At 59.0% G+C, this 115343-nt stretch carries 85 protein-coding genes and 2 pseudogenes (1 of these 87 running past the window's edge); 53 read left to right on the forward strand and 34 right to left on the reverse strand.

The genetic code is table 11. From position 1 onward, the window contains the following. The first annotated feature begins 179 nt into the window (after window positions 1–179). Complete coding sequence (gene murJ, locus ACVWY8_RS07945; RefSeq protein ID WP_457394150.1) at window positions 180–1826, forward strand: murein biosynthesis integral membrane protein MurJ; 1647 nt, start codon at window positions 180–182, stop codon at window positions 1824–1826. On the opposite strand, the gene sigC is transcribed toward murJ, so the two are convergent. Next, window positions 1823–2923, reverse strand: coding sequence for an RNA polymerase sigma factor SigC (gene sigC, locus ACVWY8_RS07950; protein ID WP_414332157.1), 1101 nt, complete (start codon window positions 2921–2923; stop codon window positions 1823–1825). The genes murJ and sigC overlap by 4 nt on opposite strands. Window positions 2924–3537: 614 nt before the next feature. On the opposite strand from sigC, the gene ACVWY8_RS07955 reads away from it, so the two are divergent. Beyond that, a complete protein-coding gene (locus tag ACVWY8_RS07955) occupies window positions 3538–4098 on the forward strand; it encodes a cofactor assembly of complex C subunit B (RefSeq protein ID WP_457394153.1) in 561 nt (186 codons plus the stop codon). 12 nt (window positions 4099–4110) lie between these two features. On the opposite strand, the gene mutS is transcribed toward ACVWY8_RS07955, so the two are convergent. Next, window positions 4111–6810 (reverse strand): DNA mismatch repair protein MutS, encoded by a 2700-nt coding sequence (gene mutS / locus ACVWY8_RS07960; RefSeq protein WP_457394156.1) that lies wholly within the window; start codon window positions 6808–6810, stop codon window positions 4111–4113. A gap of 466 nt (window positions 6811–7276) precedes the next feature. Between mutS and ACVWY8_RS07965 the strand changes: the two genes are divergently transcribed. From ACVWY8_RS07965 to ACVWY8_RS07985, 5 genes are all read left to right on the forward strand, one after another. After that, on the forward strand, window positions 7277–8320 hold the full coding sequence (locus ACVWY8_RS07965; RefSeq protein ID WP_414424714.1) for a FecCD family ABC transporter permease: 1044 nt from the start codon (window positions 7277–7279) through the stop codon (window positions 8318–8320). Continuing rightward, on the forward strand, window positions 8317–9150 hold the full coding sequence (locus ACVWY8_RS07970) for an ABC transporter ATP-binding protein (RefSeq protein ID WP_457393796.1): 834 nt from the start codon (window positions 8317–8319) through the stop codon (window positions 9148–9150). The genes ACVWY8_RS07965 and ACVWY8_RS07970 overlap by 4 nt, the downstream gene beginning before the upstream one ends. A 65-nt stretch (window positions 9151–9215) precedes the next feature. Then, window positions 9216–11645: a TonB-dependent hemoglobin/transferrin/lactoferrin family receptor gene (locus tag ACVWY8_RS07975; protein WP_457394159.1), complete on the forward strand. Its 2430-nt coding sequence runs from the start codon at window positions 9216–9218 to the stop codon at window positions 11643–11645. A 40-nt stretch (window positions 11646–11685) separates the two neighbouring features. Then, window positions 11686–13005, forward strand: a complete 1320-nt coding sequence (locus ACVWY8_RS07980) for an energy transducer TonB (protein WP_457394162.1) — start codon at window positions 11686–11688, stop codon at window positions 13003–13005. 29 nt (window positions 13006–13034) lie between these two features. Further along, window positions 13035–13907, forward strand: coding sequence for an ABC transporter substrate-binding protein (locus ACVWY8_RS07985; RefSeq protein WP_457394165.1), 873 nt, complete (start codon window positions 13035–13037; stop codon window positions 13905–13907). A 54-nt stretch (window positions 13908–13961) separates the two neighbouring features. On the opposite strand, the gene ACVWY8_RS07990 is transcribed toward ACVWY8_RS07985, so the two are convergent. Then, window positions 13962–14345: a hypothetical protein gene (locus tag ACVWY8_RS07990; protein ID WP_099813018.1), complete on the reverse strand. Its 384-nt coding sequence runs from the start codon at window positions 14343–14345 to the stop codon at window positions 13962–13964. 92 nt (window positions 14346–14437) lie between these two features. Here ACVWY8_RS07990 and rppA point away from each other — a divergent pair, with 92 nt between their 5' ends. The 4 genes from rppA (at window position 14438) to recF (ending at window position 18695) form a co-directional block, all read left to right on the forward strand. Continuing rightward, window positions 14438–15127, forward strand: coding sequence for a two-component system response regulator RppA (gene rppA, locus ACVWY8_RS07995; RefSeq protein ID WP_414355523.1), 690 nt, complete (start codon window positions 14438–14440; stop codon window positions 15125–15127). Window positions 15128–15149: 22 nt separating this feature from the next. Further along, window positions 15150–16616 (forward strand): sensor histidine kinase, encoded by a 1467-nt coding sequence (locus ACVWY8_RS08000; protein WP_457396979.1) that lies wholly within the window; start codon window positions 15150–15152, stop codon window positions 16614–16616. A 49-nt stretch (window positions 16617–16665) separates the two neighbouring features. Beyond that, window positions 16666–17358, forward strand: coding sequence for a DNA-binding protein (locus ACVWY8_RS08005; RefSeq protein WP_457394170.1), 693 nt, complete (start codon window positions 16666–16668; stop codon window positions 17356–17358). A gap of 170 nt (window positions 17359–17528) precedes the next feature. Continuing rightward, the gene (gene recF, locus ACVWY8_RS08010) at window positions 17529–18695 is read left to right on the forward strand and encodes a DNA replication/repair protein RecF (protein WP_457394281.1); all 1167 of its coding nucleotides are present in this window, start codon (window positions 17529–17531) and stop codon (window positions 18693–18695) included. 87 nt (window positions 18696–18782) lie between these two features. Here recF and ACVWY8_RS08015 read toward each other — a convergent pair whose 3' ends face one another. Then, window positions 18783–20333 carry a YifB family Mg chelatase-like AAA ATPase gene (locus tag ACVWY8_RS08015; protein WP_011434260.1) on the reverse strand — a complete coding sequence of 517 codons (1551 nt, stop codon included), beginning with the start codon at window positions 20331–20333 and terminating at the stop codon, window positions 18783–18785. A gap of 469 nt (window positions 20334–20802) precedes the next feature. On the opposite strand from ACVWY8_RS08015, the gene ACVWY8_RS08020 reads away from it, so the two are divergent. From ACVWY8_RS08020 to ACVWY8_RS08030, 3 genes are read left to right on the forward strand one after another with little or no spacing between them, the layout of a single operon-like run. Further along, window positions 20803–22776 carry a peptidase M3 gene (locus ACVWY8_RS08020; protein ID WP_414406804.1) on the forward strand — a complete coding sequence of 658 codons (1974 nt, stop codon included), beginning with the start codon at window positions 20803–20805 and terminating at the stop codon, window positions 22774–22776. Between the two features lie 7 nt (window positions 22777–22783). Then, window positions 22784–23764, forward strand: a complete 981-nt coding sequence (locus ACVWY8_RS08025) for a DNA adenine methylase (protein ID WP_457394173.1) — start codon at window positions 22784–22786, stop codon at window positions 23762–23764. 28 nt (window positions 23765–23792) lie between these two features. Beyond that, window positions 23793–24125, forward strand: a complete 333-nt coding sequence (locus tag ACVWY8_RS08030; protein WP_414330062.1) for a BolA family protein — start codon at window positions 23793–23795, stop codon at window positions 24123–24125. Between the two features lie 171 nt (window positions 24126–24296). On the opposite strand, the gene ACVWY8_RS08035 is transcribed toward ACVWY8_RS08030, so the two are convergent. Continuing rightward, window positions 24297–25418: a PP2C family protein-serine/threonine phosphatase gene (locus tag ACVWY8_RS08035; RefSeq protein WP_457394176.1), complete on the reverse strand. Its 1122-nt coding sequence runs from the start codon at window positions 25416–25418 to the stop codon at window positions 24297–24299. A gap of 371 nt (window positions 25419–25789) precedes the next feature. On the opposite strand from ACVWY8_RS08035, the gene ACVWY8_RS08040 reads away from it, so the two are divergent. The 11 genes from ACVWY8_RS08040 (at window position 25790) to rsgA (ending at window position 40198) form a co-directional block, all read left to right on the forward strand. After that, window positions 25790–27601, forward strand: coding sequence for a hypothetical protein (locus tag ACVWY8_RS08040; protein WP_457394179.1), 1812 nt, complete (start codon window positions 25790–25792; stop codon window positions 27599–27601). An 85-nt stretch (window positions 27602–27686) separates the two neighbouring features. Beyond that, window positions 27687–28727 carry an NADP(H)-dependent aldo-keto reductase gene (locus ACVWY8_RS08045; protein WP_414330066.1) on the forward strand — a complete coding sequence of 347 codons (1041 nt, stop codon included), beginning with the start codon at window positions 27687–27689 and terminating at the stop codon, window positions 28725–28727. A 172-nt stretch (window positions 28728–28899) separates the two neighbouring features. After that, window positions 28900–30639, forward strand: coding sequence for an S-layer homology domain-containing protein (locus ACVWY8_RS08050; RefSeq protein WP_457394182.1), 1740 nt, complete (start codon window positions 28900–28902; stop codon window positions 30637–30639). Window positions 30640–30773: 134 nt separating this feature from the next. After that, complete coding sequence (locus ACVWY8_RS08055) at window positions 30774–31700, forward strand: hypothetical protein (RefSeq protein ID WP_457394185.1); 927 nt, start codon at window positions 30774–30776, stop codon at window positions 31698–31700. Between the two features lie 87 nt (window positions 31701–31787). Next, on the forward strand, window positions 31788–33008 hold the full coding sequence (locus tag ACVWY8_RS08060) for a DUF445 domain-containing protein (RefSeq protein WP_011434466.1): 1221 nt from the start codon (window positions 31788–31790) through the stop codon (window positions 33006–33008). 40 nt (window positions 33009–33048) lie between these two features. Beyond that, window positions 33049–34710 (forward strand): bifunctional metallophosphatase/5'-nucleotidase, encoded by a 1662-nt coding sequence (locus ACVWY8_RS08065; RefSeq protein WP_457394187.1) that lies wholly within the window; start codon window positions 33049–33051, stop codon window positions 34708–34710. A 156-nt stretch (window positions 34711–34866) separates the two neighbouring features. After that, complete coding sequence (gene grpE / locus ACVWY8_RS08070; protein ID WP_414407151.1) at window positions 34867–35604, forward strand: nucleotide exchange factor GrpE; 738 nt, start codon at window positions 34867–34869, stop codon at window positions 35602–35604. A gap of 179 nt (window positions 35605–35783) precedes the next feature. Beyond that, the gene (dnaK, locus tag ACVWY8_RS08075) at window positions 35784–37592 is read left to right on the forward strand and encodes a molecular chaperone DnaK (protein WP_414329166.1); all 1809 of its coding nucleotides are present in this window, start codon (window positions 35784–35786) and stop codon (window positions 37590–37592) included. A gap of 130 nt (window positions 37593–37722) precedes the next feature. Then, the gene (gene dnaJ / locus ACVWY8_RS08080; RefSeq protein ID WP_414329167.1) at window positions 37723–38907 is read left to right on the forward strand and encodes a molecular chaperone DnaJ; all 1185 of its coding nucleotides are present in this window, start codon (window positions 37723–37725) and stop codon (window positions 38905–38907) included. After that, on the forward strand, window positions 38904–39173 hold the full coding sequence (locus ACVWY8_RS08085; RefSeq protein ID WP_414329168.1) for a sulfurtransferase TusA family protein: 270 nt from the start codon (window positions 38904–38906) through the stop codon (window positions 39171–39173). Before dnaJ ends, ACVWY8_RS08085 begins: the two co-directional genes overlap by 4 nt. After that, entirely contained in the window at window positions 39170–40198 is a 1029-nt protein-coding gene (gene rsgA, locus ACVWY8_RS08090) for a ribosome small subunit-dependent GTPase A (RefSeq protein WP_457394190.1), read from the forward strand. Before ACVWY8_RS08085 ends, rsgA begins: the two co-directional genes overlap by 4 nt. A gap of 170 nt (window positions 40199–40368) precedes the next feature. Here the strand turns inward: rsgA and ACVWY8_RS08095 are convergent, their stop codons facing one another. The 5 genes from ACVWY8_RS08095 to rpmH form a co-directional block, all read right to left on the reverse strand. Continuing rightward, window positions 40369–40950 (reverse strand): Uma2 family endonuclease, encoded by a 582-nt coding sequence (locus tag ACVWY8_RS08095; RefSeq protein ID WP_457394193.1) that lies wholly within the window; start codon window positions 40948–40950, stop codon window positions 40369–40371. Between the two features lie 185 nt (window positions 40951–41135). Then, on the reverse strand, window positions 41136–41717 hold the full coding sequence (locus ACVWY8_RS08100; protein ID WP_011434474.1) for a Uma2 family endonuclease: 582 nt from the start codon (window positions 41715–41717) through the stop codon (window positions 41136–41138). Between the two features lie 88 nt (window positions 41718–41805). After that, window positions 41806–45366: a chromosome segregation protein SMC gene (smc, locus tag ACVWY8_RS08105; protein WP_457394196.1), complete on the reverse strand. Its 3561-nt coding sequence runs from the start codon at window positions 45364–45366 to the stop codon at window positions 41806–41808. Between the two features lie 83 nt (window positions 45367–45449). After that, window positions 45450–45851, reverse strand: coding sequence for a ribonuclease P protein component (rnpA, locus tag ACVWY8_RS08110; RefSeq protein WP_457394199.1), 402 nt, complete (start codon window positions 45849–45851; stop codon window positions 45450–45452). A 95-nt stretch (window positions 45852–45946) separates the two neighbouring features. Next, window positions 45947–46087 (reverse strand): 50S ribosomal protein L34, encoded by a 141-nt coding sequence (gene rpmH / locus ACVWY8_RS08115; RefSeq protein WP_011434477.1) that lies wholly within the window; start codon window positions 46085–46087, stop codon window positions 45947–45949. Window positions 46088–46312: 225 nt separating this feature from the next. Here rpmH and dnaA point away from each other — a divergent pair, with 225 nt between their 5' ends. Both dnaA and ACVWY8_RS08125 read left to right on the forward strand, forming a co-directional pair. Continuing rightward, window positions 46313–47716, forward strand: coding sequence for a chromosomal replication initiator protein DnaA (dnaA, locus tag ACVWY8_RS08120; protein ID WP_414382552.1), 1404 nt, complete (start codon window positions 46313–46315; stop codon window positions 47714–47716). Window positions 47717–47882: 166 nt separating this feature from the next. Further along, entirely contained in the window at window positions 47883–48566 is a 684-nt protein-coding gene (locus ACVWY8_RS08125) for a hypothetical protein (RefSeq protein WP_457394202.1), read from the forward strand. Between the two features lie 131 nt (window positions 48567–48697). Here ACVWY8_RS08125 and ACVWY8_RS08130 read toward each other — a convergent pair whose 3' ends face one another. The 3 genes from ACVWY8_RS08130 to ACVWY8_RS08140 all read right to left on the reverse strand — a co-directional run bounded on the left by ACVWY8_RS08130 (window position 48698) and on the right by ACVWY8_RS08140 (window position 52576). Then, the gene (locus tag ACVWY8_RS08130; protein WP_457394205.1) at window positions 48698–49519 is read right to left on the reverse strand and encodes a class I SAM-dependent methyltransferase; all 822 of its coding nucleotides are present in this window, start codon (window positions 49517–49519) and stop codon (window positions 48698–48700) included. 107 nt (window positions 49520–49626) lie between these two features. After that, window positions 49627–51549, reverse strand: a complete 1923-nt coding sequence (gene ftsH / locus ACVWY8_RS08135) for an ATP-dependent zinc metalloprotease FtsH (protein ID WP_457394208.1) — start codon at window positions 51547–51549, stop codon at window positions 49627–49629. 151 nt (window positions 51550–51700) lie between these two features. Next, window positions 51701–52576, reverse strand: coding sequence for an SDR family NAD(P)-dependent oxidoreductase (locus ACVWY8_RS08140; RefSeq protein ID WP_457394210.1), 876 nt, complete (start codon window positions 52574–52576; stop codon window positions 51701–51703). Between the two features lie 304 nt (window positions 52577–52880). On the opposite strand from ACVWY8_RS08140, the gene ACVWY8_RS08145 reads away from it, so the two are divergent. Continuing rightward, window positions 52881–53390 carry a hypothetical protein gene (locus ACVWY8_RS08145; RefSeq protein WP_414342192.1) on the forward strand — a complete coding sequence of 170 codons (510 nt, stop codon included), beginning with the start codon at window positions 52881–52883 and terminating at the stop codon, window positions 53388–53390. 22 nt (window positions 53391–53412) lie between these two features. On the opposite strand, the gene ACVWY8_RS08150 is transcribed toward ACVWY8_RS08145, so the two are convergent. Continuing rightward, window positions 53413–55938 (reverse strand): DNA gyrase/topoisomerase IV subunit A, encoded by a 2526-nt coding sequence (locus ACVWY8_RS08150; protein WP_457394213.1) that lies wholly within the window; start codon window positions 55936–55938, stop codon window positions 53413–53415. Window positions 55939–56135: 197 nt separating this feature from the next. Between ACVWY8_RS08150 and ACVWY8_RS08155 the strand changes: the two genes are divergently transcribed. Further along, window positions 56136–57086: an arsenic resistance protein gene (locus ACVWY8_RS08155; RefSeq protein WP_083757623.1), complete on the forward strand. Its 951-nt coding sequence runs from the start codon at window positions 56136–56138 to the stop codon at window positions 57084–57086. Here the strand turns inward: ACVWY8_RS08155 and ACVWY8_RS08160 are convergent. The 3 genes and pseudogenes from ACVWY8_RS08160 to ACVWY8_RS08170 form a co-directional block, all read right to left on the reverse strand. Then, window positions 57083–58988, reverse strand: a pseudogene (locus ACVWY8_RS08160) (ABC-F family ATP-binding cassette domain-containing protein). The gene ACVWY8_RS08155 and the pseudogene ACVWY8_RS08160 overlap by 4 nt on opposite strands. Before the next feature lie 140 nt (window positions 58989–59128). Then, window positions 59129–60133 carry a phosphate/phosphite/phosphonate ABC transporter substrate-binding protein gene (gene phnD, locus ACVWY8_RS08165; RefSeq protein ID WP_011431683.1) on the reverse strand — a complete coding sequence of 335 codons (1005 nt, stop codon included), beginning with the start codon at window positions 60131–60133 and terminating at the stop codon, window positions 59129–59131. A gap of 183 nt (window positions 60134–60316) precedes the next feature. Beyond that, complete coding sequence (locus tag ACVWY8_RS08170; RefSeq protein ID WP_011431684.1) at window positions 60317–61039, reverse strand: hypothetical protein; 723 nt, start codon at window positions 61037–61039, stop codon at window positions 60317–60319. Between the two features lie 270 nt (window positions 61040–61309). Between ACVWY8_RS08170 and ACVWY8_RS08175 the strand changes: the two genes are divergently transcribed. Next, window positions 61310–62704 (forward strand): phosphoglucomutase/phosphomannomutase family protein, encoded by a 1395-nt coding sequence (locus ACVWY8_RS08175; protein ID WP_457394216.1) that lies wholly within the window; start codon window positions 61310–61312, stop codon window positions 62702–62704. A 65-nt stretch (window positions 62705–62769) separates the two neighbouring features. On the opposite strand, the gene ACVWY8_RS08180 is transcribed toward ACVWY8_RS08175, so the two are convergent. Further along, window positions 62770–64014, reverse strand: a complete 1245-nt coding sequence (locus ACVWY8_RS08180) for an RNA-guided endonuclease InsQ/TnpB family protein (protein ID WP_457394219.1) — start codon at window positions 64012–64014, stop codon at window positions 62770–62772. Between the two features lie 57 nt (window positions 64015–64071). Between ACVWY8_RS08180 and tnpA the strand changes: the two genes are divergently transcribed. Further along, the gene (gene tnpA / locus ACVWY8_RS08185; RefSeq protein ID WP_457394222.1) at window positions 64072–64512 is read left to right on the forward strand and encodes an IS200/IS605 family transposase; all 441 of its coding nucleotides are present in this window, start codon (window positions 64072–64074) and stop codon (window positions 64510–64512) included. 312 nt (window positions 64513–64824) lie between these two features. Here tnpA and ACVWY8_RS08190 read toward each other — a convergent pair whose 3' ends face one another. Both ACVWY8_RS08190 and ACVWY8_RS08195 read right to left on the reverse strand, forming a co-directional pair. Beyond that, window positions 64825–66210, reverse strand: coding sequence for a hypothetical protein (locus ACVWY8_RS08190; protein ID WP_457394225.1), 1386 nt, complete (start codon window positions 66208–66210; stop codon window positions 64825–64827). 60 nt (window positions 66211–66270) lie between these two features. After that, window positions 66271–67491: a DUF7933 domain-containing protein gene (locus ACVWY8_RS08195; RefSeq protein ID WP_457394227.1), complete on the reverse strand. Its 1221-nt coding sequence runs from the start codon at window positions 67489–67491 to the stop codon at window positions 66271–66273. Between the two features lie 337 nt (window positions 67492–67828). On the opposite strand from ACVWY8_RS08195, the gene ACVWY8_RS08200 reads away from it, so the two are divergent. Next, on the forward strand, window positions 67829–69319 hold the full coding sequence (locus tag ACVWY8_RS08200) for a hypothetical protein (protein WP_457394229.1): 1491 nt from the start codon (window positions 67829–67831) through the stop codon (window positions 69317–69319). Between the two features lie 59 nt (window positions 69320–69378). Here ACVWY8_RS08200 and ACVWY8_RS08205 read toward each other — a convergent pair whose 3' ends face one another. The 4 genes from ACVWY8_RS08205 to psaA all read right to left on the reverse strand — a co-directional run bounded on the left by ACVWY8_RS08205 (window position 69379) and on the right by psaA (window position 76239). Further along, entirely contained in the window at window positions 69379–70935 is a 1557-nt protein-coding gene (locus ACVWY8_RS08205) for a phytoene desaturase family protein (RefSeq protein ID WP_099812798.1), read from the reverse strand. Window positions 70936–71016: 81 nt separating this feature from the next. Then, complete coding sequence (locus ACVWY8_RS08210) at window positions 71017–71598, reverse strand: Uma2 family endonuclease (protein WP_457394232.1); 582 nt, start codon at window positions 71596–71598, stop codon at window positions 71017–71019. 117 nt (window positions 71599–71715) lie between these two features. Further along, entirely contained in the window at window positions 71716–73950 is a 2235-nt protein-coding gene (gene psaB / locus ACVWY8_RS08215) for a photosystem I core protein PsaB (RefSeq protein WP_414332634.1), read from the reverse strand. A 21-nt stretch (window positions 73951–73971) separates the two neighbouring features. After that, complete coding sequence (gene psaA / locus ACVWY8_RS08220; RefSeq protein WP_414351196.1) at window positions 73972–76239, reverse strand: photosystem I core protein PsaA; 2268 nt, start codon at window positions 76237–76239, stop codon at window positions 73972–73974. Window positions 76240–76566: 327 nt separating this feature from the next. Between psaA and ureC the strand changes: the two genes are divergently transcribed. The 3 genes from ureC to ACVWY8_RS08235 all read left to right on the forward strand — a co-directional run bounded on the left by ureC (window position 76567) and on the right by ACVWY8_RS08235 (window position 80759). Beyond that, a complete protein-coding gene (gene ureC / locus ACVWY8_RS08225) occupies window positions 76567–78285 on the forward strand; it encodes an urease subunit alpha (protein ID WP_414351194.1) in 1719 nt (572 codons plus the stop codon). Window positions 78286–78347: 62 nt separating this feature from the next. Further along, on the forward strand, window positions 78348–79454 hold the full coding sequence (locus tag ACVWY8_RS08230) for an ABC transporter ATP-binding protein (protein WP_457394235.1): 1107 nt from the start codon (window positions 78348–78350) through the stop codon (window positions 79452–79454). A 45-nt stretch (window positions 79455–79499) separates the two neighbouring features. After that, window positions 79500–80759 carry an ABC transporter substrate-binding protein gene (locus ACVWY8_RS08235; protein ID WP_457394238.1) on the forward strand — a complete coding sequence of 420 codons (1260 nt, stop codon included), beginning with the start codon at window positions 79500–79502 and terminating at the stop codon, window positions 80757–80759. Between the two features lie 3 nt (window positions 80760–80762). Here ACVWY8_RS08235 and ACVWY8_RS08240 read toward each other — a convergent pair whose 3' ends face one another. The 3 genes from ACVWY8_RS08240 to ACVWY8_RS08250 all read right to left on the reverse strand — a co-directional run bounded on the left by ACVWY8_RS08240 (window position 80763) and on the right by ACVWY8_RS08250 (window position 85473). Further along, window positions 80763–83795, reverse strand: coding sequence for an ATP-binding protein (locus ACVWY8_RS08240; protein ID WP_457394241.1), 3033 nt, complete (start codon window positions 83793–83795; stop codon window positions 80763–80765). An 18-nt stretch (window positions 83796–83813) separates the two neighbouring features. Then, window positions 83814–84455, reverse strand: coding sequence for an ABC transporter permease (locus ACVWY8_RS08245; RefSeq protein ID WP_457394243.1), 642 nt, complete (start codon window positions 84453–84455; stop codon window positions 83814–83816). Window positions 84456–84681: 226 nt separating this feature from the next. Then, window positions 84682–85473: a hypothetical protein gene (locus ACVWY8_RS08250; protein WP_457394245.1), complete on the reverse strand. Its 792-nt coding sequence runs from the start codon at window positions 85471–85473 to the stop codon at window positions 84682–84684. A 215-nt stretch (window positions 85474–85688) separates the two neighbouring features. On the opposite strand from ACVWY8_RS08250, the gene ACVWY8_RS08255 reads away from it, so the two are divergent. The 12 genes from ACVWY8_RS08255 to ACVWY8_RS08310 all read left to right on the forward strand — a co-directional run bounded on the left by ACVWY8_RS08255 (window position 85689) and on the right by ACVWY8_RS08310 (window position 99704). Next, a complete protein-coding gene (locus ACVWY8_RS08255) occupies window positions 85689–86174 on the forward strand; it encodes an ureidoglycolate lyase (protein WP_011431703.1) in 486 nt (161 codons plus the stop codon). 347 nt (window positions 86175–86521) lie between these two features. Beyond that, window positions 86522–87784: an RNA-guided endonuclease InsQ/TnpB family protein gene (locus tag ACVWY8_RS08260; protein WP_457394247.1), complete on the forward strand. Its 1263-nt coding sequence runs from the start codon at window positions 86522–86524 to the stop codon at window positions 87782–87784. A gap of 119 nt (window positions 87785–87903) precedes the next feature. After that, window positions 87904–88050 (forward strand): hypothetical protein, encoded by a 147-nt coding sequence (locus ACVWY8_RS08265; RefSeq protein WP_187147246.1) that lies wholly within the window; start codon window positions 87904–87906, stop codon window positions 88048–88050. Between the two features lie 16 nt (window positions 88051–88066). Further along, window positions 88067–89206, forward strand: a complete 1140-nt coding sequence (locus ACVWY8_RS08270) for a CAP domain-containing protein (protein WP_457394250.1) — start codon at window positions 88067–88069, stop codon at window positions 89204–89206. Window positions 89207–89398: 192 nt separating this feature from the next. Next, window positions 89399–90946, forward strand: a complete 1548-nt coding sequence (locus ACVWY8_RS08275; RefSeq protein WP_414389720.1) for a ferredoxin--nitrite reductase — start codon at window positions 89399–89401, stop codon at window positions 90944–90946. Between the two features lie 61 nt (window positions 90947–91007). Beyond that, window positions 91008–92330, forward strand: coding sequence for a CmpA/NrtA family ABC transporter substrate-binding protein (locus ACVWY8_RS08280; RefSeq protein WP_457394252.1), 1323 nt, complete (start codon window positions 91008–91010; stop codon window positions 92328–92330). 145 nt (window positions 92331–92475) lie between these two features. Beyond that, on the forward strand, window positions 92476–93435 hold the full coding sequence (gene ntrB, locus ACVWY8_RS08285) for a nitrate ABC transporter permease (RefSeq protein ID WP_011431708.1): 960 nt from the start codon (window positions 92476–92478) through the stop codon (window positions 93433–93435). A gap of 72 nt (window positions 93436–93507) precedes the next feature. Further along, window positions 93508–95499 (forward strand): ABC transporter ATP-binding/substrate-binding protein, encoded by a 1992-nt coding sequence (locus tag ACVWY8_RS08290; protein ID WP_414406876.1) that lies wholly within the window; start codon window positions 93508–93510, stop codon window positions 95497–95499. A gap of 38 nt (window positions 95500–95537) precedes the next feature. Next, window positions 95538–96380 (forward strand): ABC transporter ATP-binding protein, encoded by an 843-nt coding sequence (locus tag ACVWY8_RS08295; RefSeq protein ID WP_457394283.1) that lies wholly within the window; start codon window positions 95538–95540, stop codon window positions 96378–96380. 33 nt (window positions 96381–96413) lie between these two features. Further along, the gene (locus ACVWY8_RS08300; RefSeq protein ID WP_457394254.1) at window positions 96414–96947 is read left to right on the forward strand and encodes a Uma2 family endonuclease; all 534 of its coding nucleotides are present in this window, start codon (window positions 96414–96416) and stop codon (window positions 96945–96947) included. Window positions 96948–97055: 108 nt separating this feature from the next. Further along, on the forward strand, window positions 97056–99191 hold the full coding sequence (locus tag ACVWY8_RS08305) for a molybdopterin oxidoreductase family protein (RefSeq protein WP_457394286.1): 2136 nt from the start codon (window positions 97056–97058) through the stop codon (window positions 99189–99191). A gap of 24 nt (window positions 99192–99215) precedes the next feature. Next, a complete protein-coding gene (locus ACVWY8_RS08310; RefSeq protein ID WP_457394256.1) occupies window positions 99216–99704 on the forward strand; it encodes a nitrate reductase associated protein in 489 nt (162 codons plus the stop codon). 645 nt (window positions 99705–100349) lie between these two features. Here ACVWY8_RS08310 and purD read toward each other — a convergent pair. The 3 genes from purD to ACVWY8_RS08325 all read right to left on the reverse strand — a co-directional run bounded on the left by purD (window position 100350) and on the right by ACVWY8_RS08325 (window position 104296). Then, window positions 100350–101645 carry a phosphoribosylamine--glycine ligase gene (gene purD / locus ACVWY8_RS08315; protein ID WP_414332286.1) on the reverse strand — a complete coding sequence of 432 codons (1296 nt, stop codon included), beginning with the start codon at window positions 101643–101645 and terminating at the stop codon, window positions 100350–100352. A gap of 102 nt (window positions 101646–101747) precedes the next feature. Further along, complete coding sequence (locus tag ACVWY8_RS08320) at window positions 101748–102923, reverse strand: glycosyltransferase (protein ID WP_414383000.1); 1176 nt, start codon at window positions 102921–102923, stop codon at window positions 101748–101750. An 83-nt stretch (window positions 102924–103006) separates the two neighbouring features. Then, window positions 103007–104296, reverse strand: coding sequence for an HD domain-containing protein (locus ACVWY8_RS08325; RefSeq protein ID WP_414342966.1), 1290 nt, complete (start codon window positions 104294–104296; stop codon window positions 103007–103009). A 160-nt stretch (window positions 104297–104456) separates the two neighbouring features. Here ACVWY8_RS08325 and ACVWY8_RS08330 point away from each other — a divergent pair, with 160 nt between their 5' ends. Next, window positions 104457–105416, forward strand: coding sequence for an SGNH/GDSL hydrolase family protein (locus tag ACVWY8_RS08330; RefSeq protein ID WP_457388123.1), 960 nt, complete (start codon window positions 104457–104459; stop codon window positions 105414–105416). Window positions 105417–105487: 71 nt separating this feature from the next. On the opposite strand, the gene ACVWY8_RS08335 is transcribed toward ACVWY8_RS08330, so the two are convergent. After that, window positions 105488–107323: a ribonuclease J gene (locus tag ACVWY8_RS08335; RefSeq protein ID WP_414374032.1), complete on the reverse strand. Its 1836-nt coding sequence runs from the start codon at window positions 107321–107323 to the stop codon at window positions 105488–105490. A gap of 219 nt (window positions 107324–107542) precedes the next feature. Further along, a complete protein-coding gene (gene dapA, locus ACVWY8_RS08340; RefSeq protein ID WP_011431720.1) occupies window positions 107543–108463 on the reverse strand; it encodes a 4-hydroxy-tetrahydrodipicolinate synthase in 921 nt (306 codons plus the stop codon). 275 nt (window positions 108464–108738) lie between these two features. Between dapA and ACVWY8_RS08345 the strand changes: the two genes are divergently transcribed. After that, window positions 108739–109365 (forward strand): nitroreductase family protein, encoded by a 627-nt coding sequence (locus tag ACVWY8_RS08345; protein ID WP_457394262.1) that lies wholly within the window; start codon window positions 108739–108741, stop codon window positions 109363–109365. Between the two features lie 51 nt (window positions 109366–109416). Here ACVWY8_RS08345 and trpD read toward each other — a convergent pair whose 3' ends face one another. Then, window positions 109417–110448, reverse strand: a complete 1032-nt coding sequence (gene trpD / locus ACVWY8_RS08350) for an anthranilate phosphoribosyltransferase (RefSeq protein WP_457394265.1) — start codon at window positions 110446–110448, stop codon at window positions 109417–109419. 469 nt (window positions 110449–110917) lie between these two features. On the opposite strand from trpD, the gene trmFO reads away from it, so the two are divergent. Beyond that, on the forward strand, window positions 110918–112297 hold the full coding sequence (gene trmFO / locus ACVWY8_RS08355; RefSeq protein WP_414342979.1) for an FADH(2)-oxidizing methylenetetrahydrofolate--tRNA-(uracil(54)-C(5))-methyltransferase TrmFO: 1380 nt from the start codon (window positions 110918–110920) through the stop codon (window positions 112295–112297). Between the two features lie 239 nt (window positions 112298–112536). Here the strand turns inward: trmFO and ACVWY8_RS08360 are convergent, their stop codons facing one another. Further along, window positions 112537–113553, reverse strand: a complete 1017-nt coding sequence (locus ACVWY8_RS08360; protein WP_457394268.1) for a phosphotransferase enzyme family protein — start codon at window positions 113551–113553, stop codon at window positions 112537–112539. Between the two features lie 359 nt (window positions 113554–113912). On the opposite strand from ACVWY8_RS08360, the gene remA reads away from it, so the two are divergent. The 3 genes and pseudogenes from remA to ACVWY8_RS08375 form a co-directional block, all read left to right on the forward strand. Continuing rightward, window positions 113913–114182, forward strand: a complete 270-nt coding sequence (gene remA / locus ACVWY8_RS08365; protein ID WP_011431727.1) for an extracellular matrix/biofilm regulator RemA — start codon at window positions 113913–113915, stop codon at window positions 114180–114182. 100 nt (window positions 114183–114282) lie between these two features. Continuing rightward, window positions 114283–114930, forward strand: coding sequence for a guanylate kinase (gmk, locus tag ACVWY8_RS08370; protein WP_369791759.1), 648 nt, complete (start codon window positions 114283–114285; stop codon window positions 114928–114930). Between the two features lie 210 nt (window positions 114931–115140). Next, window positions 115141–115343, forward strand: a pseudogene (locus ACVWY8_RS08375) (RNA-guided endonuclease InsQ/TnpB family protein); it runs 1108 nt beyond the window's last position.

Here is a 115343-nt window from a genome sequence, read left to right on the forward strand (position 1 = left end):
AGGAACGGCAGCTGTTGGCCTGACAAGCTCGCTGCCTGCCCAAGGGATCCAGCTAATGCCCGACAATTGCCCAGAAGGGTTCGATATTCCCGATAATGGGAAGCGGCTCCTGGGATTCAAAGAGGGATCCGGGATCAGTTTGTTGTTGAGGCAGTGGTTGGGGTGCAGGACACAAGGTAATGGAGGAGTCTGCCACTCAGGAAGAGATCCCTGGGGGATCTCCTTCAGCAGGGCCATCCCGTTCGTTGATGTCGGTGGCGGGCTTGGTGGCCGGGGCGACCTTGCTCAGTAAGGGCATAGGCTTTATTCGCCAAGCTTTGATTGCAGCAGTGTATGGCTCGGGGCCGGAGTACAGCGCCTTCGGGGTAGCCTACATCCTGCCCGGTTTTCTGTTGATTCTGCTGGGAGGGATCAACGGCCCTTTTCACAGCGCCATCGTCAGTGTCCTCAAAAAGCAGCGGGATCGGGACAGGGAGGATGCGGCTGCCTGGCTGGAATCCATTTCCACCTTGGTAGGCTGCCTGCTCCTGCTGGTCAGCTTGGGCCTTTGGTGGGGAGCGGACTGGGTGGTGCGCCTGAATGCGCCGGGAGCCAGCCCCGAAGTCCATGCTCTGGCCGCTGCGCAACTGCGGATCATGGCCCCTTTGGCCTTGCTCTCGGGGTGGATTGGCATCGGCTTTGGAGCGCTGAATGCTGCCGAACACTACGCCTTGCCTGCCCTTAGCCCGCTGATCTCCAGCTTGGCGGTGATCGGGATCCTGGTCACGCTGGGATGGACGGGGATCCCAACTTTGCTGGCCTGGGGCGTGCTCATCGGGGCCATTGCCCAATGGTTGGCCCAAGTTCCGCTCCAGATGCGGTTAGGGCTGGGGCGACCGCGCCTGCGCTTTGAGTGGGGATCCCCGCAGGTACGGGCGGTGGGCTTGCTGATGTTGCCGGCGGTGATCTCCTCCGGGATGATTCACATCAATGTTTATGTGGATCTGTTTTTTGCCTCTTTCGTACCTGGGGATCGCACCATCGGCAACTTGGGATATGCCCAGCTTCTGGTACAAACGCCGCTGGGGATCCTCTCCAACATGGTGCTGGTGCCCTTGATGCCTCTCTATGCCCAGTTGGCAGGGGATGGATCCCGTTGGCCGGAGCTGCGCCAGCGTATCCGCCAAGGGCTGATGCTTACGGCAATTGTGACCCTGCCCCTGTCGATGCTGTTGGTGGCTTTGGCCGAGCCCATTGTCCAAGTGGCCTACCAGCGGGGGCGCTTTACGCCGGAGGTGACACAAGAGGTGGCAGCCCTGCTCATGGCCTATGGTCTGGGGATGACCGGTTACCTGCTGCGGGATGTGCTGGTGCGGATCTTCTATGCCCTAGAGGATGGGGCTACGCCTTTGCGCATCAGCAGCATGGCCATTGGCCTGAATGCCCTACTGGACTTTCTATTTTTGCCGGCTTTTGGAGCGCCGGGCATTGCCCTGGCCACCGCCGGCGTCAACCTGATAGCCGTGATCGGACTGGGGATCCGCCTCCACCAGCGCCTGCCGGGGATCCCTTGGCGGGAGATGGGACAAGCCCTACTGCCATTGCTGGGGAGCACCGTCCTGGCCGGGGGACTGAGCCATTGGCTGTGGACCCAACTGCGCTCCTACGAGATTGTGGGGTCTCCCCTGCTCACCGCCATCATTTGGGCCGGGCTGGCCGCGGGTTTAGGTCTAAGCTTGTTCGCCGCCGGAGCCCTCTACCTGCGGATCCCAGAAGTGGAGTGGGTAGCAGCCCGACTGCGGAAACGGGTAGGACGCCGGGGGAGCAAGTTGGCAAGCCGGAACTAGCTGATAGCTTCCAGGTAATCTCGCACGCGGTTGCGCCGCTTCGGCTGACGCAGCTTCTGCAGGGCTTTGGCCTCAATTTGCCGCACCCGCTCTCGCGACAGATCCAAGGCGCGACCGATTTCCGCCAGCGAATAGGTGCGCCCATCCCCCAAGCCGAAACGCATGCGGATCACATCCCGCTCGCGGCTGGTGAGATCCGAGAGCAACTGCTGCAGATCCCGGTGCAGGGCTTCCCGCATCATGGTCTCTTCTGGAGAAATGTCGTCGGTTTCCAGCAGATCCCCCAGTTCGGTGTCCTTGTCTTTGCCCACCTTGGTTTCCAGAGAAACCGAGCGGGGCACGCGTACCAACAGCTCGCGTACTTGAGGCGGCGTCATCTCCAACTCGGAGGCGATGTCTTCGATGGTGGGGGTGCGGCCCTTTTCCTGGGAGAGCTTGCGCTGCGCTTTTTTGATCTTGTTCAGCTTCTCGGTGATGTGGACGGGCAGGCGAATGGTACGGCTTTGGGTGGCAATGGCACGGGTAATGCCCTGCCGGATCCACCAGTAGGCGTAGGTGCTGAAGCGGTAGCCCTTTTTCGGGTCGAACTTTTCCACCGCTCGCTCCAGGCCCAGCGTACCCTCTTGGATCAGATCCAGCAGCTCCAAGCCGCGGTTTTGGTATTTTTTCGCCACCGACACCACCAGGCGCAGGTTGGCCTTGATCATGTGCTCTTTGGCACGCTTGCCAATCCGCTGAATCTGCTGCAGCTTTTCAGGGGTCAGTTGCGCCCACTCGGGGTACTGGTTGGCCTTGGCCACCCATTCCGCAAGAGTGGGATCCCGTCCCAACTCTTTCTGCAAACGCAGACGCAAATCCAAGAGCTTCATGTAGTCTTGGACTTTTTGGGCCAGGGCCACCTCTTCATCGCGCCCCAAAAGAGGAACACGACCGATCTCTTGTAAATAGAGACGCACCAGATCGGTGGAGCGGCGGGTTGGCTCCTCTTCCAGAAACTCGCCATCGGCCAGATCCACCTCTGCTTCTTCGGCAGCATCGAGGAGATCGGCGGGGCCATCCAACAAAATGTCGTTGAGTTCAGGTTCGTAGTTAGACATGTAGGGTGTTGCTGATGTAGCGACAGGGGTAGGCAGTTCAGTGGGCTGAGAGAGGAATGGTCAGTGATGTGGAGCAAGTTAAGCTTAAGTGTTCCCCAACGGTAACTTCGCGCCTGCTCAACGCCTTACAGCAGTCAGAGGAAATCATACATTGACCTCTTCCTCAACCGGACCTCCTGCCCATGCCCCATAGGGAAAGGCTTAAGTAGCAGCGGAGGGGTCACACGGAGAGCGTGAGCCCCTTATCATAACTTAATTATAGTTGCATTTCTCAGCCCAGAGACATGAGAGCCAGCGTAGGATCCCCCCAGTTCAACCGTCACCGCCACTGCGAAAAAGCGTATTGCCCTCAGGGTGAACCCAGCAGCTCGTCCTTGGGGGAAGTAACCCATCCATCCTAGAGGGTCTAAACTTCAAAGGTAGCGTGTAAATTGCTTTGCCTATTCCAATCTATTCGATTCTATTCGATGAACTGTTCCCATTCACCTATCCCACCCAGCTGTGGGGGAGCCAGACTCCCCGAACAGGTCAACCCCCTTCCTCTGGGCGGACTGGGCTCTGCTCAGGCACTTGGGTTGGCCATAGCCCCGCTGACGGGGGAAAAGGTTTCAACCTTGGCGTTGACGACTCTATTGGCCATCGGTCTATTCTTTTTTCTGCGAGCTGCGGGCAAGGATCGCGTGGAGAGTCGCCTCTACTTTAGCAGTCGCAGCCTGGAGGAAATGGGATCCGCTCTACGGGAGCACTTGGAAAGGCGCGGCTATCGTCTCCAGTCCGCCGATGCCGAGGGGATCGCCACCTTTGCAGGGCAAGGTCAGGCTAGCGTGGGGCTGGCCCTTTTTTTGACGGGGCTGGCGGGGACGGGACTGGCCTGTTTGGCCTTGGTGCTGCAGACCCTTGAGCCGGGGTGGGGAGCTTGGCCCTGGATGGTGGTGCTGGCTTCTCCTTGGGCGGGTTGGTACTACCGGCAGCGCAACCAACGCCCGGAACAAATCCGCCTGAAACTGCAGGAAGCCGACGAGGACTCCGTCCCGCTCCCCTTCTGTGGACAGCACGGTTCCCCCACAGCACCAACGCGAACGGCCCCTGGATCCCATCTGTGGGTGGAGGGGCATCGGGATGAGCTGGATGGGCTGGCTGCAGCCCTGGGGTTGCAAGAACGGGATCTGGATTAGGGGTAGGGGAGTCTAAGGCCAATCGGGAGAGAGAGGTGCTGGGATCAAAGACAGTTGATCCCCAACGGCGGAATCGGGGCTGCGATTGGGAGCGGGCTCTTTTTTGCAGTTCTTCTGGGCAGGTTGGCTTTTCCCTTGGTTTCTCAAGCCCAGGCCGATGCGGCTGTGTTTTTCCACCAAGGCCAGCACCTGTTCGGCCCGCTGGATTACCGGCTGGGGCAGGCCAGCCATGCGTCCCACCTCGATGCCATAGGAGCGATCTGCCCCCCCAGGCTGTACCTGGTGCAAGAAGATGATGCGATCTTGCAATTCCTTGACCACCACCTGAAAGTTGGCCACGTTGGGCAGCAAGGTCTCCAGTTGGTTGAGCTCGTGGTAGTGGGTGGCAAAGACCGTACGGGCGCGCACCTGAGTGGCCAGGTATTCCGCCACCGCCCAGGCAATGGAGAGGCCATCGAAGGTAGCGGTGCCTCGGCCAATCTCGTCCAGCAGCACCAAGGAGCGCTCGCCGGCGTGGTTGAGGATGTTGGCGGTCTCGTTCATTTCCACCATGAAGGTGGACTGGCCGGTAGCCAGATCGTCCACAGCGCCAATGCGGGTAAATACGCGGTCGCAGAGGCCCAACTCTGCCCGCCGCGCGGGGACAAAGCTGCCCATCTGGGCCAGGATTTGGATGAGCCCAATTTGCCGCAGGTAAGTGGACTTGCCGGACATGTTGGGCCCGGTGAGGACGATGAGATCCGGGCCGTGGGGGGATCCCAGCTGCACCGAGTTGGGGACAAATAGGCCCTGAGGCAGGGATTTTTCCACCACCGGGTGGCGACCCTCCTCGATCATGAGCCGGCGGTCTGTTGTGAGGAGGGGACGGGTGTATCCCTGCTGCACGGCCACTTCCGCCAGGCCAAACAGAGCATCGACGGCAGCCAGGGTCTGGGCCACTTGGCGGATGGCTTCGGCCCGGGATCCTGCCTCTTGGCGCAACTGCACAAACAGCTCGTATTCCCGCTGGTTGATGTCGGTTTGGGCTGTGAGGATGCGGGCCTCTTTTTCTTTGAGCTCGGGGGTAATGAACCGCTCTTCGTTGGTCAGGGTTTGCTTGCGGATGTACTCTTTGGGGACTTGGTGGGCCTTGGCGCGGCTGATGCTGAGGTAGTAGCCGAAGGCCTTGTTGAAGCCCACCTTGAGAGTGGGGATCCCAGTGCGGTCGCGCTCGCTTTTTTCCAACTGGGCAACCCACTGGCGGTCTTGCTCCACCTGCTGCCGCAGCCTGTCCAGCTCGGGATCCACGCCGGCTCGGATGAGGCCCCCCTCGGTGAGCACAGGGGGAGGGGAGGGCAGGAGGGTGTGCTCGATGCGTTGGCCCAGCTCAACCAGGGCGGGATCCACTTGCTGTAGGCTCTGCAGGAGGGGGGTTTTGGCCTCAGCCACCAGCTCGGCCAACTGGGGCAGTTTGCCCAAGGAGGATCCCAAGGCCACCATCTCGCGCGGGTTGGCGGTGCCCGATCCGACGCGGTTGGCCAGCCGCTCCAGGTCGTACAGAGAGTCCAGAAGGGATCCCAGGCGGGCCCGCAGAGAAGGGTTTTCCAAGAGCTCCTGGATGGTGTCTTGGCGGAGGCGAATTTGCTCCGAATCCCGCAAAGGCTGCATTAGCCAGCGCCGCAAAGTGCGCCCCCCCATCGCTGTGCGGCTGCGATCCAGCACCCAGAGCAGGGATCCCACAAAAGCCCCCTCTCGGATGGTCTGGGTGAGCTCCAAGTTGCGGCGGGTTTGGGGATCCAAGATGAGGTAATCCGTCAACTGGTAGGTGCGAGGGGGAGGCAGGAGTGGGTGGCCTCCCTGGGGAGAAGGCTGCAGCAGGGTCTTTGGTGCTACGCACCGCTGAGGCGAATGGGTTTCTTCTAAGTAGTGCAAAAGCCCTCCCGCTGCTCGCACCGCCAGAGGCAATCCCTCACAGCCCAATCCTTCCAGAGAGCGCAGGCCGTAGGTCTGCATGAGGTTCTCCCGCGCCACCGCCAGTTCAAAAGGTTCGGCTGGGCGCAGGGTATAGGCGTATTGGTTGGGGAGACCCAGGGGCTTCTGGGGATCCCCTGGACGGATGAGGCCTAGTCCCAGCCCCTCCTCGGTGGGCAGCAAAACCTCTGCCGGCTGCAGCCGGGCCAGTTCCTGCTCCAGTTGCTCTTGCCCCTCGCTCTGACACACCCAGAACTCGCCGGTGGAGATATCCGCATAGGCTAGGCCCCAGCGGCAGGGAGCCTGCTTCGATCCTTTGAGCCGCACGACGGCTGCCAGGTAGTTATTCTGCCGCGCCTGCAGCAGCTCCTCTTCGAGGACGGTGCCAGGGGTGATCACCCGCGTCACTTCCCGCCGCACCAAGCCCTTGGCCTGATCTGCCGGCTCCATCTGGTCGCAGACGGCCAGGGCATAGCCTTTGGCCACCAACTGGGCAGCGTAGCGGTCGAAAGCATGGTAAGGGATCCCGCACATGGGTACCCTGCCGATGGCTCCGGCCTCCCGCCCGGTGAGCACCAGCTCCAGCTCCCGCGACACCACTTCCGCGTCCTGGAAAAACATCTCGTAGAAATCCCCTAGGCGGTAGAGCAAGATGGCGTGGGGATACTGCCGCTTCAGCTCTACGTAGTGCTGCATCATGGGGGTGAGCAGGGCAGGATCCACCTCTAAGGCATCCCAAGTAGGCTCGGCGGAAGAACTCATGGCATCAAAACGTGGGCAAGCAATGGGCTGAAGGTTCGGAGTCTAGCCAACTCGGGCCGACCAGCTTGGGCCATTCTAGATCCAGGTCTAGATGAAGTTTGAGACGTTTCCCCAGCCCTTCTCCCCTGATTCCCATTTCGCGGTTGGTTGCCATGACCTCGCTCAGGGTAGTTGGATCCCCCCTGAGGTAAGTCTGAATGGCTGGGCAGAGGCGCTGCCCGGTCTTGTCCAAAAGCCCTGAAGCGCAAGAGGGAGAAATTTAGGCACAAGCTATTGAAACTGACTTGCAACATCCAAGAAGCCTTGCTATTCTAGCGACTACGTTTTGTTGAGTTTGACTTTCAATAAAGCTCGGGAGGGAGGCCTGGCCAACTTGGCTGAGTTTTCCATCCCGCCCTTGCGGGCGGAGGGGGTTTCTTGGCCTCAGAAGGCTCTCTTCCTGGGCAAAGCTCGAGAGGTTTTCCCGGTGCTGGTCGATCGCGAGTGTCCGTATACAGAGGTTGAGGGGGGCAGAGGCTGGGGGCAAAGAAAGCGGCTGCTCTCGCCAATCGGTTTGACCTGTTTGCTATTGAGTTTCATTTTCCTAGTACTTTTGGTCTCGATTGCTTTGGGATCCGTTCCCATGACTTTCCCAGAACTCTGGCAAGCCCTGTGGGGGCAGGGGGATCCCATTCGGCAGACGATTGTTTGGCAGTTGCGGCTGCCGCGGGCGCTCTTGGCCCAGTTGCTGGGGGCGGCTCTGGGGATGGCAGGGGCCCTGTTGCAGGGGATGCTGGGCAATGGGCTGGCGGATCCCTACCTGCTGGGCATTTCGGCGGGGGCGGGCCTGGCGGCGGTGGGGTTGCTCACCTTGGGAGAGTGGACGGCTTGGGTGCCCCTGGCCGCTTGGGTGGGCGGGGTGCTGACTACCGTGTTGGTGTACGGGTTGGCGCGTACTCCCTCGGGACTGGCGGTGGAGCGGCTGATCTTGGCGGGGGTGGCCGTCAGCGCCCTGTTTGGGGCCATTAGCTCCACCTTGTTGTTGATGGCAGATGACCGGGTGCAGGTGGCTCTCACCTGGTTGATCGGCAGCTTGAGCGGGCGGGGCTGGCCAGAGGTGCAGGTGGCCGGGGCGTATATCCTGGTCGGCTTGGGATTGGGATGGGGGCAGGCGCGGGCTTTAAACCTGCTGAGCTTGGGGGAAGAGATGGCGGTGAGCTTGGGGATCCCTCTGGCGCGGACGCGGGTGGTGATTGGTCTGGTGGCGGCTTGGCTGGCGGCAACCGCTGTCAGTGTGGGGGGGGTGATCGGCTTTGTCGGTTTGGTGGTGCCCCACATGGTGCGGCAGGGGGTGGGATCCGATTACCGCTGGCTGTTGCCCCTTTCTGCCTTGGCAGGGGCGACCCTGCTGAGCGGTGCCGACATCCTGAGCCGTTTGGGCCCGATAGAGCTGCCGGTGGGGATTGTCACCGCTGTGATGGGGGCTCCCTTTTTCGGCTGGCTGCTGCGGCAGCAGGGGGCGGGGCGATGAGAGAGCCCATCCTGCAGGTCGAGGACTTGAGCGGGGGCTACGGATCCCGGACGGTGGTGCGACAGGTGAGCTTCAGCGTGCAACAGGGGGAATGGCTAAGCATTGTCGGCCCCAATGGTTCCGGCAAATCGACGGTGCTGCGGCTGTTGAGTCGGGTTCTGATTCCCCAAGCTGGGCGCGTGTACCTGGACGGTCGGGATCTGCACACTCAACTCACTCCCCAGCAGGTGGCCCGGCAGTTGGCTCTTTTGCCCCAGCAGCCGAGGATCCCGGCAGGGCTGACGGTGCGGCAATTGGTGAGTCTGGGGCGTTCTCCCCACCAGCCCTGGTGGGCGTGGCAGTTGACGCCGGCGGATCGGCAGCGGGTGGAGTGGGCTCTAGAGCAGACGGGACTGGGATCCCTGGCGCTGCGGCGGGTGGAAACCCTTTCGGGGGGCGAGCGGCAACGGGCTTTTCTGGCGTTGGCTTTGGTGCAGGAGCCGCAGGTGTTGCTGTTGGATGAGCCCACCACCTTTTTGGATCTGCGCCACCAACTGGAGCTGCTGGAGCTGTTGCAACGGCTGAAGCAGGAGCAGGGCCTGACGGTAGTTACGGTGCTGCACGACCTGAATTTGGCCATTCGCTACAGCGAGCAGATTGCCTTGCTGGGATCCGGCCAGATGCAGGCCCTGGGGTCTCCCTTGGCGGTGTTGACCCCCAGCCGGGTGCGACAGGTGTTTGGCCTGGAGGTGGAGTGGATCTCGACTCCGGTAGGGCCACAGCTTTGCCCCCTGCGCAGCACAGCTCCAGCGGCAGCAAGGCTCCTCTCCCTGCCGGTGTCAGGGTGCTGAGGGAGGGTTTGTCCGGTTTTGCAGTGAATTTTCCCTGTTGTGGATTTCGAGGAGCATGAGAGGTTATGCGCGTGAACGGTCGTTGGTGGCGGGTGGTGAGTTTGGGGTTGAGTTTGGGAGTGGGCTGGGGATCCCTGTCCCAGGCTCAGCCCAATGCCCGGATCCCTGATTCGACAACTCCGCCGCTGTTGGCCCAGGCCACCCCTGCACCGACCACCCTGCCAGAGCAGATTAGGGAGCTGGAGGCGCAAATCGAAGCTGCCCGCCGGCGGGGGGATCAGGCAGAGGTGGAGCGGCTACAGGCCGAACTTCGGGCTCTCCAGCAGGAAGGCACGCCGATCTTTAACCTGCAACAGGTCACCGTAACCGGTACTCGCACCGAGCGCACCTTGGCCGACTCGCCCGCCAGCATTACCGTCATCGACCGGGAGCGGTTGCGGCGGGAGCTGGTTCAAAACATTCAGGATCTGGTGCGCTACGAGCCGGGGGTGAGCGTGCGGCGCAGCGTTCGCTACGGCCTGCAGGACTTCAACATCCGCGGCCTCGACGCCAACCGGGTGTTGATCCAGGTGGATGGGATCCGCCAGCCGGAGCGATTTTCCTTCGGCCCCTTCACCATTGGCCGGGATACCTTTGAGCTGGAGACCCTGAAAACTGTAGAAATTATCCGCGGCCCCGCCTCCACCCTCTACGGCAGCGACGCGCTGGGGGGTGTGGTGACCTATACCACCCTGGATCCAGCCGATCTGCTGGGAGAACGGGACAGCCATGTGGGCCTGTCCAGCCAGTACGACAGCAAAAACCAAGGGTACGTCAACACCCTCAGCTTGGCGGGTCGGCAGGATAACTTAGAGGCCCTGCTCATCTACACTCGCCGCGACGCCAGAGAGCCGGATATCCAGGCGGATCCCAGTTTCAAGGATCGGCAGACGGTGGAGGGAGACAATGTTCTGGCCAAGCTGGTCTATCGCTTCAGTCCCTTTGACAGCCTCACCCTGACGGCGGAATACTTCCACAACCGCACCACCACCACCTTTTCGCCCCGCAACCTGGATCCCGGCATCCGCCTTTTCAGGGAGAGCATTGAGACCGAGCGCAGCCGCCTCAGCTTGGAATATCGCTACGCCAACCCCGATACCCCCGCTTTTGAGCTGGCCACCGTCCAGATCTACTACCAGCCGGCCCGCACCCAGGAGCCCAGCGTGGAAGAACGCACCCTCACGGTACAAGGTCGGCCCGTGCCTGTGCGTCGGGATACCTTCAACGAGCTGGTCAGCAACATTTTAGGAGCCAGCCTGCAGGCCCAAAGCCGCTTCCAAACCGGGGATCTCTCCCACCGCCTGGTGTATGGCATGGAGATTTCCACCACCCGCAACGAACGACCCCGCAACCGTTTTCAGACCAACCTGCAAACCGGAGCGGTAACCCAAAACATTCCCCCAGACACCTTTCCCACCAAAGATTTTCCCGACTCGGACACCGTCCGTTTTGGGCTGTATGTGCAGGATGAGATCGATTTCGGCGGCGGCAACTTGACGTTGATCCCCGGCATCCGCTACGACACCTACAACCTCACCCCCAGTCCCGATGAAGCTTTCCTCAAAAGTGGGTCAGAAGCGGCCAGCCTCTTTGCCGATGCCGTTTCCCCCAAGCTGGGCCTGGTGTGGAGGATAAACCCCAACCTTACCTTTACGGCCCAGTACAACACCGGCTTTCGGGCCCCCCAATACAACGAGATCAACAGCGGCTTCACCAACTTGGTCAGCCCCTTCTTTCGCTATCGCACCCTCTCCAACCCCGACTTGCGCCCGGAAACCAGCCAGGGTTTTGAAGTGGGTTTGCGAGGGATCTACCCGCAGGCCAGCTTCAGTTTGGCCGCCTACTACAACACCTACAACGACTTTATCGAGGCGTTCCGGCGGGTGGGATCTGAGCCCTCGCCCCCCGGCCCCCCCGGCAGCCCGCCGCCCCCGCCGGTCATCCTCTTCCAGAGCCAAAACGTCAGCCGCGCCCGCATCTACGGCGTGGAAGCGACAGGGCAATATTTCTTCAGCCCCGACCTAACCGGCTGGAGCCTAAACGGCAGCTTTGCCTGGGCGGTGGGGGACAATCTTACAGAAAACAAGCCCCTGCTTTCGATTGAGCCGCTGACGGCGGTGCTGGGGCTGCACTACGACGATCCCAGCCAGGTGTGGGGGGCGAGGCTGGTGGCCACGCTGGTGGCGGATCCGCGGGATCCGCAGCGGGAGGTGGTGCAAACCAACCCCAACGCTCCCCCGCAGATTCCCTTTGTGCCCAGCGGCTATACGGTGGTGGATCTGCTGGGCTACTACAACCTGGACGACAACTGGCAGCTCAATTTCGGGGTGTTCAACCTCTTCGACGAGAAGTATTTTCTCTACTCCGAGACCCACACCCTCTTTGTCGGCCCTGAGGTGGAGCGGCGGGCCCAGCCGGGGCGCCATGTGGCCCTCAGCTTCTCCAGCCGCTTCTAGGACTCCCCGCCAGCCGTGCCCATCGAGATAGCCCCGAGCCATGCTCGCCGAACCCCCCACTCACACCAACCGGGGATCCGCTTCTTCGGGGAGGGGATCCCACCCTCGGCTTTTGTGGCGCCTGCAGATGGGGTATTGGCAGCAGGCAGGCATGGCCTACGGGGTGGGTCTGGCCTGGCTGGAGCTGGGGCTGTGGGCAATGGGGCGGCGCCAAAGATCTGGAGGACTGCGTTGGATCGGCTGGGGGGAGAAGCTACTTAGGGAGGCGCTGCTGGCGGGCTATTGCTCCCTTGCCCTCTCAGTTGCCTGCGCCTCGCTGGAGGATCTCCCTGAGTTGCCTGGGCAAAGTCGGGAGCCCCGCCCGATGCGCTGGGAGACTTTGCTCTCGCTGCTTCTGCATCTGCTGGGGCTGCTGGGATGGGTTGGGTGGGGATTTCGACCTCTGCTGGAGCCCGAAGTGCGGATCCCGGTCACGCTGTGGCTGGAGGATCCGCTGCCGCCGCAGCTTGCGGCAGAGGCAGATTCGGCCTTGCCCAAGCCGGCAGGGGAGCCGAGCGACCCGGCCCCGGAATCACCTCCCGCGGATAACCCACCCCCACCGGCTCCTGCGCCTCAGGAGAGAGTAGAGACCACGGCCGTTCCCAAGTCTGAGCTGGCTTTGCAAACGCCGCCCCCCACCCCTACGCCTGTTCCCACAGCAAAGCCGGAGCCGACCCCTCCACCCACGCCGATGGCCGCACCAACCCCTCCTCCGCCCTCCCCAACACCGACGGTCACCCCCTCACCACAGCAGCCCCCTCCAACTCCGGTGGCTACCCCCACGGCTGCACCTGTGGCCGACAGGCCGCCCCCCGTGGCTGCTACGAGCGCTCCCATTCCCCGCTTCACCCCCCTCATCCAAGGGATCCGTTCGGGTGGCGGGGGCACTGCTTCCCCCGGCGGGAGCGAGGGATCTGGATCCAGCGCTCCTGGGACGGGTGGCCTCGGTGGATCCCAAGCGCAGGGTTCTGCGCCGACAGCGGCAGAAGGGGCCGGGGAGGCATCCTCCCCCACCTCCTCGCCCGCAGCAGTGGCTGCCAGGCCGGACATCCTGGCCCGCCCCATCCCGGGGCGCAACCCGCCGCCGCAGTACCCTCCCCAAGCCCGCCGCCTCAACCAGCAGGGGCAAGTGCTGTTGCGGGTCAAGGTGGATGCCCAAGGGCAGGTGCAGCAGGTGGAAATTGTCTCTTCCAGCGGCTTCCCGGCCCTGGACAGGGCCGCACAAGAGGCGGTGCAACGCTGGCAATTTAGCCCCGCCTTGAGGAACAACACCCCGATTGAGTCGTGGGTAACGGTGCCGATTCAGTTCACCCTCAATTGACTGTTTTGGAACTGTTTTGGAGATCGTCCATGCCGTCTTGTCTTTCTCGCCGTCAACTCCTTGTCTTGGGCCTGGCCAGCCTGGGGGTTTGGGGAATGGGTCGCTTGGCCCGCGCCCAAAGCCAGATCCCGCCAGCTCCGGTTCGGCGAGTGGCCAGCCTCACCACCTTGACAGCCGATATTCTCTATCGCCTGGCTCCGGACAAGCTGGTGGGGATCCCGTCCGGGCGCTTGTTGGAGGCGGATCCCCGCTTTCAGGGCATAACTCGGCTGGGGCTGGGCAACCAACCTAACCTGGAGCAAATCGTGGCCCTGCAACCGGACTGGGTGGTGGGGGCCAGTGGCTTTCACACGGCTTTGGGAGAACGATTGCAGGCATTGGGGATCCCCACCTATCTCACGCAGGTGGACAGTTGGGCTGCCCTGGAAGCAACCATCGCCACTCTGGCTGCTGCCTTGGGGGCGGATCCGGATCCCTTGCTGCGGGAGTACGGATCGCTTTTGCCCCAGGAGCTGCCCCCAGTTCGCCCCAAAACCCTGCTTTTGGTGGGCACCCAGCCGATTCTCTCTCCCAACCGGCAAAGCTGGGCCGGGGATCTGCTGGAGCGCTTTGGCGCCGATAACCTGACGGCTGCCCTGCAAAGCCAAGGGCAATTTCGCGGCTATGTCACCCTTGCGGCAGAGCGCATCCTGGAAGCCAACCCCGAGGTTTTGTTGGTGGTCAACCCGGAGGCGGCGGATCCCTTGGCCTTTTTCCGTTCCCGCCCCTTTTGGAATCAACTGCAAGCTGTTCAAACCCAGAGGGTCTATGGATTTGACTACTACGGCTTGGTCAACCCCGGCACCCTGGAGAAGATTAGAGCGGCCTGCGAGCAGTTGGCCCGGATTTTTTCGGAGGGCTGACCCAAGGGAACGCGGGAGATAGCCTTCCTGTTTGAAATATCTTGAAATATCTTTCTAGTCCAAGCTGTAGCGGGTGAGGCGCTGCACCTGGTCGGGGGTGAGGCCCAGCTCTTGGGCAATCTGGGCGGCCACCCGATCCGGATCCAGCTCCGGAAATTCAAATTCCAGCTTGCGCAGGTGGGGATTGGTGGTAGTCACCTCCACCTTGGTGTAGCCACGGGAGCGGCGGATCTCCGCCTGAATGGAAAGAATATCCAGAGCCAAGGTGGCTTGTTGCTGGCTGCGAATCGCCAAAGGTTGCTCTAGCCGGCGAGGACGGCTCAGCGCTTGGCCCGTCACCCACTCTCCCCCCGCCACAAAAAGAAGCCCTGCCAAGGGCAGCACCAGCCAAAAATCAAACCCTAGATCTTGCCACCGATGGATTTTGGGCCACCCCACCGTTGTTCTCTCCCTTGCAGAGGGCTATTTCCGTGATCCATCCTAGCCTGGGCAGTGGGAACTGGCCGTCTTGGTCAACGGCGCACAGGACGATGCGAATTTTGCTGGTGGAGGATGACCCGGAACAGTTGGAGCCTTTACAGGCTGCCCTGTCCAAGTGCGGCCACGTGGTTGACTGTGCCAAGGAAGGGGAGATGGCTGCCTGGCTGATGGAGGAGAAAGCCTATGATCTCCTGATTTTGGATTGGATGCTGCCGGGGCCAAGCGGGATCCAGCTCTGTCGGCAATACCGCCAATCGGGGGGATGTGCGCCGGTGCTGATGTTAACTGCCAAAGACGCAACATCGGATGTGGTGCAGGGGTTGGATGCGGGGGCGGACGACTATTTGGTCAAGCCGGTGGATCTGGTGGAGCTGCTGGCACGGGTGCGGGCTTTGGGACGCCGTTCCCCCCAATGGCAAGGAGACAGCCTCAGCCTGGGATCCCTGCACTTGCACTTGGCCAGCCTGACCCTAGAGCGGCAGGGGAGGCAGGTACAGCTTTCGGGCAAGGAGTTTCAATTGATGGAATACCTGATGCGCCATCCCAACCAGGTGCTCAGTCGGGGCCAGATCGAGCAGGCGGTGTGGGAATGGGGCTGTGAGCCGGAGAGCAATGCCGTGGCTGCGTTGGTGCGGCGGTTGCGGCTACGGTTAAAAGAGGTGGAGGCCCAAGATTGGCTGGAATCGGTGTATGGCCAGGGGTACCGGCTGCGCATAGCCTCTCCAGAAGAGAACCCATGAAAGCAGTTTCTAGGGGGTGGCGATGGAGGTGAAAAGAGCTGAACACAAGCATTCTCTCCCATGGCTGGGCTGGAACTGGGTTTCCCTGGCACACCCCCTTCAGCCGCACCTGGGGCAGAAGGCTGCGACAAGAGGGACGGGATCCCTGGTGTTTCACCACAGCCGCCGTCGCTTGGCCCGCAGCTTTGCCGGGGTCATGGGGGGGATCCTGCTGGTGTTTGCCGCCGTCTTCTACCGCTTGGAAGTGGAGAACCAGTTGCAGGCTTTTGACGAGGAGCTGCAGGTTCAGGCCGGGATCATGGCGGCAGCCATTAAGTACGAGCTGCGCCAGGGGCAGTGGCGGTTGGTGTTGAACGAGGTGCCCTTTTTGGGGGGGAAAACCCAACCCCTCGACCATCACTTGGCCTATGTGCGCTGGTTCGATCCTGCTCCCGGCACCGGAAGGGAAAGCTTGGGATCCCTGCGCCAGTACACGGGATCCCGGCCTCCTCTGGAGCTGTTTGACTTGGATGGCCCGCCTCACCATCTCCAACTGGGTTTCCAAACGGTGGAAGGAGAGAGCGGCTTACTGTTGCGCCAGCTCACGCTGCCGGTGCAGCAGGAGGAAAAGCTACTGGGCTACTTGCAACTGGCGGTGCCCCTGGAACCGCTGAAACTTACCCTGGGTCGCTTGCGCTGGGGGTTGGGGATCGGGATCCCGCTGACGCTGGCGTTGATCGGCGGGGCCGGCTGGATCTTGGGGGGGCTGGCGATGCAGCCGATTCGTCGCTCCTACGAGCAGTTGCAACGCTTCACTGCCGATGCTTCCCACGAGTTGCGCGCCCCCCTGGCCGCCCTGATGAGCAATGCTCAAATGGCTCTGCTGGCCCCGGAACAAGCTCAACCTCGCCTGGAAAAGGTGGTGAGCGGTGCCCGCCGCCTCAGCGTGCTGATCGATACCTTGCTGCAGTTGGCCCGCCAGCAGGGATCCCTGCCCCTGGAGGATCTGCCGCTTCTGAATTTGCGAGCGCTGTTGCAGGAGCTGAGCGAGCAATACCGCCCCCAAGCTGAGGCCCTTGGCCTTCACTGGCAATGCCACCTGCCTGAGACGGATCTTTCTGGGGGTTGGCTTGTGCGGGGGAACGCTGCCCTGCTGCGGCAGGCCATCGAGAACCTACTGCGCAATGCCCTGCAGTACACCCCTGCAGGCGGCACAGTGCAGGTGAGCCTGGAAAGCCAGCGCCAGCGCGCTTACCTCCACGTCAAGGATACAGGCATTGGCATTCCCCCCGAGCATCTGCCCCATCTGTTTGAGCGGTTTTACCGGGTGGATGAAACCCGTGCTCGCCATACGGGTGGGTTCGGTCTGGGCCTGGCCTTGGCCCAGCAGATCGTCACCGCCCATCGGGGATCCCTGCGAGTGGCCAGCCAAGTGGGAGAGGGATCGATATTTACGGTAGAGCTGCCCTTGTCATCTTCACGTCATTTTTCTCCGCCATTCTCAAGATGAGCCGCGATAACCCAAACCGGCTTGTCCTGTCGATTGGAGTCTATGACCAATGACGATTCGTTCCTCTTTTGCTCGCGCTCTGGGTTGTTCTCTGCCGATTTTGGTTCTGCTCACCCCCCTGGTGCTGGGATCCCCGGCGCAAGCCCAGCGGGGCAGACGCTCTGCTCCTGAAGCCACAGCTCCCCTTCAGGTACAGCCAACTTGGCAGCGCCCGCGGGATCTTGAGCGAGCCAGCCGCGATCTGGCTAAGGCGCAGCGACACCTGGCCGAAGCCAGCTTCCTCTCTCAGCGGGGGTCTTCCCCAAAGGCTGCCCGCCTTTTGGAACACGGCCAGGAGAGTTTCACCAACGCCCAAGCCTCACTTGAGGCGGGGAACTTCTTCGCCGCCCGCGAGCAGGCCAAAGCAGCGGAAAACTTAGCCAAAGCAGCCAAAGTTCTCTACGAAGCGGAGCTGGGTTTTATGGGTCGCCCTGGCCGTTCCTTCTTCGAGGCCGCTTTCCGGGCTCAGGAGTACCTCAGTCGGCTACAAGCAGAGATGACCTTCGCCAACGTCAACTCTGGCAGCGTCTCTAGCCTGCAGAATCAAGTGCAGAACCTGTTGGGCAACGTGAGTACGGATCCCGGCAGCTACACCTTCGCCGACTACAGTCGCAGCAAAGCTGCCCGCTACTTTGCCCGCGCAGCCCTCCATCTGTTGGCGGCTGAGCGCCTCGGAGGGGTGGCTGCCCTGAGTAGGCGCTGATCTGGCCTACCCTGAACTGAGGGGATAGAAGGGATCCCTGCTGGCTGAGTCTTCGGGGTTAACCCCTCTACCTTCTCTTGCCCCTGCTGCAGTTGGGTTAAAGTGAAAGCCCCCAGAGCGGGGGCTGTTCTTCTCGAATACTGACTGATCGCGTCTTTACATCTCCCTTGGTGTACCTGCGTTTCCTGCACCTGTGGCACTTTCGCAACTACCGGGAGCAAGGGATCACCTTTGACGCGCCCAAAACCATCCTGGTGGGGGAGAACGCCCAGGGCAAGACCAACCTGCTGGAAGCGGTGGAGCTGTTGGCCACCTTGCGCTCGCGGCGGGCCAGCCGGGATCGGGAGCTGGTATACCAAGAGGAGCGACAAGCCCAGATTGCCGCCACGGTGGAACGGCTGGGGGTGGCCCACGAGCTGGTGATGGAGCTGCGCAGCAGCGGCAGGCGATCCCTGAAGGTGGACGGGCAGGTGCTGCGCCGCCAGGCGGACTTTTTGGGACAGGTGAATGCCGTGGTGTTCTCCAGCCTGGATCTGGAGCTGGTGCGAGGGGGGCCAGAGGCGCGGCGCCATTGGTTGGATGGGGTGTTGCTGCAACTGGAGCCGGTTTATCTCGGCCTGGTGGAGCAATATCGCCAGATCCTCAGGCAGCGCAACGCCCTTTTGAAGCAGGATCCCAAGGACTCTGTCCCGCTAACGCAAGCGGCTGCTGGCGTTCAGTTCTCGCAGATGGCCTTCTGGGATGCCCAACTGGCCACCACCGGTAGCCGAATTATGCGCCGCCGCGCCCGGCTGCTGCAACGGCTGGAGCCTTTGGCTGCTCACTGGCACCGGGTCATTAGCGGTGGACGGGAAACCCTGACCCTTACCTATCGACCCCAAGTGCCCCTGCCGGATCCCCAGGCCAGCCCCGAAGTGATCCAAGCCCAGTTTTTGGCCGAGATCCGCGCCAAAGCCGCCGCCGAACACTCCCTGGGCAGCTCTCTGGTGGGCCCCCATCGGGATGAAGTGGAGCTGTGCATCAACGGAGCCGCCGCCCGCGCCTACGGATCCCAGGGGCAGCAGCGCACCTTGGTCCTGGCCCTAAAGCTGGCCGAGCTGGAGCTGATCGAGCAGGTGGTCAGGGATCCGCCCTTGCTGCTCTTGGACGATGTGCTGGCCGAGCTGGATCTGCAGCGGCAAAACCAGCTCTTGGAAGCCATTCAGGAGCGCGTGCAAACCTTGGTTACCACCACCCATCTGGGATCCTTCGACGCCAGCTGGCTCAAGGCCGCCCAAATCCTTCAGGTGCAAGGGGGGCAGCTTTTTCCCAGCAAAACAGGGGATGGGATCCCGTAGGACAGACCGGAGCTCTGGCAGTGAGGGAAACCCTATCTGGGAGGGGGGCTGGGGGTGGTCGCGTCAGCGGCGCCGAGCGCTTGGGCTTTACAGCCGAGCGCGATCCAGGCTGCGGTATTGAATCGCTTCGGCAATGTGGGTGGGGGCAATGGCCTCCGCGCCCTCGAGATCGGCGATGGTGCGGGCCACCTTGAGGATGCGGTCGCTCCCCCGCGCAGACAGGGCCAACTTTTGGATGGCGCTTTCCAAGAGCTTGCGACAGGGATCCGAAAGGGAGCACCACTGCCGCAGGTGGCGGGATTGCATCTGGGCGTTGCAGTGGATCCCAGGCTCGTTTTGAAAGCGCTGCCGCTGCCGTTGTCGTGCCCGCTCCACCCGCCGCTGCACCGCTTGGGAAGATTCGCCGCCCTGGGCGCGGACAATTTCTTCCGGCTTAAGGCGGTTGACCCGCACCTGCAGGTCGATGCGATCCAGCAGCGGGCCGGAGAGCTTGGACCAGTAGCGCTCCCGCTGTTGCGGCGTACAGGTGCAGGGGTGAACGGGATCCCCGTAGAAGCCGCAGGGACAGGGGTTGGTGGAGGCCACCAGGGTGGTTTGGGCGGGAAACTCTAGGGAAACGCGGGCGCGGGAGATGGTGACTTTGCCATCTTCCAGGGGTTGGCGCAGCACCTCCAGCACCTCCCGCCGGAATTCCGTCAGCTCATCCAGGTACAGGATGCCATGGTGGGCCAGCGAGATTTCCCCGGGCTTGGGGTAGGGGCCGCCACCCACCAGCGCCACTGCCGAAGCCGAATGGTGGGGAGCGCGAAAGGGCCGCTGGGCGATCAGGGGGGTCTGGCGTCCCAGGTGCAGGTTTTGCCGCAACAGGCCGGCTGCCGAGTAGATGCGGGTGATCTCCAACATCTCTTCCCACTGCAGCTGGGGCAGAATGCCGGGCAGTCGCCGCGCCAGCATGGTCTTGCCCGCTCCCGGGCTGCCCACCAGCAACAGGTTGTGCCCGCCGGCTGCCGCGATCTCCAGAGCCCGCCGGGCATGTTCTTGCCCCTTCACATCGGCCAAATCCAGCAGGGGTTCCGTTTCGGTTGGCAACATCTGTTCTGGCTGGATCCGCACCGGCTCAACTCCCTCTGGGTTTTGCAGCCAGCCCACCACCGCCGCCAAGGAGGGCAGCCCATACACTTGGATCCCTTGCACCACCGCTCCTTCCGGCCCATTTTCCTGGGGTACCACCAGGCGGCGGATCCCCATCTCGGCAGCGCTGGCGGCAATAGGCAGAACCCCGGCCACCGGGCGTAGGGTGCCGTCTAGGGCCAATTCCCCCACCATCAGGGTGTTGGCCAGCGCTTCCCCCTCGATCACCCCGGAGGCCGCCAAGATCCCGATGGCAATGGGCAGATCGAAGCTGGGGCCCTCTTTGCGCAGATCGGCAGGGGCCAAGTTGACGATGATCCGCCGCTGGGGTAAAGCAAAGCCGGAGTTCTTGATCGCCGCCCGCACTCGCTCTTTGGCCTCCTGAACGGCAGTATCGGGCAGTCCCACCAAGGTGATCTGGGGCAAGCCACCGCCCACATCCACCTCCACCGTAACCTGCACGGCCCGGAGTCCCAGCAGAGCGGCAGCAGTGACTTGGGCAAACAATGCTGTCACCTCCCTCGGATAGTTCTTTTACCCTTTGCACAAGTGGCCGCAGGCCTATTCTGTCCCAACACGTATCCTGGCCGAAATTGGGATCCCCACGCTGCCGGCTGCATTTGCCCAAGGAGAATGTCACAATCATCTCAGGTTTTTCCTGCCCCCAAGGAGGCACGTCGGTTTTCGCAGTCGCAGTCTTTAATGAATGCGGGATCCCGGATCCGAGCTTGCCGAATGGCTCAGGCTTGGGTTGGCTGTTGCTGCCGCCTTTGCGCAGCACAGCAGCGGTGAGGCTATGTTCTGACCAGGATGGGAACCCCCAGGGGGGGATAGCAGGGATCCGGATCCCTCTGATCGCAGCCTGCACCTCCAACCCAGATTTCCCCAGCCATTTGCCCTTTGGCAGAGGTCAAAAGGCGGGCACACCCCTCTGCCGACAAGCCAACAGAGGGACGACCCCATCTCTAGGAGGCTGATGCCGGTGGTCTTTCCTGCTGCTGAACCCCCTTTCGAGCGTTTCTCTGGCTCTGGGAAAAAGCGCGCCCTAACCTGGAATGAACTGGAGGAGCAGGTGCAGCAGTTTGCCCAGCGCTACCGGGGGCAGGTGGTCCAGCTCAGCCCGCCAGAGCTGGCGGTGGCGCTGCAGGAGTTGTCGGAGCTGACGCAGGCGCTCGCCCTGGCAGCCCATCTTGCCGAGGGTTGCGAGAGCAGCAGCCTTCCAACAGCGATCCCGGCTGAGGCCGAACCAGAGATGGCCTGGACGAAGGCAGACCCCAGCTGGAGGGATCTGGAGCGGGTCATCTCCCTGCAGAGCCAGCTGTTGTTTTTCCCCCTGGAACTGCAATCCCTGACCGCCGTTCCCCTCGGCGAACCCGCAGCTGAGACGCCGCAGGAGCGAGAGGATCGGCCCTCGGATCCCTTGGCCGCTGCTTGTGCCGAGCCGGAGCTGCGCCCCTTTCGCCAGTTTTTGTGTCGCCTCCTGCAGCAGCGGGGTCACCAACAACCGGAGCCTCTGGAGTGCCTGCTCCACCAACAGTACCCAACAGGAAGGTTAGCTTGGCGGCAGTTGTGGCAAGTGACCCTGAACTCGCCTGCTGCGCTCCCAGAGCACACTCTTGTCCAGCTGCAGAGCTTACAAACTCACGCCAGCGCGGAGATCCGCTGGGTGGCCTACCAGCGGCTAGTCCAACACCTAGAAGCCCATGCCGATCTGGGTGGGTTTATCCTCAGCACCCTGATCCGCGACCACCTGTGGGAGGCCCAATGGCGGGGCTATGACTCTGCTGCCGAGCTGTATCTGGCCCGCCAGGGCCTGACTCAGACCTTTTTGGAGAACCTATTGGAAGGGATCCGCGATCGGTTTGACCTGTTCCAGCACTATTACCGCCTCAAAAGCAGAACAATGGGACGTTCCATTCGCATCTGCGATCTGCATGCGCCCTGGGGGGATCCCGTGCCGCCCCTGACCTCTGCTGAGGCCACCTCTCTAATCTGGGCAGCCCTGCAGGACTTCTGCCCCGAGTGTGCGGCCCAGGCCAAACCCTGGCTGCTAGAAGTCGGCTCGGCAATCGAGGCAGACAAGCCCAATCGCGCAGCGGGCGCAGCCTTTCGCCCCGGCGAAACGGAGTTCTCGCCCAGGTCGGGAGAAACGGGATCCGGCGGGAGCGAGCTCCTGTTGAAGGTTCTTGCTATCATCAGCCAGCGGCTCCGGCCTGAGGATCCCCAAGTTTGGCTGGATCTGGAGGAGATGCAGGGGAGTTCCGCACTGCTGCCGCGAGCGTGGGGGGTGCAGGCTCACACCGTCTTTTTGCAGCAAATACTCCTGGATCACCTGGTTGCCTCGGCAGTGGGATCCCCTCGCATGGGCAGGCCTGCTCTTTACGACCCAGAGGGGCAAACTGCTCCGCAGCGCTGGCGGGAACGCTCCGGCAGCCTCCAGTTGGCCCAGGCCCTGTTGATACACCATTTGGAAGCCCAGTTGCAGGCGGTGTTTTACCAGAGCTTGATCAGTCGGCTGGAGCTGATTCTCTATCGGTCGGGGCTCCCCGCATGGGAAAATGTGGCAACCTATCCTCTTTGGGTGAGCGAAGAGTGGTTGAAGCTGTGTCAAGAGCTGTGCGGAGATGCGGTGGAACTGTTGCCGGAACACCAGTTTTACTGGGTGGGGATGCCGGAGCTGTTTCTCCACCCCTTTAGTGCCTATCAGGCTAGCCTTGCCAGCCTGGTGGCCTTGGCCTGTCACCGCCGCTATCACAGTTCTCCGCGCAACTTTCTGCCCCACTACCTCCGTTGGTTGGCCAGCCCGCCCGGATCCCTGACTTTGGAAGAAACCACCCAGCTGCTGCAGGCAGATCTGAGCGACCCAGGGGGAGTGTTGCAGGCGCTGGAGGAGCTGGAGCATTGGATCGAGACGCTAGAAAAGCTGCTGGAAGAGAATCCAGATCACTGAACCAACGATGACCCACCCTTGTTCTCTTGGACATAGGCGTGCTCTGCGGCGGGAAGAACTCTGGAACCCTGTACCCGACTCCTGCGAACCCACCCCAGCGGAGCCAGCCGTTAAAGCGCGTCCCTTCCTAAAATGGGCAGGGGGAAAAGGGCAACTGCTCAGCCAATACGAACCCTTTTTTCCTCGCGCCTGGAACACCTATCACGAGCCCTTTTTGGGGGGTGGAGCGGTCTTTTTTCATCTGGCCCAAGGGATCCCATCGGGTTCTCGACACTTTGTTTTGTCGGATATCAACCCTGAGCTGGTAAACGTGTATTGCTGCGTGCGGGATCAGGTGGAGGAGATCATTGCCCTGCTCAGCCACCACCAAGCCCACCACAGCCGGAACCATTACTACACCATCCGCGCGGCTCGTTTCGAGGATCCGGCGCAACGGGCTGCCCGCCTGCTGTACTTGAACAAAACCTGTTTCAACGGCCTCTACCGGGAGAACTCGCGGGGAGAGTTCAATGTTCCTTTGGGCCGTTACCGCAATCCCCGCATTTGCGACGCGGAGAACCTACGGGCTGTGGCACGGGTTTTACAAGGCGTGGAGATCGCGGTGCAGCCGTTTTGGCAGGTGCTCGAACGAGCCAAACCCGGGGATTTCGTCTATTTGGATCCCCCTTACTATCCCCTTTCTGCCAGCAGCAGCTTCACAGCCTACAGCCGGTTTGCCTTCGGCGAAGCGGAACAGATCCGCCTGCGAGAGGTGTTTGGAACCTTGGCCGACCGAGGCGTGCAGGTGCTGCTCTCCAATTCCGATTGCCCCTTCGTGCGGGAACTGTACCGGGATTACCCCATCCAGACCATCTCCGCCAGCCGTGCCATCAACGCCCAGGGCCACAAACGCGGCCCCATCACCGAGGTCTTGGTGCTGAGCCATCCCAGCCTGGCCTCTGCCCGTAGTGGGCCGGAAGGGATCCCGTTTTGCCCCAGAACCGTCTAAGGTGGACGCGATAGCGGTGCGGAGCACAATGGATGAGCAGGTCGAGATCCGAGGCGGGATCTTGAGCTTGGACACAGTGAGACCACGGGGACAACAGCGCATGGATCCACGAGAAATTGAGGCGTTGGTACGGGCCGCCCTGCCCGGTGCGAGAGTACAGGTGGAAGACACGGTCGGCGATGGCCACCATTTCCAGGCCATTGTGGTGGCGGAACAATTCCAGGGCTTGCCCCTGATCAAACAGCACCGGCTGGTGAATGAGGCCCTGAAAGCCTACCTGCAGGATGGCCGCCTACATGCTTTGGCCCTGCGCACCTTTACCCCCGCTCAGTGGGAGCAACTCCAGGGGCCGGATGGCTGATCGCGACAGCAGGACAGAGTCCCCTTGAGCCAAGAGGGTCATTTCCGGTCGCGCTGGGCATCGCCTCGATTCCCGGCTCCTCTCTTCCTTTGGGAAAGGGGCTGGAGCTGTCGCAAACGGGAATCCTCAAGGGATCGCCTCAAAGCAGCTTGCAATAGCCATAACTCACCTCTAACCAAAGCTGATCCGGAGCAGGGAGAAATCATCCTCAAAGTCCGTCCGCCCCTGAAAGGATTGGGCCTGATGGATCACCTGATCCAAACTATTGCCAGCGCCCTTGCTCAGCAGGGCTATCAAATTGTCCAGCCCCCAGATTTCTCTCTGGGGGTTTATGACTTCGTAAACTCCATCACTGAACAGGTAGAGATGGCTGTTCTCGGGGATCCGCACCTGATCCCTTTGAAAAGTGAGGTCGGGCAAAATGCCAATGGGCAAGTTGGCAGTCTTCAGCAGGAGCGAATCCTGACCCTGGATGAGCAGGGCAGGTGGGTGGCCGGCACTGGCAAAAGAGAGCAAACGGGATCCCGGCTGGTAAACCCCATACCAAAGGGTGAAGTACATCTCATGGTGGGATCCCATTTGAAAAGAGTGGTTGAGGGCGCGCAAGACCGCATCCGGCTGCCGCAGGTCTGTATCGGCCAGGCTCTGGGAACGCAACTGGTTCATCACCGACACCGACAACAACGCGGATCCCACCCCGTGCCCTGACACATCTAGCAGGTAGATGGCCAGGTGATCCTCGTCTAGCCAGTGGTAGTTAAACGAATCCCCCCCCAGCTCCTGGGAGGGCAAAAAGCACCACTCAATCGCTATTTGGTGAGGTGGGAAGTCGGCCGGCTTGGGCAAAAGCGAACGCACATAGCTGGCTGCTTCGGCCAACTCCGCCCGCAGTCGGGCCGTTTGCTGCTGCAGGTCATAGCTGAGCTGGTGCAAGCGCAGCCCAGCCCGCACCCGCGCCCGCAATTCATTGGGATCGATGGGCTTGCTGAGGAACTCATCTGCCCCGGCATCCAGGCCCTGGATGCGGTCTTCGACTTCGGTGCGAGCGGTAAGCAAAATAAAGAAGGTGGTGGAAAACTTGGGATCCGCCTTGATGCGCCGGCAGACCTCCAGCCCATCCATATCCGGCATCATCCAGTCACAGATAATCAGCCCCGGGGTTAGGAGATGAGCTTTCTCCAGCCCTTCCAAGCCACCGCTGGCCATCTCGACGGTGTAGCCCTGCCGCTCCAGGGATCGCTTCAACACCAGCCGAATCGTGGGATCGTCGTCCACAATCAAAATGGCCGTCATGACCACTGCACCTCAATCCCGAATCAACCCGAATTAAAACGCAACTCTAGCCCGTACTGGTAGGCAGACCGTTTATCCTAGCCCAGGAGTTGCGGCAGAAAAACCGGCTTGGAGGGCGGTTAGCGGAAAAGCCTCAGCAACCTCATCCCCCAGAGCTAAAGTTGCGTATCCCTTAGTGGATCCCTAAAACCGTGGTTGCACGCTACCCAAAAGCTGACCGTTTCAAGATACTGGTGGGAATAGATAACAGCGGGGGGGTTTTTGGGCAGATTCTGCTTTAGAGACTTCCATTGGACAAAGAGATACGGATCACATCTTATCCATCCTTTGCCGGTCTAGAGTGAACTTTGAGGTTAAACGGCCTTGGCTGCATGAGCGCGTCTCCTCTACCGTTATCTCCTCCGTCCGTTCGGGATTCGCAGGCGGCTTCAGCCGCGGCACCCCGCCAAGCTCCCAGGGGAGAAATTCGGCTGGAGGACTTGGACGAGAAGCAATTGTTGGCCTCCCTATCGTCGGTGGTGTTAAACCCGGCAGCTTGGAGTTGCTTCAGCGTCAGCGAAACCAGCCGCCTGCTACGCCCCCTGCAAATCTGCCCCGACTTGACAGGAACTCCCGTTCTCTCCCCAGGGGCCACTGCCGAAGTGGTCTATAAGTTCCTGCTGAGCGACGGTCGGATCGGAACCATGAAGGGGCTGATCTCCATCGAAGACTTCCGCAGCGAGCGGCTGCGCTCCGTTTACGATCAGCTTCACATCGAAAAGATTATACCGGTCTTCACCGAGTCGGTTGTGGTGCAAATCATCGACCATTTGAAACCGATTTTTGCCCGTGACTTGGATGAGCTGCTTTGGCAAGAAAGTTTTTACTTTACCCCTCAAGATCTGCGCCAGCAGGAGTTCTTGTTGCGCGGCCTACGGCCCGAGGCGATCCCACGCAGCTTTCGGCCTCACCTGCAAAGGGTCTACACCCAGATTATGAAGGTGTGTCGCAGCTTGCCCAACATCGCCTTCCAACTGTGTCTGCGAGCCTACCTGGAGTACAACGAGGTCAAGAACAGGCATCTGCTGGCGCTTCTGCTCAGCAAGTATTTTTACACGCTCTACCGCATCGGCGGGCTGGACGGTTGGGAAAGTGGGGATCCGGTGGAGCTGGGATCCCTGCGCTCCTCCAATCGGCAGGCTCGACTCCAGGCTCTTGCTCGCCTTCTAACCCTGGACAACGACAGCGACGCTCCCCTGGTGGGCATTGGGGGCAGCGGGCTGGGGGGCAGCTATTTCAGTGGGGAACGGGAGCCTACTGGTGTTGAGATGGTGAGCTCGGAGGAGATTGAAAAGCTGCGGCAAGATGTGGAGGTGGCCCGCGGCCAGATCGCCGAGGCCCAGCAGTTGGTAACTCAATATCAGGAGGAGAAAAAACAGGAACTGCTCAACCGCCTTCAGGATCCGGGAAAGTTTCTTCTCTTCAGCATTCATCAGTTTTTTGACACCCTCTTCGGATCCCTGCCCGGGGAGGTGAAAAGCGAGTACGGGGCAGTTTGGGTGCCGCGCACCTCCTACTTGGATGAGAAGGAGCGAGACAAGCTGACAGAGCATTTGCGCCACATCACCAGCGAAGCTTATTTGGTCAGCGTTCCCTTTGCCGAGGCCACCCTCATCGGCTATTGGCGAGTTTTGGCCGATTCCTTCTACAACCAATGGGTTTTGAATCAGTACAAGCAGTTGCAAAGCTATGGAGTGGATCTGGAGCAACAGGGCATCCAGATTCTGGAACGAGAACGATTCCTGGATGAGGTTCAGTTGCGCTTTGCCGCCCGCCACCGAGAAATCGTCACCCAAAATGTGGAGAAGATCACCCAAATTGTGGTGGATAGCCTGGCCAAACGGGTGGCCCTCAACACCGGCCAGCAAAGTTTTCAGGCTATGCGGGCCAAGTTGACCACTGTTTTGGATATGGACATTTCCCGCAAAGACGTGGGGGAAGTCAAGCGGCTGATCGACTACTTTACGGATGTGTTTTTGGGCAAGCGGGAGGAGCTGCGCTCCCCCTATCCGGTGGGCACGATTTTGCAAGTCAAGGCGGCCATTGAGGCTCGCCCCCCCGATAGCCGCACCCGCATTGGTCTGGAAATTTTGGGTCAGCTCTACCGCGAGTACGTTCCCCTGCTGGGATCCGCACCGAAATAGGAACGGGGGCATAGCGGCGGATCCCGTAGGCCGACAGGTTTTGGGCACAATGGGGACTGGCGCGCTGTCTAGATGGAGATTCCCCATGCGCTACCGCCAGCTTGGCCACAGCCCTTTGCAAGTTTCCGAGATCTGCCTGGGCACCATGACCTTTGGGCAGCAGAATACTTTGTCTGAGGCTTTCGAACAGCTCGACTACGCGGTGGAGCACGGGATCAACTTCATCGATACCGCCGAGATGTACCCGGTGCCAGCGCGGGCGGAAACCCAGGGATCCACCGAGCGCTACATCGGCGAGTGGCTACAACACCAACCGCGGCATCGCCTGATCCTGGCCACCAAGATCACCGGCCCTGGTCGGCCCTGGCATTGGATTCGCGGCGGATCCCTGTCCATTACCCGCGACAACCTCAGGCAGGCGGTGGCCGGCAGCCTCAAACGCCTGAAGACCGACTACATCGACCTCTACCAGATCCACTGGCCGGATCGCTACGTGCCCCTGTTTGGGGGCGTTGCCTACGATCCCAGCCAGGAGCGGCCCACCGTTCCCATTGCCGAGCAGTTGCAGGCTCTGGCGGAATTGGTGCAAGAGGGTCTCATTCGCTACATCGGCCTGAGCAACGAAACCCCTTGGGGGGTGAGCAAGTTCTGCCAGGTGGCCGAGCAACTGGGGTTGCCCAAGGTGGTCTCGATTCAGAATGCCTACAGCCTCATCAACCGCACGTTTGAAATGGGCCTGGCGGAAGTCTGCCGCCACGAGCAGGTGGGCTTGCTGGCCTACAGCCCGCTCGGATTTGGGCTGCTGACGGGCAAATATCTGGGGGGGGTGAAGCCGCCGGGATCCCGTTTGGCCTTGTTTGAAGGCTTTGGCCAGCGGTACCGCAAGCCGAATGTGGAAGAAGCGGTGGCCGCCTATGTGCAAATTGCCCGCCGGCACGGTCTGACACCGGCCCAGTTGGCTTTGGCCTTTGTGCGCAGCCGCTGGTTTGTCACCAGCACCATCATTGGGGCCACCAGCCTGACCCAACTCAAAGAGAACCTCAGTTGCCTGGATGTGGAGCTGTCCCCGCAGATCCTGGCGGAGATCGAAGCGGTTCACCAGCGCTACCCCAATCCTGCCCCTTAAGAGGTTGGCGAAACCGACGGCCAAATAGAACTTTTCGGAAGGTTTCCTCGTCTGGATGTGCGGTTTGGATATCCTCTCCAACTCTTCTGTCCGGCCAGTTTCTATGGCCTCTCCCAGCCAAGAGTGGGGATCCGAGACCTGAATCCTGTACCAAGAACCTGAGGTGTGAACGATGCGTAAGCTTTCCCTTTGGCAGGGTTGGAAGACTGCGGCTTTGGTGATCAGTTGCAGCAGCTTGGCCTGGCTTGGGGATCCCGCTTGGGCCCAACTTTCTGATATCAGCACCTATTGGGGTGCCCAGTACATTGCCGGGTTGAATGAACGGCAGATCATCGGCGGCTTCCCGGATGGCACCTTTCGTCCCAACGAGTCCATCACCCGTGCCCAATTTGCCGTCATTGTCACCAAAGCTTTTGGCCTAGATACCAACGTTCCTGTGCGCTCCTTTGCCGATCCCATTCCCAGTTGGGCGGCTCCCTCCATCGGCGCGGCGGCAGCGGCAGGGTTTGTTTCCGGCTTTCCGGACGGCACCTTTCGCCCCAACGATGTGCTCACCCGTGCGCAGGCCATCACTGTCCTGACCCGTGCCGCCACCAACGGTAGGCTCATCGAGGATCCCGGTCAAATTGACGCGATCCTGGCCGGGTTTGGCGATGCCAATTTGGTTCCCAACTTTGCCCGCGCCCCCATCGCGACAGCAGTTCAGGAAGGGCTGTTAGTGCTCTACCCCAACCCCACCCAATTGAATGCCCAGGCGGTGGCCACGCGGGGGGAAGTGGCTGCTCTTACCTACCAAGCGCTGGCCAAGGTGGGCCGGGTGCCCAATTTGGATCCGCCGGTGGGGGCTGCCATTCCCGGCCCTGGGATCCGTACCGAGCTCCTTGCCCAGGTCACTCCTACGCCCGAACCCCTGGCCACGCCGGACATTCCCATTGAGCCTCTGGTGGAAACGCTGCCCGCCGCTCCAGAGGTGAGAACCTTCTTTGCCCGCGAAGAGCTGGGATCTGTAAACCCAGGAGATACGATTACCGTGTTTTTGCTGGGATCCCCAGGGGCGCAGGGATCGTTTTCCATCCCCGGCATTGCCTACAACCTGCCACTGCAGGAAACCCGCCCAGGGCAATACGAGGGCAGCTACACCTTCCGCAGCCAAGACCGGGCCTCAGAAGCGCCTGTTTTTGCCCGCTTGGAGCGGGATGGACTGGTAACCCTGGTGCAGCTGCCGGATAAGACCATCACCATCGGGCGGGTGACCGACACCACCTTCCCCACCATCAGCGAACTGGCCCCTCCCAACGGATCCCTAACAGACAACCCTCGCCCCTCCATCTCAGCCCGTTTCCAAGATGACCAAGGAATTGACCTGAATAGCTTTACCTTGCTGGTGAACAATGTGGATGTCACCGCCCAAGCCCAGCTCACCCGCACCGGCTTCGCCTACACCCCAGCCGAGCCGCTGCCCACCGATCGACCGACCTTGATCGCCGTCCAAATTGCCGATACCAGCGGCAACACTGCCATCCAGCAGTGGTCTTTCCAGGTGCAGGCCGCCCAGCCCACTGCCACACCAACTCCAACACCCGCACCAACCCCAACCCCAACACCGACAGCAACACCCACTCCCACGCTGACTTCAACACCAACCCCGACACCTACGCCCGCCCCAACACTCACCCCCACGCCACCCACACCGACCCCCACGCCGGAAGCTACACCCACTCCCACTCCACAGCCTGGCGGAGAGCCTTCACCTTCTCCTTCTCCAGAAGGACGGTCTCCTGCAGAACCCAAGCCGGAGTCCAGCCCCGAGGCTCAGGAGAGTGAGGCTACAGAGTCTCCTAAGCCAGAATCCCCAGCCCCCCAGCCAGGGGATCCCGGCGGACCGACTCCTTCTCCTTCCCCCAGCCCCTAGGGAAAACTCGATCCAGACCCCGAACAGGCTCAATAGTGTTTTAAGAGCTTCCGATCCCTTAATACCTACTAAATCTAGTGGGCACAAGCGGGGCAGGATGTTAAGCTACTGCCAGTTGCGACCGGATGGGATCCATGAGCTCAACCTTGCAGCCGTTCCTGCATTTGTTGCAGAGGAGTTCCTTTTGGGGGGTGTTGATAGCCGGTGCCGTTACCCCGGTTGCTGCTCAGCAGTTCGAGTTCACCCCTCAGCCGGTACCCCCCAGGGGGGATCCCGTCCCTACCTTGCCCTTGCTGAGTGCTCCGCCCTCCCCCAGCTCTGCCGCCCCACCGGCCCTACCGCCTGTACCTCAGGTGCCGCAAATGCCGCTGGATCCCACGGCTCCGGTTTTGGATCCGATCCCGGTGGTGCCCGTTCCAGTGGCCCCAGGTGGACACCCCCCCCAAGGCGAAGCCTATTCCTATCAACGTCGGCCCGACCTCAGCCCAGGTGGGGATCTCTCCGGAGCCACGCGGGGCGAGCTGCCTGCCGGCACCCGTATTCTCCTCACGGTCTACCGCCCCATCGCCTTCCAGCCCTACCAGGCCATCAACGGCCACCTGGAAGTCTCCGAGCCGGTGGTGGATCGCTTTGGCCAGGTGGTGATCCCGGCAGGGAGTGTGGTGTGGGGCACTTTTGAGCCGGTTTACCGAGAACAGAAGTTTCCTGGTCGGGAGTCGGAGAGCGCCGATCCCCAAGAGCGGGTCGTCGGCAGCCGCTTTGTGGCCAACCGCCTCACCATCGGCTCTTCCACCTACTTGGTGAGAGGCCAATCTGCGCCGCTACCAGTCGGGTTGGATCGCAACGCCGATGTCGGCACAACTGTAGCCCGCGGGGCAGGCTATGGGGCAGCAGGTGGGTTGGCCTTGGGAATTCTCACAGGGGGATGGGGCTTTTTGCCGATCTTGGCCGGCAGCTTGGCAGGTGCTGCGGCAGGCAGTACCAATATCGACCGGGTGGTGACGCTACAGCCCAATACGCTGGTGGAGCTGGAACTGACCGATAGCCTGATCATCCAATGAACTGGCCAACCCTCTTTTGCCCTATGGCTGGCTGAAGTGACTCGGGGCAGCTCGGTAGAGTAGAAGAGAGCCCCCTCCATTGGTTCCATGGCCTTCTGGATCTACGTTGTGCCCCCGCTGGCCGGGCTGGTGATCGGCTATTTCACCAACGACATTGCCATCAAAATGCTGTTCCGGCCCTACCGCCCCTATCGGGTTTTCGGCTGGCGCATCCCCTTCACCCCCGGTTTGATCCCGCAGAACCAACCCCGTCTGGCCAAGCAGATCGCCAAGACCATCATGGGATCCCTGCTCACGCCGGAGGAACTGCACAATCTGGCCCGTAAGCTGCTGCAAACCGAGCGCATGCAAGCAGGGATCCGCTGGCTGCTGGGGGTAGCCCTGGATCGGCTGCAAAACCCTGAGCAACAGCAGCAAACTGCTCAGGTGTTGGCGCGCATTTTAGCCGACCTGTTTAACGAGTCGTTGCCCCGCCTGGTGAAGGTGCTTGCCCGCCAAGAAACCTTTTTGGAAGGGCCCATTAACCAACTGTTCGACCAAGTGTTGCTGGAGCTGCGCCTCAGCAGCGAGCAGGCTAAGCAGCTCTCGGAGTGGATCCTGAAGCAGGCGCTGCCCCCAAAGGTGTTGCGGCAGAACTTGGTGGACTTTCTCACCGATCGCAACATCGAATCCCTTGACGAGGAGTTTCGTGAACGAGCGACCGGCTCCTACTGGGTGGTGGCCAACTTGTTCGGCCTGAAAAATGCCCTGCTGCGCCTGCGCACCTATTGTCTAGAAGAGCCGGAAGGGGCAGAAGCCATCTTGGAAGATCTGCTCAAAGACATCAACGCCTCCCGCCGCCTGACCGAGATCCTGCAGAACCTCTCGCTGCAAAACCTGCCGGTTTCCGCCGTGCGTCAGTTGCGCCGTGCCCTCCGCGACGGGATCCAAGATTACCTGCGCAGCCAAGGGCCAGAGGTTATCAAAGGGCTGGGGGAGACCATCGATTGGGAAAAAGTGGCCAGCCTGGTGTTGGGACGCCTGCGCAACTCCAAGGCGTTGATCACCTCCATCGATCAGATCAGCGCCGACCTGGCTTTGGTCTTGGAGCGCTACCTAGAACGGGATCTCGAATCCCTGATGATGCAGGTGATCCCGGTGTTGAACCTGGATCAGGTCATTGCCGATAAAGTCAACGCCACCTCCCCTGCCGACCTGGAGCAGGCCATCCAGCAGATTGTGCGCCAAGAACTCCAGGCCATTGTCAACTTAGGCGGCCTCCTCGGCTTTTTGGTGGGCTGTGTGCAGGTGCTGTTCTTGCTGGGCTGACGAGTTTGGGTTGGGCTTTGACTTTGGCTATGATATGAGAATGCGATTAACAATTCTCCACACTTCGGATCTCCATGCCAATCTACATCCCTGGAACTACTTCACCGGGATCCCTGCGGAGCACGGTTTAGCCAAGCTGGCCACCCTCATCAAGCGCGTGCGAGCAGCCAGTGAGGATCCCGTCCTGCTCATCGACAGCGGCGACACCATTCAGGGATCCCCTTTAGGCAGCTACTATGCGCAAGTGGAGCGCGTCTCCCCTCACCCCTTGGCTCATGCTCTCAACGCCTTGGGCTACGACGCCTTTACCCCCGGCAACCACGACTTTAACTTTGGGCTGCAAGTTCTCCAGGATTTTATCGGCGATCTCCGCTGTCCGGTGCTCTGCGCCAACATCCTCCGCCAGAATGGGGATCCCCTCTTCCAGCCCTACCTGATCCGGGAATTGGCCGGGGTTCGCGTTGGCCTGTTGGGGCTGACCACCCCCCGCATCGACACCTGGGAGCGCCCGGACTACATCTTGGGCCTACGCTTTGCCCCCCTGCTGGAGACTGCCCGCCACTACCTGTCGCTGCTGCGACCTCAGGTGGATGTCTTGATCTTGATCCTGCACAGCGGCCCCAACCAATTGCCCCCCCTGCGCACCCCTGAGCATTGGCACAACCCAGATCGCTCCGGCTGGTGCAGCAACAAAAGCCTGGCAGGGGAAAACGAACTGTTGGCCCTGGCCGAACTGGACGGCATTGACGTCATCCTCTCCGGCCATACCCACCAGACCATCGCCGGTCTGGGGGGATCCCCAGCTCTAGTGGTGCAGCCCGGCTATTGGGGCAGCCACCTCTCCCAGGTATCCCTGGAGCTGGAGCGCCAGGGCAGCCGCTGGCAAATCATCAGCAAAAGCGCACAGCTCCTCTCCGCCGAAGGGATCCCTCCCGATCCCGAACTCTTGGCCTTGACAGAGCCCTATCATCAAGCCACCCTGCGCTACATCCGTCAGCCCATTGGCCAAGCCCGTTCTGCCTATAGCGGCGGTCTGGCAGCCCGTCTGGGGGCCAACCCTCTGGCAGAGCTGCTCCATCAGGCCCAATTGCAAGCAGTGCGGGAGGCAGGATTCCCCGCAGAGCTCTCCCTGGTCAACATCTGCAGCAGCGCCGGCCTGTCAGCAGGCCCCATCTCCCTGCAAGATGCCTACAGCCTCACCGTCTACGACAACACCCTCTGCGTTTTGGAGATCACCGGAGATATTCTGCGGCGCGCCCTGGAACAGACTGCCGGCTATTTTCGCCAGTTGGATCCCAATCACCTTCCCGCCGATCCTGCTGCCGTCGTGGCCCCCGAAGCCCGCGGCTACACCTTCGACCTCTACCACGGCATCGACTACTGCTTCGATCTCACCCGCCCCGTAGGAAAGCGCCTGGTGACCTTACAATTCCGCGGACAGCCGGTGGAACCAGCACAGACCTTTCGCCTGGCCATTAACCACTACCGAGCCGGCGGCGGCGGCGGTTACAGCATGTTCCAAGAAGCCCAAACCCTGTGGATCTCAGCCGATAGCATCCGCGACTTTCTGGTCTACTACATTCACACCCACTCCCCCATTCAACCCATCTACAGCCCCAACTGGCGCCTAATCCCCGACTTGGCCAAGATCTACTTCCCCGATTGCCTGGGCCGGCCACGGGAACATCTGCTGGTCGGCTAGGAAAGAAAAGATATTGACTTCAACTGGCTGAAAGAGAACCCGGTAGAATACGATCAACACAGAGCCTGGTTTGGCTGAGTGCAGCGGCGGTTTTGAAACTGCCAAACTGGGGATATCCGAGTCACTGCTCATTGCTAACACTTGCCGACATCGCCCATGACTGCCGAAGAGAAGCAACCGATGGCCCCAGAAGATACCTATCCTGAACTACAGGAAGAAGAGATCGACGTAGAGGCAGAGCTGGAGAAGCTGATTTTGGAAGATAGCGAAGCAGAAGCCGGTACCTCCTCCGGAGAAACCGCAGCTGAGCCTTCTCCAGATCCCGGTGAAGCTCTCAAGCAGCTCCAGCACGAGTTGGAAGTTGTCCGCCAGCAACTCAAAGAGAAAGAAGACGCCTACCTGCGCCTCTACGCCGATTTTGAAAACTACCGGCGGCGTACCCAGCGGGAAAAAGAAGAGTTCAGCCAAAAAGAACGGCAGAAATTTGTGCTGGAGATCTTGCCTGTTGTGGACAGCTTTGAGCGGGCTCAGCAGCAGCTGAAGCTGGAAACCGACCGCGAGCGGGAGTTGCACAACAGCTACCAGAGCGTCTATCGCCTGCTGGTGGAATGCCTGAAGAAGATGGGCGTCTCCCGCATGAAATCGGTGGGCCAGCCCTTCGACCCCAACCTGCACGAAGCCATAGCCCGTCAGCCCAGCCCAGACTATCCCGAGGATGTGGTAGCCATCGAATATCAGCCAGGTTACAAGCTGGGGGACTTGGTGATCCGTCATGCCATGGTGGCCGTCTCGGCGGGCAGCCCCAGCTCTGAACCATCCCCCCCAGCCCAAGCCACCATCGAAGCTGGTCCGGAAAACACGCCCGCCTCTCCCCAAAACCCCCAACCTTCCTAGCCAAACTTGCTCACTTGAACCTTGACAAACAGAACCGGAGCAGTCTCAGAAACGCTACAGTAGAGCTACGGAGACGAAAGCACCGTCTGAAGGTTTCTGCGGGATTCTGGGCAGAATGCTTTTAAGATCCGTGGAATTGCGTTCTTGGGTTGAGACTTGGCGCACGGGAAGAGGGGGCTATGGGTAAAGTCATCGGGATTGACCTGGGAACCACCAACAGTTGCGTGGCGGTTTTGGAAGGTGGTCAGCCCGTTGTGATCACCAACGCCGAGGGAGGGCGCACCACCCCCAGCATTGTCGGCTTCGCCAAGAACAACACCCGCTTGGTGGGCCAACTGGCCAAGCGCCAGGCGGTTACCAATGCCGAAAACACCATCTTCAGCATCAAACGCTTCATTGGCCGCACCTTTGCCGAGACCGAAGATGAGCGGAGGCGGGTTCCCTACAAAGTCATCCCCGGTCGAGACAACATGGTGGAAGTGGCGGTGCAAGATCGCGCCTACACTCCGCAGGAGATCTCCGCCATGATCCTGCAAAAGCTGAAGGCCGATGCGGAGGCCTATCTGGGGGAGCCGGTGACCCAAGCCGTGATCACCGTTCCCGCCTATTTTACCGATGCCCAGCGTCAGGCCACCAAAGATGCGGGCACCATTGCCGGCCTGGAGGTGCTGCGCATCATCAACGAGCCGACAGCAGCCGCCCTGGCCTATGGCCTAGACAAACAAGATCAAGACCTACGCATTCTGGTTTTCGATTTGGGTGGCGGCACCTTCGATGTCTCGGTGCTGCAACTGGGCAGCGGCGTGTTTGAGGTGCAAGCGACTGCCGGCAACAACCACCTGGGGGGGGATGATTTCGACCAAAGAATTGTCGATTGGCTCATCCGTCAGTTTTTGGAGACGGAAGGGATCGACCTCTCGCGGGATCGCATGGCCCTGCAGCGGATGCGGGAGGCTGCTGAGAAGGCCAAAATTGAGCTGTCCAGCACCCAGGTTACACTCATTAACCTGCCTTTTATCACCGCCGACGATTCGGGGCCCAAGCACCTGGAAGTGGAGCTGACCCGCGGCAAGTTTGAGGAGTTGGTGCGGGATCTGGTGGAGGCCACCGTGGAGCCTACAGAGCAGGCGCTGCGGGATGCCGGCCTCTCCCCTGCAGACATCGACCGCGTGCTGCTGGTGGGCGGCTCTACTCGTATTCCCGCTGTCCAGGAGAAAATTCGGCAAATCTTCAAAAAAAACCCAGATCGCTCCGTCAACCCGGACGAGGCGGTGGCCCTTGGCGCTGCCATCCAGGCAGGCGTGGTGGGTGGAGAAGTGAAAGATCTACTGCTGCTGGACGTGATCCCTCTCTCGATTGGGGTGGAAACGCTGGGGGGAGTCTTCACCCGCATCATCGAGCGCAACACCACCATTCCCACCAGTAAAACCCAGATTTTCTCCACTGCCACCGATGGCCAGAGTGTGGTGGAGATTCACGTCCTGCAGGGAGAGCGGGCCATGGCCAAAGACAACAAAACCTTGGGCCGCTTTCAGCTGACCGGGATCCCGCCGGCTCCCCGTGGGGTGCCCCAGATCGAGGTTTCTTTTGACATCGATGCCAACGGGATCTTGAAAGTCTCAGCCCGAGAAAAGGGGACAGGAATCGAGCAGAGCGTCAAGATCACCAACAACGGTGGCTTGAGCAGCAGCGAGATCGAGCGAATGCGTCGGGAAGCGGAGGCCTATGCCGAAGAAGATCAGCGCCGGCGGCAGTTGGTGGAAGCCCGCAACCAGTCGGACAGCCTGCTCTACAACTACGACAAAACCCTGCAGGAGCATGGCAATCGCCTCAGCGAAGCTCGAATCCAGCGGGGGGCTCAAGTGGCGGGCACATTGAGGGCATTGCTGGCAAATGATAACGTAGACTTAGCAACTTTACGGAACGCAATGGAAGAACTGCGGGCTGTCCTGCTGGAGATGGGTAGCGAGATCTATGGAGCTCGCTGAGGATTCTAGGCAACTGCTTGCTCTCCCCCAGCTCCGGTGCCTTGTAGGTCTGCTTCGGTTGTGCTGCCTGACAAGTTGCATCTCAAGTGTGTCTGATGTTTTGATCTTTAACCTCTTCTGAAGCGCTTCTATGGCTCGCGACTACTATGAAATCTTGGGGGTTAGCCGCGATAGCTCCAAAGAGGAGATCAAGCGCGCCTATCGACGGTTGGCTCGTAAGTACCACCCGGATGTCAACAAGGAGCCAGGCGCCGAGGAGCGCTTCAAAGAGATCAACCGTGCCTATGAGGTGCTCTCTGATAATGAGCTAAAAGCTCGCTACGATCGCTTTGGAGAAGCGGGTTTGAGTGGAGCTGCTGCGGCAGCAAGTGGATTCCAGGATTTTGCGGGGATGGGTGGCTTTGCCGACATTTTCGAGAGCTTTTTCACCAACTTTGCAGGGGCAGGAGCCAGCTATGCCCGCAGTCGCCAGGGGCCGGTACGGGGCGATGATCTGCGCTTTGACCTAAAACTGGAGTTTCTGGAAGCCATCTTCGGCGGCGAAAAGCAGATTCGCATCAGCCACTTGGAAGTCTGCAACGTCTGTGGAGGCAGCGGGGCTAAGCCCGGTACGGAGGTGAAAACTTGCCCCACCTGCGGGGGCGGTGGTCAGGTGCGGCGGGCAACCCGCACGCCGTTTGGCAACTTTACCCAGGTCTCGGTTTGTCCCACCTGTGGTGGCAGCGGTCAGGTGTTGGAAGAGCCCTGCTACAACTGCAATGGCGAGGGCTTGGCCCAAACCACGAAGAAACTGCGCATTAACATCCCAGCCGGCGTGGATAGTGGCACCCGTTTGCGGGTTTCCGGGGAAGGCGATGCCGGTCGACGCGGTGGCCCGCCCGGGGATCTCTACGTCTACCTATTTGTGGAACCGGATCCCGACTTCCAGCGAGATGGCCTGACCATTCTCTCGGAGGTGCGGGTGAGCTATTTGCAGGCCATCTTGGGGGCCAAAGTCTCTGTGCCCACCGTGGACTCGAAAGCCGGCCTGGAGGAGGAGGTGGAGCTGACCATCCCAGCCGGATCCCAGCCGGGTACAGTGCTGACCCTGGAGGGCAAGGGGGTACCTCGCATTGGCAACCCGATGTCTCGGGGCGACCACCAAATCACCTTGGTGGTGGAGATCCCCACCCGCATCAGCTCAGAAGAGCGGGAATTGCTCATGCGCCTGGCTGAGCTGCACGGAGAACGCATCAACAAGCGGGATGGTTTCTTGGGCGGGTTGTTGCGGGGGCTGGCCCAGATGCCTGGCAACCGGGAGCGTGAGGAAGAATGACTGCAGAGGCTGTTTCGTCGGAAGAGGTCAAGTTTATCCTTGACCAGCGCGGGATCCCTTGCCCACTTAACTACGTGCGGGCGAAGCTGCGCCTGGAGCGCATGGCTCCTGGAGAACTGCTGGAGCTATGGCTGGATGCGGGAGAACCCCTGGAGCAGGTGCCCAACAGTCTAGCCATGGCCGGGCATCGGATTGAGGGACAGGCAGCTTCCCCCGAAGGCCATTACATTCTCTGGGTGCGTCGCGGCACACCTGCGTCGCCATGAACCCGGTGAAACCGGAAGGAAAAGATTGTACCGGCTGGGTGCGAGCAGCGCAGGCCAACTTTTATCGCGTGCGTATCGATCCGAGTTTGGCTGCCCTCTTTCCCGAGATCCCGGCTCGGTTTCCGGTTGAAAAGCCCACCCCGGCGGAGATTCTCTGTACCTGTCGGGCCAAGCTGAAAAAAACGGGCCAGCAGGTGATGGTGGGGGACTGGGTGGAGGTGCGCTTGCCGCCTGCTGCCGCCGACCTCTGGCCGGAGCGGGGGGTGATCGAGGCGATCCTGCCGCGGCGCACTCAGCTGCCTCGACCCGCTATTGCCAACGCGACCCAAGTTCTGGTGGTGGTGGCCCTGGCCGAGCCCGACCCTGAGCCCAACGCCCTCAGTCGTCTGCTGGTGCAAGCCGAGGCCAGCCAACTGCGGGTTCAGGTGGTGTTGAACAAATGCGACTGCGTGGATCCAGAAGTGGCGACAACTTGGGTGGAGCGTCTGCAGAGGTGGGGATATGAGCCTCTGTTGGTCAGTGCCCACACCCAAGCTGGGATCCCCCAGTTGCAACAGTGCTGTCGAGATCAGATCTCGGTGGTGACAGGCCCTTCCGGGGTGGGCAAATCCAGCTTGCTCAATCGGCTGCTGCCGGACGTTCGGCTGGCCACTCAGGCCGTCTCCAGACGTTTGGGCCATGGTCGGCACACCACCCGCCATGTGGAGCTGTTTCCTTTGCCGGAAGGCGGTTGGATCGCCGATTCGCCGGGATTCAATGCTGGCGAAGGGATCCCGCCGGTTCATCCTCTGCAGTTGATACGGTGCTTCCCCGAAGTAAGGGATCGCTTGGGCGCCTGTCAGTTTCGCGATTGCCTGCACCATCGAGAGCCGGGCTGTGGGCTCCGAGATCTGGATTGGGAACGACGGACTTTTTACTTGCAGCTTTTGCAAGAAGTCCAGCAGGTGCAAAAGGCATCGGTGGGCCTTATCCAGCCTGGCCAAGATCCCAGTCTCGCCAGAATTGCGCGAAAGACCCCAATCTGAGGACTATAGTCATTCCAAACTAGATTGAGACACTCCTCAAGCATTCCGTGCAGCTTCTGCGACCACTCCCAGCCCCTCTTCCTTTGGGAGAGGGGAGTTAGGAACCAATACACAATACAACAGAAATGTTTCATTCCTGTCTAAAATGACTATAAAACGACCGTAGAATGTCAGGTGGACCAGATCTTGCGGATGGGCAAGGTGAAGCCCGGCAGCACGTCCTCTCCCGATAAGGTTTCCGGATCTTCGACCAATTCCGGCGCTTGCCCTTGTCGGTAGATCATCACCCGCTTGGCCTTGGGATCCAGCAGCCACCCCAGCCGGCAGCCGTTATCCATGTATTCTTGCATCTTGGCCTGAGTTTGGATCCAAGAGTCGGTGGGCGAGAGGATCTCCACCACAAAATCGGGGCACAGGGGCAAAAATCCTTGACGGACTGAGGGATCCAAAGCTTCCCACTTTTCAATCGGGATCCAGGCCAAATCAGGGGAGCGGTCGCTGCCTGAAGGCAAGGAAAATCCGGTGGAAGAATCAAAGCTTTTCCCTCGGCCCGATTGCCGATTCCAAACATAAACTTCCCCGGCAATTTCAAAGTTAAGATTGCCCGTTTCCCCACCGGCTGGAGACATGATGACCAATTCTCCTTGGGCAGTACGCTCCAGCTTCAGCTCAGGATTGGCGGCACAAAGCCGGATAAAATCTGCTCGGCTGAGGGTTATCAGGGGAGATAGATTCAGAGTCAGAGCAGCCATGGTAGTGTGACTCCGCCTGTTTTTGGCCTATCGCTCAACATTTTTACTGCAGCTGTTTCCAAGGTTGGGAGAGTTCTGCAATTGCGTGGGATCCCTGTCATGCAAGAGATCCATCAGAGTTGGCTGGGTTAAGGGTGTGGAAAAAAGCTGTATCAGGGATCGTAAATCCGTGAAAGCTACTCATATCAAGCCGACCAGATCTTGCGAATGGGCAAGGTGAAGCCCGGCAGCACGTCCTCTCCCGATAAGGTTTCCGGATCTTCGACCAATTCCGGCGCTTGCCCTTGTCGGTAGATCATCACCCGCTTGGCCTTGGGATCCAGCAGCCACCCCAGCCGGCAGCCGTTGTCCATGTATTCTTGCATCTTGGCCTGAGTTTGGATCCAAGAGTCGGTGGGCGAGAGGATCTCCACCACAAAATCGGGGCACAAGGGCAAAAATCCTTGACGGACTGAGGGATCCAAAGCTTCCCACTTTTCAATCGGGATCCAGGCCAAATCAGGGGAGCGGTCGCTGCCTGAAGGCAAGGAAAATCCGGTGGAAGAATCAAAGCTTTTCCCTCGGCCCGATTGCCGATTCCAAAGGGTTAAGTCTGTGGTGATTTCGGCATTCCAGTGGCCGGTTTCCCCGCCGGTTGGAGACATGATGACCAATTCTCCTTGAGCGGTACGCTCCAGCTTCAGGTCAGGATTGGCGGCACAAAGCCGAATAAAATCTGCTCGGCTCAGGGTTGTCAGGGGGGATAGATTCAGAGTCAGAGCAACCATGGCAGGCGTTTGGACACTCCTAAACCATTCTTAGAATGAGTCTAATGGGACCTCAGGATTTGCCCTCTGCTCTTAACCAAGCCACATCTTAACTGGGGTGAGGGGCGGGTTTGGTCAGGCCGATCACCTGAGTGTATGCACCGCGGGCCTGGGTTACACCAATGGTGTGCTCAGCTTTTTCGATCATGGGGCGGCGTAAACTGACCACCAAAAACTGCGCCTGACGAGATTGCTGCCAGATCATATTGGCCAATTTTTCCACATTGGCCCCGTCCAAAAACATATCTACTTCATCAAAGGCGTAAAAGCTGGAAGGGCGGAATCGCTGCAGAGCAAAAATAAAGCTGAGGGCTGTCAAGGATTTTTCTCCTCCCGACATGGCGCTGAGACGGCGCACCGGCTTACCTTTGGGGTGGGCCACCAAGGTTAGACCGCCTGCGAAGGGATCCTCTGGGTTTTCCAATTCCAAATGACCATCCCCATCGGAAAGTTGGGCAAAGATGGTTTGAAAATGGCCGTTGACGGCATGAAAGGCATCCAAGAAGGCTTGCCGACGCAGGGTGGAAAAGTTCTCGATGCGCAGCAACAACTCGGTGCGCTCTTGGTGCAGGGTTTCCAGTTTGGCGCTGAGATCCCGCAGGCGAGCTTGGGTCTGTTCGTATTCGGCAATGGCCAGCATGTTTACCGGCTCCAGGGATCGCAATTGCTCTTCGATTTTGCGTTTTTGCCGCTGCAGCTCGTCTAAGGTCAGGGTGGCGGGCAAGTCGGGCAGCGGATCCGGCAGCTCTTGGGCCACCGCTTGCAGTTGGGTTTGCAGTTGGGCCAGCAGAGCCTCTTTTTCCTGTTGTTGGGTGAGGGCGTTGTAGCGTTCCCACTCCAGGCGTTGGATCTGCTGTTGTTGAGCCCGCAGTTGAAATTCCTGCCGATCTCGCTCTTGGCGCAGGTGGGAAAGTCGGGCCTCGATCTGGCTTATCTGTTGCCGTTGCTCGGCAAGGTGTTGCTGGATTTGGCCAAGGGTGGCTTGGGCTTGGACGATTTGCTCCTGCAAATAGGCTTGGCGCTGTTCGCTCTCTTGCAGGCGCTCCTGGTGGTGCTGGATTTGGGCCTGTTTCAGGTGTTGTTGGCCGGAGTTCTCCTGCTGTTGCCGCTCCAGTTGGGCCAGTTGCTGCTGCAGCTCTGCCAAGCGACTTTCTTGCTGCTGCACCGCCTGCTGCAGTTGCTGCCAATGCTGGTTCACCGGGGATCCCTCCAGTTGGCTGAGCTTGAGGGTGAGATCGGCCAGGCGCTGTTGCAAGGGATCCCAGCGCAGTTGAATCTGCTGGAGCCGCTGCTGGATCTGGTGGCTTTCGCTTTGCCTTTGCGCCAGGGATCCCTGCAGGTGTTGCAGGCGGGCCTGTTGCTTTTGGCAGTCGGCTTGGTGCCGCTCCAGATATTGCTGGGCTTGCAGGGCGTCTTGGCGAGCCAGGAGCAGGGCTTGGGCCAGTTGTTTTTCGCGGGCTTGGGCTGCTTGTAGGCGCAGGGTGAGGGCGGCCAGCAGTTCCTCCAGCTCGGCCAAGCGGGAGCGCAAGGCGGCCTCCTCGGAAGGTTCGCCGACAGAAAAATGGATCCCAGCTCGCTGGGGGGCGCTGCCGCCGGTCATGGCGCCCGAAGTTTCCAACAGCTCCCCTTCCAGAGTAACCATGCGGTGCTTGCCGATGTGGGGCTGGGCCAGCTCTAGGCTTTGGAAAACCAGGGTGGAGCCGAACACAAAGCCGAAAACATCCCGGTAGCGCTCTTCAAAACGCACCAAACGAATGGCGTAGTCGATCAGGCCGTCCAATTTCAGGGGGCTGGGGGGGCGGGTGGGCTGGAGCTTATTCAAGGGCAAAAAGGTGGCGCGTCCGGCTTTTTCCCGTTTCAAAAAGTTGACAGCGCTCACGGCCACGGTGTCATCCTCCACCACCACAAAGTGCAGCCGGTTGCCTGCTGCAACCTCCAGGGCCAGTTGATACTGGGGATCCACCTGCCCCAACTGGGCCACCAACCCCAAAACCCCCGGCAGACGGGCACTCAGGATGGCTTGGGTCGCTCGGGATCCCTGGGACTCTTGCAACACTTGGCGGCGGGTTTCCCATTTGTCCAGTTGCCGCTGCTTGGCGTGCAGCTCGGCGGCCAGGCGTTCGTGGGTGGCGCGATCCAACTCCAGGCTGGCCTGCAGTTGGGCCAGCTCTTGGGCCAAAGTTTGAACCTGAGCTTCCGACTGTCGGCAAGTGTGTTCCAGCTCGGCGGTGAGGGCCAGGTGGGATCCCAGCCACGCCTCGATCTGGGCAATCTCCGCTTGGATCTCTTGGCTTTGTCGTTCCAGTTGCCGTTGTCGCTCTTGCAGGCGAATTTGCTCCTGTTGGAGAGGCTCCTGTTCAGCGCGGAGTTCCTCAATGTGGCGGGTGAGGTAGCGCTGCTGTTTCACCCAGGCATCAGCGGATTGGGCTAGGGCGCGCAGTTGTTCGCGGCTCTGTTCCAGGCTGGTTTGGGCTTTCCGAACCTGGGCCTGCAGGGATCCCTGGGCTTGGGCCAGTTGCTCCTGTTGGCTGTGCAGGTGTTCCAGCTCCGCCTGCAGATGCTGCTGTTGGGTTTGCCGCTCCTGATGTAGGCGCTGCGCTTGCTCGATCTCCTCCTGCCAGGCTGCGATCTGTTGGCTGACCTGTTGCCGTTGTGTTTCGGCGGCGGCAATCTGGGCTTGCAGGTGCAGGTATTCCTCCTCTCCAAGGGCGTGGATGCGGCTTTGCAACTCGGTCAGGGCGGCTTCGGCTTGCTGCAAATGCTCGCTCAAGGTCTGCACCTGAGCGGTGGCCTGCTCCTGAGCCTCCAGAAGCTGCTGAATGGCCGCCTGGGTTTCTTCCACTTGGGCCTGCAAATGCCGCCAAAGCAACACCTGTTGCTGCTGCTCCAGCGTTTGCAACTGCAGCCGCAGTTGCTGATAGTGTTGGGCCTTTTCGCTCTCTCTGAGCAGCCGCTCTCCTTGAGCTTGCCATTCTTGTTCGATGAGCCGAAAGCGCTCAATTTGTTCCCGTACCGCCTCCAGCTTGCTGTTGGCCTGGGCGATCTTGCGGTCGAAGGTGGCCACCCCCGCCAATTCGTCGATGATCTGCCGCCGTTCCTTGGGGTGCATGGAAATGATGCTGGTGACATCCCCCTGTAAAACGACGTTGTAGCCGTTGGGGTAGATGTGCATCGCCTCCAGTTGTTCGTGCAGCTCGCTCAGGGTACAGGGCACATCGTTGATGTAGAAAGTGCTGGTGTAGGGGAGAGAATCCGTCCCGCTATCGCGAGTGGGATCCTCAGCCTTTCCGGGCTTGACCCGCAGCCGGCGACTGACTTTCCATTCCCTGGGCTGACCATCTTCTCCCGGCCCCAGCTCAAAGGTGACAGAAACATGGGTTTCCACCTGCCGATTGCCGTTGAGGCTGCCGGAATGCACCAGATCCAAAAGCCTCTCTGCCCGCATCCCCCGCGAGGACGATAACCCCAGCGCGAACAGGATCCCATCCAGGATGTTAGACTTACCGGAGCCATTGGGGCCAGAAATAACCGTGAACCCCGGCAACAGGGGTATCGAGGTTGTGCTGCCAAACGACTTAAATCGGGTCAGCTCAATCCGCTTGACGTACATGACACCCCATATCTAGCGTGACCACCGGCAGATGATGGCAACAGGCTAGCATGGGTAGCAAAAACCTGTGCAGCTCAAGTTTCTTAGGACGGCTTGGCATCTGAGTCTGCACCTGTTGAGTCTACATCTGTGCTGACGAGCAGGTCGGCCTTTTGTAAAAGACGATGCACCTCCGCCCTCAGCTCCGGCCAGCGGTAGGTCAGTAAGTTTGCCTTGGAGATAAACAGCAGCCGGTATCCGGGTTTCAGGTTTGGGCACAGGGGGCGCAAGATTTCTCGCAACTGGCGGCGCAGCCGATTCCGCTTTACGGCAGATTTGCTCACCTTTCTGCCGATCACCAGTCCCACCTGGCTGGGGATCCCTTCACACCCCACCGGCATCGGCTGAAACAGCAGGGTTAAGCCTGCACCGGAACGACGTTGGCCTCCCTGGTAGAGCGCCTGAAAAGCTCGTCGATCCCGTAATCGATGAGGAGCCGGCAACATTGGGCACCGAGGAGAGTCTGCCCCAGAAGTCAGCGAGTTTTGGGCTGCAACGCTCCAAAAATCCCAGATTAGGATCCAATATCCAACCAAAGGGCTTAGGAAACCGCCAGGCGATAACGCCCCTTGGCCCGCCGTCGCCGCAAGACCTGCCGCCCGGTTGCAGTTCGCATTCTGGCCCGAAACCCAGAGACGCGAATACGTCTGCGATTGGTGCCACGAAGGGTACGCTGAGTCATGGTGAGAAGCCAACTTATGAATCCAAGATCATTTGCCAGAGCTGACCAGACCGAAATTAGCCCGCTTGAAACTGATCGCAGACGCTTAATCTTAGCAGACTCAATGGAAAATTGCTAGATTGGCCACCCCGCGCCGAGCAGTTAAATTGGGAATCCCGAAGCTCCTGTCGAGGAAGCCGCCGCTGTTTCCTCTGGGCTTCTGCTGTGTCGCTCTGAGTGTGTGGTGTGGATATTTCCCTGGATCAGCTCTGGGATGAAGCCCTGTGTCATCTGCAGGTGCAGCTCAGCCGCCCAACCTTTGAGGCTTGGATCAAAACGGCGCGGGCTGAATCGTTGGTGGACAACCGCCTCACCATCTGTACCCCCAGCGAATGGGCACGGGGCTGGCTGCAAAAGCACTACGCTTCCACCATCACCGAGGTGGTGCAGCGGGTAGCCGGGATCCCTTTGCAGGTGGAGTTTTCCGTTTCCCCCCACGCTTCTGTCGAGGCAGAACCCCCTTCAAGGGCGATTTCCCCAACATCGGGCAGAGCCGGCAGCTTACCTGCCTCCACCACCCTAGGACTGGAAGTCGGCGGCAGCCTGCCGATGCGGGCGCCGGATCTCAACCCCAAGTATTCCTTCTCGCGGTTTGTGGTTGGCCCCAACAACCGCATGGCTCACGCTGCAGCTCTGGCTGTGGCCGACAAGCCTGGGCGCGCCTACAACCCCCTGTTTCTCTGCGGTGGGGTGGGTCTGGGCAAAACCCACCTGATGCAGGCCATTGGCCACTACCAACTGGAGGCCAATTCACGCGCCAAGGTCTTCTACGTGTCCACCGAACGGTTTACCAACGATTTAATCGATGCCATCCGGCGAGACAGCATGCAGTCTTTCCGGGAGCACTATCGGGATGTGGATATTTTATTGGTGGATGACGTTCAATTTATCGAAGGCAAAGAGTACACCCAAGAGGAGTTTTTTCACACCTTTAATACGCTGCACGAGTCCGGCAAACAGATCGTACTGGCCGCCGACCGCTCTCCTCATCTGATCCCGCGTCTGCAGGAGCGGCTTTGTTCTCGTTTCTCCATGGGTTTGATTGCGGAAATTCAATCGCCGGATATCGAAACCCGCATGGCCATTCTCAAGAAGAAAGCCGAGTACGAGGGGATGAACCTGCCCGCCGACGTGATCGAGTACATTGCCACCACCTACACCAGCAACATCCGCGAGCTGGAAGGTGCCCTGATCCGCGCCGTCGCCTATGTTTCCATTTCTGGCTTGCCGATGAGCGTGGAGACGATTCAGCCCATCCTCAATCCCCCCAGCGAGCCGAAAGAGATCACCGCCGACATGATTACCGATGTGGTCTGTGAAGAATTCGGCATCGACCGAGACAGTTTACTGGGATCCTCCCGCAAGCGTGACATCAGCCAAGCACGGCAAATTGCCATGTTTTTGATGCGCCACTACACCAACCTCAGCTTGCCCAAAATTGGCGATTACTTTGGGGGAAAAGATCACACCACCGTTCTCTATAGCTGTGAAAAGGTCAGTCAGCTACAGCGGCAAAGTCTGCAGTTTGAACGGCAACTGCAAAAATTGGTCGAGCGCTTGCGGGTGGTTGCCAACAGCCGGAGCAGCTAGGCTTTCTGTTGTCGCTGGGCCGTCTTTGAGGTGTTGTTGCCGCGCTGTGGAGCACCTCCAGCCTTGCCCGTCTGCGTGGAGAATCCCTCGGAAAGCGGCTACAGTAGGGACGCAATGAATGTGGTTGCAGGTGGTGAGACAGTCTGGCAAAGGGCTTCGCCTGGGTATGCTGCTCCTCTGGGCTGGACTGGTGCCTGAGCGGCCAGTTTGGGCCAATTCCCAGCAAGCCCCTATTCCAGATCCGGTGCCGGCCACCCTCTCAGCCGCTTTGGATTTGGGCTTGGATGACCGAATTTTAGAAGACAGCCCCGTGTTGCGCCGCTGGCTGCAAAACCCGCCCAATCTCCTGGAAGAAATCCGCAACACGCCCGTCTTGCCCACCCGCTTGCAGGCCGGCTTTGAGTCCTCTTCGCACTGGCGAATCAGCCTACAAGACTTGCGTCTGGGAGATCGCCTCACCCTCAGCGGTGACTATCGCCAATCTTCCGAACATCCCGAAGTGCGCCAGTACGGGTCGGAAATGCGTTACTTTCTGGCCCCCATGGGATCCCGTTTTAATCTGGCGCCACAACTGGGGTATCGGGCTTTGGAACAAAAGAACCGCAGCCTCAGCGGAGTTAGCTATGGGGCTTTTGCCGTTTTGGCCTTGGCTCCGGGAGGTGTAGATTTGACCGGCAGCTACAGTTGGGTTGCCCCCCAGGAGCCGGAAGAAGGACAGGCCACCCTGGCGGAGATCACTGCTGCCTACGCCATTAGCCCTTCCTTTCGTCTTTCTGCTCGCTATAGCCTGCGCAACTCGACCCTGGATCGGGAGTTTAGCTTTGGCGTTGGGCTGGAGTGGATCCCCTAGCCTCCGCTCTCGCCCTCACTCCCAGGCCCTCTCCCGGTGGAAGAGGAGGGCTGGGGATCGGCATGACTTGGATTGGGGTAATGGCTCCGACATCGACTCGATGGCCACTGCACAACTTAACCCGGCCCAGATCAGAGGCGCACTGCCCGCACAAAGGCCACCCAACCCAAGCTGAGATAACGCTCCAACTGCAGCCCCACCTGTTGAAGGTGCTCGCGCAACTGGGTTTCCGAGAAAAAATGAAGGCCGGTGGCTTCCAGCCATTGCTGCACCATCTGCCCCCATCCCTGTACCTGCTGGCTGTGCATCGAGACAAAGGCCCCTCCCGGTTTCAAGACGCGGGCAATTTCCCGCAAACAGGGATCCAAAGGCAATTCGTTCAAGGTGGCCCCGCTGATCACCGCCCCAAAAGTTCCAGAGGCGAGGGGAAGCTGTTCGGCTCGGGCCCGCATCAGGCTGTAGTGCTGCCAGTGGGGCTGTGCCTGTTGAGCGGCTTCCGCCAATACCCCTGCTGCATTGTCCAGGCCGATCACCGTCCGTTGTGGATCCTTGGCCAGGAGCAAGCGGCTCCAGTACCCCCCGGCAGTGCCCAAATCCAAGATGGGATCCCCCTCCCCCACCAACTCGGCCAGCAGTTGACTCTCCCGCTCGCTCCCAAAGCTCTCTCCCGTCAGCAGCGACAGGGCCCAGGGCCGCCAGAGGCGATCGTAGCCCCAGGCAAACCCAGGCAGATGGGCAATGGCTTGGGCCGGCGTGAGATGCAGGTCCGATGAGCTGCCGATAAAATCCACAGCCCCAGAAGCGGTGATGGGGTAAACCTGGCCACAACTGGGACAATAAACCCGATCTGCCACGGATCCCTGTTCCCGCCCTGGTGATTGGGTCAACCCTTCCCGACCGCAGCTCAGGCAGCGATAAAGATGAACCGGCAAAGCAGAGAGCGAAGAGAGCATGCGACAGCCCAACGCAACCCAAAACTCGCGAGGAAAAGGGGGCAGCTGCCGGGATCCAGCCCCAACAACCCCCCCAGTTGTCTATCTGGCAATGGAGATGGGATCCCCTAGACCAGCTTTGGACTCCGTCCCGCTTCCGCAAGTGGACTGGGCAGGCCGACCTTCTCCGGGATGGGCACATACTCCGAGACAATCGCCCGGAATTCGTCGCCATCCAGGGTTTCCCGTTCCACCAAGGTATCGGCCAATCGATCCAGCAGAGGGCGGTGCTCCAGCAAAATCTGCTTGGCTTTCTGGTAACAGCTCTCCAGGATCTGCCGCACCTGGCGGTCGATCTTGGCGGCCACATCCTCCGAGTACTCGACGCGGTTCATCCAGCCGCCGCCCAAGAATACCTCGTTGTTGGGGGGATCCAGCATCAAGGGCCCCAGCTCAGACATGCCAAAGCGGGTCACCATCTGCCGCACCAGATTCGTGTTCTGCTGCAGGTCGTTGCTGGCTCCGGTGGTCACTTCCGAGTAGCCGAAGACGATCTCTTCGGCCGCCCGACCGCCAAAGCCCACCACCACCCGATCCAGCAGCCAAGCGCGGCTGTACATGCCGGAGTCGATCTGCTCCTCGTTGGGCAGTTGCTGGGCAAAGCCACCTGCGCCGCCGGAACGGGGGATGATGGTCACCTTGTTCAAGGGATCCGCGTGGGGCAAAAGTGTCATCAACAGGGCATGGCCACACTCGTGGTAGGCGATCAGGCGCTTGCTCTTGCCGTCCAGAAGCGGCGGCTTGGTCAGGCCAATGGTGATGCGGTCAATGGCATCGTCAATGTCTTGGTTGGTGATGGCCATGCGCTGACGGCGGGCCGCCAAAATGGCCGCTTCATTGAGCAGGTTGGCCAGATCCGCACCGGCAAAGCCAGGGGTACGGCGGGCAATCGCCTCTAGGCTGACCTCTTCCGCCAGCTTCTTGTTGCGGGCATGCACCCGCAAGATCTCGTAGCGCCCCTTAAAGCTAGGCCGATCCACCGTAATCTGGCGGTCGAAGCGGCCCGGACGCAAGAGAGCCGCATCCAACACATCAGGGCGGTTGGTGGCGGCAATCACGATAATACCGGTGTTGCCCTCAAAGCCGTCCATCTCGGTGAGCAACTGGTTCAGGGTTTGCTCGCGTTCGTCGTTGCCCCCGCCAATGCCGGCCCCCCGCTGCCGGCCCACCGCGTCAATCTCGTCGATGAAGACGATGCAGGGCGCATTCTCCTTGGCCTTCTTGAAGAGATCCCGTACGCGAGAGGCACCCACCCCGACAAACATTTCCACAAACTCAGAGCCGGACAGGCTAAAGAAAGGCACTCCTGCCTCGCCGGCAATGGCCTTGGCCAGAAGGGTTTTTCCCGTCCCCGGCGGCCCCACCAACAACACGCCTTTGGGGATCTTGGCCCCAACAGCGGTGAAGCGCTCCGGCTTCTTCAAGAAGGTAACCACCTCTTGCAATTCTTCTTTGGCTTCTTCAATCCCGGCCACATCGTCGAACTTAACGCCGGTCTTGGCTTCCATCTGGAAGCGGGCCCGCGATTTGCCGAAGTTCATTGCCTGCCCAGGGCCGCCCGCTCCGCCACCGGCACGCCGCAGGAAAAAGAACAACCCTCCCAACAGCAACAGCGGGATCACCAGGTTGCCCAGAAGCGCCCAAAAGGCGCTGCCATTGCGGGTGGGTACCACTGCCACTTCGATCCCCTGCTCGGTGAGGCGGTTCACCAGTTGCGGTACGGTGTTGGGCAGCAGGTTCACTCGGTAGCGGGTGGAATGCTGGGTCTGGGGATCCACAGCCGTAACTTCAGCTACCAGATTGTTGTCCGTGAGGCGCACATCCGTAACCCGCCCCTCCTCGACGTAGCGCAAAAAGCGATCGTAGGTGAGGGCCGAGGCCAAAGCTGCATGGGCGGGTGCAGGCTGCAGCACCAGGCCGGATCCCTGCCAGAGACAAAAGCCCAGCAGGAGGGCGATCAGCCAGCGCTGGGGAGATAGAGGCTTGTTCATAGGGAAGAGAACGCTCGGTTATTAAAAGTCCTTTAACAAACTTAACCTGTCCCTCCTGGAAGGCACAACCCTACCCCCGCACCAAGGAGAACTCAATGGGCTTGAGATCCTTGAGATCTTGTAGGGATCCCTGCCCGCCACCAGCCTGCAATTAGGCCGAGCCGGGGGATCCCAGACCATCCAGCCCATAGACGCGCCGCCACATGGAGTCAGCCAGAGCAGCGGGCATGAGCCGCATCAGCCCCAACGCCACCTTACCCCCCGTGAAAGCGGTGTAGCGGTCGGAAGGGTGAGGATCGGTCATCGCCCTCAGGATCGGCTCCACCACCTTCTCCACCGGCCAGGCCATTTTGCTGAACGAGCTGGCCAGATCGGCGGTCTTGTCCAAGATCGCCTTGTAGGGGCCGTTGGGGTTGACAACAGCGGCAAAGGTTTCTTCCGCCACGCGGCCAAACTCGGTGGCCACCGGCCCCGGCTCGATCAAGATAACCTTGATGCCGAAGGGGGCCACTTCCACCCGCAGGGCGTCGCTGAGGGCTTCGACAGCAAACTTGGTGGCGCTGTAAACGCCGCTGAAAGGCATGGACAGCTGGCCGGCCACCGAGCTGAGGTTGAGGATGCGGCCACTGCCCCGTTCCCGCATTTGGGGCAAGAGGGCACGGGTGAGGGCGTGCAAGCCAAATACATTCACCTCAAACTGGCGCCGCATGGCCGCCACATCCACCTCTTCCACTGGCCCCATCTGGCCATAGCCGGCGTTGTTCACCAGGATATCCACCCGGCCAAAGTGATCCAGAGCCTTTTGGGCCAGCGCCTCCACCTGGGCCGTATCGGCCATGTCGGTGGGCACCACCAGCGCCTCCGCTCCCCGACTCTCCACCAAGTCTTTGACGTTTCGCAGCAGCCCTTCCCGGCGGGCCGCCAGCACCAAGCGAGCCCCGCGTTTGGCCGCCTCCAGAGCGACGGCTTCCCCAATTCCAGCAGAGGCGCCGGTAATCAGCACCACCTGATTTGCAAGTAAAGGCATGGTTTCTTTTATCCAAACTCTCCACCATCCTAGAAGAACGACCGGGATCCCTGGAGAGGGGCAGCTCCGTCTTCCGAACTTCTGGATTCGGCATCCGCTATCATGGCTACATTGGGTAAACCCAGAAAACAGCCGGGACAAAGCCCGATAGACAGGTCTCTGCTTGGGCTGAAGTCCTATGGTGCTTTGATTTAAAGTAGAGAGTTGTGTATAGGGTGCAGCGACTGTGAAGTACTTCTGCAGGCGAGTTGGCCGAGGTCGATCTCTCTCCCCGGAAGAGCGTTGGGTTGTTACTGAGGTTCGATTGGCTCAATTGCTCAGGGCAGCGGAAGCCAACTTGCGGGCCAATTCTGAGTTGCGCCAACAGCAGCAGGAGCAGCAAAAGCAACTGGAAGCCGAGCGCCGCCACAGCGAAGCCCTAAGAGACTCGACCGCCGATTTGCGCACCAGCGTGATGGAGCTGCGGGAAGGACAGGCCCTTTGGCAGAGCCATGTGGAAGAGCTGCGCTCTTGTCTGCGGGAGCTGCTCAAGGAACAAAGCGAACTGGTGCAGATTGTTGCCCAGCAGCAGCACATCCTGAAGGATTGTCAGGAAGTCATCCGCGCCATGCTGGAGCAAATGCGAGATGACCACCGAGACTTCCGCTCTGCCATCAGCATTTTGCTGGAGGAGCTGCACCAAACCGTGCGCTGTTTGGTTATCAGGTCAGGTGGCACCCTACCCAAGCCCGTTCGCCATCCCGAAGTGCCGGAGACGGATCCCGGCTCCCCGCCGACCGATTCGGCCTCGCCTGGGGAAGGCTCTTCGTCCTAGGGATCTTCTGCTCCCCCAAGAGCTATCCCACATCGCCTTCCGGCAGCCACTGCGGCCAGAACAGGCGCAACTCCCTGACCCGCTCCCCTTTGACCAGGAGGGATCCGCCCCCGGAGCGGCTTTGCAGCGGGATCTCGGCAGGAGAGAAGGAGTACACCTGTTCAGACTCTGTGATCACATCCAGTTGCAGATGGGAATGCCTCTCCAGCTCGGGGGGGAGACCCACCAAGCCCACCAGCACATCCCCTCGGTCGGAGAAGTGAAAGGCCGGCGCGCCCACCGGACTCCGCTCCAAGATGGGGATCTCCTCCAGAGACAAGCGCTTCAGATAGCCCGACCGGCTGGCCAGAACCAGGATCCCTTGGGAGGGCACCAGCGCCATACCTGCAATCTGTTCGGTGCGCCCCAGGCGCAGGGCCGGCGATCCCATAGCCGCTCGACCCATCAAAGGGATCCCTTCGGCAGCCAGCCGCAGCACCCGTCCCCCTGAAGTAGCCAGGACGACGCTGTAGCCTTGGTGGCCGGGATCCCAAAGGGCTGCCCAGCCCAGCTCATCTCCCTCTTTTAGCTTTAGGACAGTGGATCCCCGTTGGGTAAGGCCCATCAACTCTGCCAGGGCCAGCCGCTTGATCCGCCCCTGCCGGCTGAGCACCACCAAACTTGCCTTGCCCGGATCCGGAGCCAACGTGAAGGTGGCAACCATCGGCTCGGGGTTGGGGAGAAGGGTAACCAGAGGCACCCCCCGTGAGGACCCAGTGCTGAGGGGGATCCCTGCGATGGGCACGGTAAAAGCCTTGCCGCCAGCGGTGAGCACCAAGATTTCCTGCTCCAGCGTGACGCATTCCAGGCCGACCAGCACATCTTCCCCCAGTTCCCGTTGCGCGGGGTTGCTGCGGGAGCGACGGCTAGGCAGAGGCAGGCGGCGCACATAGCCCTTGCGGGTGAATTGCAGCAAGAAGTGGGTCTCTTCCGTCTCTTCGCCGCTGGGGATTTGGGCCACTTCCGCTTCCAGCTCCGAGGCCGAGAGGATCTGGGTGCGCCGGGGATCCCCGAAGGTCTTTTTCAGGTGTCGCAGCTCTTTTTTCAAATAATTCAAGAGCTTGCGGCGGTCGCTGAGGAGCCCTTGCAGTTCTTCAATGCGGGCCTGCAACTGGGCGTGTTCCTGGTGCAGCCGTTCCCGCTCCAATCCCGTCAGGCGACGCAGAGGCATGGCCAAAATCGTCTCCGCCTGCTGGGGGGTACAGCCCAAGCGAGTTTGCAGTTGGGCTTTGGCCGTAGCGCCATCGGGGGCTTGCTGCAGCAGCTCGATCACCCCCTGCAGATCTGCCAGCGCCAGCAACATCCCTGCCACCTCTTCCGCTTTGCGCTGCACCTGCTGCAACTCGGCACGGAACATCCGGTTGAGGGTGGCCTCGCGAAATTGCAAAAAGTGCTGCAGGATCTCTTTGAGGCTCAGCTGCCGCGGTTCCCCGTTCACCAAAGCCAGCAGGATGGCTCCAAAGTTGCTTTGCAAAGGGGTGAGCTTGTACAACTGCTGCAAAACCGCTTGTGGATTGGCTTCTCGCTTGAGCTCCACCACCACGCGAATGCCGCTGCGATCCGACTCATCCCGCAGATCGGCGATGCCGCTGATGCGGTCTTGGTTGGCCAACTCGGCCACTTTCTCGATCCAGGCCGCTTTGTTCACCTGATAGGGAAACTCGCTGATGATCAGGGCGGGTCGGCGGTGGCGTCCTTTGCCCGGCTGGATCTCCTCGAAGCGGGCCACCCCCCGTAGAGTGATGGAGCCGCGCCCGGTGAGGTAGGCCTCGCGGATCCCTTGAGTATCCAGGATTTGGCCGCCGGTGGGAAAATCCGGCCCTGGGATCCAGCGCAACAGTTCCTCAGGGCTGAGGTCGGGATGGTCGATCAAAGCCAGCAGGCCATCCACCACCTCCCCCAGGTTGTGGGGTGGGATATTGGTGGCCATGCCCACAGCAATGCCGGCAGAGCCGTTGAGCAGCAAGATGGGCAAGCGGGCCGGAAGAACGGTGGGCTCCGCCTGGGATCCGTCGAAATTGGGCATGAAATCGACGATCTCTTCCGACACCTGCTCCAGAAGCGCTGTGTGGCTCAGCTCCGCCAGCCGGCACTCCGTGTAGCGCATAGCCGCCGGCGGGTCATCATCCACAGAGCCGAAGTTGCCGTGTCCCGCCACCAGGGGATAGCGGCTGGAAAAGTCTTGTGCCATGCGCACCAGCGCGTCATAAACTGCCTGATCCCCGTGGGGGTGATATTTCCCCAGCACATCCCCCACCACCCGCGCGCATTTGCGGTAGGGGCGATCCGGCGTCAGGCCCAGCTCGTGCATGGCATAGAGAATGCGGCGGTGCACCGGCTTTAAGCCATCCCGGACATCTGGCAAGGCCCGCCCGACAATCACGCTCATGGCGTATTCCAGGTAGGAGCGCTGCATCTCCCCCTGCAAATCGGTGGCAATCACCCGCCCTTGACGCGGCCCCCCGTTCGATTCGGATCCCAGTCCGTCGAGAGTCAGTTGCTGAGTCATGGCACAAAGGAGCGGAACGCTTTCCAGGTTACTGTAGCCGTTTCTCTGGTTCTTGCGAGGTGGGATCCCACACTGACAGGGGCTGAGAGACTGGAAATGCTGCTCACTATCCATCGAGTTGTATCCATGCGTTTCTCTGAAAGAGCTCAACCTTTGCTCGTTGTGGTATCGATCGGCGTGGGTCTGGCCCTCACAGGATGGCCAAACTCTGTCCAAATCTTAAGAGGCTGGGTACAACCTCTGTTGGCTTTGCTGCTTTATCTCACTTTCCTGGGCATTCCACTCGCATCTGGGGGAAAGGTTTTTTTCAGAAACTTGAGCAGGTTAATCGCGCTTCTAAAGCTGTATTGGCAGTGGCGTTGGCCAGTTTGTCGATCAACTTTCTGTGGACTCCGATTTTTGCCTGGGGATTGGGGGCTGTTTTTTTATCGGATCTGCCAGATTTGTGGGTTGGCCTGCTCATGTTGATGGTAACTCCTTGTACGGATTGGTATTTGGTTTTTACAGGGATAGCGGGTGGAAATGTGGTTTTAGCAACGGCCCTGTTGCCTGTTAATTTGGTTCTGCAAGTTTTGCTTTTGCCAGTTTATCTTTTGCTTTTGGCAGGAGATTTAGTCGAATTAAATGTTGAAATTTTATTGTCAGGCTTGTTTTGGATCCTTTTCTTGCCTTTGCTGGCAGCAGCACTCACACAATACTCCATTCGGCAAATCAAAACGGAACGTGGAGAGAGGGGATCCCTTGAAAGCTATCAAGACCGGATTAGCATCATGCAGATTGTGGCTTTGAATCTAGCGATAGTTTTTATTTTTGCCACTGAAGGAAGCATTCTCGCTGAGAATCCAGCCCTACTTTTCAAGCTTCTGCCTCCCATTCTGGTTTTTTTCGCCGTCAACTTCCTCTTGGCTTACCAGGTCAGCCGCTGGCTGGGTTTGGCTTATGAGGAGTGGGTCTGTTTGACCTGTACAACCTTGGCTCGCAATTCTCCGCTTGCTTTGGCCATTGCTGCTTCTGCTTTTCCGCAGCGTCCGTTGATCCTTCTGGCTTTGGTGATCGGCCCCCTGATCGAGCTGCCGGTTTTGACGATTGTTGCCCAGATGCTGTTGCAAATTCGACAGAAGAGATGCTGGAAGCAGGCTCGACGCTAGTTGAGGTGGCGCTCGGCCAATTCTAGCCAACGGGCGGTCCCGGAGTCGATGGCGGCGGTTAAGTCTGCCAGTTTCTGGGCTAACTTTTGCACTTCGCTGTAGCCGCTGGGAGGGTTGCGATAAAGGATCTGCTCAATTTCAGCTTTTTCTGCCTCCATCTGCGGAATTTGGCTTTCAAGCTGCTCATATTCCCGTTTTTCTTTGAAGGAGAGTTTTCTGCTTTGTGGGATCCTATCAAGCTCTTTTTCAGGCTGGGGAATGAGAGGGACAGACTCAGGGCGGGCGGATTTGATCTCACTCTCTTGGCGCTGCTTATGCTCCAGATAAACAGAATAGTTGCCAGGATATTGCCGGATTTGGCCGGATCCCTCAAAGGCGAAGATGCGATTCACGGTGCGATTCAAAAAATAGCGGTCATGAGACACCACGATCACACAACCATTGAATTCTTCCAGATAGTCTTCCAATACTGCCAAGGTTTGCACATCCAGATCATTGGTGGGCTCATCCAAAATCAACACATTCGGCGCTTGCATCAACACCCTCAACAAAAACAAGCGGCGGCGCTCACCACCGGAAGTGGAGTGGGGCATATTGTTGATTGGGGGGAAAGAGAAAGCGCTCCAACATTTGCGATGCGGTGATCGTCTCCCCATCGGCAGTTTTCACCGGCTCTGCCACTTCTTTGAGGTACTCGATCACCCGTTGGTCGGGGTTGAGGCTGAGATCGTCAGAGTGTTGGTCGAAGTAGCCAATGTGGATGGTGGGGCCAATCTCCACTCGGCCCGCATCTGGAGCCAATTTGCCGATGATGATATTCATCAAAGTCGATTTTCCCGCCCCATTGGGGCCAATAATGCCCACCCGATCATCGGGGGCAAAGGTATAGGTAAAGTCTTGAATGAGGAGTTGGTCGCCGTAGGATTTGTGGATCCCTTCTAGCTCGATCACCTTTTTGCCGATGCGACGCCCGGCGGTCGCAATATCCACTTGTCCCAGAGCTTGCTTGAATTCTTGATTTTGTAGGTCTTCGATGCGCTGTTTGCGGGCTTTTTGCTTGGTGCTGCGGGCTTTGGCGCCTCGTTTGAGCCATTCCAATTCCCGCCGTAAGAGATTGGCATACTTGCGTTGGGATCCCTTTTCGACCGCTTCAGCAGCCGCTTTTTTCTCCAGGTAGTAAGAGTAGTTGCCGCTGTAGGCATACAGATCGCCGCGATCAATTTCCAGAATGCGCTGGGTAACCCGATCCAAAAAATAGCGGTCGTGGGTGATCAGCAGCACTGCCCCAGCAAAACGATTCAAATAATCTTGCAACCATTCCACCGATTCGGCATCCAAGTGGTTGGTGGGCTCATCCATCAGTAGAGCATCTGGCTCTGCCAAGAGGGCTGACGCAATGGCAATCCGCTTACGGTATCCCCCCGACAAATCGCCAACGCGGGCCTGAAAGTCTGCAATGCCCAAACGGCTGAGAATGGTTTTGGCCTGGGTTTCCAGATCCCAAGCGGATTCCACCTCGATACGCTCGCTAATACTGGCCAACTGGGATAACAGACTGGGATCCCCACCTTGATGGGCCAAGCGATGGGAAAGCTCCTCGTAGGCTCGGATCAGGCGCATTTTTTCTCCGGCAGCCGCAAACACCTGCTCCAGCACCGTATGCTCGGGATCCATCTCTGGCTGTTGGGGTAGGTAGATTATCCTCGCCCCAGAACTGACCCAGAGGTCGCCCCCATCGATGGGTTCTAGGCCAGCGATCATCTTGAGCAGTGTGGATTTTCCGGAACCGTTGGTGCCGATGATGCCGACTTTATCGCCTTCTTCTAGGCTGAAACTGGCATTCCTCAGGAGTTCCTTGATGCCAAAATCTTTGCGAACGGAGTTGAGGGTGAACAGGGCCATGGGGGATCAGGATGCTGGGATCTGCAGGATAGGTCTGCAACGATGATACTGTCCGGCTCGATCCTGACTGTTGCAGGACAACAAAAAGGGATCCCCGATCGAGAAGGGATCCCATAAGTGAAAGATCTGCTGGAGAGGATTTAGAGCTTGTACTCCACGCCGCTGGCTTTATCAATAGTGCGGATCACTTCCCAATACTCTTTGTAAGTGATGGTAATGAACTGCTCCCCACCACTCTTGCCAAACTCTTCCGCTAGCTTGGTGCCTTCCCACTTAAAGGTGAAGAAAGCCTCTTTCACTTTTTCCGCCACTTCTGGGTGGAGGTTGTAGACAACTCCATAGGCTGTGGTGGGGAAAGTTTGAGATTTGTAGATGGTGCGAATTTTGCTGGGATCAATCGTGCCCCGCTTGGCCATGCGGGTCATCACGGAGTTGGCAATAGCCGCCGCCTCGTAGTCACCGTTAAACACACCCAAGATAGAGTTCTCGTGGTTGCCTGAGAAGACAGTTTGGTAGTCAACCCCGGGCTCCATGCCAAATTCCCCTTTCAGCAGCGCCGAAGGAGCCTTAAAGCCAGAGTTGGAGGTTTCGCTAGTGAAAGCCAATTGCCGACCGCGCAGATCTTCGATGGATTGGATATCGCTATCGGCAGGAACGATGATCTCCATTTCGTAGCCGAAGCTGCCATCCAAGCTGGCCATCATAGCAAAAGGACGGAAGCCCACCGCATTCACCGCCAAAGGGACAGAGCCGGTGTTAAAGCCGGTCACATGCAAACGGCCCGCCCGCATCGCTTCCAACTGAGCAGCATTGGACTGCACTGGGAAGTATTCCACCTTCTTGCCGGTTAACTCTGCCAAGTGATCGAGAAACTCAGCCCAAACGTTCTTGTAAACTGAGGGATCCTCAACGGGGGTGTAGGCAAAGATCAGGGTATCCGGATTGATCCACTCGTTCGGATCTTCCGGCACATCGGCAATCAAATCGCCATCGCGGTCGCAGAAGCGCACATCCATCTCCGGCGGACGGGGGCAATCTTTGGCCTGGGCATGCACCAGTCCAGACAGGGCTACAGAAGCACCGGCCACGGTGGCAACTAGCCCCACGAGCAAAGAGCGACGGCCTGCCAAGAAAGTTTTCATCATAGTGTCTATTGACTCCTCAATGAGGGCTTAGTGTTTCTTCAAGGAACAGATAGAAAATAGCAGGCTAGAGTTAACTTTTTGTTAAGCGAAGATTAAGAAAAGGTAATCTCCACTCAAAATCCGCAGAATTTCAGAGAGGGATCCCAGTGATTGCTACTGATACGCTGGGTTTACCCGTAGAACTCACTCCCAGGCCCGAATGGCCGAAATGGCCACCAGCAAGCTACCAAAACCGACAACACCCGCCAAAAATGCCCCAAAGTGCCCTTCGGTTTCGGGTAGCTCGTGCTTCAGCACTTGAAAGATTAAAACCCCCGCTACAAAGGCAATGCTGGCGGCTAAGGCTATCTCCGGCAAAATGGCCCTTTGCCCCATCAGCCAACCGACAAAAAGGGATCCGATCAACAGCCAACGCCCTTGGTGCTGAAATAAGTGGGGATGATGCTCAAATAGATCTTTACAGACGATGCTGAGGTGGATAGCCAAAGCGATGGTCAGCAACAGGCAACTGAGCCATTCTTGCACCGTGTGTCTTAGCAAATAACCCAGAATTACGCTGTAGAGCGTAAAGAAACCAATGTGAACGGAAAATATCCTTGGATGCAGCAATGCCTCTTGCTTGGAAGATTGGGCCAGCCCCTCCAACCCATATACCGTAACAATGCCCAGCAACATGAGCAGATGAATGTGTTCAATCAAATAGCCCAACACAGGCACTTCTAGGGGCATCAAGTGTTGTTGCAGCTCCGTCACTTCCGCCAAAAAAGCCGTGAACACATAGGCCAGAGAAATCCCTCCACCCAGAGAGAGCCAGTAGCGCTGCGGAATGTTGTGCAGGAGTTGCTGTAGCCGCCGGGTGAAGAAGATCACCCCAATCAAGGTCAGCAGAAGGAGTAGGCTGAACATCTTGGCACCACAACTTGCAGAACTGTACCCACGTAAATACGCGGAGGAACTCCCTCGCAGATACCTTGGGCCGTCAGGCTGGGAGCTGGATTGATGAACCCTGCAAGAGAAACTCCTCTCTTATTACCCCCGCTCCAGCTGAGAATGCAGCCCATTTTGCCTGAGAGTGGGCTGAGAAACCGCAGATCAACCGCTTTTTCGTCCTCCTTGAAACCATTGACCTTGGCATCATGCTATGAGTTGATGCGACGGGATCCGATACATCAAGCCATGCCCACCCCCCCCATCCGCTTTGGCACCGACGGCTGGCGAGCCGTGATTGCCGAGGGCTTTACTTTCCAAAACTTGGCCCTTGCCGCCCAGGCCAGCGCCCAAGTCTTGGCCCGCACCTACCCCGGCGAAGGGATCCTGGTCGGCTACGACAACCGCTTTCTTTCGGAACGCTTTGCCGCCCACGTTGCTGAGGTGGTGGCCCGCCTGGGGATCCCAGTTTACCTCTCCACCTGTGTGGCCCCAACGCCGGCCTTTAGCTGGGGTGCCAAGGAGCGGGGCTGCCACGGCGCTTTGGTGATCACCGCCAGCCACAACCCCCCCCACTATTCCGGCCTCAAGGTCAAGGGGGGATTCGGTGGATCCGTGCCACCGGAAGTCACTGCCGCCATCGAGCAGGAGCTGCAAAGCCTCCAGCCTCTTGGATCCCACAAGGCCCCCATCCACACCTGGGATCCCTGGCCCGGCTACCTGGCCCAGCTCAGCCGCTTTGTGGATCTGGAAAAGCTCAAAGGATCCCCGGCCAAGATTTGGGTGGATGTCATGTTTGGCTCAGGAGCGGGGGGCCTCAAGCGCCTCTTGGGGGAGAAGGTCATTGAGTTGCAGGCGCATCGGGATCCCTTGTTTGGGGGATTTCCCCCCGAGCCTTTGCCCCAAAACCTGCAGGCTTCTGCTCAGATCATCGCGGCGGATCCCGCCCCCTTGAAAATGGGTTTGGTCTTTGATGGGGATGCCGACCGCATTGCGGCTCTCGATGGGCAAGGCCATTTCCTCAGTCCGCAGATCCTGATCCCCATCTTGATCGACCACCTGGCCGGGCGACGCGGCTTGCGGGGCGAGATTGTCAAAACCATCAGCGGCTCCGAACTGTTTGTTAAAGTTGCACAGCACTATGGCCTACCGGTTACGGAAATGCCGGTGGGCTTTAAGTACATCGCCGAGCGCATGATGAGCACCCAGGTGCTGTTGGGCGGAGAAGAATCGGGCGGCATCGGCTACTTGGGCCACATTCCCGAGCGGGATGCCCTGCTTTCGGCCCTGTATCTCATCGAAGCGGTCGCGGAAACCGGTCAAGATCTCAGCACCATCTACCGGGCTTTGCAGGAACGGGAAGGGTTCACCTCTGTTTACCTGCGCCGCGATCTCCACCTCGCGGATCAAAACCAACAAACTGAGTTATTCAAACGGCTACAGATGGATCCCCCGGCTGAGATTTTGGGGCAGAAAGTGATCAAGCATTTCGACAAAGACGGCCACAAATTTACCCTTGCCGACGGCAGTTGGGTGATGATTCGCGGCAGTGGCACCGAGCCTCTGCTGAGGTTGTACTCAGAGGCGAAAGACCTAAAAGCAGTGAACGCCCTCCTGGATTGGGCAGCAACATTGGCAGCTTAGTTCAGATCCGAGTACCAAGCCCTACGATACTGATCCGAAAAGCACGGAGTGACATACTCCCGCACTCATGCTGACGCAAAGCGCTCCGCGCCGCTAAAGCGAAAGAGTGCGGGCTTCTCAGTGACTCCTGTGAAGGACGTTTCCTGAGCTTTAAGAACGGGATGCCCCACCGCTCTGTATTTGATGTTTATCGCCGCGTTGTGGTCTCGGTGCAGTTCCAGTCCACAATGTGGGCAAGAGTGCCACCTGTCTTGAATGGTCTTCGGTACCTTTTGGCCGCACCGAGAGCAGTTTTGGCTTGTGCCGTTTGGATCCACTGCGATCACCCTCAGCCCAGCTCTTTCAGCCTTGACTGCGAGAATCCGCAGGAATTGCCCCCACCCGGCATCATAAGTAGATTTCGCTAGTTTGGTTCTGGCAATACCTTTGATGTTGAGCGCCTCATACGCAATATGCTTTCCCTTGCTTACCAGCTTCTTGGCTGTTTTGTAGTGGAAGTCTTTACGCTGGTTGGCCACCCTGAGATGAGCCTTGGCCACCCGCTTCAGGGCTTTCTTGCGGCGGTTTGACCCCCGCTTCTTGCGGGACAATGACCGCTGCAGCCTCTCCAGCCGCTTTTGGGCGCGGCGGTAATACTTGGGCACTGGGACGGACTCCCCCGTATCGGTCGTCAAAAAGGAGTCCAGCCCCATGTCGATCCCCATGGTGTTCTCCAGTGTTGGCAGGTCGGGAGTGAACTCGGGGACAGACGTATCTTGCAGGCTTAATGTCACATACCACCCGTCCGCTTTGCGGGTGATGGTAGCAGTCTTGATGACAAAACCGTCAGGCAAAGGACGGTGCTGAATCAGCTTAACTGTGCCAATCTTGGGCAGATGAATGAACTTCCCCTGAATGCAGTCCTGCTTCATCTGGGGGAAGGTGAAGGAACGATACCGGCCCACCCCCTTGAATCTCGGCCTCCCTGTCCTCTTGCCGTTGTGGTCGCCTTTCAGCCAGCGGTCGAATGCTTTGTGCACTCGCTCTACGCAATCTTGGAGGACTTGCGAGTGGACTGCTTGGTATTCGGGAAACCTTGCCTTGGTATTCACCAGATCCCGCTTTTGGGAGTAGTAATCAGGCCTGTCCTTCAGTTCAGGCAAATGACAGATTAAAGGGCAAGCGTTGATATCACAGCGGTTTTGCTCCCACCAGTTAAACCGCTCTGCCAGCCGATAGTTGTACTGCTTGCGCAACAGCTCCAGCCACTGATCCATCAGGGCAGCTTGGCTGGGCGTAGGCCGCAGACGGTACTGATAAGCAGTCCTCATCTTAAGCGTGCCTAGAAACCGCTACACTGATTATAGCGCCAGTAAGGATTGGCAGCCATGAAGCATGATTTTGTTTCCAGCGGCAGAGCTGTATCTGATTTGAAGGCACACTTGGTCTTAACCACCAAGTACCGGCGCAAGGTATTTACTAGAGAAATGTTGCAGCGATTGCATGAAGTTATGTATGACCTCTGCCAGAAGTGGGGCTGCAAACTTATTGAGTTTAACGGCGAGGCAGACCATATTCATCTGCTATTCCAGTACTATCCGCAGATAGATCTGTCCAAGTTGGTAAACAACATTAAATCCGTCTCTAGCCGTAGGATGAGAAGCGAGTTTGCGGACTACATCAGCAAGATATATCGGAAAAATGTACTGTGGAATGAATCTTATTTCATCGCTTCATGTGGTGGGGTGACGGTCTCGGTTTTGTGCCAGTACATTGAAAACCAAGGAACTCCCGCCTCTCATCCCGACCCAAGCGCTCCGCGCCGCTAGCGCGAACGTCCTGCGGACAGAGGGCGGGGCTTCTCGGCGGACTAGCTAAGCGCGCCCAGCCCCTGAGGAGACACGCTGGGGACTTTGGATTTGATGTGATCAGTTCCATCACCCCCTCCTAGCTTTGCACAGATTTCTTAGAGGCGATATTTGCTACTCGACCTTGACCGCTGCAAACTTCTGAGCTGCAATTGGGGGAGTCGAAGAGTTAGTAACCGTTACCAGTGCAGCAAAAGAAAAGCCGATTGGGTGTAGCTCAACAGTCTCACCCAAGATGGTCTTGGACATTCATACAAGCCAGGCATGTATCGTCTACTTAACTGTAATGTTCACACGTGCCTGCGCCGAGATAGGAGGACTAGAAGAGTCCGTAACAGTCACCAATGTCAAGAGAGTAGAGCCAATGGGAGGAGTGTCTTTGGTGGCTGGACACTGCACCTTGATTGCCCCCGTTGGCCTGTCAAACGAAAAGCCAGCTGGCGGTGGAGGTTCAGGCTCTGCCTTGAAAGTTAGGGGGTTAAGGACTTTACCTTGGGTGGTAATTTGTGGATTTACGATGACTAGCTTACCAAGGTTGTTGGTGCAATCTACTGAATCCCCATATTTAAGCTCGATAGAACCTACAGCTGATTTCACAGGAATCACAAAGTTAATATCACTGGTCAGGAAGTTGCTGGCAGTAGTTAAGGATGGGTTAAGCTTAATAGTGATGGAGCCAGTGAATACCCCGTCCGTTAGTCGAATAACTCCGAATTCTTGAGGCCCTTTGCTACCTTCCTTAAAGAGGAGAGTAGAGGTCGAAACAGTGAACGGAGCGCCCGCCCCAAAGGGGTTAGGAGTTCCGCTGACATCCAAAACAACCTGCCCACCAATCGGAGGGGCTTCGAGTTTGACATTGACAACCTTGGTAGCCCCAACTATGTCATTATCGAGAAACTCTATCGTCGGAGGGGTAACCGTAATGGTAGGCGGCGCTTCCTGCAATACCTTAACCGGCACAAGAACATTCACACTGCCCACCGGGTAATTGACAGCTGTTGTGGCAGGGTCGCGGGTAACTATTATGGTGGCATTGCCCGCTTGCGTGGCCGGGATCAAACGGGTTAATGTAACTGTGGGCTTATCCTCGGATCCCGGTGGAATGACAACAGTTACGAAAGAGGCAGCTGTTGTAGAAACACCCACCACCTGTGGGTTATTGCTTTCCACCTTCAACACCAAACTGCCATTAGCAGGAGCTTTGGAAGGCGTAAGGGTTATAGTTTCGGTAGAACCAACAGTTGTGCCTTTTGCAAACTCAACTTTTTCCGGAATAACGCTGACTTTCTCAACAGGGAACGGAGTGGGGGGAGGAGGAGGGAAAGGAGTAAAAGGAACAGGGATCTCCGCCTTAATGGTGGGAACAGGAGCAGGAGAGGGAATCGGAGGAATGGTTGGGGCTGGGAGAGGAGGTTGGATAGCAATGGTAGGAGTTGGTAAAGGGATCCCTGGGGCTATAGGAGGTAAACCCACCTCAGTGCCTCCGGTAGGTACGCTGGGCGTTTGCGGCGGAATGATCGGCCCAGGAACAAAGCTAGTGGCGCTTTTGTCGTTGGATTGCTGACAGCCGATCAAGCTTGCCGTAGTGAAGAAAACAGCCCCCGCGCTGCCTAAAGCCCGCAACCAACTTCTTTCGGTCTTGAACTTTTGCACCTTCATTTCCTGCCACCTTCGCTTACAAAACGGAAGTCCTCTCCAAAGCCGCATCACCATTGGCTGCTAGTTGGCTACTAGAGTGATGGGAGGAGCTGCACTGGGTAGAGTCTGATTGTTCGACACAAATAGCAGCGGCAATGTGTAGATCCCAGGAGCCGTTGCTTGAATGGAGACGTTCACCTCGCAAGTAGCACCTGCTGCCAGAACTCCGCCCGAAAGGTTGATGATCCTTGTTCCCGGTATTGCGCCCAAAGTGCCCCCGCAGGTATTTGGATTGGCAATGCCGGCAGGTGTGGGAGGATTGGCCACGACCAGCCCCTCTGGCAAGACTGCCTGGAAGCTGAGACCACTCAAGGGAATAGCGCCAGCCACTCGGTTATCGACTACAAAGGTGAGGGTAACAGGTGTATTGACCGGCGCTGGATTGGGCAGTAGGAAGCGAGCAAACAGGGGCGAGGGTCCCACAGGAACCGGCGTTGGCACAGGAGTGGGGCCTGAGGTAGGCGTAGGTACAGGCGGCAGGGGCGTTGGAGTCGGACTAGGCGTCGGCAGAGGAAGATTGCCGCAGGGTGGAATGGCAAAGCCGCGCACCTCGTTTCGAGTTTCCCCTGGATTGAAAATTGAGTCATCAACCCGCAAAACTTGTCCAAAAGCATCTCTAATAGTTAGGACAAAAACAATGTCATCTCCTGTCAGTATTTCTCGGTTCTCGATCCTCCTAATTCCCTTTGAAAAAATCCTCAAGTCATCGAAAAACCTAGGATCCGTTGGAAACGTGTAGCTAAAGTTGAAGCCGTTAGCGTCAGTGAACGTGTTGCCTCTCCCAATCAGCAGGTTCCTAAACTGACTCAGGGCCTCAGGCCGGATTACGCTGGTAACATCCGTTCCACAAGTGATGTTCAAGACCTGAATGTCTACACTCGCAATTGTTCCTCGGACAATCAGGTTGGTCAAGTCCACTCTGTAAGAGAGCGATGCAAACGGCTGGTCGACGTTGAAGCCGCCCCCTGGCCCAAATTGAGGCGGATCCGGCAGATCGGGTTGAACTGGCGGCGGCGTGATGGGGGCAAAGTCCGGCCCGGGGCGAAAGGTGATGGGCGTGAGGTTGGGTGAAATGGTAGGGGCAACCGCCACCGGAGGGGGTGTAGCTCCGTCGGCAGTCAAGAGGGGCGGCAGCCCACCAGTAGTCTCGCTGCTACAACCAGTGACCAGGGCCAGCGAAGCCCAAGTTACCAGAAGGGAAAGGCCACCGCCGCCAAGGGCTGAGCCAGAACGTCGTTTCATTGGGGAAGTCTCCACTCACTCACACCACAGCAAATCTTTCCGACAGCGTCCAGCCGGGATCCACTGAATTTACCCCTGTACATTGACAAGCAAGATTACGAGGTATCCCGTTTGAAAGGGGGATGACTGCTGTTAGTTCTACTGCATTCCAGGGCGTTGTCAAGCGACCGGCAGAGCAAATCCAAGAAATTTTTCCGGAAATGGCCCATCCCCTAGATATGGGGTATCATAGCCTCGAGCAGGGGCGGCCAGCTTACCTGTAGCGTTGGGGTTGGGTGCCTTTCCCTCCATTTTGTGTGTGGATTTCCCCAGATTAGGGTGTGTGAGGAAGTGCCTTATGAACTTCAAAGGTCGCTCATTAGCGGTTTTGTGTGGAGTCTTGCTGCTAGGCGGCTGCGGCGAGGTTAATGAGTCCCCGACCTTGCCTGGGCCCGTCCAGGTGGATCCCACGGCGTTTGTCTCGGCGCAGGAGTACCGCTTTACCCCCGGCTCGGTGCTGGAGACCACCAGCCTCCGGTTGGACTACGTCAATCCGAGGTTTGACAATGGGATCCCTGTGCGTACCAACCCCTTGCAGGGAAGCGGTGAAGCTCGCATCGCCAATGTTGAAGCCCGCATCTTGCCCGTGAACGAGATCCCAGCCAGTGAGCTGACAATCGACTCCACCCTTCGCTCCAGCACCCTGGCCGTCCAAATTGGGCGAACCACACCGCTGGTGAATATCACTGCCTTTGGACCCAACGACGGCAGGCTATCTACGCAATTCAATATCGCCGGGCTGGTTGCAATTTCGACCCTCCCCAACGACCAGCGCATTCGGGTGAACACCACCTTCAGGGCTATCCGAGATGACCGTACTGTTTTAACGCTCACCGTGCGCCGCATTTTGGTGAGTAGAAATGGTAATCAAGTCGTCCTGGAGGGAGATTCTTCCCTGATTGTCCCCACTGTGGGTGTATTGTTTGAAAACGGTGGCCCTGGCCCCGGTGGTGAGATTTTGGCGCCTGGCTCCTTTGTCAACCCTCCTCCACCCCAAGGTCCTGTAGTCGCTATTCTCCAAACAGGCAGTTTCTCCGCGAGCTTTGTGGTGCGGCAGCGGGGGGTTGCGGGCGATGGCACTCCTGAGGATGCCTTGGCTCTCTTTGCCCGCCTGAACTTCCGGCCCAACCAGGCGGAGATTGTCTATCGCCCTGCCCAGGTGGGCACCCAGTCGGTGTTGTTTGCCCCGGATCCGACGCGGCCCAATATCTTGCCCAATCAGTTGGTGCGCATCCGGCGCCTGTTGAACGGTCGGGTGCAGGCAGAGTTTGACCCGGCCAATGTCAGCACAGTCCTCAACTTCGTCCAGGTTAGCCCGCCGCCGCGACCTTTCCCCACCCCGATCCCGCAGTTGCCCGTCCCTGAGCGTCCCGGTGCCCCTACCGCGTTTGACTACTTCTTCTCCTTGCGCACCGAGCGCTCCACAGGTACGTTGCCTGGATCCCCTGTGGAGGGAACTAATCTCAGTCCTGTTATCCTTCAGGGCATTGTCCCCACCACGGGAGATTTTGTCTTCCGCACCTTAGCTGGGGCACAACTGGCCGGGCCGTTTAATAGGGCAGATATTGGCGGTTCTCTGCTGCGAGGCAACTTGAATTTGGTTTTCGATCCAACCACCTCTGGCTCGAATATCTCTGGGCAATTCTTTATTGAGCAAGAGTTCCCCACTGACAACCAAGTTATAGGCCCGAACTCACCAACTGGCGACGGAAATACGGGTACTCCTGATGCAGGGGGAGTTATTCTCATTATTCGTGGATTCTTTGAGGGCACGCAGGTGCGGCTGTAACCCAGGCAACCCGTTTGATCCCAGAGCAGGGATCCGCTCTGGCTTGGCCTTTTCGTCGGTCAGAGCTTGGGTAGATCGCTGAGCACCACCTGTGCGCAGTTGTGGCCAGGGATCCCGGTCACTCCGCCTCCTGGGTGCGCCCCTGAGCCGCAGAGGTAAAGGCCGGGAATGGGGGAGCGATAGTCGGCCAGGCCGGAGATGGGCCGCAGGTTGTAGCTTTGATCCGGCGTCATTTCCCCGTGAAAAATGCTGCCCCCCACAAGGCCAAAGCGGGCTTCCAGATCCACAGGCGACAACATCTGCCGTGCGATCACGGCGTTTTTGATGTTGGGGGCAAATTGGGCAATTTTGTCGATTACCCGATCGGCAAATTCCTCCCGTAGGCCATCGTTCCAATCTCGCCCTTTGGGTTGGTAAGGCACAAACTGACAGAAACAGGAGAGAATGTGCTTGCCTGGGGGAGCCATCGTCGGGTCGGTGGGGGATTGGCTGTAGATCTCGATAAACGGATCCCGGGAAGGGATCCCGTATTTGCAATCATCCCAAGCCCGCTCCAGATAGGCCACCGAGGGAGCAATGTCTACCGTGGCGGAACTGACCACTTCTGGGGGCACTTCAGCAGGGGCCGCTGTGTAGCGGGGCAGTTCCTCCAGGGCCAAGTTGAGCTTGTACACCGGGCCTGAGGTGCGGTAGTGCCGTTCTAGCCGGTCACGCAAGTCTGGGGGCAAAGAGGAGCAGAGTCGCAAAAAGGTGATTTGGGGATGGGCATTGGAGAGAACCGCCCGCGCCCGCACGGTTTCCCCCGATTCGAGGATAACCCCAGCGGCCTGCCCACTCTCCATCAAGATCTCCGCCACTGGAGCAGACGTGCGGATCTCCACCCCTAAGTCCAGAGCTGCCTTGGCCATCGCTTGGGTAATGGATCCCATCCCACCGCGCACATAGCCCCAGACCCCACGCGAGCCAATAGCCCGACCTACCGCATGGACCAGCCAAATGTAGGGCGTACCCGGAGTCATCGGCCCGGCAGAGGTGCCGATCAAAGATTGGGGAGCCATCGCCGCCTTGACTTGCTCCGACTCGAAGAACTCATCCAGGAGATCAGTGGTCGAGAGGAGCATGATGCGGCGGAAATCGTCTTCATAGCCAGCAGCTGCAAAGCGATCCGCCAGTTGCCCCAGTGAAATCGGCGGCTGCATTAAGGTTGGCTCCACCACCTCGTTCACCCGATCCCAAAACTCCTCCCAGCGGTCGTAGGCTTCTGCATCTTTGCGGGAAAACTTGGCAATTTCCGCTTTGCTCTTGGCGCGGTTATCGGCATACAGGAAGAGGTGCTGCCCATCCGGGAAGGGCATGAAATAGGAAGGTTGCTTGGCATAGACCTCAAAGCCATAGTCCGGCAGGCGCAGATCGCGGATGATCTCCGGGCGCAGCAAACTACAGGAATAGGAAGCCACCGACACGCGAAAGCCTGGGTGAATTTCTTCTGTAATTGCAGCCCCACCAACGGTGTGATAGCGCTCCAGCACCAGCACTTTTTGCCCGGCCTTGGCCAAATAGCAAGCGCTCACCAGCCCGTTGTGCCCGGCCCCAATCACCACCGCGTCGTAGCTCATCAACAATCCTTCTGCAAACGCTTCTCCACCCACAATACTCCTGCCAGCCAAGACTCGATCTGCCGGCAAGGGATCCCTGCCTTAACCGATGGAAAAAACCTGATCCAGACTCAACTCTCCAGCCCGGATCCCTGGGATCCCAACTTTTTCCGTGGGGGTGTAAGCCTCTCTTTTCTGGTAAACTCCCGACTCCGTTGGCAAGCTGTAAGCCTCTAGGCAGTTCTCCTGCAAGTTCAAGATCCAGTAGTTGGGGATCCCGGCTTTGGCGTAGAGTCCGAGTTTGACTTCCCGATCATAGGTAAGGGAAGAATCAGCCACTTCGATGATGAGATAGATGTCTTCGGGCTGAGGATGCCGAGAGCGGTACTCATCCTGCTGAAAGCGCACAATGACAAAGTCGGGCTCCGGCTCGTGATTGGGGGGCAGTTGCACCGGATCCTGGGTGCGCACAATAGCTTGCTCCTGCACAAGGCCCACCAACAGTCGGTACAGGCGGCTACAGTAGGCGGCGTGCCTCTCCCCTTTCGTCATCTTTTGAACCAGGAGCCCGTCAATCAGCTCCAACTGATTGGGCTCTTCAATCTGTCCAGACTCAATCAGCCGATGAAACTCCTCAAAGGTATATCGCCTGATATAGGGATCCAATCGGGCGGCTAGAGTCATCGACCAAACTCATCAGACCCTAAACTTCATATCACCACTCTACCAACTCACAAAAAAGGGATCCCTGGACCAGCCGAGGGATCCCTTCTCTACCGGTTATTCAGCAGGTGAGGCTTGCTACCCCGACTGAGAGGCTGTCGAGGCGATAACAAAGGCCGCGTAGGTCAACACGTAACCCACCGTGAAGTGAGCCAGACCCACCAGACGACCTTGGACAATCGACATGGCCACCGGCTTGTCTTTCCAGCGGATCAGCTTGGCCAAGGGAGTGCGCTCATGCGCCCACACCAAGGTCTCGATCAGCTCTTGCCAGTAGCCGCGCCAGGAGATCAGGAACATGAACCCAGTTGCCCACACCAGGTGGCCGAACAGGAACATCCAGGCCCAAACCGCCAGGTTATTCATCCCGTAGGGGTTGTAGCCGTTGATCAACTGGGCGGAGTTGGCCCAGAGGTAATCCCGCAGCCAGCCCATCAGGTAGGTGGAGTTCTCGTTGAACTGGGCAGTGTTGCCGCTCCAAACCCCAAGCTGCTTCCAGTGCCAGTAGAAGGTAACCCAGCCGATGGTGTTCAGCATCCAGAACATGGCCAGGTAGAAGGCATCCCAGGCGGAGATGTCGCAGGTGCCGCCCCGACCCGGGCCATCGCAGGGGAAGCTGTAGCCGAAGTCTTTTTTATCCGGCATCAGCTTAGAGCCGCGAGCATCCAACGCACCTTTCACCAAGATCAAGGTGGTGGTGTGCAGGCCCAGCGCAATGGCGTGGTGCACCAGGAAGTCACCCGGGCCAATGGGCAGGAACAAAGACCCGTTGGGATCGTTGATGGCCTGCAGCCAGCCCGGCAGCCACACGTTGCCGTAGTTGGGCCAAGCGGTAGAAGCAAGGCTGTCGGGGTTGGACAACAACACATCCATGCCGTAGATCATCTTGCCGTGAGAGGCCTGGATGAACTGAGCAAACACCGGCTCGATCAAGATCTGCTTCTCCGGCGTGCCAAAGGCCTGCATGACGTCGTTGTGGACGTACAGCCCCAGGGTGTGGAAGCCCAGGAACAGCGATACCCAGCTGAGGTGGGAGATGATCGCTTCCTTGTGATCCAGCACCCGCGCCAGCACGTTGTTCTTGTTGGCCTCAGGATCATAGTCCCGCACCAGGAAGATGGCCCCGTGGGCAAACGCCCCCACCATCAAGAAGCCAGCAATGTACTGGTGATGGGTGTAGAGAGCCGCCTCCGTGGTGTGATCCATGGACATGAACACGTAGGGGTTGAGGGCGTACATGTGCTGCGCCACCAGCGAGGTCACCACCCCCAGACAGGCCAAGGCCAGAGCCAACTGGAAGTGCAGGGAGTTGTTGACCGTGTCGTAGAGACCTTTGTGGCCTTCTCCCAGCAGGCCTCCGAAGGGAGTGCCCTTGGGGGGGTTGTGGGCGCCAAGGATCTCCCGGATGCTATGGCCAATGCCCCAGTTGGTGCGGTACATGTGGCCGGCCACGATGAAGATCACCGCGATGGCCAGGTGGTGGTGGGCCATGTCCGTCAGCCACAGGGACTGGGTGTTGGGGTTAAAGCCACCCAAGAAAGTGAGGATGGCCGTGCCCGCCCCTTCTGCCGTGCCCCAGACATGGTTGGCCGTGTCCGGGTTCTGGGCATACACCCCCCAGTTGAGGGTAAAGAAGGGCTTCAGACCTGCCGGGTGGGGCAGAGTGGTAAGGAAGTTGTCCCAGCCTACGTGCTGCCCGCGGGACTCGGGGATGGCGACGTGTACCAGGTGACCAGTCCAAGCCAGGGAACTGACCCCAAACAAGCCGGCCAGGTGGTGGTTGAGACGGGCTTCAGCGTTCTTGAACCAGCTCAGGCTAGGCCGGAAGCGGGGCTGCAGGTGCAGCCAGCCGGCAAACAGAAACACCGCCGCCAACAACAGCAGGCCAATCGCGCCGGTGTAGAGATCGCCGTTGGTGCGCAGGCCAATGGTGTTGAACCAGTAGTACAGGCCAGAGTAGGCCGCGTTGACGGGGCCGCCGCCCCCCGGTTGGGTAAAGGCTTCCACCGCTGCCTTGCCAAAGTGGGGATCCCAGATGGCGTGGGCGATGGGGGTGACACCCGTGGGGTTGGCTACCCATTGCTCATAGTTGCCTTGCCAGGCGATGTGGAAGACGTTGCCGGAGGCCCACAGGAAGATGATTGCCAGATGGCCAAAGTGGGTGGCGAACAGCTTTTGGTAAAGCCGCTCCTCCGTCATGCCATCGTGGGTCTCGAAGTCGTGGGCGGTGGCAATGCCATACCACAGCCGACGCGTGGTGGGATCGCTGGCCAGGTCTTGGCTGAATTGGGGAAAACGAGTTGCAGTTGTCATGATTCTCTCTTCCTCCTTGCCTTAGCCGAGTGCGCCGAACCGTGCCAGGAAGAACGCCCAGGTGGTGACGATCCCTCCCAACAGGTAGTGGGCCACACCGACCGCCCGACCCTGAATGATGCTCAGAGCGCGGGGTTGAATGGCCGGAGCGACTTTTAGCTTGTTGTGGGCCCAAACGATGGACTCAATCAGCTCCTGCCAGTAGCCGCGACCGCTGAACAGGAACATCAGGCTGAAGGCCCAGACGAAGTGAGCGCCCAAGAAGAGCAGCCCATAAGCCGACAGCGCCGAGCCGTAGGAGTTGATCACCTGCACCGATTGCGCCCACAGGAAGTCCCGCAACCAGCCGTTGATGTTAATGGCGCTGGTGGCAAAGTTGCCGCCGGTGATGTGCTCAATCGTGCCATCGGCGTTGACGGTGCCCCAGATGTCGCTCTGCATCTTCCAGCTGAAGTGGAAGATCACGATGGAGATGCAGTTGTACATCCAGAACAGCCCCAGGAACACGTGATCCCAGCCGGAGACCTGGCAGGTGCCGCCGCGGCCCGGGCCATCGCAGGGGAAGCGGAAGCCCAATTTGCCTTTGTCCGGGATCAACCGGGAAGAGCGGGCAAACAACACCCCCTTGAGCAGGATCAGCACCGTGATGTGGATGGTCATGGCGTGGATGTGGTGCACCATGAAGTCCGCCGTGCCCAGCACCATCGGCATCATGGAGACCTTGCCGCCCACAGCTACCACGTCGCCACCAAAGATGGGGCTAACCGAGGCGCCCACATAGGGAGCGGTGCTGGCAATGGCCGAAGTGTGCAGCGACTGGATCCACTGGGCAAAGATGGGCTGCAGTTGGATGCCGGTGTCCGAGAACATGTCCTGCGGACGGCCCAGGGCCTGCATCGTGTCGTTGTGGACGTAGAAGCCAAAGGCGTGGAAGCCCAAGAACAGACACACCCAGTTCAGGTGGCTGATGATGGCGTCGCGGTGGCGCAGTACGCGATCCAACACGTTGTTGCGGTTCACCGCCGGGTCGTAGTCCCGCACCATGTAGATGGCCCCGTGGGCAGCACCCCCCACCACGAAGAAGCCGCCTATCCACATGTGGTGGGTAAACAGGGAGATCTGGGTGGCGTAGTCGATGCCCATGTAGGGGTAGGGGTTCATGGCGTACATGTGCTGGGCCACGATGATGCTCAGGGATCCCACCATGGCCAAGTTGATGGCCAGTTGGGCATGCCAAGAGGTGGTGAGCACTTCGTACAGACCTTTGTGGCCTTCGCCGGTGAAGGGGCCCTTGTGGGCTTCCAGGATCTCTTTAATGGAGTGGCCGATGCCCCAGTTGGTGCGGTACATGTGGCCGGCCACGATGAAGAGCACGGCAATGGCCAAGTGGTGGTGGGCTTGATCGGTTAGCCAGAGGGCGCCCGTTTGCGGATCCAGGCCACCCTTGAAGGTGAGAAACTCCGCGTATTTGCCCCAATCCAAGGTAAAGAAGGGCACCACCCCGCTGAAGATGCCCCAATCCACGCTGGGGAACATCTCCTTCATCAAGGCGGGCTTGAGGATGAACTCGTGGGGCAAAGGCACCTGATCAGCCGGCACGCCCGCATCCAACATCTTGTTGATGGGAATGGCCACGTGGATTTGGTGACCGGCCCAGGCCAAAGAACCCAGCCCCAGCAGGCCCGCCAGGTGGTGGTTGAGCATCGATTCCACATTTTGGAACCACTCCAGCTTGGGAGCCCGCTTGTGGTAGTGGAACCAGCCGGCGAACAGGCACAACCCGGCCATCACCAAGCCACCGATGGCGGTGCAGAGGAGTTGAAACTCATTGGTGATGCCGGCAGCTCGCCAGAGGTGAAATAGACCAGAAGTAATGCGGATCCCTTCGAAGCCGCCGCCCACATCCCCATTCAGGATCTCTTGGCCGAAGATGGGCCAGACCACTTGGGCGCTGGGCTTGACGTTGATCGGATCCGCCAGCCAAGCAGAATAGTTGGAGAACTGAGCTCCGTGGTAGTACATGCCGCTCAGCCAGACGAAAACCACTGCCAAGTGGCCGAAGTGAGCGGAAAAGATCTTACGAGAGACGTCTTCTAAGTCGCTGGTGTGACTGTCGAAGTCATGAGCAAGAGCATGGAGGTTCCAGATCCAGGTCGTGGTCTTGGGGCCACGGGATAGGCTGCGGTCGAAGTGCCCCGGCTTGGCCCATTTCTCAAATGAGGTGGGAACCGGATCCACATCAACCGACACCTTGACCTTCGGCTCTCGCTCCTTTGGCGTAGTTGTCATCAAGAACTCCTCTCTTGCGACAAGGAACGAAGCATCCCTACCCCTTGGCAGAAGATTCCCCCAGGGCAGGACTTACCTGGCATTATAGGTCAGGGTTTGTGAGCCCTCAGTTGCTTCACAATAATTAAACGAGGGATCCCTTGTCCCATCGAGGCTGGAGTCGATTGGCAATTGTTTTTTCGATCATAGATGTAAATATATGTAACGAATTTTCAGTCGACCCAATGGGTTCTAATGAAGGGTTGAAACCAGACAACAAGCAGCAAGGGATCCCCTGGGTGGGGATGTGTGGTAAAACCCTGGCAGCCCTTTTGCAGATACCACCCTATGACCCTAGAGATTCCCCGTCGCCAATACGTCAGCAACTACGGCCCCACCGTAGGGGATCGGGTGCGCCTGGCGGATACCGAACTGATCATCGAGGTGGAGGAGGATTTCACCACCTACGGCGAGGAGATTAAGTTTGGGGGCGGCAAAACCATCCGCGATGGCATGGGGCAATCGCCGACGGCCACCCGCGCCAACGGGGCCTTGGATCTGGTGATCACCAACGCCCTGATCCTGGACTGGTGGGGCATTGTCAAGGCGGATGTGGGCATTCGCGATGGCTACATTGTCGGCATCGGCAAAGCCGGCAACCCCAACATCCAAGCGGGGGTGACGCCGGGCATGGTGGTGGGCCCCAGCACCGAGGTGATTGCCGGGGAGAACCTGATCCTGACGGCGGGAGGGATCGATGCTCATGTGCATTTCATCTGCCCGCAGCTGTGCGAGTTTGCTATCGCTTCGGGAGTGACCACCCTTTTGGGGGGCGGAACCGGGCCGGCCACCGGCAGCAACGCCACCACCTGCACCCCTGGAGCTTGGAACTTGGGCAAAATGTTGCAGGCGGCGGAGGGGTTCCCCGTCAATTTGGGCTTCTTTGGCAAGGGAAACGCGGCTTTTCCCGCAGCTTTGCGGGAACAGGTGGAGGCAGGGGCCTGCGGCCTCAAGATCCATGAAGATTGGGGATCCACGCCGGCGGTGATCGACAGCTGTTTGCAAGTCTCGGATGAGTACGACATCCAAACCCTCATCCACACCGATACTTTAAATGAATCGGCTTTTGTGGAAGATACCATCGCCGCCATCAATGGCCGCACCATTCACACCTTCCACACCGAAGGGGCCGGGGGTGGGCATGCCCCCGACATCATCCGCATTGCCTCCGAGCCCAACGTGCTGCCCAGCTCCACCAATCCCACCCGCCCCTTTACCCGCAACACCATCGAAGAGCATCTGGACATGCTGATGGTGTGTCACCACCTGAGCAAGAATGTGCCGGAGGATATTGCTTTTGCCGAAAGCCGCATTCGCCCCCAAACCATTGCCGCCGAAGACATCTTGCATGACATGGGGGTGTTCAGCATCATCTCTTCCGACTCCCAGGCCATGGGCCGGGTGGGGGAGGTAATCATCCGCACTTGGCAGACGGCTCACAAGATGAAGGTGCAGCGGGGGCCTTTGCCGCAAGACAGCAGCCGCAACGACAACTTCCGGGCCAAGCGTTACGTGGCTAAGTACACCATCTGCCCCGCCATCGCCCAAGGACTCAGCCACGTCATCGGGTCGGTGGAGGTGGGAAAACTGGCGGATCTGTGTCTGTGGAAGCCGGCCTTTTTTGGGGTTAAGCCGGAAATCGTCCTGAAGGGGGGCCTGATTGCCTACGCCCAAATGGGGGATCCCAATGCTTCCATTCCAACCCCGCAGCCGGTGTACCCCCGCCCCATGTTCGGCAGCTTTGGCCGCGCCCTGACCGAGACCAGCCTCCTCTTTGTCTCCCAGGCTGCTCTAGACTTGGGGATCCCGGAGAAATTGGGGATCCAGCGCCGGGCCGTAGCGGTCAAAAACTGCCGCGAGATCGGCAAAGCGGATTTGAAACTCAATACCGCCACTCCCCACATTGAGGTGAACCCGGAGACCTATGAAGTGCGGGCTGATGGAGAGCTGCTCACCTGTGAGCCGGCAGAGGTGCTGCCCATGGCGCAGCGGTATTTTCTGTTCTAATTTGGGTGTTCTAATTTGGGAGAGCTTGAGAGCCCTTTGGGAGGTTGATCGGTAACTCAAGCATGGGCCACCTTGTTCTCCGCCATCTCAGCAAGCGCTTCCACAAGCGAGGGATCCCTGTCCTCAGGGATTTGTCTTTGAGCGTGGAGGCAGGAGAGATCTTCGCCCTGCTGGGGCCGTCGGGCTGCGGCAAGTCCACCACCCTCAATCTCATCGCTGGCCTGCTGGAGCCGGATCCCTTGCCCTATCCGGGGGAAATCTGGCTGGACGGGATCCCCCTCAACCCTCTGCCGCCGGAACGGCGCGGCGTGACTTTGCTGTCCCAACACAGCCGCCTGTTTCCCCACCTGAGCGTGGGGGAGAATGTTGCTTTTGGCCTGAAAATGCGGGGCATTCCCCGGGCAGAGCGGGAGGCTGCCGCCTGGCGCATGTTGGAGCGGGTGCAATTGGCCGGCTTTGCTCAGCGTCGGCCCAGCCAGCTTTCTGGCGGACAAGCGCAGCGGGTGGCCCTGGCGCGGGCTTTGGTGATTCGGCCCAAGGTGCTGCTGTTGGATGAACCTTTATCGGCCCTGGATGCCAACCTGCGCCAAGAGATGCAGGCCCTCATCCTGGAGCTGCAGGCGGAAACAGGGGTGACGACGGTGCTGGTTACCCACGATCAAGCAGAAGCCACAGCCATGGCCCAACGCATCGGCCTGATGTTTGAGGGGCAGCTACACCAGGTGGGATCCCCTGTGGAGTTCTATCAGCAGCCGCGCTCCGAGCGCATTGCCCGCTTTTTTGGCGGGGTCAATTTTTTCGATGCGCAGGCGGAGGGTCACCAGCTTCGCCTCAACAACGGGATCCTCTTGAAAAGCGCCGCGCCACTCCAAGGTCAGGTGCGGCTGACGGTGCGCCCGGAACAGGTGCAGGTGCTTCCCCAGCCGCCCGGCTTGGCCGACAATGTTTTCTCCGCTCAAGTGATGGCGGAACGCTTTGCGGGCACCCAGCGACGGCTGACCTTACAAACCCCTTGGGGCAGTCTGCAGGCTTGGGTGGCTCCCCATCAGGTGTTTGCGCCGGGGCAGGCAGTGTGGATCCATTTGCCGCCAGAGGCTCTGTGGCCTGTGGGGGTTGGCGGGGATCCCTCACCCCCAGCCCCTTTCCCCAAGGAAGAGGGGAGAGTTTAAGTTGAATCTGAAACCTGAAAGTTGGATGGGGGTGGAGGCAAGGCTATGCAACCCAAAAGCGTTTTCTGGAAGCGACGGCAGGTGTTGGCTGGCCTGGGATCCCTGGGGGCTTGGGTGTTGGGTCAAGGCTCTCCGTTGGCCCAGAATACCTCACAGAGTTCGGTGGATCTGGGATCCCTGAGCTGGGCAGACATTCTGGAGCGGGCGCGGGGCAGCTCTGTCAACTGGGCCATGTGGAGCGGCAGCGAGGCCATCAATGGCTTCGTGGATGGCTGGGTGAAAAGCCAGTTGCAGGAGCGTTATGGCATTCGCTTGAACCGGATCCCGCTCACGGATACCGTTGAAGCAGTCAACAAGGTGATTGGGGAGGTACAGGCCGGGCTGCTCAGCGGCGGCAGCATCGATCTCATCTGGATCAACGGCAACAACTTCCGCACTCTCAAGCAGGGGAATTTGCTCTACGGCCCTTTTGCTCACAAATTGCCCAGCTTGACCTTCTATGATCCCGCCGATATTGAAACGGATTTTGGCCTGCCCACCGAGGGCTATTCTGCGCCCTACACCGGCAACTACTTTTTGATGGCCTATGATGCCGAACGGGTACCCAATCCCCCCCAGAGCTACGCCGAACTGTTGGCTTGGGCAGAGGCCAATCCAGGGCGATTTACCTACGTGGCCCCGCCGGATTTTCATGGCAGCCGCTTTTTGTTGAGCGCCTTCTACGGCGTGACCGGGGGCTATGCCCAGTACAGCGGGCCGGACTTCGATGCCGATCTCTGGGCGCGACAATCCCCTGCCCTGGTGGAATACCTGAGAAAGCTGGATCCCTTCCTGTGGAGACAGGGCCAAACCTACCCGCCCACCTTTGCCCGCCTGGCGGAGCTCTTTGCCAACGGCGAAGTGTGGCTCATCCCCACCTTTATCGATCAGGTGATCTTACGCAAGGGCAACGGCCAATTTCCCCCCAGCACCACCCCCTATGGGATCCCGGGCACCAGCTTGATCGATCCCTCGTTTACAGCCATTCCCATCAATGCGGCCAATCCTTGGGGGGCGATGGTCTTGGCAGAGGTCTTGGCCAGCCCGGAGGGGCAGCTGGAAAAGTTCAAGCCGGAGGTTTGGGGGGATCTGCCGCTCATTGATGTCAGCCGGTTGTCTGCCGACTACCAAACAGCTTTTGCCCAACTGGAGGCTGCCGCCGGGATCCCCATTCAAGAGGCCATTGCCGGGGCAGTGCCCATCGTGAACTCCGAATACACGGTGCAACTGGAGGCCCTCTGGCAGCAACAAGTCTTGCCGGGATAGGGGTCAGGTATGCCCCTCACCCCCAGCCTCTTTCCAAAAGGGGAGGTCTTCTGACATTGGGGGTGGGCCGGGCAATGGCGGAGCAGGATCCTCACCTTGGGGCAACCAAACTTGGAAGTGGGTCCATCCGTCCGAGCTGTTGACGGAGATATTCCCCCCCATGTGCTCCACCAGTTGCTTCACCAAAGCCAGCCCCAGGCCGGTGCCGCCGTGCTTCCAGCGATCCGATTGCGGGATCCGGTAAAACTTTTCAAAGATGCGGGGCAGCTCTGGCTCTGGGATCTCGCTGCTGTTGCTGCAGACGAAGAGGATCCCCTCTCCTTCTGAGACAACCCGCAGGTGGATGGATCCCTCGGGGGCCGTGTACTTGATGGCGTTGTGCAGCAGCTCGCGCAGAATGCGCCCCAAGCAGGTGGGGTCGGCCCAAAGCGAGGGGATCCCTGACTCCAGGTGCAGTTGCAGGTGTTGATGTTTGGCTTGGGCCAAAGGCTGAGCCCCGGCCAGCAAATCTTGTAAATACCGCGGCAGAAAAATATTCTCTGGTTGCAGCAGATACGTCCCGGCTTCCAGCCGTCGCATATCCAGCAGGTCGTTAATGAGCTCGATTTGCCGGTTGCACTCTTTCAGGGCAATGGTGAAGTAGTGCCGCTGTTTCTCGGGGTTATCGCGGGTCATTTGCAGCATTTGCAAGGCCATGCGCACATTGGTCAGGGGGGTGCGCAGCTCGTGGGAGACGGTGCTGAGGAAATCATCCTTCAGCAAATTCAGCCGCTCCAATTCCTTCACCTGCGCTTGGGCTGCTTGGTACAAACGGGCTTGGCGGATGGCCAGGGCACACAGGTTGGCCACCTGATAGGCCAGTTGAATCTCGTCTTCGGAAAACTCTTGCTCCGGCAGCCGCTCCAACAGCAAAGCTCCCAGCCGCTTCTCTCTGTCCCAAAGGGTGCAGGCCAGCAGCCGCACCCAGCGTCCTTCCTTCCGACAACAGCAGTGGATTTCCCATTTCTGCTGTGAGGAAGAATGGGACTGCAGCAGGCGCAGGAACTCCGGGTCGCTGGCGTAGTCTGGCCCATGCAAGGGATCCGCCCTGTCGCCCTGAGCTGCATCAGAAGAGAGAAGGGGGGAGTAGCAGTAGCCAGGGATCCAGGTTGACCCATCTTCTGTTCGCGCTACTCGGACGGAGTCCTTGAGCAGCAGGATTTGGCAGCAGGTCAGGCTTAGCGCTTCGGCAAGGGTTTTGACCACTTCTTCCAGGATTTCCCCCTCGTTTAGGCTGACCACCATCCGGCTGCTGAGGGCGCGCAGCACCCCCTCAAAATACAAGGCCTGCTGCAGCTTGGCCGTGCGCAGCTCCACCTGGGCTTCTAGCTCCCGGTTGAGGGCTTGCAACTGTTGTTCTGCCCGCTTTTGCTCGGTGATCTCCCGCCCCACCGACAGGATCTCCACCAAGCGGCCTTGGCTGTCGAAAATGCCCTGATCCACCCAGCTAATCCAGCGGGACTGGCCGTTTTCTCCGGGATACTCCCGCTCGCTGCAGTAGAAAGGATGCTCAGGCGTGAGAGCAGCAAAAGCTTGCAACACCTTAGCCTGCTCTTCTTCCGGCAGCCGATCCCGCCAAGGTTGGCCCACCACCTCCTCTGCCCGCCGACCGAAGAAGCGCAAATAGGCAGGATTGACATAGGTGATGCAGGTATCGGGCCGAAAGCGGCAAATGAGCTCTGTCTGCTGCTCCACCACGGCGCGGTATTCTTGCTGCTGCTGCCACAGACGATCCAGCAGGGCCTGCTGAGCTGCTGCCGCCTGCTGCCAGGCTTTGGTTAGCGTCTGCACCTCCTGGATGGGGCCGGGATCCAAAGGGGGCCAGGGCTGGAAACCGCTTTGGATAAATTGCTCGGCTACTTGGGTGAGGCGGCGCAGGGGACGGGAGAGAGCTTCGCCGAGGAGGATCCCTGTCCCCAGCATGCTCAGCAATAGCCCACCCCCCAGCAGCGCAGCCTGTTGGGCGCTCCGATGGACTTTGGCCAGAAGGGTTGCCTCTGGGATCCCATGCACAAAATAAAAGCCCAGCCTCCCTTTACTCTGGAGGGACTCCACCTCCACCCAGTAGGGGATCCCGCCAACCACGAGGCGCAGCGAATTCTGAGAAGAGGCCGTCTCCCAGGAGCCCACCTGCTCTTGCACAGCCACCAGCAGCGGATGGGGAGCAGGCCCCGCCGTACTGGCCACCACCTGTCCTTCCTCGTCCAGCAGAAAGATCGCCCCCATGGGAGAACGGCCTTCCATCTGTTCCAGAAAGGCTTGAAGCTGCCGGACGGAGAGGGAAGCCACTAAGCTGCCGTAAACCCGCCCCTCCGAGTCGGTCAGAGACAGGGACGTCATGATCAGCCGCTCTGGATCCTGGGCAGGAAGCTCCGCAAAAAATCGGGTTACCACCCAAGTGTCGCGGATCCCTTCCGACTGCAGGAGCTGGGGAAACCAGAACAACTGCCTCAGATCCACAAAGCCCAACCGGCGAGTGAACCCTGTGGGATCCCCTGTTTCCGGATCCCGTTGGCGGCCCTGGACGGATCCCGGCAGCAGGCTGGGGGTGTGGTAAGTCCAGATCGACCCATCGGCGTGACGGCGGGCGATCACAAACCCCCCTTGAGCCGAGACAAAGCCGACATAGCTGAGCTCAGGAAATGGCTGCAACTGGCGGGCAAAGTGAGCTTCCAGCACCTCTAGATCGGCTGGGCTGGGGGTTGTCAAATCGGGCAGCAGCCCCCCCCTCACTGCCCCTTGATTGAGGGCATTGATCTGAAGGGGAATTTGCAAATATCTGGCAAGATGCTCTTCGGTGCGGTCGGTAACTTCCCGCCTCAGTTGCTCCGTCAAGCGCAGCGCCAGGTGTCGCCCGCCCTGCCAGGAGAGATAGGCCACTCCCCCCACTCCCCCTGCTACTGAGAGCACTAGGGGCAGCAGCAACGCCACCCGCAAAGGAATGGAGCGGAAAGGCCACCGGGATCGCACTTCAGAAGAACTAGAGGAAGACGGCATGGGATCCCTCACAGAACCTCAGGCTTGGGGAGGTTCCAAAGCCCGCTGCAGAGTGCCAAGGCCGATCTCGGCCGCAATAGCCAGAAGGGCCACTGGAACCGCCCCCACCAGCAGGATGGCGTTGTCGTAGAGAGCAAACCCTAGGGTAATGAAAGTACCCAGCCCTCCTGCGCCGATAAACGCTGCCAGAGTAGCACTGGCAATCACCTCAATGGTAGCCGTTTTAACACCGGCCAAGATCACCGGCAAGGCCAAAGGGATCTCCACGTGCCGTAACACCTGGCCAGGAGTCATGCCCATGCTCAGGGCAGCTTCCCGTAGGGCCGGCTCAAGGCTGCGGAAGGCCACATCCGTGCTGATCAGAATGGGGGGCAACGCCAGAAGGGTTAGGGCGACAACTGCCGAACGAAAGCTGAGGCCGAAATAGGGGATAGCCAAAAACAAAATGGCCAAACTGGGGATCACCCGCAGGCTGCTAAACGCATTGATCACCACCAGAGAAAGCATCTGGGAGCGGGAGCTGAAAAAGCCCAGCGGCAAACCCGACAGCAGCCCCATTCCTAAAGGCACCGCCACCAGTTGCAGGTGTTGGACGAAAGCTTGAAACAGCATGTCGCTGTGGTTCTGGGCGTAGCTGAGGGAGCGGGCCAAAAGGCTCATCTAGAGGTGTGTGGATGACAGAGGGATCCAAGACAAGCCCCAGTGTAGCGCCGGCAGGCGATCTTGACAGTGCGGAATAGTGCAGAGCGGGGATTTAGCACCAATCAGGGAGATGGGGTCACTCCAATTTCGGTCTCCGACCTGCTAACGCGGTGCAATCAACCTCAACTTTCTCCCAAGGATTAGAACCCACAGCGCCGCCTGCCGACAAAAATAACCATCTGTTTCACTGCCCATCTGAGTTGCCATCTCTATCCTGCTGATCTTTCTCAATCTTGTCTGGATCCCTGTTTGGGGCCTGGTTGGCTTCTCGCTCTTGTAAGCGGCGGATTTGGGAGCGCACCTGCAAAGCAATCTGTAAAGCAGTCTCTAGGATACGACCCTGTTCGCTGGCCTGCTCGCTCACCTGCAGAGCTGTCAAAGCTGCCAAGTTATCGCCGAAGAACTCGCTCTGCTGCTCGATCAGGTCTTCGTTTTGCCGCAAGATCCGTTCGGTTTTCAAGGCACGGATGAGATCGGCCCGGGTCAGCTTCAGCGCTTCGATCACCTCAGCCCTCTGGGCCAGCTTCACCTCGGGGTTGCCCGCTTCCACCAACTGGTCGTTGACGTGGATGGCCTGGATGATTCGGTTGTAGCGATCCACCTCCCCCAGCAAGTTCAACAGCAGCGGCATGCGACGGCTGCGGAAAATCCAATAGGCTTGGCCCAGGGCGGCAATAGCCGCCAGGATCCCCCATTCCACCAGCCAAGTGCCCCAAGTGGCCTGTAGGCCAGGGATCCAAATCCGCCCCACCAGGGTAAGTAGGGATCCCCCTGTCCAGAAGGTCAAGAAACGCAAGAACAAGTCCAGCGTCACCAGCAAGCGTAGGAGATCCCAGAAAGCGGAGAACTGGCGCAGACGGTCTTTAAAACGACGAACGGGCCGAGGCCGATACAACCAAGCCACCGGCACTTGAGAGAGGCTTTCAACTTGAGCTGGGGAGATGATCAGCTCTTGCAAGTCCCGCTGCATCGCCATTTGCTCTGCTGAGGCTGGGAAGTTTTCCCATTGTACTTGCGACCTTGAGCAGCTTGGGCTTGCTCAGGGATCCCTTCCCAGAAGGGAAGCTGCCTGGCCAAGTCTCGATAGAATGGGGTTCGCTGGGCTGTTTGCGTCTTCACGCCCTCGTGCTCACGTTGTAGGGCAACAGTGAGACACAAGACAGCTCGTCAAACGCAAAGGAGAAGAGCAGGGTGACCAGCCAATTGCGCCAACTGAAGGCCCATCTCGCTGAACCGGAAAACTTTGCCCCCTACGGACAGGTCATTTGCCCCACTCCCGATCACAAACCCTTCGACAGTCAAGATGCTCAGTTGTTCTTGAATCAAGGGCAGCCCCGCTTTTACATCATGCGCTTGCCTCGCCGCGGCCTCAAGTTTACTCAGATCACCCACCACATCCGCTGCACCCAGTGCCTGGGATCCCTGAATGGCAAGGAGTGGTTTATTGGTGTTGCACCCCCTGCCGATGAGCTGCACGTGGATCAGATTCAAGCCTTTCGGGTGCCTGGGGATCGCTTTATCAAACTGGAGATGGGTACCTGGCATGCCGGCCCCTATTTTGACCACGAAGAGTTCATCGATTTCTACAACTTGGAGCTGGCCGACACCAACATCACCGATCACGAAACCATAAACTTACTCCAAACCTACAACCTGGAGTTCCAGATCACCCCCTGACAAGCTTTTGGGGATCCCTTATCAATCGGGCAAAAAGCAGCATTGATCATTGATCACAGCAATCTTTCGCTTGAGCGCAAGAAGAGTTGTGGGGATCCGTACTCCACTATGGGTGGAGAGAGAAAGTGGGCTTGGATCCCAGTCCTAGTGGATGTAGCCGACTTGGGTGAGCGTTCCTTGACTTGGGCTTAACAAAGGAGGGGCGCGGGGAGCTATAAGTCCCGCGCTGTATGCAAAGCATCAGCGTCGGGATACATGGACTCCCCGCACTTGTCGATTCTCTCGATGGGATAAGACAAGTATTTACCAGCAGCTATAGCTTGTGGTAAACTGCCACTATGCTGACCATGAACTACACTTACCGGATCTATCCAGATGCCGCGCAGCAGGCCAAGCTGCGGTCGTGGCTTGAGACGTGCAGAGGCGTGTACAACTACGCTTTGCGCGAACTCAAAGACTGGATTGCTTCCCGTAAGTGTCCCATAGACAGATGCTCACTGGAGAAGGAATACATCATTCCTGCCGATGAGCCATTCCCGTCTTGCTATCGTCAGCAAAATAACCTACCCAAAGCAAAGAAGCAATTCCCGCATTTGGCCAAGGTGCATTCTCAGGTCTTGCAGACTACGATTCGCAGGCTGCATGATACTTGGGAGGCATTCCAGAAGCGGGGATATGGGTTTCCCCGTTTCAAGAAACAAGGCCAATTTAAGTCTTTTGTGTTTCCCCAGTTCAAGGACAATCCCATCTCCGGCAGCAGTATCAAGCTACCAAAGATAGGAAAAGTGCCTATCAACTTGCATCGTCCTATCCCAGATGGGTTCAAGGTCAAGCAGGTGAGGGTACTGTCCAAGGTAAGAGGGACGCAATGGTATGTCGTCGTTACCATCGAATCGGACATATCGATTCCCGATGCTCCGGTTCACGGTCGTGCGATTGGGATTGATCTGGGATTGGAACGGTTTTTGACGGTTTCAGATGGCAGCTTCCAGGAGCGACCCAAGTTTTTTAGGTCGATGCAACGCAAGCTGAAATTGCTGCAACGCAGAGCGGCACGAAAACAGAAGGGGTCACGAAACTGGGAGAAGGCACAAATCAAAGTTGCCAGAATGCACCATCGGATTGCGAACCGTCGTAAAGATTTCCACCTAAAGACGGCTCATAAGCTTTGTGACCAAGCGCAAACCATCTTTGCAGAAGACCTCAATGTCACAGGCTTGACAGGGGGAATGCTGCGAAAAGATTGTGTCGATGTCGCTTTTGGACAATTTCTGTCTCTGTTGGAATGGGTGTGCTGGAAACGTGGAGTGTACTTCGCTAAAGTCAACTCCAACGGGACTAGCCAAACCTGTCCCAAATGTTTTGCTACTGTCAGCAAAACGTTGACAGCAAGGGAGCATCATTGTCCTGAGTGTGGGTATCGGACGCATCGGGATCATGCAGCAGCAGAAATGGTTTTGCATCGTGGACTAGAGAATGTAGTAGCCCAGGGACTCTGGGGAACGGAAACAGCCTGCCAAGTCGTTCTGTCGGGGGTCTATGACCTAGATAAGTGGCGTGGGGCAGGAATGCCTAACCGTGAGGTTAGGAAGCCCGCGCTGTACCCGTAGGGTCAGCGTCGGGAGGATGTCACGTTATACCCTTGTCGGCATGAGTTTTGACGCTGTGGCCCACTCGGCCAGGTGATAGAACAGGGTCAAACCCAGCAGCATTTGGGAGGTTTGTTGTCATGGCTACGTTGCAACCCAAAGTGACCCACCAGCTTTTGGCGGCCTTAGCCCTGTTTGCCTGTCTGGGCTTGTTGCCTGCTTGTGGCGAGAGCAGCAGCAGCACCGTCAGCCCCCCCAGCATCACCCCCACCCCCACCGGCTCATAATTCGGCTGGTTTTTGCATGCCCTTGCAGCGGTTGCCCAAGTTGGTTCAGCTTTGGGCTTTGAGGATTGCGGGGATCTTTTGTCTTTGTCTGCTGGCGGCCTGTGGAGGATCCCCTACCTCGATGGAGCCACCGCGGGCAGGGGAAGTGCCGATTGCCAGCTTCCTGTGCCGGTTGGATCGCCAGACCCGCAGCTTCACGGGGCCTATTTACGCCGAACAGCCCCAGGTTGCTACCTGCAACCCCGGTCGCCTTACGCCTGCAGCAGCCCAAAAGATGATGGATCGGCTGAATTTTCTACGGCTGTTGCACCAGTTACCGCCGGTGAAGCTCAATCCTCAGTTCCTAGAAGCCGCCCAGCAAGCGGCCTTGATGCAGGTAGCCAATGGTACTCTCAGCCACCAGCCGCCCCCTTCTTGGCGCTGCTTTACCCCTGCTGGGGAGGCGGGATCCCGCTTCAGCAACCTGGCGGTTGGGCCCATCCTAGAGCTGAACGGCCCCGATCCAGGCCGGGTGTTGGCGCGGCAGGTGGACATCTATTTTGCCGAGCCAGGTCGAGAAAACTTTGTGGATGTGGGGCATCGCCGCTGGAACCTGTATCCTCAGTACGCCCAGGGGGCCTACGGCATTGTCTTTGACCCACGGGCTGGACGGGTGACCCAGGCCAACGCCAACTGGATCTTCGGTTTTGACGAGTCGGTGCCAGATCCAGAGTTCATCGCCTTCCCGGAGAAAGACGGCTACCTCTACCGCCTAGAAGGGTTTTCCGGCCAGCCCCTGTCTGCCTACCGCTGGTCTTTCTCGGTGCCCAGCCGTGGCGGCAAGGCTGATCTCAGCCAAGCCCAAGTCCGCATCACCGATGCCCTCAGCGGCGAGCCGGTGCCTGTTGGAGATCTCCGCGTGGGGGATCCCGCCTTTGGCCTGGAAACTTTGACCTACTCCGTGGGTTCGATCCAGCCCAATCGCAACTACACCTTTGAAATTAGCGGCATTCGCCTCAACGGTGGCCCCCCCCGCAGCTACCGCTACACCACCGCTCTCTACGACTGCGATCCCCAAACTTCCCAACGGCCCGTACCCCTCACCGAAGGGCTGGGGATCCCGCCCCGTCTGCTCTGGCAGATGGAGCCTTTCAACTCTTTCAACCCTCTCAACTAGCTTTTCCTCACCCCCAGCCCCTTTCCCAAAGGGGAGAGAGGAGTCTGCTGCTCCTGGAAGCTTGACTTTATGCATAAAGCGCAATTCGAGAATGACAAAACTGCATAACCTGTTACAAAGTGTAACTGCCAATACCAAAGTTAACGGTTCGTTATCGCTAGGGTAGCCAGTGTTCACCCCACGGCAGCGATCATGGCGAACCAATTTGAACGCCTCAAAAGCGAAAAGGATGGGCTGGCGGTCAAGGCCGAGCTGGAGGCGTTTGCCCGGATGGGTTGGGAGAACATTCCTGAAGACGACCGGGATCACCGCCTCAAGTGGCTGGGGATCTTCTTTCGCAAGCGCACCCCAGGTCAGTTCATGCTGCGGCTGCGCCTGCCCAATGGGATCCTAACCAGCGGCCAAATGCGGATGTTGGGCGCAATCATCCACCCCTATGGAGAACAGGGCGTAGCCGACATCACCACCCGGCAGAACCTGCAACTGCGGGGCATCCCCATCGAGGAAATGCCCCAGATCCTGGGCTACCTGAAAGAGGTAGGCCTGACCAGCATCCAGTCGGGCATGGACAACGTGCGCAACATCACGGGATCCCCTCTGGCCGGTATTGACCCGGACGAGCTGATCGATGTGCGCGGCCTCACTCGCAAGGTGCAGGACATGATCACCAACAACGGCGAGGGCAACCCTTCCTTCAGCAACCTGCCGCGCAAGTTCAACATCGCCATCTGCGGTTGTCGCGACAACTCGGTGCATGCCGAGATCAACGACCTGGCCTTTGTGCCCGCCTTCAAAAATGGCCGCCTGGGCTTCAACGTCCTGGTGGGCGGCTTTTTCTCTGCTCGCCGCTGCGCCGAGGCAATTGGCCTAGATGTCTGGGTGGATCCCCGCGATGTAGTTCCCCTGTGCGAGGCGGTGCTGCTGGTCTACCGGGATCACGGCCTGCGGGCCAACCGGCAAAAGGCGCGGTTGATGTGGCTCATTGACGAGTGGGGCCTAGAGAAGTTCCGGGCGGCTGTGGAGCGCCAGATAGGCCACCCTCTGCCCAGGGCAGCGGAAAAAGACGAGGTGGTCTGGCACAAGCGGGATCTGCTGGGGGTGCATGCCCAGAAGCAGCCGGGCCTCAACTTTGTCGGCCTGCATGTGCCGGTGGGGCGGCTCAACGCCCTGGAGATGATGGAGCTGGCCCGCTTGGCGGAGGTGTACGGCTCCGGGGAGCTGCGGCTGACAGTGGAGCAGAACGTGCTCATCCCCAATGTGCCCGACTCCCGAGTGGCCCCGCTCCTCAAAGAGCCGCTCTTGAAGAAGTTCTCCCCCAACCCAGGGCCCTTGCAGCGGGGGTTGGTGTCCTGCACGGGCAACCAGTTCTGCAACTTTGCCCTTATCGAGACCAAAAACCGGGCTGTGGCCTTGATGGAGGAGCTGGAGGCGGAGCTGGAGATCCCCCAAACGGTGCGCATCCACTGGACGGGCTGCCCCAACTCCTGCGGCCAACCCCAAGTAGCCGATATCGGCCTTATGGGCACCACTGCTCGCAAGGACGGCAGGGTGGTGGAGGCCGTGGACATCTACATGGGGGGAGAGGTGGGCAAAGACGCCAAGCTGGGCGAATGCGTGCGCAAAGGGATCCCTTGCGAAGACCTCAAGCCGGTCTTGGTGGAGCTGCTCATTGAACACTTTGGGGCCAAGCCGCGTCAGCATCCGTCCGCCGCCCAGGCTTCTGTTTTGGTAACCCGCTAGCGGTTCTGTTGCCGTCCTGAAAGTTTTTCTTTCTTCGTCGTTGTAAATCTTGGAGGTTTCGATGTCTAAGCTGTTCAGCACTTCCTCTCCCGTCTCCCGTCGGCAATTTTTGGCCGGGGTGGCTGCTCTCACGGCTGGGGCGGCCACGGCTGGGATCCCGCGCGCCCAATCGCAATCCTTGGGCAAAGGCTACTGGGTGGCGCAGGCCGATACTCCCGAAACCACCAGCGCCAAGCTGGGGTTCATCGCTCTAACCGACGCGGCCCCCCTGATCATCGCCAAAGAAAAGGGGTTCTTTGACAAGTACGGCATGAAGGACGTAGAGGTGGTCAAGCAGGCCTCTTGGGGCACCACCCGCGACAACTTGGTGCTGGGATCCGCCGCCGGCGGCATCGATGGGGCACACATCCTCACCCCCATGCCCTACCTCATCACCACCGGCAAAGTTACCGATGGCAAGCCGGTGCCTATGTACATTTTGGCCCGTCTCAATCTGGACGGTCAGGGCATTAGCATTTCCAACCAATATCGGGATTTGCAAATCGGCCTGGATAGTTCCCCCCTCAAGGCCAAGTTTGCCGAGGTCCGAGCTGCCGGCGGGGATCCCAAATGCGCGATGACCTTCCCCGGCGGTACCCACGACGTGTGGATGCGCTACTGGCTGGCCGCAGGCGGGATCGATCCCACTAGCGACGTCTCCATCATTGTGGTGCCGCCGCCGCAGATGGTGGCCAATATGAAATCCAGAACCATGGAAGCCTTCTGTGTGGGCGAGCCTTGGAATGCCCAGCTGGTGAACCAAAAAGAGGGGTATAGTGCCCTCACCACCGGCGAGCTGTGGAACGGCCACCCGGAAAAGGCCTTTGCCCTGCGGGCCGACTGGGTGGATGCGCACCCGAAAGCCACCCTTGCCCTGTTGAAAGCGGTGCTAGAAGCCCAGATCTGGTGCGACCAGATGGAAAACAAAGAGGAGATGTGTCGCATCATCGGCGACCGTCGCTGGCTGGGGGTTCCCGTGACCGATATCTTGGGCCGTTCTCGGGGCACTTTTGACTACGGCACCGGCAAGGTCGTTGAAAACAGCCCCCACCTGATGAAGTTCTGGCAGAACTACGCTTCCTACCCCTTCAAGAGCCACGATCTCTGGTTTTTGACCGAAAACATTCGCTGGGGTTACCTACCTGCCGACACCGATACCAAAGCCTTGGTGGAGCGGGTGAATCGGGAAGAACTCTGGCGAGAAGCTGCCAAAGCCATTGGTCAGGGGGCAGCCATTCCCCCCAGCACCTCTCGAGGAGTGGAAACCTTCTTCGACGGGGTGCAGTTCGATCCCGAAAATCCTGCCGCCTACCTGGAGAAATTGGCGATTAAGAAGCTGGCCTAATTTCCCAACTTTCCCCAGCAAGTTAGCTGCAAACCCTCTGTCCAGGAGAGAAGGGATCCCCGAATCCCCACAAAGAGTGTTCAACTGAAACCCCTTCTCTCTTGGGATCCTCTTAAGTTGACTTCAACCTTACTCCCAGCAAGCCATGAGGATTTTCCACTCTGCCCTACAGTTGGGCTACCACCTCTTTCGGATCCTGCTTCCCCTACTGGTTGGCCTAGGCCACTGGCTGCTGAAAACCGGCCAAGGTTCTGTTCTTCAGTCCAGTACCGGAATCGGTTCCCCCGCCAGTTCTGCACCTTCTTCTGCTTGGCGGCAAAGAGTCCAAATCCACAAAGCGCTGCGTCGCATTCTGTTGCCCGCTACGGCCATTTTGCTCGTCCTGATTCTCTGGCAAATCATTTACAGCCGCCCCGGAGCCAACTTGCCCACCCCTCTCCAGGTTTGGCAGGACACCTGGGATCCCCTCATTAAAGATCCCTTTTTTGACTATGGCGGCAATGCCAAAGGGCTGTTCTGGCAAATTTGGGCCAGCTTGCGGCGGGTGTTCATTGGGTTTGCCCTGGCCGGCTTGGTGGGGGTTGTGGGCGGCATGATCATCGGGGTCAATCGCTGGCTGTACGAGGCTTTGGATCCCATTTTTCAGGTGCTGCGCACGGTGCCGCCTTTGGCCTGGCTGCCGATTTCTTTGGCTGCCTTTCGAGATGCCAACCCTTCCGCCATTTTCGTAATCTTCATTACGGCCCTCTGGCCCATTTTGATCAACACCGTTGTCGGCGTACAGCAGATCCCACAGGACTACCGCAATGTGGCGAGAATTGTGCGCATGTCCGGCTGGAAGTACTTTTTCAAAATCGTTTTCCCGGCAACTGTGCCCTATATTTTTACCGGCCTGCGCATTGGGGTGGGCTTGTCTTGGCTGGCCATTGTGGCAGCGGAAATGTTGATTGGCGGTGTGGGCATTGGATTTTTCATCTGGGATGCCTGGAATAGCTCCCGCATCAGCGAAATCATTCTGGCTTTGATCTATGTCGGGATGGTGGGTCTTCTGCTGGATCGCATCACGGCTTGGATTGGCTCGCTGGTGGTGGCTGAGGATCGCTAAATGAGCTTGGCCGAGTTTTAGATTGGTTGCTGACAATTTCTCCATGCTCTCAGAAATCATCTCAGGGGAATCATGAAGACCCAGCCTTACATTGAAGTGGATCATGTCGACAAGGAATTTCTCCTCGACAACGGAGAGGTCTATCCTGTCCTGAAAGACATCCACCTGGAGATCCAAAAAGGGGAATTTGTCTCGTTGATTGGCCACTCCGGCTGTGGCAAATCGACCCTACTCAACATCATCGCCGGCCTGGAAAAGCCTTCCCGAGGGGGCATTCTCCTGGAGGGCCGACAGGTTACGGATCCCGGCCCGGATCGCATGGTGGTGTTTCAGAACTATTCCCTGCTGCCCTGGCTGACGGTGCGGGAGAACATTGCCCTGGCCGTGGACGAGGTGCTGGGATCCCTTCCCAAAGCAGAGCGAAGCCGGATTGTGGAAGAGCACATCCGCCAGGTGGGGTTGCAGGGGGCAGCCGACAAGCGACCGGCCCATCTGTCAGGAGGGATGAAACAGCGGGTAGCCATTGCCCGGGCTTTGGCCATCCGTCCGCGGGTGCTGCTGTTGGATGAGCCCTTTGGCGCTCTGGACGCCCTGACGCGCGGCAACCTGCAGGAGCAACTGATGGAGATTGCCCAGGCGGAGCAGCTCACCTGTGTCATGGTTACCCACGATGTGGATGAGGCGCTGCTGCTTTCGGATCGGGTGGTAATGATGACCAATGGCCCGGAGGCCCGCATTGGCCAGATTTTGCGGATCCCTTTTCCTCGACCCCGCCATCGTTTGGAAGTGGTGCGTCACCCCGACTACTACAGCCTGCGGGGAGAGATGATCTACTTTCTCAACCAGCAAAAGCGGGCTCGCCAAAAAACGCCTGTTCGCGTGGCCATTGCCAAACACGGCCTGGAGAAGGTCAATTTGGAGGTTGGCTTTGTGCCCCTCAACGACTGCGCCCCGCTGGTGGTGGCGCAGGAAAAAGGCCTGTTTCAAAAGCATGGCCTGGAGCAGGTCACCCTGGTGCGGGAGCCAGGCTGGAAGACCATCTGGGAAGGGATCCGCTCCGGTCGGCTGGATGCGGCCATGGTGGTGGCCGGGATCCCGTTGGCTTCCACGTTGGGGGTGGGGGGAGTTCCGGTGCCTTTGATTACCGCGCTAACCCTCTCCCGCGGCGGCAACGCCATTACCTTCGGGCGCAGACTTTTGGAGCGAGGCGTTCAAAGCCTGGCGGATTTTCGCCAATACCTCAACCACACCCCCGACACAGTCCACACCCTGGGAGTGGTTCATCCGGCTTCCATGCAAAACTTCCTGTTGCGGCACTGGCTGGCCGGTGGGGGGGTGGATCCGGATCGGGACGTTACGTTGACGGTGATCCCGCCGCCGCAGATGGTGGCCCACCTCAAGGCCGGCAACATCGATGGCTACTGCGTGGGCGAGCCCTGGAACTCCCGCGCCGTGCGGGAACAGTTGGGATTTATCGTCACCACCACTCCCGAAATCTTGCCCAGCCACATTGAAAAAGTGCTGACAGTGCGCCAGGATTGGGCGCAAAACTACCCCCGCACCCATGTAGCTCTGGTCAAGGCACTACTGGAGGCTTGTCACTACTGCGATCAGCCGCAGCACCGTTCTGAGATCTTGGAGTGGCTGGCTCAGCCCCAGTATGTGGGCGTGGCCCTGGAGGATCTGCAGCCGGGGTGGACGGGCATCCTGCAGCGGGGAATTGCCGATGAATCCCAAGCCCTCACCGGTTTTCACCAGTTTGCCAACGGGCGCAACACCTGTCCGGAAAGGTTGGAACACCTCTGGATCCTGACGCAAATGGCTCGCTGGGGACTCTGCGCTTTTCCCCGCAATTGGGTTTCGGTTCTCGACCAAGTTCTGGACAGCGAAACCTACGCCCTAGCCGCCAGAGAACTGGGCCTTCCGGATCGGGCCCACGACCGCGGAGCTTTACTCTTTGGCGATGGATCCCGCTTTGACGGAGAGGATCCCGTTGCTTACCTGGAGTCGGTGGCCATCCGGCAGGATCTGAAACTGCAGGAGTACCGGCTCAGCGAAGTTTAGCTTTTGTTACCTTAAACTCTCGATTGGAAAACACCATGATGACCAGTTCTCGCCTATCTTCCTCACCGCTATCTTCTGCATCTCCGGTTGCAGGACTGCCCCTTCTTTGTCTTCAGAATGTGGGCAAGACCTACTTCACCTCAGCAGGGCCCTTCGTTGCGCTGGAAAATATCAATCTGGAAGTGGCCGCCGGTGAGTTTGTTTGCATTATCGGCCACTCGGGTTGTGGCAAATCCACCTTGATCAACATGGTGGCGGGTTTTTCGACTCCCACTTCGGGATCCATCGCCCTCAAGGGCCAGCCCATCACCTCCCCAGGGCCAGATCGGATGATGGTGTTTCAACATTATTCCCTTTTGCCCTGGCTGACTGCCTTTGAAAATATTTATCTGGTGGTGGATCAGGTGTACCCAACCAAACCCCGGTGGGAAAAAAGGGAAATTGTTCAAGAACATCTGGAATTGGTAGGTTTGGCGGAAGCAGCCCACAAGCGGCCCAAGCAGCTTTCTGGAGGCATGAAGCAAAGGGTAGCCATTGCCCGTGCTCTTGCCGTTCGTCCGCAAGTTTTGCTCTTGGATGAGCCTTTTGGGGCCTTGGATGCCATTACCAAGGAAGATCTACAAGATGAGCTGCTGGCCATTTGGCGGGATCACCGCTGCACAGTTTTGATGATTACCCACGACATCGACGAGGCTCTCTACTTGTCAGACCGTGTGGTGATGATGACCAACGGCCCCGCTGCCCATATCGGCGAGATCTTGACCATTCCCTTCGAGCGACCGCGCATCCGCTCCCGCATTATGGAAATGCCTGAGTTCTACGAATTGCGTAACCGCGCCCTTGACTTCCTCTATCGCCGCTTTGCCCATGGAGGGGATTGAGCTAGGGTTCAAAATACTTGGAGAGGGAAGTTGATGGCCGCTGCTCCGGTTCAGGTAGCTCCAACCGATCTCCCAATGGAGAAGCGGGTCTCTACCCTGCCCAAAACCCTTGCCGACTATCTGGCCAATCCGGTTGCCCAAACCAAATGGGTAGATGGCTACATTGTGGAGAAAGTGGGGCAAACCTTAGGGCATGCAAAGATCCAAACCCGACTTCTCTTCCGTTGGCTCGGTTATGTTGAATGTCAGCCATTGGGGGGTATGGTTTTGGTGAAGGCTCCCGGCCAAACCAAAGGCAGAGTCAGAAGACCTGATGCTGCCTGCTCATCTCCAGATTTAATCCAGCAATTTGGAGAGGATATTGCCACGCTGCTGCAGAGCTATCCTCTGGTTGAGGAGATCTTCTCTCCAACCGACTGTGGAGAAGATATTTTCCTAAAAGCCCAAGAGTATCTCAGCTCCGATGTACTGGAAGTCTGGCTGATTTTTCCCAGAAGCAAATACGTTTTTATCCAAACTCAAGATGGCCATCTTTGGCTAGCTGAACAGGACACTGACAAGAGCTAGGTTGTATTACCTGGCTTGGAGATCCAAGTTGCCGCTCTTCTCAGCTAAGGGATCCAAAATGCGAGAGAATTGGGCGTTTAATAGGGATCCCAACTCATGGTGACCGCGATGGAGTCGGAAAAAGCTGTCATCAAAACCCTATGTCCCTATTGCGGTGTGGGATGTGGATTGGAGGCGGTTTCGACAGCCTCAGGTGACTGGAAAATGAGAGGCGACCGGGATCATCCTTCCAGCTTGGGGATGGTCTGTGTAAAGGGGGCCACGATCCTGGAGGCAGTTGGTCGAGATCGGCTGCTCTCTCCCCTGTTTCGGGAGAGCTTGGATCAGCCCTTTCGCCGCATTTCTTGGGATCAGGCTTTTGAGGAGATGGTTTCTCGGCTGCGCCGCCTCAAAGACAACCCCCACTCCATAGCCATGTATGGATCGGGGCAGTTGCTCACTGAAGACTATTACGTTGCTCAAAAGCTCATTAAGGGCTGCCTGGGCACCAATAATTTTGACACCAACTCGCGCCTGTGCATGTCCTCAGCCGTCTCGGCCTACACCCAATCCCTGGGATCCGATGGCCCCCCCTGCTGCTACGAGGATCTCGATCTCTGCAATCTGGCTTTTCTGGTGGGCACCAACACCGCCGAGTGCCACCCCATTCTTTTTAATCGCTTGAAGAAGCGGCACAAGCCCGGATCCCCCCTCAAAATGGTGGTCGTGGATCCCCGGCGCACTCAGACAGCAGAAGCTGCCGATCTCCACTTAAAAATTCGCCCCGGTACGGATATCGATCTTTTCAATGGGATTGCCCATTTGTTGTTAAAGTGGGGATCCATTGCTGCTGATTTTATCGAGGGCTGCACCCAAGGTTTTGCTGAATATGCAGCTTTGCTGGCCGATTATGAACCGCAGATTGTGGCCCAGCGCTGCGGAATTGCCACCGAGGATTTGATCGAAGCAGCCAAGCTTTGGCAGGGATCCCAAAGGGTTCTCTCCCTTTGGTCGATGGGCCTAAACCAGTCCAGTGAGGGCACCGCCAAGATCACCAGCCTAATCAATCTCCATCTCCTGACCGGGCAAATTGGCCGACCGGGGACGGGCCCCTTTTCCTTGACCGGCCAGCCCAATGCCATGGGTGGTCGAGAGGCGGGGGGGTTATCTCATCTGCTGCCGGGATATCGGCTGGTGAGCCAGCCCCAGCATCGGGCAGAGGTGGAGCAGGCTTGGGGCTTGCCCGGCGGCTCCATCTCCCCCCACCCAGGGCTGAGGGCTACCGAGATGATTGCCGCTCTGGAGACGGGATCCCTGCAGTTCTTTTGGATTGTGGCCACCAATCCTTTGGTGAGCTTTCCGGATCTGGAACGGGTTAAAAAAGCCCTGAAAAAGTCTCCCTTTACTGTTTATCAAGAGGCTTATTACCCTACAGAAACGGCAGAATATGCCCATTTGCTTTTGCCCGCCTGCCAGTGGAGCGAGAAAACCGGGGTGATGACCAACTCCGAGCGCAGGGTTACCCTTTGTCAAGCCTTTCGAGACCCCCCTGGCGAGGCCCGACCCGATTGGGAGATCTTTGCTGAAGTGGGGCGCAGGTTGGGCTTTGAAGCGCAATTTTCCTTCCAAACCGCGGCAGAGGTTTATGCAGAATTTGCCGCCCTTACCGCAAATCGCCTCTGCGATCACTCCGGCCTCAGCCATGCCCTTTTGGCAGAACAAGGCCCTCAGCAATGGCCTTATCCCAAAGAAAGAACCTCGGCCCCTAAGTCCACTCGCCTCTACACAGATTGGCGTTTCCCGACCCCCAATGGCCGCGCCCGCTTTATCCCCCACCCTTCCCGTGGCTTGGCGGAGCCACCCAACCCTCAGTTCCCTTACGTGTTAACTACGGGCAGGCTATACGGCCATTGGCACACCCAAACCCGTACCGGCAGGATTGAAAAAATCAAGCACATGCACCCCCAACCCTTTATGGAGATCCATCCTCGCGATGCGGAAAAGCTGGGCCTCCAAGATGGGGATTGGGTTCAGGTGCGTTCTGCCCGCGGGCGGGCCTATTTCCCGGCCAAGATAACTGCCAACATCGCCCCTGGAACAGTGTTTGTGCCCATGCACTGGGGATCCCTCTGGGCAGAACAAGCCGAGTGTAATGCCCTTACCCATGACATCAGTTGTCCCGATTCCGGCCAGCCGGAATTAAAAGCCTGTGCCGTTGCTCTTGAGAAAGCCGACCCACCGCTCAAGCAATCCCCTCAACTCTAGATTTGGTTCCTAATCGAGGTTCCCATGACTCTGTTTCAGTTTGAGCAAGATTTTGCCGACTCTCTGCGATGCATCCCCATGACCTTGCGCCTAAAGCTGGATTTGTGCGGGATCAAGCTCAAGCTCCATCAATGGGCCAAGTTTTCCTTAGAAGAGCGGCGGAAGTGTGTTGATTGGCCCTCTGAATCTCCACAGGATCTAGAAGAACTCCGCAACCATCTGCGCCATTTGGTTCGCTCCATCTGCCACGAAGAGGCGCAAGAGATTCCCATTGATCCCCAGCCTGAATGGCAAAATCGCAACCAGATCCCAATGGCTGTCCAACAAAAAGCTCAAGACCTGGGGATCCGGCTTGCCCTCGATTTCTGGAGAAACTTGCACGATATCCAGAGATTTGCCTTGCTGAAGTTGAGCCGATCCCATCACGAAAACAAAAATTTCTTGCCCGCTCTGCGAGAGTTTGGCCTGAAGATGGCGAGGGATGGTGATTGCAGTTACTCTGAATCTATTTGAGAGAGATAGTCTGATACATTTACGCTGAACACTGCTGAACATCACTGTTCAACTATGCAGCGATAGCATTCTGTTTGTTTCCAAACAGAATGGCGGTATCCCGCAAAGCTTTGAGTAGAATACCCAAAGCGCAGTTTCCGTGTCGTCTTACTACCAATTTTCTGCTTTGCTTTGGCTACCATGTTGGCAGACTCGAAAGTAAACAGAAAGATCAACTGGTAGTAATCCGTACTGAACATATTATACATTATTTTCAGTATAGTTGAGCTTATTATTGACTAGAGTCATGCTCCTCTGCCATGCGCTGCCCCAGACGACCACCCCCAACCCCTCTTCCACCCTGGGAGAGGAAATGCCTGCTCTAGGGGATCCGGGTCCGCAACAGTTCAAGTGGGCTAATGGGGGATCCCCCTCGAGAGGGGAGAGACTCAGCTCAGCAATATCCGTGCCTAGTCAAAGCAGAGGGCTATTGTTAAGGAATCTAAAGTAAAGTTGAGCTTTTGATATCACTGTTGCCGTCTTGTTACCGAAAGCGCTATCGTCTAAGCATCAAAGCTTTTTTCAAAGCTGCTTTATGGGCCCTGGAGGAGCGACCCCTCTGGGGCTTCTTCCATCCGGCTGCAGCTGAGAGGGCAAGGGATGGCTTTATGGGGTAGGGATCACTCCTCGGCGGACGGCAGGCCCCAGGGCGTGGCTGCCGATGTCAGAACGGTAGTAGGCCTTGGGAAACTGCACTTGCTCCACAGCTGCGTAGGCTTGGCGCAGGGCCTCGGATAGGGTTGCCCCTTGGCCGGTAAGACAGAGAACGCGCCCGCCATCGCTCAGGAGCTGCTTGCCTGCCTGGCGGGTACCCGCATGAAACACCAACGCCCCCGTGGTGGCAGCTGCATCCAAGCCGGAGATGGGGATCCCTCGCTCGTAGGCATCGGGATAGCCTGGGGCTGCCATCACCACGCAGGCGGCATAGCCGGGTTTCCATTTGAGCTGGATTTGGGCCAGCCGTCCTTCTATACAGGCCAGCAGCACCTCGTCCAAAGGGTTTTCCAGCAAGGGCAGGATGACCTGAGCTTCGGGATCCCCAAAGCGGCAGTTGTACTCCAACACGTAGGGATCCCCACTGGGCGTGATCATCAAACCGGCGTAGATCACCCCCTGGTAGCGGATGCCCCGCCGTTGCAAAGCCTCCAGGGTGGGATCCAGGATCTGGGTTTGGATGCGGGCCAACCCTTCTGGAGTGACCAGGTGATCCGCAGGGGCATGAGCTCCCATGCCGCCGGTGTTGGGGCCAGTATCGCCCTCGCCAAGGCGCTTGTAGTCCTGGGCAGGTGGCAGCGGCACACAGATCTGGCCATCGGTTAGAGCCAAAACCGACACCTCCTGGCCGGGGATAAACTCCTCGATCAGCACCTGATCGCCCGGCTTGGCCAGGGCTGCTTCCAGGGCTTGCACGGCTTCTTCCCGGTTTTGGGCAACGGTTACCCCCTTGCCGGCAGCCAGTCCATCTTTTTTGATGACCACTGGGAAACTCTGGGAGTCGAGATAGGCCACAGCGGCAGATAGCTCAGCAAAGCCGGTAGCGCGAGCAGTCGGGATCCCCGCCTCTTGCATCAATTGCTTAGCCCAGAGTTTGCTTCCTTCCAGTTGGGCAGCGGCGCGGCTAGGCCCGAAAATGGGCAACCCTGCTGCCTGGAAGGCGTCCACGATCCCCTGCACCAAGGGCAGCTCTGGCCCTACCACCGTCAGGCGGATCCCTTGTACGGTAGCAAACCGCACCAGGCCTTCAATGTCGGTAGCCGCCAAAGCCACGGATTGACAGCGGGGCAGCTGCTGCATACCGCCGTTGCCGGGGGCACAGTAGATCCGAGTAACCTGGGGAGACTGCAACAGCTTCCAGGCCAGAGCGTGTTCTCGCCCCCCAGATCCGATGACCAGAGCCTGCATGGTGTGCTATTCCGCTGTTTCTAAACCCAGCTTGCCTGTTTTCCGAACATCCCCCATTAGACCATGTTCTTGTACCATTTCTGGGGTGTTGGCGCACTCCGGTCAGTGGACGGCGAGAGAACGGCCCCGCCAAGTCCAGTTGCGGCCGGTGGTGGTGCGGATGGCCGAAGCCAAGATGATGGCCGCTGTCGCCCAACCCCCCACTGCCGTTAGCCACCAGTAGCAGAGGGGCAGATGCGCCCAATGCCGGAGCAGAAGCCGGATGGCCAATTGGGCCAGGATCCCTGCCAAGCTGGCCAACAGCACCTCCAGGGATCCCGTAGCCCCAGCCAGGATCACCCCCAACCAGGGCAAGCTGCAGATCCCCAAGACCGTACCCATTGCCAACACCGCCAAGGCCCAGTTGCGCTCCAGGCCCAGGAACCAGTTTTTGGTCCACCCTTCCCAAAGGGCAGCCCCGTTGGCATACATGCGGCTGCGCACCCGCGGCCCTCCCAGGCAAATTTGCAGGCCCAACCCCTGGGCTTTGATCCGTTGCCCCAGGGCCACATCCTCGATCACCACATCGGCCACTCCGGCGTGCCCGCCAACTTGCTCGTAGGCAGAGCGGCGAAACAGCAGGAAGGGACCAAAGGCAAAGGCTTTGGGGTTGTCGGGATCGTTCACGGCGGCAAAGTTGTAACCCACCGCCAGGATGGTCATCATGATGGGTTGCACCAGCCACTCCGCTAGGCAACCGCACACCAATTGCGGCCCTACACTCACCAAGCCGCTGCCGCTTGCCAGCAAATGTCCTAAGGCCGCTTCAATGGCACCGGATCCCAGCCGCACGTCGCAATCCAGAAACAGCAAGTAGTCGGCTTCTACGCGGGCGACGGCTTGGGCACAGGCCCAGTTTTTGCCCACCCACCTTTGGCCTTTGGGACGGGGATCCCCCTTGAGCAGGTGTAGGCGCGGATCTTGCCGTTCGGCAGCCAGGGCTTGGGCCAGCTCCCAGGTGGCATCCGTGGATTCATCGTCCACCAACCACACCTGTAAAGGGGCAGAGGTGCTGTCCAGAATGCTGCTCAGGCAGCCCACCACGTTCTCGGCCTCGTTGTAGGCGGGCACGATCACCGCCAGCCGCTCCATCCCGGCCGCGATTTCCCCTGCCTGTTCCGCCGGGGGATCCCTCAGCCAGGGGGAAGCCCGCAACGCTCGCCTCAGTTGCAGAGCCACTAGGGCAATCGCCAAAGCTGTTAAGGACAATACCCCCGTTAGGATTTCTCGGATCCCCACTCCTGCTTCCCTCGTTGTTTAGATGTGCTCAGGAACAGATTCCCACCTCTAATGCTCTAGCTCTGGGATGGCCCAATGATTTTCTAGGCAGACAAAACCCCCTCTACGATATCGCCATAGGGCCGGGGAAAGATTAGCCAGACCTGGCGCTGGGTTTCCACCAAGGCACGCACCAAAGGGGAAAGATGGGCAATTTCTTCATAGCCACGCTCGGTTTTGAGCTGGATCCCTTGGTCATAAAAGCTATAGCCCTGGACATGGGCAGAGCGGATGCCCAAATAGCTTTCAGGATCCAGCCCATCCCGCAGCATTTTGGCCTGCACAGCAGCCACCAGGGTTTGGCGTTGTTCCTCAGACAACTGGGTAATGTTGCGGGCCTTGAACAAATCCCGCTCCAAGTAGCGCCGCGACAGATCCGCCAAGATGGGATCCTTCCCCGACATGGCCCAGAGGCGCATGGGGTAGCTGAAGATGATATCGTCGGCAGCCAAGTAGAGGGGGAGCGGCAACTCGAAGGGATCCCCTTTTTGAGCCGCCAGCGAGGCCCAGCACCAAGCGCTGAGGATGGGATCCAGCTCAATCTCCCCCCTTTGCAGGAGCGCCTCTGCCCGCCTGAATAGCCGCTCCAAGATAAAACGGGCACAGAGGCTCTTGGGGTGCTGGTACACCTGGGTGTACATGAAATAGCGCACCACCAGGTAGTGCTCGATGGCCCCCAGGCCTTTGCGGGCGGGGATGGACAGGGATCCCGTCTCCGGGTCATAATCCAGCACCGTTAGGATGCGATCCAAGTCCAGGTGGCCGTATTGGGCACCCGTGAGCAGGCTATCCCGCATCAGGTAATCGAAGCGGTCGCAGTCCAGTTGGCTGGAGATGAGTTGCCCCACCAGCGGCAGGGGAAACTGCTTCTGCAGCACTTGCTGCATCTGGGCCGGCAGTTGGGAATCAAACTCCGCCAGCAGCGTCCTCACCTGGGGATCCTCCCGGAGAATGCGGGCCGTCCAAACCTCGTGCCGGCAGCCGAAGATCTCTTCCCCGGCATGGCTAAAAGGGGCATGGCCAATGTCGTGCAGCAGAGCCGAGGCCAAGGTTACCGCCCGATAGGGACGCAGCTCCGGGTGGCGATGGGCCAATTTGTCGAACAGCCGCCGCGTTACCTGCAGCACCCCCACCGAATGGGTAAAGCGGGATCCCTCTGCCCCGTGGAAGGTAAAAAAGGCCGTGTCCAACTGGCGAATGCGGCGCAGCCGCTGAAAGGCCGGTGTATCGATCAGGCGAATGAGCAGAGCCTCAACCGCGTCCCCTCCATTCAGGCTGATGGCGCCATGCAGGGGATCGTGGTAGGTGCGGGACTTGCAAAACCGTAGCGGCATACTCCCACCATACCTCGCCAATTTTGGGATCCTTGGCTAGCCTGTCTGGGGGTGCTTCCCGCCTCGCCCTATCTATGCCCGCTTTCCCATGCCTCTCTCTGCAAAGGATGCCAGCACCCGAACCCCAGAAAACTCGACTCCAAGACAACAAGACAGCTGGGTGTTCCTCCTCTCCCTGCTGATTTTGATACTCAGTTTGGGGCTAACCGGCTGCTCTGCCAGTTCTGGATCCCCTGTTGTGCCCAGCCCACCCACCCTCACCCGCTACGTTGCCCTGGGAGCCAGCGATGCCGTTGGCTACAACGCCTCCATTTCCTGTGATGGCCCAGCCAACGCCGCCGGCACTCGACCCCAGCGCTCAGAGCCCCTGGACTGCCCCAATGGAACGGGCTATGTGCCCCGCCTGGCTCGCTTGCTGCCCGGCCCAGTGGAGCTTATCAACCTGGGCCGTTCGGGAGCGGTGCTCAGCCCCGCCATGCAAGCCCTGAGGCAGGGGATCCCGGCCAATTTGCTGCAGGATCAAGTGCCGCGCCTTTCCCCCGATGCCACCCTGATCACCATTTGGGTGGGCGGAAACGATACCAACGCCATCGCTCTGGCGGCGGCTCAACGGGCTCTCCAAGGTGAGGATCCCTTGCCCTTCGTCGATCAGCAGATCCGACAATTCGCCGCCGATTACCAAACCCTGCTGCAAGCGGTGCGTGCCCGTGCCCCTCAAGCTCGCCTGGCGGTGGCCAACCTGCCCAACTTCGCCCTGATCCCTCTGGGTCAGCAGCAGCCCAGCAGCGTGCGCCAACTGCTCTCCCTGATCTCGGTTGGCCTCACGCAACGGGCCATCAACCCCTTGAGCCAACAGGGGATCCCGGTGGTGGACTTGCTCTGTGATCCCCGCTCCTACCGACGCGAGTCCTTCTTTCCCGGCCCGCTGGCCGACGGCTTTCACCCCAACGACCGGGGCTACGCCGATTTGGCCGATGCCTTCTTGAGCGCCCTTCGGCAACCGCTCCCTCCCCAAACCCGCTGCCCTCCCTTTAGCGAGGTGGGATCCCTGCAACCAGATGCGGCGGCAGAGTCTGCCCTCCGCAGTTTTCTCACGGATGGATACAAGCCGGCACAATAGGAAGGATCCCTGCGCTCGGCAAGGGATCCCAAAGGCGCTCAGAGGATCCACCCATGGAAAACGGGCCAGTTTTAGGAAGCAGCTACCGCTGCCGAGGAACGCCGCCGCCGGCCCAGAGCACCCGCTACCGGCTCCGGTTGGGTTTCCACACTCAGGGAAGACACAGACTCCTCTTCAGGGGATTGCACAAAAACCGCCACCGTGGGCTTGCCGGGCAATTGTTCTCGCAAGAAACGGCGCACCACCCGCTCCACTTCGCCCTTAAGGCCGGCCCAGTCGATGTCCAGGCTGCCCCGCTCCAGCGAGCGAGCAAATTGGGGCCACGCTTGCCGAAGGGTGTTCTCCAGAAGGGGTTTCAGGTCGGATCCCTTGAGTTGGTTCCCTTCCCCCGCCAAGCCAAAGGTTTGCACCTGTGGGGTGCAGAGCAACTGGCCGCTGCCGTCCAGGCTGATCACCACCGTCACCATACCGTCTTTGGCGATCTGCTGCCGCTCCTGCATCATCTCATCCATCACCACTCCATCGTGGGAAGCGGCGATCATCTGTAGGCCAGAGGGGACGCGGCCTGTGATGGCAATGCGCTCCCGGTTCACCTCCACCACATCGCCGTTGTCGATGATTACAATGTTTTCCCGCGGGATCCCCATGCTCATGGCGGTTTCGGCGTGCTTGACCAGCATGCGGTATTCCCCGTGGGTGGGAACGAAGAACTTGGGGCGGGTGAGGGCAATCATCAGCTTCTGGTCTTCCTGGCAGCCGTGGCCGGAAACGTGCAGGCCCTTGTCTTTGCCGTAAATGACATTGGCTCCCAGCTCCATTAGCTTGTCAATGACCCGCGAGACTGCGATGGTGTTGCCAGGGATCGGGTTGGCCGACCACACCACCGTATCTCCTGGCTTGATTTGCAACTGCGGGTGCTCACCGTTGGCGATGCGGGTGAGAGCAGCCAGCGGTTCTCCCTGGGATCCGGTGGTGAGGATGATCACCCGGTCATCCGGCAGGCTGTTGATCACATGCATTGGCTGCAGCGTCTCGTCCTTGCAGCGGATGTAGCCCAAGCGCCGCGCATGAGCCACCACGTTTAGCATGGAGCGGCCCAGCAGAGACACCACCCGACCTTGCTGTTCGGCGATCTGCAGCACCAAGTTGAGACGATGCACCGAAGAAGCAAAGGTAGTGATGATCACCCGCCCTTTGGCTCCGGCAATGGCCTTGGTGAGACCCGGCACCACAGAGGCTTCGGAAGGGGTAAACCCCGGCACTTCCGCGTTGGTGGAGTCGCTGATCAGGCAGAGCACTCCCTTTTCCCCATGTTCGGCCAACCGCTGCAGGTCGAAGTACTCCCCATCCACGGGGGTATGGTCGATCTTAAAGTCGCCGGTCTGAATAATGACGCCCACAGGCGTGTGCAGAGCCACCGTAAAGCTATCGGCAAAAGAGTGGGTGTTGCGAATGAATTCGGCAAAAAAGTGCTTACTCAAGGGAACGATTTCACGGGGGCCAACAGGACGCAGCTCTGTGCGGTTGAGCAGGCCCACTTCCCGCAATTTCTCTTCCAGCAGCGCCAGCGCCAATCTGGGGCCGTAGATGACCGGAATATCGAACTCCCGCAAGTGATACGGGATCCCGCCGATGTGATCTTCATGGCCGTGGGTAACCACCATCCCCCGCACTTTGTCGCGGTTTTGCTTGATGTAGGTCATGTCCGGCAGCACGATGTTCACGCCGTGCATGCTCTCATCGGGAAAAGCCAAACCGGCATCCAAGAGGATAATGTCGTCCTCGTAGCGGAAGGCCCATGTGTTTTTGCCGATCTCCCGCTCGCCGCCCAGCGGAATCATCTGAACGGAAGAGGTGGATTGTGGGATCACAGAACGAGAAGCAACTGAAGAACGTGGTGTTGGCATATGGGTTTAGATCCTCAACAGTAAAAAAACAAAAACAGAAATGGGCACAAGCTATCCCCGACAAAGTTGTGGGCGAAAGCCGCAACTCATCCATTTCCCAGGCCGGGGAAGAGCTTTTCAGGGAAAAAGCTACCTACCCACAGGTCAAACGCCACAAAAGAGCCCCTTGCAAACCCCTGAAAACCGTGGTCATGGCAGAAGCAAAGCCTAAAAATGCAATCATGAAACTTTCGTCGCCATTTGTTCGGATCCCTTCGATTCAGCCAGTAGGCCCATCTCTTCAAGCACCTGTCGCAAAACCTGCAGAGAACTGGGCTGTAGAGGCGCTAGGGGAAGGCGCGCCCGACCCACTCGCCAACCCTGCATCTCCAATGCGGCCTTAATCGGAACTGGGTTGGTCTCGATGAATAAAACCTTGAACAACGGAAACAGGCGCAGGTGGTGGGCCAAAGCTTGATCGTGTTGCCCCCTGATGTAGCTCTGGATCAGCTCCTGCAACTGCAACCCAACCAGGTGGCTGGCTACACTGACCACCCCGCTCCCCCCCAAAGATAGGAGCGGCAACGTCAGAGAGTCATCCCCTGAATAGATGGCGAAACGCGAGGGAGTGAGTCGCCGAATTTCCGAAGCTACATCCATCATACCACTGGCTTCTTTGATGGCGACAACCGTTTCCAATTCTGCTAATTGGGCTACAGTCTCCGGCTGTAAACTGGCCCCTGTCCGACTGGGAATGTTGTAGAGCAAGATGGGCAGGTCACTGGCTTGGGCGATGGCCTTGAAGTGCTCATAAAGGCCGGCCTGGGTAGGCTTGTTGTAGTAGGGCACCACCTGCAGAGAGCCATCCAAACCGAGTTGAGCGGCCTTTTTTGTGGCTTCAATGGCCTCACGGGTGGAGTTGGATCCCGTCCCGGCGATCACCTTGGCCCGACCGGCTACGGCATCTCGCACCACGCGGAACAGCTCGTATTCCTCTTGCCAAGTCAGGGTGGGAGATTCGCCTGTGGTGCCACAGACCACCAAGCCGTCACTGCCGTGGGTTGCCAAGTAATCGGCCAAACGAGCGGCCTCATCGTAGTTAAGCTCCCCCTCATCAGTAAAGGGGGTAACCATGGCCGTCAGCACTCGACCGAAGTTCACCGATTGCTTCTCCCCATCAACCACACCAATCCGACGATTAACCGGGCGACCCAGATGAGACCAGTTTGTTTTTCCATCATACCTGCCTTTGCGTTAGGGATCCCGCTTGCCTGCCCTGCCAAGGCCCAGTTTGTGCCTCACCCGGTTGCCACAGGCTGGATAAAAGGGAGATAACAAAGAAGACAGACCGTTTGAACACGGAATGTATAGCCATTTGCCAATCCTGCCCCTACCTTTGGGGGGAGCAGCCTTTCTACCGACACTTGAGGATCCCTATGGACGCCCTAACTGCCCTGAAAGAGCGCATTTCCGCCGACAAATTGGATCCCAGCCGCCGTTTATCGGAAGCGGAGATCCGAGAGCTGGTGGCTTATGCTACGGAAGCTCCTTCTTCCTTCAACATTCAGCACTGGCGGTTTGTTGCGGTCACCGACCCGGAAGACAAAGAGCGCCTCAAATCTCTGGCCTACAACCAACAGAAGGTGGCGGATGCATCGGTGGTGTTTATCATCCTGGGGGATCTGCGGGGGTATGAGAAACTGCCTGAAATTGTGCAAAGAAGCGTTGCTGCCGAGATCCTCCCCCCCGAAAAAGCGGAAGGCTGGGTGAACATGGCCCAGGCAACCTATCTCCACAATCCCACCTTGGCGCGGGATGAAGCGATTCGCTCTGGGGCGATGGCTGCCATGGCGCTGATGATCGCGGCTCAGGCCAAGGGTTTGGTGAGCGGGCCGATGATCGGCTTTGATCCGGAAGGGGTAAAGCGGGAGTTCGGCATTGCCGACCGCTACGTGCCGGTGATGCTGCTGGCGGTTGGATATGCGGCAGCGGGTAACCTGCCGCGCAAGCCTCGCTTGGGGGTGGATGAAGTTCTGGCCTTTGGGCGAGGGCGGGAGTTTTAGCCCTAGGCTCAGGTGGGATCCCTGTCGCCCTCTCCTGGGCTCCTACCGGCATCAAGCCTTGAGAAAATGAACCAGCTGTTGCAAGCGATCCCAAGCGGCACCCCTGGCGAGAATCTCGCGAGCTTGGGCGATCCCGGCTCTCCAATCGGGGGCCACTCCGGCCACCTGCAGGGCCAAAGCAGCATTCAAGGCCACCACATCCTGCTGGGCAGGCGTCCCGGATCCCTGGAGAACTTGGGTGAGGATGGCGGCATTTTCTGCCACATCCCCCCCCTTGAGAGCTTGGGTGGGTGCCAGGGTCAGCTCGTAATCTGCAGGGTTCAAGACTTCCGTCCGTACCAGCCCACCGGACAGGATGCCCAGATCGGTGGGTTGATCCAGACCGGCCTCGTCGAGACCTTCGCGGCTGTGCAACACAATGGCCCCTTCCCGTCCCAACAGGCGCAGGGCCTCTGCCATTACCGGCACCAGCTCCTGGGCGTAAACCCCGATCACCTGGCGGTTGGGATAGAGGGGGTTGACCAAGGGCCCCAACAGGTTGAAAATGGTGCGAACCTTGAGGGCCCGCCGATAGGGGATCACCGCCCGCATGGCCGGGTGCCACTGGGGAGCAAACAAAAAGGTGATGCCCACTTCCGCCACAGCCGCCCGCACCCGCTCTGGCTCAGCGTTGAGGTTCACCCCCAGGGCCTCCAGCACATCCGCCGAGCCGACCTTGCCAGAGGCGGAACGGTTGCCATGTTTAACCACCGGGATCCCGGCTGCACTGACCACAAAGGCCACCGCCGTGGAAATGTTAAAAGTGCCGGCCCCATCGCCGCCGGTGCCACAGGTATCCACCAGGAGAGGCAAGTCCAGCGGGGATCCCAGCGAAGCCCGCTGTAGCACTCGTGCCATGCCGGCCAGTTCACCAGCGCTCACACCCTTGGCTTGCAGGGCCGCCAGAATCGCCCCCGACACCACATCTGGCACTTGGTTCTGGAGCCAACCGTTCATCAACTGTTCAGCTTGGGCTTCGCTGAGAGATTGCCGATCCAGCAACTGCCCCAAAAGCTGTGGCCAAAGGTCAGCCGTTTCCGTCATGGGTCGGGATCCTGGGTGTCAGCGGGTACTTATAGTAGCGTATCCCGCCTCTGGGTCACTTGCCTCGTGCAGGTCGGGCCATGCTGAGGGTTAGCTAATCCGCCCAGAAGCTCCGCCCTCCTTATTGCTACGCAACGCGACGCAACCACTTTAGCGGCGCGGAGCGCTATGCCTCAGCGTAAGGGTCGGGATGAAAGGCGGTCTTTGTTCTATAATCAACCTGGCTGTACAAAACGGCTTTGCCGGAATCTGGTACAGCTACGCGGTGGGACATTCCGTGTCTGCTCGCTGAGGGTTCTTGTGATAGCTCCCCGTTGAAGCGAGAAGCGCACACTCTTTCGCTTTAGCAGCGCGGAGTGCTTTGCGTCAGCATGAGTGCGGGAGTATGTCACCATAGTGGGTTTGACCTGAGCCGTTTCCGGCCCTAGCAGGGTGCGCTCCATTCTTCTCTTCCCTCCCGGAGGTTGTGATGAACCCTCCAACTAACCCAAGGGCTTGCAGCCCGCTTGCACGAGCGGGAGCCTTTGCCCCCATCCATGTTGTGGGCGGGGGGTTGGCGGGGACAGAAGCTGCTTGGCAAATTGCCCAGGCAGGGTTGCCTGTCATCCTTTCGGAGATGCGCCCCGTGCGTCAGAGCCCGGCCCATCACACCGATCAGTTGGGGGAGCTGGTGTGCAGCAACTCCTTTGGGGCTGCAGCCAGCGATCGGGCGGCAGGGCTACTCAAGGAAGAACTGCGACAACTGGGATCCCTGGTGATCGCGACAGCGGATTGCCATGCAGTGCCGGCAGGAGGGGCATTGGCAGTGGATCGGGCCCGCTTCAGCCAGGCTCTCACGGAAGCCATTCAAAACCATCCCCGCATCACCCTGCGTCGGGAGGAGGTGACGGAGATCCCGGAGGGCATTGCCGTCCTCTGTACCGGCCCTCTGACCAGCGATCCCCTGGCCAAGGCACTGCAAGCCTTTACGGGCCTGGAGTACCTGAGCTTTTTCGATGCTTCTAGCCCCATTGTTACCGGGGATTCGTTGAACCGAGCGGTGGTGTTTCAGGCTTCCCGCTACGACAAGGGGGAAGCAGCCTATCTCAACTGCCCCATGACGGAAGCGGAGTACGAACGGTTTTGGCGGGCGCTGGTGGAGGCAGAGCAGGCGCCCCTCAAGGATTTTGAACGGGAGGAGCGCAAGTTTTTCGAGGGCTGCTTGCCGATTGAAGAAATGGCGCGCCGGGGCAAAGACACCCTCTGTTTCGGCCCCTTGAAGCCGGTGGGGCTGGTGGATCCGCGCACGGGATCCCGTCCTTACGCGGTGGTGCAGTTGCGGCAAGAGGACAAAGCAGGGCAGCTGTGGAACTTGGTGGGCTTTCAAACCAACTTGAAATGGGGAGAACAGCAGCGGGTCTTTCGCCTCATCCCCGGCCTGGAACAGGCGGAGTTTGTCCGCTTTGGGGTGATGCACCGCAATACATTTTTGAATTCGCCCCAGCTTCTGTGGCCGACCTTGCAATTTCGTCGCCGACCCACGCTGTTTGCCGCCGGCCAGTTGGTGGGCACCGAGGGCTATGCCTGCGCGGTGGCAGGGGGATGGTTGGCCGGACAGAACGCCGCCCGCCTGGCTCTGGGGTTGCCCTTGATCACGCTGCCCCCCGAAACAATGATGGGATCCCTGTTTCAGTTCATCAGCAGCGCCGATCCCAGGCACTTTCAGCCGATGCCGGCCAATTTTGGGCTGTTGCCGGATTTGGAGGGGCGCCAGCTTCGCAACAAGCAGGAGCGCTATGGCCGTTACCGGGATCGCGCTTTGGCTGCTCTGAAAACGACTGGGTTGGTGCGCCAAGTGCAAACCGCCTAGGGGAGCTTGGAGCGTGTTCCCGACCATTGCGATCCAAGTCAAAGTCGAGATTGAGCGTTATCGTCATTTGAAACTAGATTGAGACACTTCCTAGGCGTTTCGCGACCGCCCCCAGCCCCTCTCCCTCTGGGGGAGGAGAGTCGGGAAGCAATGCCACAGAAATATTTAGAAATGTTTCATTCCTATGCCGCGGTAGCAGATCCCAAAACGAGCTGTCAAAAGCTGGGCAAACCTGTTGGCTACCTTCCCTCTTTCCGCTGCTCACAAGACAAAAGGACGCGCATGGACTCCAACAGTTGGGGTGCCCTCTGGGTTAGGTCTTGATAGAGGCAAATTTGCTGTTGGCAGCGGGCCAGGTTATGGGCTTTGCGGCTGGGGTAGCGCTGGGGATCCCAATTCCAGTAAGCGTCTTCAAACCAATCCTGCAAAAAGCGCATCCCCAATTCCAGGGTAATCAGTTGGATCCCTTGGAGAAGGAGTTCCGGTTGTAGGGCGTGCAAGTTCCCGGTTTGGGCATAGCCCCGCAACCCGGCCAGGATTGCCTCTGGCTGAAGGGTATTTCCTCGTTTGCCCCAGGAGCGCAGGGCATCCCCCAATTCAACATAGAGATTGTGATACATAAAGGTGTCCAGATCCACCAGGCCCACAAATCGCCCCTGCTCATCGAACAAAAAGTTGTTGAACTTGAGATCGGCATGGATGATTTGAGTTGGGATCCCCGAGGGCAGCAGAAGATTGGGCACAGTTTCGATTAAAAACTGCCATTCTGCCTGCACTTCTGGGGCCGGCTCATACTGGCGTAGCTGTTGCCAAAGGTGAGCCGTATCGTGAAAATGCGGGATCTGGAAGCGAAAACGATAGTCCATCTGGGCCAAGAGTCGATGCAGGCGTCCAACGGCTGCCCCCGCCTCTTCCAGATAGCCCCAATTGGGAGGAGTTGGGTGACAGGATCCCGGCAGACAATCCATGACCCGCCACAGCCCTTCTGCCCAGGACAAGTGCAGGGATCCATCGCGAGCGCGGCGGAATTGGGGGACGGGGAAGCCGTGTTGTCTCAACCATTGGCCGATGGCTTGACCATCTTCAGTGACAGCAGGATCAAATCGGGGGTGAAGGCGCTGGACGATGAAGGATCCCTCAGAGGTGTTGAGTTTCCAAGTTTGGTGAATGAGGCCCACTCGGATGGCTTCGGGTGGCTCTGGATCCCCCAGTTGAAAGTGCTGGACAAGGGGATCCAGCCAAGTCAGGTCAAGCATAGGCAAGGAAGAAATCTATTCAAGCTTGGGGTGCTGGGTCGATCTTTTCGTTTTCAGAGCTGCCTCAAACTGCTTACCACAGCGGCGGCCTTTGAGGCTTACAGTTCAAGTTCTATTGAAGTGGCTTCATGTTGACGATTTTACCGTCCTCGATAAACAGGGCAAGTTGTTTGGGAGGGTGCAGCTTGTTATGCAACCACAGCCTTTTTGCGGCTCACCCGAACGGGACTTGTCGCCAGAACTCACTGCCCAATTGGCCGAGAACTCAGGTGTCGTTGTGGCAAACCCGCGAAAGAGCCCCATTTGCTACCTTAATGAAGGTTGCTGGCCGGACAACCGTTAGGTTCCCTCATCACCCCATGGATACCCGCCTAATCAACATTGGCTTTGGCAACATCGTCGCCGCTGGGCGTGTGGTCGCCATTGTCAGTCCCGAGTCAGCTCCCATCAAACGCATCATCAGCGATGCCCGCGAGAGGGGCCAGTTGATAGATGCTACCTATGGTCGTCGTACCCGCGCTGTCATTATCACCGATTCCGGGCACGTTATCCTCTCCGCCATCCAACCCGAAACCGTTGCCAACCGCTTCCTCACGGCCAAGCCCGGTTTGTCAGAGGAGACCGAGTGAAAGCCCATCGCTGTGAGCCGTTTGAGAAACCAGAAGTGAGATATCCTAAAACAAACCCAAACAAGTCAATTGCCCAGCCGTCTTGCGTCGGTCTCTGTCTATGCCAACCTCTCCTACCCCGGTTTCCTCTGAGTGTACGCAGCAGCAGGGATCCCTTCCGGCTCCTACCCCGCGCGGTCGCTTGGTGGTTTTGACAGGGCCCAGCGGAGTGGGTAAGGGTACGCTGGTCAACCAGTTGCGCCAGCGCCACCCCGAGCTGTATCTCTCGGTTTCGGTCACCACCCGCCCCCCCCGCCCCAGCGAACAGGAAGGTGTCAACTACTACTTTCGCAGCCGGGAGGAGTTTCTCAACTTGATTGAAGCCAACGAGCTGTTGGAATGGGCACAGTATGCGGGCAACTTTTACGGCACTCCCCGCGAGATCGTGTTCCAAAAACTTAACCAGGGTCAGGATGTGCTGCTGGAAATTGAGCTGGCGGGGGCCCGTCAGGTGAGGCAGCAGTACCCAGATGCCATTCGCATCTTTCTTTGTCCACCTTCTCTGGAAGAGCTGGAACGTCGCATCCGCGAGCGCGGACAAGACTCAGAGGCCAGCATCGAGCGCCGCCTGGAGCAGGCCCGCAAGGAATTGGATGCCCAAGACGAATTTGACTACGTGATTGTCAACGACAACCTGGAGCAAGCGCTGCAGGAGCTGGAAGCCCTGCTCTATCCCCCCTCTCCCTCTTCAAAGGAGCAGCAGCCCTAGCTTCTCCAGCCCCTTCCCGGAACGCTGGTGTCGGTGGTGCAGTGGCTCCAGATTGGGCCTAGGGTTAACTTTCGGTTAAGAAAAAAGCTGCTGGGGAGGGTAGTTTGGCTTTACCAAAAAACTGGGCCTGAAGCCCCGCCCTAAGGCCTACGGCCCGCTGACGCGACCAGGGCGGCTTTTATCTTGCTAGACCTTTGATAAAGTAGGCTCATGCGCGTCCTCGAAGCCAAGCTCCTCAACGGCACAGCCCAGCAGTACCAAGCCCTGGATGAGGCCATTCGGACTGCCCAGTTCGTGCGCAACAAGTGCCTGCGCCACTGGATGGATCATCAGGGGGTGAACAGGGCCACGTTGTACTCCCTCTGCAAGGACTTGGCTCAGGAGTTCCCCTTCGCCCAGAAGCTGAACTCTCA

The organism is Thermostichus sp. OS-CIW-32 (genome assembly GCF_054060415.1).

Excerpts from the sequence above, each read along its gene's own strand:
- ACVWY8_RS08040 (WP_457394179.1), top strand. The coding sequence starts at position 25,790 with ATGAGCGCGTCTCCTCTACCGTTATCTCCTCCGTCCGTTCGGGATTCG.
- ACVWY8_RS08265 (WP_187147246.1), top strand. The coding sequence starts at position 87,904 with ATGGCTACGTTGCAACCCAAAGTGACCCACCAGCTTTTGGCGGCCTTA.
- ACVWY8_RS08035 (WP_457394176.1), bottom strand. The coding sequence starts at position 25,418 with ATGACGGCCATTTTGATTGTGGACGACGATCCCACGATTCGGCTGGTG.
- ACVWY8_RS08260 (WP_457394247.1), top strand. The coding sequence starts at position 86,522 with ATGAACTACACTTACCGGATCTATCCAGATGCCGCGCAGCAGGCCAAG.
- ACVWY8_RS08025 (WP_457394173.1), top strand. The coding sequence starts at position 22,784 with ATGACCCACCCTTGTTCTCTTGGACATAGGCGTGCTCTGCGGCGGGAA.
- ACVWY8_RS08125 (WP_457394202.1), top strand. The coding sequence starts at position 47,883 with ATGCTGCTCCTCTGGGCTGGACTGGTGCCTGAGCGGCCAGTTTGGGCC.
- ACVWY8_RS08275 (WP_414389720.1), top strand. The coding sequence starts at position 89,399 with ATGGCGAACCAATTTGAACGCCTCAAAAGCGAAAAGGATGGGCTGGCG.
- remA (WP_011431727.1), top strand. The coding sequence starts at position 113,913 with ATGGATACCCGCCTAATCAACATTGGCTTTGGCAACATCGTCGCCGCT.
- ACVWY8_RS08250 (WP_457394245.1), bottom strand. The coding sequence starts at position 85,473 with ATGGCGATGCAGCGGGACTTGCAAGAGCTGATCATCTCCCCAGCTCAA.
- psaB (WP_414332634.1), bottom strand. The coding sequence starts at position 73,950 with ATGACAACTGCAACTCGTTTTCCCCAATTCAGCCAAGACCTGGCCAGC.
- ACVWY8_RS08095 (WP_457394193.1), bottom strand. The coding sequence starts at position 40,950 with ATGGCTGCTCTGACTCTGAATCTATCTCCCCTGATAACCCTCAGCCGA.
- ACVWY8_RS08270 (WP_457394250.1), top strand. The coding sequence starts at position 88,067 with ATGCCCTTGCAGCGGTTGCCCAAGTTGGTTCAGCTTTGGGCTTTGAGG.
- dnaJ (WP_414329167.1), top strand. The coding sequence starts at position 37,723 with ATGGCTCGCGACTACTATGAAATCTTGGGGGTTAGCCGCGATAGCTCC.
- sigC (WP_414332157.1), bottom strand. The coding sequence starts at position 2,923 with ATGTCTAACTACGAACCTGAACTCAACGACATTTTGTTGGATGGCCCC.
- ACVWY8_RS08305 (WP_457394286.1), top strand. The coding sequence starts at position 97,056 with ATGGAGTCGGAAAAAGCTGTCATCAAAACCCTATGTCCCTATTGCGGT.
- ACVWY8_RS08005 (WP_457394170.1), top strand. The coding sequence starts at position 16,666 with ATGACGATTCGTTCCTCTTTTGCTCGCGCTCTGGGTTGTTCTCTGCCG.
- ACVWY8_RS08065 (WP_457394187.1), top strand. The coding sequence starts at position 33,049 with ATGCGATTAACAATTCTCCACACTTCGGATCTCCATGCCAATCTACAT.
- ACVWY8_RS08060 (WP_011434466.1), top strand. The coding sequence starts at position 31,788 with ATGGCCTTCTGGATCTACGTTGTGCCCCCGCTGGCCGGGCTGGTGATC.
- grpE (WP_414407151.1), top strand. The coding sequence starts at position 34,867 with ATGACTGCCGAAGAGAAGCAACCGATGGCCCCAGAAGATACCTATCCT.
- ACVWY8_RS07970 (WP_457393796.1), top strand. The coding sequence starts at position 8,317 with ATGAGAGAGCCCATCCTGCAGGTCGAGGACTTGAGCGGGGGCTACGGA.
- ACVWY8_RS08290 (WP_414406876.1), top strand. The coding sequence starts at position 93,508 with ATGAAGACCCAGCCTTACATTGAAGTGGATCATGTCGACAAGGAATTT.
- ACVWY8_RS08180 (WP_457394219.1), bottom strand. The coding sequence starts at position 64,014 with ATGAGGACTGCTTATCAGTACCGTCTGCGGCCTACGCCCAGCCAAGCT.
- ACVWY8_RS07975 (WP_457394159.1), top strand. The coding sequence starts at position 9,216 with ATGCGCGTGAACGGTCGTTGGTGGCGGGTGGTGAGTTTGGGGTTGAGT.
- mutS (WP_457394156.1), bottom strand. The coding sequence starts at position 6,810 with ATGAGTTCTTCCGCCGAGCCTACTTGGGATGCCTTAGAGGTGGATCCT.
- ftsH (WP_457394208.1), bottom strand. The coding sequence starts at position 51,549 with ATGAACAAGCCTCTATCTCCCCAGCGCTGGCTGATCGCCCTCCTGCTG.
- ACVWY8_RS08155 (WP_083757623.1), top strand. The coding sequence starts at position 56,136 with ATGGCCAAACTCTGTCCAAATCTTAAGAGGCTGGGTACAACCTCTGTT.
- rnpA (WP_457394199.1), bottom strand. The coding sequence starts at position 45,851 with ATGTTGCCGGCTCCTCATCGATTACGGGATCGACGAGCTTTTCAGGCG.
- ACVWY8_RS08335 (WP_414374032.1), bottom strand. The coding sequence starts at position 107,323 with ATGCCAACACCACGTTCTTCAGTTGCTTCTCGTTCTGTGATCCCACAA.
- smc (WP_457394196.1), bottom strand. The coding sequence starts at position 45,366 with ATGTACGTCAAGCGGATTGAGCTGACCCGATTTAAGTCGTTTGGCAGC.
- ACVWY8_RS08245 (WP_457394243.1), bottom strand. The coding sequence starts at position 84,455 with ATGAGCCTTTTGGCCCGCTCCCTCAGCTACGCCCAGAACCACAGCGAC.
- ACVWY8_RS08300 (WP_457394254.1), top strand. The coding sequence starts at position 96,414 with ATGGCCGCTGCTCCGGTTCAGGTAGCTCCAACCGATCTCCCAATGGAG.
- ACVWY8_RS08325 (WP_414342966.1), bottom strand. The coding sequence starts at position 104,296 with ATGCCGCTACGGTTTTGCAAGTCCCGCACCTACCACGATCCCCTGCAT.
- tnpA (WP_457394222.1), top strand. The coding sequence starts at position 64,072 with ATGAAGCATGATTTTGTTTCCAGCGGCAGAGCTGTATCTGATTTGAAG.
- ACVWY8_RS08360 (WP_457394268.1), bottom strand. The coding sequence starts at position 113,553 with ATGCTTGACCTGACTTGGCTGGATCCCCTTGTCCAGCACTTTCAACTG.
- ACVWY8_RS08205 (WP_099812798.1), bottom strand. The coding sequence starts at position 70,935 with ATGAGCTACGACGCGGTGGTGATTGGGGCCGGGCACAACGGGCTGGTG.
- ACVWY8_RS07980 (WP_457394162.1), top strand. The coding sequence starts at position 11,686 with ATGCTCGCCGAACCCCCCACTCACACCAACCGGGGATCCGCTTCTTCG.
- ACVWY8_RS08310 (WP_457394256.1), top strand. The coding sequence starts at position 99,216 with ATGACTCTGTTTCAGTTTGAGCAAGATTTTGCCGACTCTCTGCGATGC.
- trpD (WP_457394265.1), bottom strand. The coding sequence starts at position 110,448 with ATGACGGAAACGGCTGACCTTTGGCCACAGCTTTTGGGGCAGTTGCTG.
- ACVWY8_RS08240 (WP_457394241.1), bottom strand. The coding sequence starts at position 83,795 with ATGCCGTCTTCCTCTAGTTCTTCTGAAGTGCGATCCCGGTGGCCTTTC.
- ACVWY8_RS08200 (WP_457394229.1), top strand. The coding sequence starts at position 67,829 with ATGAACTTCAAAGGTCGCTCATTAGCGGTTTTGTGTGGAGTCTTGCTG.
- dnaK (WP_414329166.1), top strand. The coding sequence starts at position 35,784 with ATGGGTAAAGTCATCGGGATTGACCTGGGAACCACCAACAGTTGCGTG.
- ACVWY8_RS08085 (WP_414329168.1), top strand. The coding sequence starts at position 38,904 with ATGACTGCAGAGGCTGTTTCGTCGGAAGAGGTCAAGTTTATCCTTGAC.
- ntrB (WP_011431708.1), top strand. The coding sequence starts at position 92,476 with ATGAGGATTTTCCACTCTGCCCTACAGTTGGGCTACCACCTCTTTCGG.
- ACVWY8_RS08295 (WP_457394283.1), top strand. The coding sequence starts at position 95,538 with ATGACCAGTTCTCGCCTATCTTCCTCACCGCTATCTTCTGCATCTCCG.
- ACVWY8_RS08130 (WP_457394205.1), bottom strand. The coding sequence starts at position 49,519 with ATGCTCTCTTCGCTCTCTGCTTTGCCGGTTCATCTTTATCGCTGCCTG.
- ACVWY8_RS08050 (WP_457394182.1), top strand. The coding sequence starts at position 28,900 with ATGCGTAAGCTTTCCCTTTGGCAGGGTTGGAAGACTGCGGCTTTGGTG.
- phnD (WP_011431683.1), bottom strand. The coding sequence starts at position 60,133 with ATGATGAAAACTTTCTTGGCAGGCCGTCGCTCTTTGCTCGTGGGGCTA.
- ACVWY8_RS08170 (WP_011431684.1), bottom strand. The coding sequence starts at position 61,039 with ATGTTCAGCCTACTCCTTCTGCTGACCTTGATTGGGGTGATCTTCTTC.
- ACVWY8_RS08235 (WP_457394238.1), top strand. The coding sequence starts at position 79,500 with ATGCAACCCAAAAGCGTTTTCTGGAAGCGACGGCAGGTGTTGGCTGGC.
- ACVWY8_RS07985 (WP_457394165.1), top strand. The coding sequence starts at position 13,035 with ATGCCGTCTTGTCTTTCTCGCCGTCAACTCCTTGTCTTGGGCCTGGCC.
- psaA (WP_414351196.1), bottom strand. The coding sequence starts at position 76,239 with ATGACAACTACGCCAAAGGAGCGAGAGCCGAAGGTCAAGGTGTCGGTT.
- ACVWY8_RS08045 (WP_414330066.1), top strand. The coding sequence starts at position 27,687 with ATGCGCTACCGCCAGCTTGGCCACAGCCCTTTGCAAGTTTCCGAGATC.
- murJ (WP_457394150.1), top strand. The coding sequence starts at position 180 with ATGGAGGAGTCTGCCACTCAGGAAGAGATCCCTGGGGGATCTCCTTCA.
- ACVWY8_RS08345 (WP_457394262.1), top strand. The coding sequence starts at position 108,739 with ATGGACGCCCTAACTGCCCTGAAAGAGCGCATTTCCGCCGACAAATTG.
- ACVWY8_RS08195 (WP_457394227.1), bottom strand. The coding sequence starts at position 67,491 with ATGAAACGACGTTCTGGCTCAGCCCTTGGCGGCGGTGGCCTTTCCCTT.
- rsgA (WP_457394190.1), top strand. The coding sequence starts at position 39,170 with ATGAACCCGGTGAAACCGGAAGGAAAAGATTGTACCGGCTGGGTGCGA.
- ACVWY8_RS08055 (WP_457394185.1), top strand. The coding sequence starts at position 30,774 with ATGAGCTCAACCTTGCAGCCGTTCCTGCATTTGTTGCAGAGGAGTTCC.
- ACVWY8_RS08150 (WP_457394213.1), bottom strand. The coding sequence starts at position 55,938 with ATGACTCAGCAACTGACTCTCGACGGACTGGGATCCGAATCGAACGGG.
- ACVWY8_RS08020 (WP_414406804.1), top strand. The coding sequence starts at position 20,803 with ATGCCGGTGGTCTTTCCTGCTGCTGAACCCCCTTTCGAGCGTTTCTCT.
- ACVWY8_RS08100 (WP_011434474.1), bottom strand. The coding sequence starts at position 41,717 with ATGGTTGCTCTGACTCTGAATCTATCCCCCCTGACAACCCTGAGCCGA.
- rpmH (WP_011434477.1), bottom strand. The coding sequence starts at position 46,087 with ATGACTCAGCGTACCCTTCGTGGCACCAATCGCAGACGTATTCGCGTC.
- ACVWY8_RS08030 (WP_414330062.1), top strand. The coding sequence starts at position 23,793 with ATGGATGAGCAGGTCGAGATCCGAGGCGGGATCTTGAGCTTGGACACA.
- ACVWY8_RS08140 (WP_457394210.1), bottom strand. The coding sequence starts at position 52,576 with ATGCCTTTACTTGCAAATCAGGTGGTGCTGATTACCGGCGCCTCTGCT.
- ACVWY8_RS08000 (WP_457396979.1), top strand. The coding sequence starts at position 15,150 with ATGGAGGTGAAAAGAGCTGAACACAAGCATTCTCTCCCATGGCTGGGC.
- purD (WP_414332286.1), bottom strand. The coding sequence starts at position 101,645 with ATGCAGGCTCTGGTCATCGGATCTGGGGGGCGAGAACACGCTCTGGCC.
- ACVWY8_RS08230 (WP_457394235.1), top strand. The coding sequence starts at position 78,348 with ATGGGCCACCTTGTTCTCCGCCATCTCAGCAAGCGCTTCCACAAGCGA.
- ACVWY8_RS08210 (WP_457394232.1), bottom strand. The coding sequence starts at position 71,598 with ATGACTCTAGCCGCCCGATTGGATCCCTATATCAGGCGATATACCTTT.
- ACVWY8_RS08175 (WP_457394216.1), top strand. The coding sequence starts at position 61,310 with ATGCCCACCCCCCCCATCCGCTTTGGCACCGACGGCTGGCGAGCCGTG.
- trmFO (WP_414342979.1), top strand. The coding sequence starts at position 110,918 with ATGAACCCTCCAACTAACCCAAGGGCTTGCAGCCCGCTTGCACGAGCG.
- gmk (WP_369791759.1), top strand. The coding sequence starts at position 114,283 with ATGCCAACCTCTCCTACCCCGGTTTCCTCTGAGTGTACGCAGCAGCAG.
- ACVWY8_RS08190 (WP_457394225.1), bottom strand. The coding sequence starts at position 66,210 with ATGAAGGTGCAAAAGTTCAAGACCGAAAGAAGTTGGTTGCGGGCTTTA.
- rppA (WP_414355523.1), top strand. The coding sequence starts at position 14,438 with ATGCGAATTTTGCTGGTGGAGGATGACCCGGAACAGTTGGAGCCTTTA.
- ACVWY8_RS08280 (WP_457394252.1), top strand. The coding sequence starts at position 91,008 with ATGTCTAAGCTGTTCAGCACTTCCTCTCCCGTCTCCCGTCGGCAATTT.
- ureC (WP_414351194.1), top strand. The coding sequence starts at position 76,567 with ATGACCCTAGAGATTCCCCGTCGCCAATACGTCAGCAACTACGGCCCC.